General features: G+C 72.9%; 114 protein-coding genes, 1 tRNA gene and 1 riboswitch (1 of these 116 running past the window's edge). Of the genes, 46 read left to right on the top strand and 69 right to left on the bottom strand.

Features of this window, described 5'->3' with window-relative positions:
- Window positions 1-2,141, top strand: partial view of a M36 family metallopeptidase gene (locus D4B81_RS13510; protein WP_202613696.1) — the 3' portion only. It extends 649 nt beyond the left edge of the window; the window shows 2,141 of its 2,790 coding nt (coding positions 650-2,790); its start codon lies beyond the left edge, outside the window; its stop codon occupies window positions 2,139-2,141.
- 39 nt (window positions 2,142-2,180) lie between these two features.
- Here D4B81_RS13510 and D4B81_RS18180 read toward each other — a convergent pair whose 3' ends face one another.
- Entirely contained in the window at window positions 2,181-2,669 is a 489-nt protein-coding gene (locus D4B81_RS18180; RefSeq protein WP_161965161.1) for a pilus assembly protein N-terminal domain-containing protein, read from the bottom strand.
- A gap of 121 nt (window positions 2,670-2,790) precedes the next feature.
- Between D4B81_RS18180 and arc the strand changes: the two genes are divergently transcribed.
- Window positions 2,791-4,395 (top strand): proteasome ATPase, encoded by a 1,605-nt coding sequence (gene arc / locus D4B81_RS13500; protein WP_122263153.1) that lies wholly within the window; start codon window positions 2,791-2,793, stop codon window positions 4,393-4,395.
- Window positions 4,396-4,566: 171 nt separating this feature from the next.
- Here arc and D4B81_RS13495 read toward each other — a convergent pair whose 3' ends face one another.
- A complete protein-coding gene (locus D4B81_RS13495) occupies window positions 4,567-5,481 on the bottom strand; it encodes a hypothetical protein (RefSeq protein WP_237565996.1) in 915 nt (304 codons plus the stop codon).
- 254 nt (window positions 5,482-5,735) lie between these two features.
- Here D4B81_RS13495 and D4B81_RS13490 point away from each other — a divergent pair, with 254 nt between their 5' ends.
- The 7 genes from D4B81_RS13490 to D4B81_RS13460 are packed head-to-tail and all read left to right on the top strand — an operon-like array spanning window position 5,736 to window position 13,094.
- Entirely contained in the window at window positions 5,736-7,775 is a 2,040-nt protein-coding gene (locus D4B81_RS13490) for an MFS transporter (RefSeq protein WP_122263151.1), read from the top strand.
- Window positions 7,772-8,362 carry a TetR/AcrR family transcriptional regulator gene (locus D4B81_RS13485; protein WP_122263112.1) on the top strand — a complete coding sequence of 197 codons (591 nt, stop codon included), beginning with the start codon at window positions 7,772-7,774 and terminating at the stop codon, window positions 8,360-8,362. Before D4B81_RS13490 ends, D4B81_RS13485 begins: the two co-directional genes overlap by 4 nt.
- Before the next feature lie 9 nt (window positions 8,363-8,371).
- The gene (gene dop, locus D4B81_RS13480) at window positions 8,372-9,913 is read left to right on the top strand and encodes a depupylase/deamidase Dop (RefSeq protein WP_122263111.1); all 1,542 of its coding nucleotides are present in this window, start codon (window positions 8,372-8,374) and stop codon (window positions 9,911-9,913) included.
- 7 nt (window positions 9,914-9,920) lie between these two features.
- Entirely contained in the window at window positions 9,921-10,127 is a 207-nt protein-coding gene (locus D4B81_RS13475; protein ID WP_419866246.1) for a ubiquitin-like protein Pup, read from the top strand.
- 43 nt (window positions 10,128-10,170) lie between these two features.
- Entirely contained in the window at window positions 10,171-11,577 is a 1,407-nt protein-coding gene (gene pafA / locus D4B81_RS13470; RefSeq protein ID WP_097187632.1) for a Pup--protein ligase, read from the top strand.
- A gap of 42 nt (window positions 11,578-11,619) precedes the next feature.
- A complete protein-coding gene (locus tag D4B81_RS13465; RefSeq protein WP_122263109.1) occupies window positions 11,620-12,651 on the top strand; it encodes an FKBP-type peptidyl-prolyl cis-trans isomerase in 1,032 nt (343 codons plus the stop codon).
- A gap of 44 nt (window positions 12,652-12,695) precedes the next feature.
- A complete protein-coding gene (locus D4B81_RS13460) occupies window positions 12,696-13,094 on the top strand; it encodes an FKBP-type peptidyl-prolyl cis-trans isomerase (protein ID WP_122263108.1) in 399 nt (132 codons plus the stop codon).
- Between the two features lie 28 nt (window positions 13,095-13,122).
- Here D4B81_RS13460 and glsA read toward each other — a convergent pair whose 3' ends face one another.
- Complete coding sequence (gene glsA, locus D4B81_RS13455) at window positions 13,123-14,061, bottom strand: glutaminase A (protein ID WP_122263107.1); 939 nt, start codon at window positions 14,059-14,061, stop codon at window positions 13,123-13,125.
- A gap of 9 nt (window positions 14,062-14,070) precedes the next feature.
- The gene (locus tag D4B81_RS13450; RefSeq protein ID WP_122263106.1) at window positions 14,071-15,177 is read right to left on the bottom strand and encodes a DUF3866 family protein; all 1,107 of its coding nucleotides are present in this window, start codon (window positions 15,175-15,177) and stop codon (window positions 14,071-14,073) included.
- Window positions 15,178-15,286: 109 nt separating this feature from the next.
- On the opposite strand from D4B81_RS13450, the gene D4B81_RS13445 reads away from it, so the two are divergent.
- Genes D4B81_RS13445 through D4B81_RS13405 form a run of 9 tightly spaced genes read left to right on the top strand, consistent with a single transcriptional unit; the run spans window position 15,287 to window position 24,493 of the window.
- On the top strand, window positions 15,287-16,303 hold the full coding sequence (locus tag D4B81_RS13445) for a helix-turn-helix transcriptional regulator (protein WP_122263105.1): 1,017 nt from the start codon (window positions 15,287-15,289) through the stop codon (window positions 16,301-16,303).
- Window positions 16,303-17,283: a helix-turn-helix transcriptional regulator gene (locus D4B81_RS13440; protein ID WP_122263104.1), complete on the top strand. Its 981-nt coding sequence runs from the start codon at window positions 16,303-16,305 to the stop codon at window positions 17,281-17,283. The genes D4B81_RS13445 and D4B81_RS13440 overlap by 1 nt, the downstream gene beginning before the upstream one ends.
- 52 nt (window positions 17,284-17,335) lie before the next feature.
- On the top strand, window positions 17,336-17,623 hold the full coding sequence (gene tatA / locus D4B81_RS13435) for a Sec-independent protein translocase subunit TatA (protein WP_122263103.1): 288 nt from the start codon (window positions 17,336-17,338) through the stop codon (window positions 17,621-17,623).
- Between the two features lie 40 nt (window positions 17,624-17,663).
- Complete coding sequence (gene tatC / locus D4B81_RS13430) at window positions 17,664-18,476, top strand: twin-arginine translocase subunit TatC (protein WP_237565995.1); 813 nt, start codon at window positions 17,664-17,666, stop codon at window positions 18,474-18,476.
- Entirely contained in the window at window positions 18,473-19,378 is a 906-nt protein-coding gene (locus tag D4B81_RS13425; RefSeq protein ID WP_122263102.1) for a diacylglycerol/lipid kinase family protein, read from the top strand. The genes tatC and D4B81_RS13425 overlap by 4 nt, the downstream gene beginning before the upstream one ends.
- Before the next feature lie 9 nt (window positions 19,379-19,387).
- Window positions 19,388-22,294, top strand: a complete 2,907-nt coding sequence (locus D4B81_RS13420) for a DEAD/DEAH box helicase (protein WP_122263101.1) — start codon at window positions 19,388-19,390, stop codon at window positions 22,292-22,294.
- Between the two features lie 18 nt (window positions 22,295-22,312).
- A complete protein-coding gene (locus D4B81_RS13415) occupies window positions 22,313-23,518 on the top strand; it encodes an acetyl-CoA C-acetyltransferase (RefSeq protein ID WP_122263100.1) in 1,206 nt (401 codons plus the stop codon).
- Window position 23,519: 1 nt separating this feature from the next.
- Window positions 23,520-24,059 (top strand): PH domain-containing protein, encoded by a 540-nt coding sequence (locus D4B81_RS13410; protein ID WP_097187479.1) that lies wholly within the window; start codon window positions 23,520-23,522, stop codon window positions 24,057-24,059.
- An 11-nt stretch (window positions 24,060-24,070) separates the two neighbouring features.
- Window positions 24,071-24,493: a hypothetical protein gene (locus D4B81_RS13405; RefSeq protein ID WP_161965160.1), complete on the top strand. Its 423-nt coding sequence runs from the start codon at window positions 24,071-24,073 to the stop codon at window positions 24,491-24,493.
- 31 nt (window positions 24,494-24,524) lie between these two features.
- Here the strand turns inward: D4B81_RS13405 and D4B81_RS13400 are convergent, their stop codons facing one another.
- Window positions 24,525-25,478: a 5'-3' exonuclease gene (locus D4B81_RS13400; RefSeq protein WP_122263098.1), complete on the bottom strand. Its 954-nt coding sequence runs from the start codon at window positions 25,476-25,478 to the stop codon at window positions 24,525-24,527.
- Between the two features lie 35 nt (window positions 25,479-25,513).
- Between D4B81_RS13400 and D4B81_RS13395 the strand changes: the two genes are divergently transcribed.
- On the top strand, window positions 25,514-25,894 hold the full coding sequence (locus D4B81_RS13395; protein WP_122263097.1) for a hypothetical protein: 381 nt from the start codon (window positions 25,514-25,516) through the stop codon (window positions 25,892-25,894).
- A 20-nt stretch (window positions 25,895-25,914) separates the two neighbouring features.
- A complete protein-coding gene (locus tag D4B81_RS13390; protein WP_097187475.1) occupies window positions 25,915-26,376 on the top strand; it encodes an Lrp/AsnC family transcriptional regulator in 462 nt (153 codons plus the stop codon).
- A 108-nt stretch (window positions 26,377-26,484) separates the two neighbouring features.
- Here D4B81_RS13390 and ybaK read toward each other — a convergent pair whose 3' ends face one another.
- Both ybaK and D4B81_RS13380 read right to left on the bottom strand, forming a co-directional pair.
- Window positions 26,485-26,979, bottom strand: a complete 495-nt coding sequence (gene ybaK, locus D4B81_RS13385; RefSeq protein WP_237565994.1) for a Cys-tRNA(Pro) deacylase — start codon at window positions 26,977-26,979, stop codon at window positions 26,485-26,487.
- Between the two features lie 238 nt (window positions 26,980-27,217).
- Complete coding sequence (locus D4B81_RS13380) at window positions 27,218-28,678, bottom strand: KamA family radical SAM protein (RefSeq protein ID WP_122263095.1); 1,461 nt, start codon at window positions 28,676-28,678, stop codon at window positions 27,218-27,220.
- 91 nt (window positions 28,679-28,769) lie between these two features.
- Here D4B81_RS13380 and kdd point away from each other — a divergent pair, with 91 nt between their 5' ends.
- From kdd to D4B81_RS13340, 8 genes are all read left to right on the top strand, one after another.
- The gene (kdd, locus tag D4B81_RS13375) at window positions 28,770-29,876 is read left to right on the top strand and encodes an L-erythro-3,5-diaminohexanoate dehydrogenase (protein ID WP_122263094.1); all 1,107 of its coding nucleotides are present in this window, start codon (window positions 28,770-28,772) and stop codon (window positions 29,874-29,876) included.
- A complete protein-coding gene (gene kamD / locus D4B81_RS13370; protein WP_122263093.1) occupies window positions 29,873-31,492 on the top strand; it encodes a lysine 5,6-aminomutase subunit alpha in 1,620 nt (539 codons plus the stop codon). The genes kdd and kamD overlap by 4 nt, the downstream gene beginning before the upstream one ends.
- Complete coding sequence (kamE, locus tag D4B81_RS13365) at window positions 31,489-32,316, top strand: lysine 5,6-aminomutase subunit beta (RefSeq protein ID WP_237565993.1); 828 nt, start codon at window positions 31,489-31,491, stop codon at window positions 32,314-32,316. Before kamD ends, kamE begins: the two co-directional genes overlap by 4 nt.
- On the top strand, window positions 32,313-32,747 hold the full coding sequence (gene kal, locus D4B81_RS13360; RefSeq protein WP_122263092.1) for a 3-aminobutyryl-CoA ammonia lyase: 435 nt from the start codon (window positions 32,313-32,315) through the stop codon (window positions 32,745-32,747). The genes kamE and kal overlap by 4 nt, the downstream gene beginning before the upstream one ends.
- Window positions 32,748-33,041: 294 nt before the next feature.
- A complete protein-coding gene (lnt, locus tag D4B81_RS13355; protein WP_122263148.1) occupies window positions 33,042-34,586 on the top strand; it encodes an apolipoprotein N-acyltransferase in 1,545 nt (514 codons plus the stop codon).
- Window positions 34,583-35,383, top strand: a complete 801-nt coding sequence (locus tag D4B81_RS13350) for a polyprenol monophosphomannose synthase (protein WP_237565992.1) — start codon at window positions 34,583-34,585, stop codon at window positions 35,381-35,383. Before lnt ends, D4B81_RS13350 begins: the two co-directional genes overlap by 4 nt.
- Window positions 35,380-35,925 carry an FxsA family protein gene (locus tag D4B81_RS13345; RefSeq protein WP_122263091.1) on the top strand — a complete coding sequence of 182 codons (546 nt, stop codon included), beginning with the start codon at window positions 35,380-35,382 and terminating at the stop codon, window positions 35,923-35,925. The genes D4B81_RS13350 and D4B81_RS13345 overlap by 4 nt, the downstream gene beginning before the upstream one ends.
- 247 nt (window positions 35,926-36,172) lie before the next feature.
- Entirely contained in the window at window positions 36,173-36,529 is a 357-nt protein-coding gene (locus D4B81_RS13340; RefSeq protein ID WP_097187468.1) for an RNA polymerase-binding protein RbpA, read from the top strand.
- A gap of 72 nt (window positions 36,530-36,601) precedes the next feature.
- Here D4B81_RS13340 and D4B81_RS13335 read toward each other — a convergent pair whose 3' ends face one another.
- Window positions 36,602-37,993 (bottom strand): MFS transporter, encoded by a 1,392-nt coding sequence (locus tag D4B81_RS13335; RefSeq protein ID WP_122263090.1) that lies wholly within the window; start codon window positions 37,991-37,993, stop codon window positions 36,602-36,604.
- A 100-nt stretch (window positions 37,994-38,093) separates the two neighbouring features.
- On the opposite strand from D4B81_RS13335, the gene D4B81_RS13330 reads away from it, so the two are divergent.
- The gene (locus tag D4B81_RS13330) at window positions 38,094-38,279 is read left to right on the top strand and encodes a CsbD family protein (RefSeq protein WP_097187466.1); all 186 of its coding nucleotides are present in this window, start codon (window positions 38,094-38,096) and stop codon (window positions 38,277-38,279) included.
- 69 nt (window positions 38,280-38,348) lie between these two features.
- Here the strand turns inward: D4B81_RS13330 and D4B81_RS13325 are convergent, their stop codons facing one another.
- Together D4B81_RS13325 and D4B81_RS13320 are read right to left on the bottom strand one after the other, a co-directional pair.
- Window positions 38,349-39,860, bottom strand: coding sequence for an AI-2E family transporter (locus tag D4B81_RS13325; RefSeq protein ID WP_122263146.1), 1,512 nt, complete (start codon window positions 39,858-39,860; stop codon window positions 38,349-38,351).
- A gap of 7 nt (window positions 39,861-39,867) precedes the next feature.
- Window positions 39,868-40,737, bottom strand: a complete 870-nt coding sequence (locus D4B81_RS13320; RefSeq protein WP_122263089.1) for an aldose epimerase family protein — start codon at window positions 40,735-40,737, stop codon at window positions 39,868-39,870.
- 38 nt (window positions 40,738-40,775) lie between these two features.
- Between D4B81_RS13320 and D4B81_RS13315 the strand changes: the two genes are divergently transcribed.
- Window positions 40,776-41,840, top strand: a complete 1,065-nt coding sequence (locus tag D4B81_RS13315; protein WP_122263088.1) for an acyltransferase — start codon at window positions 40,776-40,778, stop codon at window positions 41,838-41,840.
- Window positions 41,841-41,857: 17 nt separating this feature from the next.
- Here D4B81_RS13315 and D4B81_RS13310 read toward each other — a convergent pair whose 3' ends face one another.
- The gene (locus D4B81_RS13310; RefSeq protein ID WP_122263087.1) at window positions 41,858-42,223 is read right to left on the bottom strand and encodes a single-stranded DNA-binding protein; all 366 of its coding nucleotides are present in this window, start codon (window positions 42,221-42,223) and stop codon (window positions 41,858-41,860) included.
- Between the two features lie 362 nt (window positions 42,224-42,585).
- On the opposite strand from D4B81_RS13310, the gene D4B81_RS13305 reads away from it, so the two are divergent.
- Window positions 42,586-42,972 (top strand): four-helix bundle copper-binding protein, encoded by a 387-nt coding sequence (locus tag D4B81_RS13305; RefSeq protein ID WP_122263086.1) that lies wholly within the window; start codon window positions 42,586-42,588, stop codon window positions 42,970-42,972.
- Between the two features lie 36 nt (window positions 42,973-43,008).
- On the opposite strand, the gene D4B81_RS13300 is transcribed toward D4B81_RS13305, so the two are convergent.
- Complete coding sequence (locus D4B81_RS13300) at window positions 43,009-44,577, bottom strand: aspartate:alanine exchanger family transporter (RefSeq protein WP_122263085.1); 1,569 nt, start codon at window positions 44,575-44,577, stop codon at window positions 43,009-43,011.
- 165 nt (window positions 44,578-44,742) lie between these two features.
- Here D4B81_RS13300 and D4B81_RS13295 point away from each other — a divergent pair, with 165 nt between their 5' ends.
- The 5 genes from D4B81_RS13295 (at window position 44,743) to D4B81_RS13275 (ending at window position 47,748) form a co-directional block, all read left to right on the top strand.
- Window positions 44,743-45,171, top strand: coding sequence for a hypothetical protein (locus tag D4B81_RS13295; RefSeq protein WP_122263084.1), 429 nt, complete (start codon window positions 44,743-44,745; stop codon window positions 45,169-45,171).
- A 94-nt stretch (window positions 45,172-45,265) separates the two neighbouring features.
- Window positions 45,266-45,670 carry an HIT family protein gene (locus D4B81_RS13290; RefSeq protein ID WP_122263083.1) on the top strand — a complete coding sequence of 135 codons (405 nt, stop codon included), beginning with the start codon at window positions 45,266-45,268 and terminating at the stop codon, window positions 45,668-45,670.
- A complete protein-coding gene (locus D4B81_RS13285; protein ID WP_122263082.1) occupies window positions 45,667-46,173 on the top strand; it encodes a DoxX family protein in 507 nt (168 codons plus the stop codon). Before D4B81_RS13290 ends, D4B81_RS13285 begins: the two co-directional genes overlap by 4 nt.
- A gap of 18 nt (window positions 46,174-46,191) precedes the next feature.
- Window positions 46,192-47,310: a methyltransferase domain-containing protein gene (locus D4B81_RS13280; RefSeq protein ID WP_122263081.1), complete on the top strand. Its 1,119-nt coding sequence runs from the start codon at window positions 46,192-46,194 to the stop codon at window positions 47,308-47,310.
- 84 nt (window positions 47,311-47,394) lie between these two features.
- Window positions 47,395-47,748, top strand: coding sequence for a hypothetical protein (locus D4B81_RS13275; protein WP_122263080.1), 354 nt, complete (start codon window positions 47,395-47,397; stop codon window positions 47,746-47,748).
- A gap of 24 nt (window positions 47,749-47,772) precedes the next feature.
- Here the strand turns inward: D4B81_RS13275 and D4B81_RS13270 are convergent, their stop codons facing one another.
- From D4B81_RS13270 to D4B81_RS13250, 5 genes are read right to left on the bottom strand one after another with little or no spacing between them, the layout of a single operon-like run.
- Window positions 47,773-48,393: an L-threonylcarbamoyladenylate synthase gene (locus tag D4B81_RS13270; RefSeq protein WP_122263079.1), complete on the bottom strand. Its 621-nt coding sequence runs from the start codon at window positions 48,391-48,393 to the stop codon at window positions 47,773-47,775.
- Between the two features lie 28 nt (window positions 48,394-48,421).
- The gene (locus tag D4B81_RS13265) at window positions 48,422-49,222 is read right to left on the bottom strand and encodes an alpha/beta fold hydrolase (protein ID WP_122263078.1); all 801 of its coding nucleotides are present in this window, start codon (window positions 49,220-49,222) and stop codon (window positions 48,422-48,424) included.
- Window positions 49,223-49,272: 50 nt separating this feature from the next.
- Window positions 49,273-50,253 carry a GNAT family N-acetyltransferase gene (locus tag D4B81_RS13260; RefSeq protein WP_122263077.1) on the bottom strand — a complete coding sequence of 327 codons (981 nt, stop codon included), beginning with the start codon at window positions 50,251-50,253 and terminating at the stop codon, window positions 49,273-49,275.
- Window positions 50,254-50,301: 48 nt separating this feature from the next.
- On the bottom strand, window positions 50,302-51,588 hold the full coding sequence (locus D4B81_RS13255) for an APC family permease (RefSeq protein WP_237565991.1): 1,287 nt from the start codon (window positions 51,586-51,588) through the stop codon (window positions 50,302-50,304).
- Between the two features lie 2 nt (window positions 51,589-51,590).
- Entirely contained in the window at window positions 51,591-52,013 is a 423-nt protein-coding gene (locus tag D4B81_RS13250; RefSeq protein ID WP_122263075.1) for an OsmC family protein, read from the bottom strand.
- A 19-nt stretch (window positions 52,014-52,032) separates the two neighbouring features.
- Here D4B81_RS13250 and D4B81_RS13245 point away from each other — a divergent pair, with 19 nt between their 5' ends.
- A complete protein-coding gene (locus D4B81_RS13245) occupies window positions 52,033-52,674 on the top strand; it encodes a histidine phosphatase family protein (protein ID WP_237565990.1) in 642 nt (213 codons plus the stop codon).
- Here D4B81_RS13245 and D4B81_RS13240 read toward each other — a convergent pair.
- From D4B81_RS13240 to D4B81_RS13130, 23 genes are all read right to left on the bottom strand, one after another.
- The gene (locus D4B81_RS13240; RefSeq protein WP_337189878.1) at window positions 52,646-54,187 is read right to left on the bottom strand and encodes a glutamate-cysteine ligase family protein; all 1,542 of its coding nucleotides are present in this window, start codon (window positions 54,185-54,187) and stop codon (window positions 52,646-52,648) included. The two genes, D4B81_RS13245 and D4B81_RS13240, sit on opposite strands and share 29 nt — an antisense overlap.
- 143 nt (window positions 54,188-54,330) lie before the next feature.
- On the bottom strand, window positions 54,331-57,270 hold the full coding sequence (gcvP, locus tag D4B81_RS13235) for an aminomethyl-transferring glycine dehydrogenase (RefSeq protein WP_122263074.1): 2,940 nt from the start codon (window positions 57,268-57,270) through the stop codon (window positions 54,331-54,333).
- A gap of 75 nt (window positions 57,271-57,345) precedes the next feature.
- Window positions 57,346-57,441, bottom strand: a riboswitch (glycine riboswitch).
- 123 nt (window positions 57,442-57,564) lie between these two features.
- Entirely contained in the window at window positions 57,565-58,134 is a 570-nt protein-coding gene (locus D4B81_RS13230) for a MerR family transcriptional regulator (RefSeq protein WP_272914070.1), read from the bottom strand.
- 175 nt (window positions 58,135-58,309) lie between these two features.
- Window positions 58,310-58,801, bottom strand: coding sequence for a bifunctional nuclease family protein (locus tag D4B81_RS13225; RefSeq protein WP_419866244.1), 492 nt, complete (start codon window positions 58,799-58,801; stop codon window positions 58,310-58,312).
- Window positions 58,802-58,882: 81 nt separating this feature from the next.
- Entirely contained in the window at window positions 58,883-59,659 is a 777-nt protein-coding gene (gene ftsR / locus D4B81_RS13220; RefSeq protein WP_122263072.1) for a transcriptional regulator FtsR, read from the bottom strand.
- A complete protein-coding gene (locus D4B81_RS13215; protein WP_237565988.1) occupies window positions 59,656-60,111 on the bottom strand; it encodes an FHA domain-containing protein in 456 nt (151 codons plus the stop codon). The genes ftsR and D4B81_RS13215 overlap by 4 nt, the downstream gene beginning before the upstream one ends.
- Before the next feature lie 74 nt (window positions 60,112-60,185).
- Window positions 60,186-60,575 carry a glycine cleavage system protein GcvH gene (gene gcvH / locus D4B81_RS13210; protein ID WP_122263071.1) on the bottom strand — a complete coding sequence of 130 codons (390 nt, stop codon included), beginning with the start codon at window positions 60,573-60,575 and terminating at the stop codon, window positions 60,186-60,188.
- A gap of 75 nt (window positions 60,576-60,650) precedes the next feature.
- Entirely contained in the window at window positions 60,651-61,349 is a 699-nt protein-coding gene (locus D4B81_RS13205) for a DUF881 domain-containing protein (protein WP_122263070.1), read from the bottom strand.
- Window positions 61,350-61,441: 92 nt separating this feature from the next.
- Window positions 61,442-61,774, bottom strand: coding sequence for a small basic family protein (locus D4B81_RS13200; protein ID WP_097187442.1), 333 nt, complete (start codon window positions 61,772-61,774; stop codon window positions 61,442-61,444).
- Window positions 61,774-62,658, bottom strand: a complete 885-nt coding sequence (locus D4B81_RS13195; RefSeq protein WP_122263069.1) for a DUF881 domain-containing protein — start codon at window positions 62,656-62,658, stop codon at window positions 61,774-61,776. The genes D4B81_RS13200 and D4B81_RS13195 overlap by 1 nt, the downstream gene beginning before the upstream one ends.
- Window positions 62,655-63,248 (bottom strand): CDP-alcohol phosphatidyltransferase family protein, encoded by a 594-nt coding sequence (locus D4B81_RS13190; RefSeq protein ID WP_122263068.1) that lies wholly within the window; start codon window positions 63,246-63,248, stop codon window positions 62,655-62,657. Before D4B81_RS13190 ends, D4B81_RS13195 begins: the two co-directional genes overlap by 4 nt.
- Window positions 63,249-63,343: 95 nt before the next feature.
- Window positions 63,344-63,417 (bottom strand) — tRNA-Pro (locus tag D4B81_RS13185).
- Between the two features lie 74 nt (window positions 63,418-63,491).
- Window positions 63,492-63,968, bottom strand: coding sequence for a VOC family protein (locus D4B81_RS13180; protein ID WP_122263067.1), 477 nt, complete (start codon window positions 63,966-63,968; stop codon window positions 63,492-63,494).
- Between the two features lie 95 nt (window positions 63,969-64,063).
- On the bottom strand, window positions 64,064-65,623 hold the full coding sequence (der, locus tag D4B81_RS13175) for a ribosome biogenesis GTPase Der (protein ID WP_122263066.1): 1,560 nt from the start codon (window positions 65,621-65,623) through the stop codon (window positions 64,064-64,066).
- Window positions 65,620-66,102: a SufE family protein gene (locus D4B81_RS13170; protein ID WP_122263065.1), complete on the bottom strand. Its 483-nt coding sequence runs from the start codon at window positions 66,100-66,102 to the stop codon at window positions 65,620-65,622. The genes der and D4B81_RS13170 overlap by 4 nt, the downstream gene beginning before the upstream one ends.
- Window positions 66,099-66,980 carry a sulfurtransferase gene (locus tag D4B81_RS13165; RefSeq protein ID WP_122263064.1) on the bottom strand — a complete coding sequence of 294 codons (882 nt, stop codon included), beginning with the start codon at window positions 66,978-66,980 and terminating at the stop codon, window positions 66,099-66,101. Before D4B81_RS13165 ends, D4B81_RS13170 begins: the two co-directional genes overlap by 4 nt.
- Window positions 66,977-67,717, bottom strand: coding sequence for a (d)CMP kinase (gene cmk / locus D4B81_RS13160; protein WP_122263063.1), 741 nt, complete (start codon window positions 67,715-67,717; stop codon window positions 66,977-66,979). Before cmk ends, D4B81_RS13165 begins: the two co-directional genes overlap by 4 nt.
- 57 nt (window positions 67,718-67,774) lie before the next feature.
- On the bottom strand, window positions 67,775-68,929 hold the full coding sequence (locus D4B81_RS13155; RefSeq protein WP_122263062.1) for a pseudouridine synthase: 1,155 nt from the start codon (window positions 68,927-68,929) through the stop codon (window positions 67,775-67,777).
- Complete coding sequence (scpB, locus tag D4B81_RS13150) at window positions 68,926-69,567, bottom strand: SMC-Scp complex subunit ScpB (protein WP_122263061.1); 642 nt, start codon at window positions 69,565-69,567, stop codon at window positions 68,926-68,928. The genes D4B81_RS13155 and scpB overlap by 4 nt, the downstream gene beginning before the upstream one ends.
- Entirely contained in the window at window positions 69,564-70,454 is an 891-nt protein-coding gene (locus tag D4B81_RS13145; protein WP_122263060.1) for a segregation and condensation protein A, read from the bottom strand. The genes scpB and D4B81_RS13145 overlap by 4 nt, the downstream gene beginning before the upstream one ends.
- Before the next feature lie 11 nt (window positions 70,455-70,465).
- Window positions 70,466-71,281, bottom strand: coding sequence for a ParA family protein (locus tag D4B81_RS13140; RefSeq protein ID WP_202613700.1), 816 nt, complete (start codon window positions 71,279-71,281; stop codon window positions 70,466-70,468).
- Window positions 71,282-71,519: 238 nt separating this feature from the next.
- Entirely contained in the window at window positions 71,520-72,491 is a 972-nt protein-coding gene (locus D4B81_RS13135) for a site-specific tyrosine recombinase XerD (RefSeq protein WP_237565987.1), read from the bottom strand.
- Entirely contained in the window at window positions 72,488-73,108 is a 621-nt protein-coding gene (locus tag D4B81_RS13130; RefSeq protein WP_122263058.1) for a hypothetical protein, read from the bottom strand. The genes D4B81_RS13135 and D4B81_RS13130 overlap by 4 nt, the downstream gene beginning before the upstream one ends.
- Before the next feature lie 70 nt (window positions 73,109-73,178).
- Here D4B81_RS13130 and D4B81_RS13125 point away from each other — a divergent pair, with 70 nt between their 5' ends.
- Together D4B81_RS13125 and D4B81_RS13120 are read left to right on the top strand one after the other, a co-directional pair.
- Complete coding sequence (locus D4B81_RS13125) at window positions 73,179-73,784, top strand: hypothetical protein (protein WP_122263057.1); 606 nt, start codon at window positions 73,179-73,181, stop codon at window positions 73,782-73,784.
- Window positions 73,781-74,509 (top strand): alpha/beta fold hydrolase, encoded by a 729-nt coding sequence (locus tag D4B81_RS13120; RefSeq protein ID WP_202613694.1) that lies wholly within the window; start codon window positions 73,781-73,783, stop codon window positions 74,507-74,509. The genes D4B81_RS13125 and D4B81_RS13120 overlap by 4 nt, the downstream gene beginning before the upstream one ends.
- A 6-nt stretch (window positions 74,510-74,515) precedes the next feature.
- On the opposite strand, the gene hisIE is transcribed toward D4B81_RS13120, so the two are convergent.
- From hisIE to D4B81_RS13075, 9 genes are all read right to left on the bottom strand, one after another.
- The gene (gene hisIE, locus D4B81_RS13115; protein ID WP_122263056.1) at window positions 74,516-75,217 is read right to left on the bottom strand and encodes a bifunctional phosphoribosyl-AMP cyclohydrolase/phosphoribosyl-ATP diphosphatase HisIE; all 702 of its coding nucleotides are present in this window, start codon (window positions 75,215-75,217) and stop codon (window positions 74,516-74,518) included.
- Window positions 75,214-76,005, bottom strand: coding sequence for an imidazole glycerol phosphate synthase subunit HisF (gene hisF, locus D4B81_RS13110; protein WP_122263055.1), 792 nt, complete (start codon window positions 76,003-76,005; stop codon window positions 75,214-75,216). Before hisF ends, hisIE begins: the two co-directional genes overlap by 4 nt.
- Entirely contained in the window at window positions 76,002-76,751 is a 750-nt protein-coding gene (gene hisA, locus D4B81_RS13105; RefSeq protein WP_237565986.1) for a 1-(5-phosphoribosyl)-5-[(5-phosphoribosylamino)methylideneamino]imidazole-4-carboxamide isomerase, read from the bottom strand. The genes hisF and hisA overlap by 4 nt, the downstream gene beginning before the upstream one ends.
- Window positions 76,752-76,786: 35 nt before the next feature.
- On the bottom strand, window positions 76,787-77,398 hold the full coding sequence (gene hisH, locus D4B81_RS13100; protein WP_122263053.1) for an imidazole glycerol phosphate synthase subunit HisH: 612 nt from the start codon (window positions 77,396-77,398) through the stop codon (window positions 76,787-76,789).
- Window positions 77,395-78,501: a bifunctional histidinol-phosphatase/imidazoleglycerol-phosphate dehydratase HisB gene (gene hisB, locus D4B81_RS13095; protein ID WP_122263052.1), complete on the bottom strand. Its 1,107-nt coding sequence runs from the start codon at window positions 78,499-78,501 to the stop codon at window positions 77,395-77,397. Before hisB ends, hisH begins: the two co-directional genes overlap by 4 nt.
- The gene (gene hisC, locus D4B81_RS13090; protein ID WP_122263051.1) at window positions 78,498-79,586 is read right to left on the bottom strand and encodes a histidinol-phosphate transaminase; all 1,089 of its coding nucleotides are present in this window, start codon (window positions 79,584-79,586) and stop codon (window positions 78,498-78,500) included. The genes hisB and hisC overlap by 4 nt, the downstream gene beginning before the upstream one ends.
- Window positions 79,583-80,932 carry a histidinol dehydrogenase gene (gene hisD, locus D4B81_RS13085; RefSeq protein WP_122263050.1) on the bottom strand — a complete coding sequence of 450 codons (1,350 nt, stop codon included), beginning with the start codon at window positions 80,930-80,932 and terminating at the stop codon, window positions 79,583-79,585. The genes hisC and hisD overlap by 4 nt, the downstream gene beginning before the upstream one ends.
- Window positions 80,929-81,837 (bottom strand): ATP phosphoribosyltransferase, encoded by a 909-nt coding sequence (gene hisG, locus D4B81_RS13080; RefSeq protein ID WP_122263049.1) that lies wholly within the window; start codon window positions 81,835-81,837, stop codon window positions 80,929-80,931. Before hisG ends, hisD begins: the two co-directional genes overlap by 4 nt.
- Window positions 81,838-81,940: 103 nt before the next feature.
- The gene (locus D4B81_RS13075; RefSeq protein WP_122263048.1) at window positions 81,941-82,267 is read right to left on the bottom strand and encodes a YerC/YecD family TrpR-related protein; all 327 of its coding nucleotides are present in this window, start codon (window positions 82,265-82,267) and stop codon (window positions 81,941-81,943) included.
- Between the two features lie 108 nt (window positions 82,268-82,375).
- On the opposite strand from D4B81_RS13075, the gene D4B81_RS13070 reads away from it, so the two are divergent.
- Window positions 82,376-83,089 (top strand): peptidylprolyl isomerase, encoded by a 714-nt coding sequence (locus D4B81_RS13070; protein WP_122263047.1) that lies wholly within the window; start codon window positions 82,376-82,378, stop codon window positions 83,087-83,089.
- Between the two features lie 182 nt (window positions 83,090-83,271).
- On the opposite strand, the gene hisS is transcribed toward D4B81_RS13070, so the two are convergent.
- Window positions 83,272-84,690 (bottom strand): histidine--tRNA ligase, encoded by a 1,419-nt coding sequence (gene hisS / locus D4B81_RS13065; protein WP_122263046.1) that lies wholly within the window; start codon window positions 84,688-84,690, stop codon window positions 83,272-83,274.
- 62 nt (window positions 84,691-84,752) lie between these two features.
- A complete protein-coding gene (locus tag D4B81_RS13060; protein WP_122263045.1) occupies window positions 84,753-85,445 on the bottom strand; it encodes an MBL fold metallo-hydrolase in 693 nt (230 codons plus the stop codon).
- 68 nt (window positions 85,446-85,513) lie between these two features.
- On the opposite strand from D4B81_RS13060, the gene D4B81_RS13055 reads away from it, so the two are divergent.
- Both D4B81_RS13055 and D4B81_RS13050 read left to right on the top strand, forming a co-directional pair.
- Complete coding sequence (locus D4B81_RS13055; protein ID WP_122263044.1) at window positions 85,514-87,454, top strand: DUF349 domain-containing protein; 1,941 nt, start codon at window positions 85,514-85,516, stop codon at window positions 87,452-87,454.
- Window positions 87,454-88,785 carry a M18 family aminopeptidase gene (locus D4B81_RS13050; protein ID WP_122263043.1) on the top strand — a complete coding sequence of 444 codons (1,332 nt, stop codon included), beginning with the start codon at window positions 87,454-87,456 and terminating at the stop codon, window positions 88,783-88,785. Before D4B81_RS13055 ends, D4B81_RS13050 begins: the two co-directional genes overlap by 1 nt.
- Window positions 88,786-88,801: 16 nt before the next feature.
- Here the strand turns inward: D4B81_RS13050 and D4B81_RS13045 are convergent, their stop codons facing one another.
- The 12 genes from D4B81_RS13045 to D4B81_RS12990 form a co-directional block, all read right to left on the bottom strand.
- Window positions 88,802-91,126 (bottom strand): RelA/SpoT family protein, encoded by a 2,325-nt coding sequence (locus D4B81_RS13045; protein WP_202613693.1) that lies wholly within the window; start codon window positions 91,124-91,126, stop codon window positions 88,802-88,804.
- A 41-nt stretch (window positions 91,127-91,167) separates the two neighbouring features.
- Complete coding sequence (locus D4B81_RS13040) at window positions 91,168-91,716, bottom strand: adenine phosphoribosyltransferase (protein ID WP_122263041.1); 549 nt, start codon at window positions 91,714-91,716, stop codon at window positions 91,168-91,170.
- A gap of 27 nt (window positions 91,717-91,743) precedes the next feature.
- Complete coding sequence (gene secF, locus D4B81_RS13035; RefSeq protein ID WP_122263040.1) at window positions 91,744-92,961, bottom strand: protein translocase subunit SecF; 1,218 nt, start codon at window positions 92,959-92,961, stop codon at window positions 91,744-91,746.
- Window positions 92,961-94,937, bottom strand: a complete 1,977-nt coding sequence (gene secD / locus D4B81_RS13030; RefSeq protein ID WP_122263039.1) for a protein translocase subunit SecD — start codon at window positions 94,935-94,937, stop codon at window positions 92,961-92,963. The genes secF and secD overlap by 1 nt, the downstream gene beginning before the upstream one ends.
- Window positions 94,937-95,278: a preprotein translocase subunit YajC gene (gene yajC / locus D4B81_RS13025; RefSeq protein WP_122263038.1), complete on the bottom strand. Its 342-nt coding sequence runs from the start codon at window positions 95,276-95,278 to the stop codon at window positions 94,937-94,939. The genes secD and yajC overlap by 1 nt, the downstream gene beginning before the upstream one ends.
- 142 nt (window positions 95,279-95,420) lie before the next feature.
- Window positions 95,421-96,515 (bottom strand): Holliday junction branch migration DNA helicase RuvB, encoded by a 1,095-nt coding sequence (gene ruvB, locus D4B81_RS13020; protein ID WP_122263143.1) that lies wholly within the window; start codon window positions 96,513-96,515, stop codon window positions 95,421-95,423.
- Between the two features lie 62 nt (window positions 96,516-96,577).
- Window positions 96,578-97,180, bottom strand: a complete 603-nt coding sequence (gene ruvA, locus D4B81_RS13015) for a Holliday junction branch migration protein RuvA (protein ID WP_122263037.1) — start codon at window positions 97,178-97,180, stop codon at window positions 96,578-96,580.
- Complete coding sequence (ruvC, locus tag D4B81_RS13010) at window positions 97,177-97,824, bottom strand: crossover junction endodeoxyribonuclease RuvC (RefSeq protein WP_097187408.1); 648 nt, start codon at window positions 97,822-97,824, stop codon at window positions 97,177-97,179. Before ruvC ends, ruvA begins: the two co-directional genes overlap by 4 nt.
- A gap of 117 nt (window positions 97,825-97,941) precedes the next feature.
- A complete protein-coding gene (locus D4B81_RS13005; protein WP_097187407.1) occupies window positions 97,942-98,709 on the bottom strand; it encodes a YebC/PmpR family DNA-binding transcriptional regulator in 768 nt (255 codons plus the stop codon).
- A gap of 295 nt (window positions 98,710-99,004) precedes the next feature.
- Window positions 99,005-99,589, bottom strand: coding sequence for a pyridoxal 5'-phosphate synthase glutaminase subunit PdxT (gene pdxT, locus D4B81_RS13000; RefSeq protein WP_202613692.1), 585 nt, complete (start codon window positions 99,587-99,589; stop codon window positions 99,005-99,007).
- A gap of 35 nt (window positions 99,590-99,624) precedes the next feature.
- The gene (gene pdxS, locus D4B81_RS12995; RefSeq protein ID WP_097187404.1) at window positions 99,625-100,524 is read right to left on the bottom strand and encodes a pyridoxal 5'-phosphate synthase lyase subunit PdxS; all 900 of its coding nucleotides are present in this window, start codon (window positions 100,522-100,524) and stop codon (window positions 99,625-99,627) included.
- 126 nt (window positions 100,525-100,650) lie between these two features.
- Window positions 100,651-101,205 carry an HIT family protein gene (locus D4B81_RS12990; protein ID WP_122263036.1) on the bottom strand — a complete coding sequence of 185 codons (555 nt, stop codon included), beginning with the start codon at window positions 101,203-101,205 and terminating at the stop codon, window positions 100,651-100,653.
- 71 nt (window positions 101,206-101,276) lie between these two features.
- Between D4B81_RS12990 and D4B81_RS12985 the strand changes: the two genes are divergently transcribed.
- A complete protein-coding gene (locus D4B81_RS12985) occupies window positions 101,277-101,783 on the top strand; it encodes a nitroreductase/quinone reductase family protein (RefSeq protein ID WP_122263035.1) in 507 nt (168 codons plus the stop codon).
- A 5-nt stretch (window positions 101,784-101,788) separates the two neighbouring features.
- Here D4B81_RS12985 and D4B81_RS12980 read toward each other — a convergent pair whose 3' ends face one another.
- From D4B81_RS12980 to thrS, 3 genes are read right to left on the bottom strand one after another with little or no spacing between them, the layout of a single operon-like run.
- Window positions 101,789-102,655, bottom strand: a complete 867-nt coding sequence (locus D4B81_RS12980; protein ID WP_122263034.1) for a formate/nitrite transporter family protein — start codon at window positions 102,653-102,655, stop codon at window positions 101,789-101,791.
- Between the two features lie 30 nt (window positions 102,656-102,685).
- Window positions 102,686-103,156, bottom strand: coding sequence for a hypothetical protein (locus D4B81_RS12975; RefSeq protein WP_122263033.1), 471 nt, complete (start codon window positions 103,154-103,156; stop codon window positions 102,686-102,688).
- Between the two features lies 1 nt (window position 103,157).
- Window positions 103,158-105,143 carry a threonine--tRNA ligase gene (gene thrS / locus D4B81_RS12970; RefSeq protein ID WP_122263032.1) on the bottom strand — a complete coding sequence of 662 codons (1,986 nt, stop codon included), beginning with the start codon at window positions 105,141-105,143 and terminating at the stop codon, window positions 103,158-103,160.
- A gap of 133 nt (window positions 105,144-105,276) precedes the next feature.
- On the opposite strand from thrS, the gene D4B81_RS12965 reads away from it, so the two are divergent.
- The gene (locus tag D4B81_RS12965; protein WP_202613691.1) at window positions 105,277-105,858 is read left to right on the top strand and encodes an NUDIX hydrolase; all 582 of its coding nucleotides are present in this window, start codon (window positions 105,277-105,279) and stop codon (window positions 105,856-105,858) included.
- On the opposite strand, the gene D4B81_RS12960 is transcribed toward D4B81_RS12965, so the two are convergent.
- On the bottom strand, window positions 105,798-106,256 hold the full coding sequence (locus D4B81_RS12960; RefSeq protein WP_161965159.1) for a hypothetical protein: 459 nt from the start codon (window positions 106,254-106,256) through the stop codon (window positions 105,798-105,800). The two genes, D4B81_RS12965 and D4B81_RS12960, sit on opposite strands and share 61 nt — an antisense overlap.
- A gap of 128 nt (window positions 106,257-106,384) precedes the next feature.
- Between D4B81_RS12960 and D4B81_RS12955 the strand changes: the two genes are divergently transcribed.
- The gene (locus D4B81_RS12955) at window positions 106,385-106,903 is read left to right on the top strand and encodes a flavodoxin family protein (protein ID WP_122263030.1); all 519 of its coding nucleotides are present in this window, start codon (window positions 106,385-106,387) and stop codon (window positions 106,901-106,903) included.
- A 145-nt stretch (window positions 106,904-107,048) separates the two neighbouring features.
- Here the strand turns inward: D4B81_RS12955 and D4B81_RS12950 are convergent, their stop codons facing one another.
- Both D4B81_RS12950 and D4B81_RS12945 read right to left on the bottom strand, forming a co-directional pair.
- Complete coding sequence (locus D4B81_RS12950) at window positions 107,049-107,306, bottom strand: Txe/YoeB family addiction module toxin (RefSeq protein ID WP_122263029.1); 258 nt, start codon at window positions 107,304-107,306, stop codon at window positions 107,049-107,051.
- A gap of 4 nt (window positions 107,307-107,310) precedes the next feature.
- Complete coding sequence (locus D4B81_RS12945; protein ID WP_097187395.1) at window positions 107,311-107,568, bottom strand: type II toxin-antitoxin system Phd/YefM family antitoxin; 258 nt, start codon at window positions 107,566-107,568, stop codon at window positions 107,311-107,313.
- A 1,435-nt stretch (window positions 107,569-109,003) separates the two neighbouring features.
- On the opposite strand from D4B81_RS12945, the gene D4B81_RS12940 reads away from it, so the two are divergent.
- Window positions 109,004-109,810 carry a hypothetical protein gene (locus D4B81_RS12940; RefSeq protein WP_122263028.1) on the top strand — a complete coding sequence of 269 codons (807 nt, stop codon included), beginning with the start codon at window positions 109,004-109,006 and terminating at the stop codon, window positions 109,808-109,810.
- Window positions 109,811-110,009 lie beyond the last annotated feature (199 nt).

Below are 110,009 nucleotides of genomic sequence, written 5' to 3'. Positions count from 1 at the left end.
TGGTCGACGCCCAGACCGGTGAGACCCTCACCACCGAGGACTGGACCGACCATCACGGCGAGGGCCACCTCACCGGCCTGGCACGCTCGCCCCAGCAGTTTGCGGGCGCACCCGCGGCGGCGGCCACCGGCGCGCTGCCGGGGTCCCCCGTCCCGGTCGCGGACGGATCGAGCTACCGCGTCCTGGCGTTCCCCAAGGAGAGCCCGAACGACGGCGACCGCGAGCTGGTGACGCAGCCCGCCGACCAGGTCGCCTCGCCCTTCGGCTGGCACGACACCGACGGGGAGCCCGGCCCGGAGCACACCACCACGCGCGGCAACAACGTGCACGCCTACACCGACCAGGACGCCAACAACGTCCCTGACCCGGGCAGCGAGCCGGACGGCGGCGCGGGGCTGGACTTCGACTTCCCGATGGACCTGAGCGAGCACGCCCAGACCTACCGGGCAGCAGCGGTCACGAACCTCTTCTACGCGAACAACGTCATCCACGACGTGCTCTACCGCTACGGCTTCGACGAGGCATCCGGCAACTTCCAGGTCAAGAACTACACCACTAAGGGCACGGGCGGCGACGACGTCCGTGCGGAGGCGGCAGACGGCGGTGGCACCAACAACGCCAACTTCTCCACCCCGGCCGCCGACGGTGGTCGCCCCCGGATGCAGATGTACCTGTGGCCCGGGAACCAGTTCGGCCCGCAGAGCGGGCTGACCCTGGGCACGGGCTCCGACGCCGTCACCTACGGCGCCAACTACGCCCGCTTCACCCCGGCCCCGACCAACGCGGGCTTCCCCGGGGTGGCGGTCGTCGTCGACGACGCCTGCGTGCCGTTCGCGGCGCCGGGTGCCATCGTGATCACCGCGAGGACCACCGCGTGCTCGCCGCACACCCAGGTCAGCAACGCGGAGGCCGGCGGTGCTGTCGCGGTGGTGATCAGCCACAACGACGCCACCCAGGCCGCACCGATCCTGTCCGGCAGCATGGACCCGGCGGTCGGCATACCGGCCATCTCGGTCAGCACCGCCGACGGCGAGGCCATCCGCGCCCAGGTGTCCGCCGGCGCCACCTCGGCGTCGGTGCACAAGATGTCCTCGCACCCCGGTATCCGCGACGGGGACCTCGAGAACGGCATCATCATCCACGAGTACGGCCACGGCGTCTCCAACCGCCTGACGGGCGGCCTCAACATCAACTGCCTGAGCGGGAACGAGCAGATGGGCGAGGGCTGGAGCGACTACCTCGCGATCACGATGCTGCTCGACCCGGCGCTGGACGACCCGGAGCAGGCCCGCGGCATGGGCCCCTACGCCCTCTTCCAGCCGGACCGCGGCGGGGCCGGCATCCGGCCGGCGCCGTACTCGCGCAACATGGCGATCCAGCCGTTCACCTACGACCGGATCAAGAGCAACAGCTGGATCACCGGCGGCTCCCTGGCGGCGCCGCACGGGATCGGCCACGCGTGGGCCTCGGTGCTGTGGGACCTCAACTGGAACCTCATGGACCGCCACGGCTTCACCGACGACCTCTACGCGGAGTGGGACGAGGCCGGCAACACCCGGGCCATGCAGTACGTCATGGACGGTCTGAAGCTCCAGGGCTGCGGGCCGGGCTTCGTGGCCGGCCGCAACGGCATCCTGGCCGCCGACGCCGCGCTCGGCGGGACGGACAGCTGCGTGATCTGGTCGACCTTCGCCCGTCGTGGCCTGGGCTACAGCGCGGTGCAGGGCACGACCAACCGCGACGACAACACCGAGGCCTTCGACGTGCCTCCTACCTGCGACGCGCCGGGTGCCGGTCTCGTCGGGGCGAAGTACTCGAACGACGCGCTCAACGTGGTGGACGCGGGTGACGCCGCACCTGTCCAGTTCAACCTGGGCGGCGACCTCGGGCTCGACGTGCTTCGCGACGCGCACTCGCCGATGAGCCAGCAGATCAGCTGCGAGACCCGCGAGCCGCTGCAGTTCGCGGTCAGCGTGCCGACCGAGACCACCGGCCAGCGGGCGTTGACCTACAACGCCCGGCAGGAGCGCTACCAGTACAACTGGAAGACGGATGAGGCGTGGGGCGGCACCTGCCGCCAGCTGATCATCACGCTGGACGACGGCACCCAGCACCGCGCGGACTTCAGGTTCGAGGAGTGAGCCACCGGCGCTCCGGCGGGTGAACCGCCCGCCGGAGCGTCAGCCGCCGTCGACGACCACCTCGAGGACCATGTCCTCGGGGTGGTCGTCCGTCCCGGCGACCGTGACCGTCGTCGTGCCCGCCGCGTGCGCGAGGAGCTGGTACTCGGCATACCCGGGGTCGACGAGGTGGTCCACCGGCACGAGCTCCACCACCCCGGGGTCGGCCGCGGTCGGGGCGACCTCCTGCAGCGGTGGTTCGAGCCGCAGGGTCGCCTCCTCACCGGGGGACAGGCGCAGCGTCGAGCCCGTGTCCGCGGGGGTGAGGACGTCTCCGGCGCCGTGCTCGGTCATCCCTGCTCCTGTGCTCGTCGGGGGGCTTGTCGTCGCCGACCCGCCGGGGGTGACGGACGGGGGCGCGGCGGACGTGGGGGCTGACCCCTCGTCGACCGACTCGCCGCACCCGGTGAGCAGGAGGACGAGGGTGAGGCCGGCGGGTGCGGCACGCGCCCGGCGACCCGGTCCGCGCGGGGGGAGGCGGCGTCTCATACTGTGGAATCTAGCCCGACCACCTCCAGGAGGTCCGTTGACCCAGCCGACGTCCGACCGCACCCCCGGCCCGGGGGGCCCGTCGTTCCGCGAGCGCAATCTCGAGCAGCAGGTGCGGACGATGACCGCGCGGCTGGGAGAGCTGACGGCGCGCAACGACCAGCTCGCGGACACCCTGCGGGCCGCGCGCACCCAGATCTCCGGGCTGCGCGAGGACCTCGACGCCCTGGCCTCGCCGCCCCTGACGTTCGGCCTGGTGCTCGGACTCGTGGGGGACGGCACCGTGGACGTGTCGGTGGCAGGCCGTCGGGTGCGCACCGGGGTCTCCTCCGAGCTGTCGACCGACGAGCTGCGACCGGGGCGCGAGGTGCTCCTCAACGAGGCCCAGGCGGTCGTGGCGGTGGCGGGGTACGAACGGTCCGGGGAGGTCGTCACCTGCAAGGAGCTGCTGGGCGAGGACCGGGTCGTCGTCATCGTCCGCGGTGAGGACGAGCGGGTGTGTCGTCGGGCGGGTTCCCTCGCGGAGGAACCGGTGCGCCTGGGCGACGCCCTCCTGATGGACCCCCGGACCGGCTTCGTCACCGAGCGGGTGCCGCGGCCGGAGGTGATGGAGCTGGTGCTGGAGGAGGTGCCGGACATCTCCTACGACGACATCGGCGGGCTGACCGGGCAGATCGAGCAGATCCGCGACGCCGTCGAGCTCCCGTTCCTGCACCAGGACCTCTACGCCGCGCACCAGCTGCGCCCGCCGAAGGGGGTGCTGCTCTACGGGCCGCCCGGGTGCGGCAAGACGCTCATCGCCAAGGCGGTCGCTGCCTCCCTCGCACGGCAGACGGCCCTGCTGAGGGGCGCGCCGGCCGAGGAGAGCACGGCGTCGTACTTCCTCAACATCAAGGGCCCGGAGCTGCTCAACAAGTACGTCGGCGAGACCGAGCGGCACATCCGGCTGATCTTCCAGCGCGCGCGGGAGAAGTCGGCGGACGGCCGCCCCGTCGTCGTCTTCTTCGACGAGATGGAGTCGCTCTTCCGCACCCGCGGGTCCGGGGTGTCCTCCGACGTCGAGACGACGATCGTGCCGCAGCTGCTGGCCGAGATCGACGGCGTCGAGCGTCTCGACAACGTCATCGTCATCGGTGCCTCCAACCGTGAGGACATGATCGACCCGGCGATCCTGCGCCCCGGCCGGCTCGACGTGAAGATCAAGATCGAGCGGCCCGACGCCGCAGGTGCGCGGGACATCTTCGCGAAGTACCTGACCACCGACGTGCCGCTGCACCCGGACGAGGTCGCAGCCCACGGGGGCGACCGCACAACCACGGTCGCGGCGTTCATCGACGTCACCGTCGGGGGGATGTATGCCGTGTCGCCGGAGAACGCGTTCCTCGAGGTGACCTACGCCGGCGGGGACAGGGAGGTCCTGTACTTCAAGGACTTCGCGTCCGGGGCGATGGTGCGCAACATCGTGGACCGGGCCAAGAAGCTCGCCATCAAGGACCTGCTCCTCAGCGGCGACGAGGGACTGCGCCAGCGGCACCTCGACCAGGCCTACCTCGACGAGTTCCGGGAGAACGAGGACCTGCCCAACACCACCAACCCCGACGACTGGGCGAGGGTGTCCGGCAAGAAGGGTGAGCGGATCGTCTACATCCGCACCCTGGTCGGCGACAGCACGGGGACCCACCCGGGTCGCTCGGTCGAGCAGGGGGCGCACGGCCCCTTCCTCTGACGGTGCGTGCAGGAGCCACTCACGTGGGTGGCCTGGGTGCGGGTCAGGTCGGTATGGCGTGCACCGGCCACTCACGTGGGTGGCCGGGGTGCGGGCCTGGTCGGTATGGCGTGCACCGGGCACTCACGTGGGTGGTCCCTGCGCCCCGCGGACCGGTCTCGCGTGCAGGGGTCACGCCGCTGCATGGCCGGGGAAGTGCCTACGCCACTCGTCGGACAGCGGCGGGACCTCCATCCCGGCCTTGCGCATCGCGGCGACCAGCCGGTCGAGGGTGCGGGCCGGGGTGCGGTAGATGTCCTTGGCCAGGAGCACCATGATGCGCCAGTCCTCCGCGTCGAACTCCTCCCTGCGCGCGACGTCGGACTCCCACTGCGCCCGGGAAAGGGCGTGCTGCCGACCGTCGTACTCGAGGGCCAGCCGCACCGCCCGGTAGGCCAGGTCGAGCCGACGCCGCAGCTGGCCGTCGGGGGACCAGAAGCACACGTTGACCTCCGGCTCCGGCAGGCCGGCCAGCACGACGAGCAACCGGGAGCGCGTCTCCATCGCGGAGTCCACGCCGTGCCTCACCAGCCGGGCGGCGCGGAGCGTCGCACGGCGGAGTCGTGGGCCGGCAGACTCGGTTGCGGCCACCAGCCGGTCCGGGGTGGTGCGCCCCCGGCGGACGAGCGAGTCGCCCAGCACGACCAGGTCCACCAGGGTCAGGTGGCCGGCCAGGTCGAGGAACGTGTCCTCGGGCGTCGTCACCGGCACACCGCGAAACCGCGTCGGCACCCGCGCCGACCGGTGCACCGTCAGCTCGGGTCGTCGCGAGCGGTGGCGGTTCCCGGGGATGCTCGCGTGCATGACCACCGTGTCCGGGACGACAGCCCCGTAGAGCCTGGCCGCCTGGTGGTGCGAGATGAATGCGTCCGCACCCGCGAGCAGCAGGGCGGCCAGCGCCTCGACCCGTCCGTCGACCTTCACCCGGGCATCGACGTAGACGCCGGGCAGCACCCGCCGGTACGTCGAGGACTTCACGGCACGCCGTGGCAGCCCGGCCCGGGTCGCGGACCCGAGCAGGAACGGCTGACGAGGATCGAAGGTCACCCGCGCAAGCGTGCCGCGACCGCGGTGGTCGCGTTGGCGCTTGTCCACAGGCAGGTCTCGGCGCCCCCCGGTGAGTGGCCGGTGCGCGGCGATCGGCGGACCGACGGGCGTGGGTCACGCAGGTGAGTGGCCGGTGCGCGGCGATCGGCGGACCGACGGGCAGGCGTCACGCAGGTGAGTGGCCGGTGCACAGGGGAGGGCGGCGCACGAGATGACGGTCGGTCGACCTGCGGCGGGCACGTAGACTGGTGAACATGCGTTCACTGGAGGCCGAGACGGCCCGTCCCGGCCCGTCCACCGGCGCGATCATCGCCGTCCTCGGCCTGTGCGGGACCCTGGTCTCGCTGCAGCAGACGCTCGTCCTGCCGCTGCTCCCCGACTTCCCCGAGATCCTGGGGACCACCAGCGACAACGCCTCCTGGCTGGTGACCATCACCCTCCTGACGGCCGCCGTCGGCACTCCGATCGTGTCGCGGCTCGCGGACATGTTCGGCAAGCGCCTGATGATGCTCGTCTGCATGTGGGCGGTCATCGTCGGGTCGCTCATCGGCGCGCTGTCCACCAGCCTCGGGATGGTCATCCTCGGCCGCGGTCTCGCGGGCCTGGGCGCCTGTCTCGTGCCCGTCGGCATCAGCATCATGCGCGACCACCTGCCCGCCGACAAGGTCGGCTCCGGCGTCGCGCTGATGTCCGCGACGCTCGGCATCGGGGGCGCGGTGGGTATGCCGCTGGCGGGCGTGATCTACCAGAGCCTCGACTGGCACGCACTCTTCTACGTCTCCGGCGGGTTCGCGGTCGTCATGCTCGTCGCCGTGCACCGGGTGGTGCCCGAGTCGACCGTCCGCACCCGGGGGCGGTTCGACTTCCTCGGCGCGGTGCTCCTCTCGGTCGCGCTGACCTGCTTCCTCCTGGCGGTGAGCAAGGCCGGATCGTGGGGCTGGAGCTCCCCGCTCACGCTCACCCTTCTCGTCACCGCCGGCCTGGTGCTGGCGGCCTGGGTGCCCTGGGAGCTGCGGACCGGGCAGCCGCTCGTCGACATCCGCACCTCGATGCGGCGCACCGTGCTGCTGACGAACGCGGCGTCCGTGCTGGTCGGGTTCGCGATGTTCGCCAACTTCCTCACCTCGGCCCAGCAGGTCCAGATGCCCCTGGAGACCGGCTACGGGTTCGACCTCTCGGTCGTGGCCACGGGACTCGCGCTGCTCCCGGCGGGGATCCTCATGGTCGCGATGTCGCCCCTGTCGGCGGGCCTCATCCGGCGCTACGGGCCGCGCGCGGTGCTCATCGGCGGGGCGCTCGCCATGGCGGTCGGCTTCGTCACACGCGCGCTGCTGCACGGCTCGGTGGTGGAGGTGATGGTCACCTCGGGCATCGCCTCCCTCGGCACCGCCCTGGCCTTCGCGGCCATGCCGACCCTCATCATGCGCGCCGTGCCGATCACCGAGACGGCCTCGGCCAACGGCCTCAACACCCTGCTGCGCTCCATCGGCACCTCGTCCGCGTCGGCGCTCGTGGCGGCGGTCTTCGCCGCCTCGATGATCCGGACGAGCAGCGGGGAGATGGCGCCGACGTTCGCGGCATACCAGCTGGTGTTCTGGGCGGGGACCGCAGCCGCGCTCGGTGGCGCCCTCATCGCCGCGTTCATCCGCCGACCGGTGCGGCTCGACGAGAGCCTGGAACCGGCCGGCGCCGTCCCGACGGGTGAGCGGGTGCACGTCAAGGCCGACGGGGAACGGCCCGAGGTGCTCGTGCGGGGCCGGGTGGTCGGCCCGGCCGGGAGGCCGCTGCGCCAGGCCGTCGCCACCGTGCTCCACCCCGACGGTCGGCACGTCGACTGGGGCCGCACCGACAACGACGGCCGCTACGTCCTCGCCCTGCCGGAGGGAGGCAGCTACCTGCTCGTCGTCTCCGCCGAGGGCTGGGCGCCGCAGTCGGAGCTGGTGGACCTCGACGCGGGGGAGGCCGAGGACGTCACGATGACCCGACGACTGCTCCTCAGCGGCCACGTCACCGACGCCGGCCGCCCGCTGGGCGGGGTGATGCTCTCGCTCATCCGACACTCGGGCGAGTACGCGGGGACGACGACAGCCGACCCCGACGGCTACTACGAGCTGGGTCTGCCACCTCCGGGCCGCTACGTCCTCACCGCCGTCGACCACGGGACCGGCCGGACCCGCTCCCGCGCGCTCACCGTGCACAGCACGTCGGCCAGCCTGGACGTGGACCTGATCACCGGGGTCCCCCGCCCGGCGGAGCGCGCGGACCTCACCCCGGTGGCGGTGCGCGAGCCGTGAGCGCCACCGAGACCCGCGAACGGGTGCTGCGCTCGGCACGTCGGCTCTTCGGCGAGAGGGGGTATGCGTCGGTCACCATCCGTGAGGTGGCGGGGGTCGCGGGGGTCTCACCGGCGATGGTGATGAAGATCGCCGGCTCCAAGGAGCAGCTGCACGCCCTCGCCCGGCCCGCCGAGCCCGCGCCGCTGCTCCCCGACACCCCGCTGGAGGGCATGGGTGAGCTCCTGGTCCGCCGGATGCTGACCCGCCGCGACGAGGAGGCCGCCGAGCCGTGGCTGCGCGCCCTCTACCTCTTCCCGCAGGCGCCGGACCGGGAGACCGCGCTCGCCGACTTCCGGCAGCGCTTCCTCGGCCGCTTCCCGTCCGAGGGTGAGGACCGGCGGCACGTCGAGCAGCTGGCCTGCCTGATGATCGGCCTGGCGGCCGGCGTGCGCACCTTCGGCCTCCTCGAGGGTGCCGACGACGAGGGGCTCGAGGACGCCGTGGTCCGCGAGTACGGCGCCCTCGTCCAGGCCGTCCTCGACCGTCTGGACGTGCCCCGGGCGACCGGGGCGGACGGCGGGACCGCCGTCGGGAAGGGACCGTAGGGTGGCCCCATGACCGTCCGTCGCGTGATGGGGATCGAGACCGAGCTGGGGATCACCAGCGACCAGGTCGACGCCCAGGGACGGCCCCTCACCCCCATGCTCCTCTCGGGCCAGGTCGTGCAGGCCTACGCCGCGGGCGCGCACGCGGGCGCCGCCCTGCCCACCGGCTCCGGCTGGGACTACGCCGACGAGACGCCGCTGCGGGACGCCCGCGGCTACGAGATGGCCCGCGCGCTCGCCGACCGCTCCCAGCTCACCGACGTCGAGGACCCGACGATCGCCAACACCGTGCTGGCCAACGGCGCGCGGTTCTACGTCGACCACGCCCACCCCGAGTACTCCTCACCCGAGGTCACCTCGCCCACCGAGGCGGTGCGCTACGACCGCGCCGGCGAGCAGGTGGCGCTCGCCGCGGCGCGGACGCTGGCCGGGCGCGGGCAGCAGGTGCGGCTCTACAAGAACAACGTCGACGGCAAGGGCGCCTCCTACGGGACCCACGAGAACTACCTCGTCCCGCGCACCGTGCCGTTCGAACGGATCGCCCGCGACCTGATCCCCTTCCTCGTGGCCCGACCCGTCATCGCCGGCGCCGGCCGGGTGGGGCTGGGGCAGACGAGCGAGCGACCCGGCTTCCAGCTGAGCCAGCGCGCCGACTACCTCGAGGCCGAGGTGGGGCTGGAGACCACGCTGCGCCGCCCGATCATCAACACCCGGGACGAGCCGCACGCGACCCCGCACCTGTGGCGCCGGCTGCACGTCATCGTGGGCGACGCCACGATGGCCGACGTGACGACCCTCCTCGCCGTCGGCTCGCTCAGCGCCGTCCTCCGTCTCCTGGAGACAGACCCCGGGGCGGTCCCCGACGTCACGCTGCGCGCCCCGGTGGCGGCGGCGCAGGTCATCTCCCACGACCCGACCCTGCGCGCGACGGTCGAGACCCTCGACGGACGGCACCTGACCGGGCTCGACCTGCTCGAGGCCCACCTCGAGGCGGTCGAGGAGGCCGCCGTCGGTGGTCACGAGGGGTGGGTCCTCGACGAGGAGACCCGCCTCGTCCTGGGGCGGTGGCGCACGGTCCTCGACGCCCTGCGCGTCGACCCCGCCTCCTGCGCCGCCCAGGTCGAGTGGGTGGCCAAGCTCTCGCTCCTCGAGAGGTTCCGCGACCGGGCCGGCGCCGCGTGGGACGACCCGCGGGTGCAGGCGATGGACATCCAGTGGCACGACCTGGACCCCGCACGGGGGCTGGCGCTGCGGCTGCGCGCCGCGGGCCAGCTGGAGCGTCTGGTCGACGACGCGGCGATCGCCGCCGCGGTCGCCGAGCCGCCGGCGGACACCCGCGCCTGGTTCCGCGGCGAGGTCGTGCGTCGTTTCGGCACGGACGTCCGCGCCGCCTCGTGGGACTCGGTCGTCCTGCTCGACGAGCGTGGTCGCGTGCGCCGGGTCCAGCTGCCCGAGCCGACCTCCGCCACGCGTGAGCAGACCGCGGCCCTGCTCGACCGGCATACCCGCACCGCCTCCTTGCTCACCGAGCTGGTGAGCGAGGACGTCTGAGAGGAGCATCCCCATGTCCGAGCAGCAGAAGTTCACCTCACGGCGCGACGACGCCGCCCCCGAGCCCGAGCCGGCGGTGCCGCCGGCGGCTCCCCAGGCGCAGCACGCCGAGCGCGACGCCGCCCTGGACAGCCTCCTCGACGAGATCGACGGGGTGCTGGAGACCAACGCCCAGGAGTTCGTGCACAACTTCGTGCAGAAGGGTGGGCAGTGAGCCGGTGCCCGGGGGCCCGCCGTCCCGGACCGCGGTGAGCGCGGTGGACCGGCGGATCATCGGGATCGAGACCGAGTTCGGGGTCAACGCGACCTTCCGGGAGGGCCCGCGGCTGGCACCGGAGGAGGTGGCCCGCTACCTCTTCCGCAAGGTCGTCGCGTGGGGCCGGTCGAGCAACGTCTTCCTGTCCAACGGCTCGCGGCTCTACCTCGACGTCGGCTCGCACCCGGAGTACGCCACGGCCGAGTGCGTCGACCTCCTCGACGTCCTCGCCCACGACAAGGCGGGCGAGCTCATCGTCCAGGACCTCGCCGACGACGCCGAGCAGCGCCTCGCCGAGGAGGGGATGGACGCCACCATCTACGTGCTGAAGAACAACGTCGACTCGCGGGGCAACTCCTACGGCTCGCACGAGAACTACCTCATCCGCCGCGACGGGCGCCTCGAGCGGGTGACGGACACCCTCGTCCCCTTCCTCGTCACCCGGCAGCTCGTCAGCGGAGCGGGACGGCTGCACGTCGTGGGGGAGCGTGCCACCTACCTCGTCTCCCAGCGTGCCGACCACATGTGGGAGGGCCTGTCCTCGGCCACCACCCGCTCACGGCCCATCATCAACACCCGCGACGAGCCGCACGCCGACCCCGAGCGCTACCGGCGCCTGCACGTCATCGTCGGGGACTCGACGATGAGCCAGACGACGACCCTGCTGCGGATCGGCACCACCGACCTCGTCCTGCGGATGCTCGAGGCCGGGACCATCGTGCCCGACCTCGCCCTCGCCAACCCCGTCCAGGCGATCCGCGACGTCAGCCGCGACCCGACCGGCCGCCGCCCGCTGGCCCGCCAGCGCGGCGGCACGATCACCGCCCTCGACATGCAGCGCGAGCTGCTCGAGCTCGCGAGCAGGTATGCCGCCGGCGCGGGCATCGCGGACACCGCCCCCTACGACCAGGTCCTGGAGCTGTGGGACCGCACCCTGCACGCCATCGACACGGACAACCTCGCGCTCGTCGACACCGAGGTCGAGTGGGTGATGAAGAAGTCGCTGCTCGACTCCTACGCCGACCGGCACGGTCTGGCACCGCACGACGAGCGTCTGCAGCAGCTCGACCTCGCCTGGCACGACGTCCACCCGCGCCGTGGCCTGGTGCCGATCCTGCAGCGGGCCGGTCGGGCACGCACCCTCGTCGACGACGCCCGCGTCGCCCGGGCCATGCACGAGCCGCCGCAGACCCGGGCCCGCCTGCGGGGCGACTTCGTCCGCGCCGCCCAGGAGCACCGGCGCGACTTCACCTGCGACTGGGTGCACCTCAAGCTCAACGACGCCGCCAGCCGCACCGTCGTGTGCAAGGACCCCTTCGTCAGCGTGGACGCCCGGGTCGAGGAGCTGATCGCCTCGATCCGCGCCGGGTCAGCGCCTCACACCGAACGCCCAGGTTCCGTTGGTTAGGCTGAGCAGGTTGTCCTCCACCGTCTAGCAAAGGATGCGCGCGTGCGCTCACCCCGACCCTGGCTGGCCGCCCTGGCCGCCGCCCCGCTGCTCCTCCTCGCCGGCTGCGCCACCGAGGGCGGTGACGGGGACGCCGCCTCGCAGAGCGACGACGCCGCCGTGACCTCGGCCGTCGCCGACGGAGACCTCGCCGAGCTGGCGGTGGACACCGAGGGGGACGCGCCCCAGATCACCTGGAACGACGAGCCCTTCGCCGAGGGCGACCTGCCCTTCCGGGTGTCGGAGACCCAGAGCCAGGACGTCGCCGCGGGCGACGGTGACGAGGTGGCGCAGGGGCACGAGGTGCAGGCCCGATACCTCGCCGTCAACGGCACCACCGGTGAGCAGCTGCTGTCGACCTACGAGGCCGACGAGACCGTGACGCTCGACCTCAGCAACGAGAACCTCTTCCCGGCCTTCCTCGAGACCCTGCCCGGCCGCAGCGCCGGCGACACCCTGCTGCTCGCGATCCCGGCCGCCGACGCCTTCGGCGCCGCGGGCAACCCGCAGCTGGGCGTCGGGGCCGACGACACCCTGGTCTTCTACATGGAGGTCGTCTCCAGCAGGGAGCCGCTCACCTCCGCGACCGGCGAGGCCGTGGAGCCGGAGGAGGGTCTGCCCGAGGTGGAGGCCGACGGCGCGTCCGCGGCCCAGATCACCGTCCCCGACGGCACCGAGGAGCCGACCGAGCTGGTCAGCCAGGTGCTGGTCAGGGGCGAGGGCGCCGAGGTGCAGGCCGGCCAGACCGTCAAGGTCCACTACACCGGCGTGAAGTTCTCCGACGGCGAGGGCTTCGACAACTCCTACGACCGCGGCGAGCCGGCGGAGTTCCCCATCGGTGTCGGCCGGGTCATCCCCGGCTGGGACGAGGGCCTGGTCGGTCAGACCGTCGGCTCGCGCGTCCTTCTCGTCATCCCCGCCGCCCAGGCCTACGGCGAGGCCCCGGCGGACACCGACGGCGCGACCGCCCCGCCGGCCCACGAGCTCGCCGGCGAGACCCTCGTCTTCGTCGTCGACATCCTCGGCGCCTACTGAGCGCGCCCGCCCGAGCCAGCCCCACGACATACCCAAGGAGAGACATGAGCGAGTCCCCGTTCGGCGAGGTCAGGAAGGCCAAGCCGGAGATCGACTTCCCCGGTGACAGCCCGCCCAGCGAGCTGGTGACCGAGGACGTCGAGGTCGGCAAGGGTGCCGAGGCCACCGCCGGAGCGACCATCTCGGCCCACTACGTCGGTGTCGCCTGGTCGACCGGCGAGGAGTTCGACGCCTCCTGGAACCGCGGCGAGCCGCTGACCTTCACGGTCGGCGTCGGCCAGGTCATCCAGGGCTGGGACCAGGGGCTGCTCGGGATGAAGGTCGGCGGCCGCCGAAGGATCGTCATCCCGCCGCACCTGGGCTACGGCGACCGGGGCGCCGGTGGCGCCATCAAGGGTGGCGAGACGCTGATCTTCGTCGTGGACCTCGTCGACGTGCGCTGACCCGCGCCCGCCTCCCGCTGCGCCCCCGTCACCGGTCCCGGTGACGGGGGCGCAGCGCGTGGAGGTCGAGGTCGCGCGACATGTGCTCGAAGGCGAGGATGCCGCGCGAGGAGTTGCCGTGTCCGTCGAGGCGGGGTGAGTAGGTCGCGATGCCGCCCCGCCCGGGGACGGCACCCAGGATCCCGCCGCTGATGCCGCTCTTGGCCGGGATGCCGACGGAGGAGACCCAGTCGCCGGCGGAGTCGTACATGCCGCAGGTCAGCATCACCGAGAGCACGTGCCGGGTCGCTCTCGCGCTCAGCACCCGGTCCTCGGTCCCCGGCAGGACGCCGTCGTTGGCCAGCGTCGCGGCGATCCGGGCCAGCTCGACGACGCTCACGGAGAGGGCGCACTGCCGGGTGTAGCCGTCCACGACGTCGTGCGGCTCGTCGGGCAGCTCGGACAGCGCCTTGACGAGGTGGGCGATGCCGAGGTTGCGGTGGGCGTCGGCGATCTCCTGGCGGTAGCACTCCTCGTCGATCTCCAGCTCGCGCCCGGCCATCGCCGAGAGCACCTCCCGGATGCGCTCGAGCCGGTGGGCCGCGTCGCGCCCGGCGACGAGGGAGTGCGCGGTCAGCGCGCCGGCGTTGATCATCGGGTTGGCCGGCCGGTTCGAGCCGTCGTCGAGGCTGATCCGGTTGAACGCGTCACCGGAGGGCTCGACGTCGATGTGGCGGAGCACCTCGTCCATGCCCGAGCTGTCGATCGCGACGCCGTAGACCACCGCCTTGCTCATCGACTGGATCGGGACCCGGTGCTCCGCGTCACCGGCCGCCCACACCGTCCCGTCGACGTCGACGACGGCCACCGCCATCCGCTCCGGGTCCGCCTCCGCGAGGACGGGCAGCTCGTGCGGCTCGCCCGAGTCCTCCCCCCGCACCCGCTCCAGCAGCTCCTCCAGGTATGCCGTCAGGCCGCCGTCGCGCATGCGCCCACCCTAGGCGGTGGGCCGGGCGGCGAGGACGCCCGCGACGGCGGCCGCCAGGAACGAGGCCGCGTCCTCCTCGAGACCACGACCCATGGTGCGCAGCCGCGTCGGGACGTCCGCCAGCACGTCCATGAGCTGGTCCACCGGCACGTCGACCGGACGCAGGTGCGGGGCGCGGTCGGCGAGCCGGGCGACCTGCTCCCGGACGTCCTGCAGGCAGGAGTCCGTGGTGGGCCGCCCGGTCCTGCCGGCCGGCACCGGGACCTCGGCCGGGTGCGCGAGGACGCGGCCGTAGGCCGTCGAGCTGTGGTGCGAGAGGCCGCGGTGGCGCGGGCGCGGGTCGGCCTCGGAGACCCGGAGCGAGGCGACGGGGCGGCCGCCCAGCACGGCGGCGGCGTTGAGCGCCTCTCCTGCGGAGACACCCGAGAAGCCCCATCGCGTGCCGGTGCCGAGGTTGCCCGGACCCTGGACCACCACGGCGAGGTCCGCGCCCACGACGTGCCGGGCCGCGAGCAGGGCGCTGTGGACGGTCACCGCCTCCAGGTCGCCCCCGTAGGCCTGCACGGCGGTGATGACGGAGGTGAGCCAGCCCGCCGCGCGCAGCTCGGCGCAGGTGCGGGAGAACGCGGCGGGAAGGGCGCCACCGTCGGTCATGACGTAGGCGATGCGCAGGTCGGCCCGCTGTGCGCGGACGCCGGCGACGACGGCGGGCAGGGCTGAGTGCAGGTCGGCGGCCACCACGGGCAGACCGTCGAGGTCGTCGGCGTCGACGAGGAGCGCGTGGTGCTCGCCCTCGGGGTCGTCGACACCCAGGACCGTCGTCTGCATCGGGGTGTAGCGGGCCTTGACGAGGTGGCCGGGCGCGGCGCGGTCGACGGTGGGCCACAGGTCGGGCCGGTCGGGGACGGCGACGACCACGGCATACCCCCCGGTGCCGAGCCCGCGCTCGAGGGCGGTGACGTTGAGGAGGACACGGTCACCGGGTTCCGGCGCCCCCACGACGTCGGGGTAGGCGAGGGACCGCACGGTGCCCTCCGCGGTGTCGACCTCGAGCTCGAGGACCCCGGCCCATCCGCCGACCCGCCCGCGGACGGTTCCCTCACGCCAGGTGATCACCCAGGGAGCCTAGTGCCGGCCGCCCGGACCCGTCGGTGTGGCAGCGGCCACCCGTCGGAGCGGCACGGGCGACCCGTCGGTCGCACAGGTGTCTAGTAGCCTCGTGCCCATGCCCAGCCCGAAGGCCAGGACGAGCGGCCCGACCCCCGCGGCCGCCAAGACCGAGCGCCTGCTCAACCTCGTCATCGCGCTGCTCGCGACCCGGCAGCCGCTGAGCCGGGCGCGCATCCGGGAGGCGGTGCCGGACTACCAGGACGGCACCGACGAGGCCTTCGAGCGCATGTTCGAGCGTGACAAGGACGAGCTGCGCGCCCTCGGCATCCCGCTGCGCGCGGAGGCCGTGGACCCGTTCTTCGACGACGAGGTCGGCTACCGGATCGACGAGCGCGAGTACGCCCTCCCGCAGGTCGACCTCGACCCGGACGAGCTGGCCGTCGTCGGGCTCGCCGCCCGGGCGTGGAGCCAGGCCAGCCTCGCCGGCCCGGCCGCGCAGGCCCTGCGCAAGCTCGACGCCGCGGGGCTCGTCCGGGACGAGGCCTCCGTCTCGGGCATCGAGCCGTTGCTGCACACCCGCGAGCCCGCCTTCGAGCCGGTGCGCGACGCGGTCCTGTCGCGCACCCGGCTGACCTTCGACTACCGGGGTGGTGGGGGAGCGGGGGTGACGTCGCGGCGCGTCGAGCCCTGGGGGCTGACCAGCTGGCACGGGCGCTGGTACCTCACGGCGCACGACCTCGACCGCGACGCCCCCCGCGTGTTCCGCCTCGACCGCGTGGTCGGCACCCCCCGCGGCGTCGGGCGTCCCGGAGCCTTCCGGGTTCCCGAGGAGCACGACGCCACCGCGATGATCCGGCGCACCTACGGCGAGGACGCGGGCGCGAGGACGACGGTGCGCCTCCTGGTGCGCGACGGTGCCGCCTCCTCGCTGCGCCGCCGCGGCACGGTCGAGCCGGGCGACGGGGAGGCTGGCTGGGACAGCCTCGACCTGAGGGTGACCAACGTCGGCGCGCTCGTCCAGGAGGTGTGCGCAGCCGGTCCCGACGTGCGGGTCGCCTCCCCGCCGGAGGTCAGGGACGCCGTGGTCGTGGCGCTGACGGCGGTCGCCCGCGCGCACGGTGGGGAGGTCTGATGGCGACCTACGAGAGCGCGACCTCCAGGCTGGGCCGGCTCCTGACGATGGTGCCCTGGCTGCTCAACCGGCAGGGCGTCGACCTCGCCAGCGCCGCGCGCGAGCTGGGGGTGAGCGAGGCCCAGGTCGTGGACGACCTCGAGCTGCTGTTCGTCTGCGGGCTGCCGGGCCACTACCCCGACGACCTCATCGACGCGCAGTGGGAGGACGGGCGGGTCTACGTCTCCAACGCCGACACCATCGCCCGGCCGCTGCGGCTGGGTCGCGACGAGGCCCTGGCGCTCATCGTCGCTCTCCGCGCCCTGCGGGACACGCCCGGGCTGACCGAGCACGACGCGATCGACCGAGCCCTGGCCAAGCTCGAGGCCGCCGCGGGCGACGCGGCCGCGACCGCGGCCTCCGTCACCGTCGACCTCGAGCAGCCGCTGGACCCCGAGCTGTCCGCCCGCCTCCGCGACGGTCTCGTGCGCCAGCGTCGGCTGCACCTGCGCTACACCGTCGCCAGCCGCGACGAGACCACCGAGCGCGACGTCGACCCGATCCGGGTGGTCGGCGTGGACGGCCGCTGGTACCTCGAAGCGTGGTGCCACCGCGCCGTCGGCGTCCGGCTCTTCCGGCTCGACCGCATCGAGGAGCTCACCGTCCTCGAGGAGGACGGCACGCCGCCGGCCGACCTGCCGCCGCGCGAGCTCGGTGCCGGTGTCTACCGGGCGGCGCCGGAGGACCTGGAGGTCACCCTGCACCTCGAACCCTCCGCGGCGTGGGTCGCCGAGACCTTCCCCGTCGAACGGGTGGACCGGCGCGAGGACGGCAGCCTCGAGGTGGTGCTGCGCGTCGCCGACCCCCGGTGGCTGCAGCGCCTGGTCTGGCGGGCGGCCGGCCAGGTGCGGGTGCTCGCCCCCGCGGAGCTCGTGGGGGCGGTCGCGCGCGGAGCGGTCGGGGCGGTGGAGGGGCACACCCAGGCGGACGGCCTAGACTGACGTCGGCGCGCGTGGAGCGCACGCCGACGACTTGCGAGACTAAGGACACCCCATGCGCCTCCAGGCCTGGCACGTGATCGTGCTGATCGTCGCCTTCATCCTGCTCTTCGGCTGGAAGAACCTGCCCAACGCCGCCCGGAGCCTGGGCGAGTCGATGCGCGTCTTCAAGACCGAGGTCGACCAGATGAAGGACGAGAACGCCGCGCGCAAGGACCGCGCACCTGGGGAGCCACCGCTGCCGGGCGCCGGCGAGCGCACGGACGACACCTACCGGGACACCGCGGCCGAGGAGTACCGCCGGCTCGAGGGACGCCCCGACGACGGCGACCCGCGCGCCTGACCCGGCCGCGGCACACCGGCAGCATCCGGCAGGGGAGGACATGGCGCGCGCCACGACGAGGGACCCCGAGGGCAGGATGTCGCTCGGGCAGCACTTCAAGGAGCTGCGCAACCGGCTGCTGATCTCCTGCATCGCCATCGCCGCCCTGGCCGTGGTCGGCTGGTACTGGTACGACGAGATCTTCGCCTTCGTCAACGGGCCGATCGCCCGGGTCGCCCGCGAGCGGGGGGACGACGAGGTGATGCTGCGCTTCCAGAACATCACCGAGCCGTTCGCGATGCAGCTGAGGGTCGCGGTCTTCAGCGGCATCGTGCTGGCCAGCCCGGTGTGGATCTGGCAGGTGTGGGCCTTCCTGCTCCCCGGGCTGCACCAGCGGGAGAAGAAGATCGCGCTGGTCTACTTCTTCATCAGCATCCCGCTGTTCTTCGCCGGCGCGGCGATGGCCGCGTTCACCTTCCCCCGCCTCGTCGCGATCCTGCTCGGATTCACGCCCGAGGGCGCCGCCAACCTGCCGGGGGCGCAGGAGTTCCTGTCCCTGTGGCTCTACTTCATGCTCGCCTTCGGGCTGGCCTTCCTCCTGCCGGTCGTGCTGGTGGCGCTGAACCAGGTGGGGATCCTCTCGGCGCGCAACATGAGGCGCAGCTGGCGGGTCACGCTCTTCGCCATCCTCGTCTTCTCCGCGTTCATGACCCCGGACCCGTCGGCCTGGACGATGCTGGCGATGGCGGCCCCCGTCTTCTTCCTCTTCTGGTGCGCGGTCGGTGTCGCCTTCCTGCTCGAGCGCCGCAGGGAGAGGAAGAACCCGGGCCGCTACGCCGGTCTCGCCCCGGACCAGCCGACGCCCCGGCCATGAGGTATGCCGTCGCGCACGGGCGGCGGTCCGGGCGCGGGGGCGCCGCGCTGCTCGGGGCGCAGGCGGTGGGAGCGCTGAGGTCGGCCGGGCACGACGTGGTCGAGGTCGCGGCGTCCTCGCTGGCGGAGGCGAGGGACCGGTGCGCCGCCGCGGTGGCCGACGGCGTCGACGTGCTGGCGGTCGCCGGCGGGGACGGGGTGGTGAGCCTGGCGACCGACCTGTGCGCCGGCACCGGCACGGCGGTCGGGATCCTGCCCGCCGGCACCGGCAACGACAACGCGCGATCGCTGGGGATCGGGTCGGGCCCGGCCGCCCTGGCGGCGCTGCTGCAGGACGGCAGGCGCACGGTCGACACCCTGCACGTCGTCGAGCTGGACCGGCACGTCCTCGGCTCGGTCAACGCCGGCCTCGACGCCCGCATCGCCCACCGCGCGACCCTGCTGCCCCGCCGGCTCGGGTCGTGGTCCTACACGGTGGCCGCGCTCGTGGAGATCGCCCGGCTGCGGTGGACGCCGCCGCTGCGCTACGCGCTGACGACGACCTTGCCCGACGGGCGGGTGACGACCGAGGAGCTGGACGCCCTCGTCGTGGTGCCGGCGAACATGCCCTACCTCGGCGGCGGGCTGCACCTCGCCCCGGGGGCGGACCCCGGCGACGGCCTGCTCGACCTGGTCGTCGTCCGCCCGCTCACCCCGGCCCGCGCCCTCGTCCTGCTCCGCGCGGTCCGGGCGGGACGGCATACCGCGATGCCGGAGGTCGAGGTGCGGCGCGCCACCCGGGTGCGGGTGGAGGGACCCGCCGACGTCCTCGCCCACGGGGACGGCGAGGCGCTGGCCCCGCTGCCCCTCACCGTGCAGGTCGCGAGCGCGAACCTGCAGATGATCGTGCCCGCGCTGGCATAGCCTGAGGACATGTCCAGCCCTGCCGAGCAGTACGCCCGCGCCCGGGAGCGGGCGGCCCGGGCCGCGACGCCCGCCGGACGTTTCACGCAGAGCCTCGGCTTCGAGCTCGATCCTTTCCAGCTGGAGGCGATCCAGGCGGTCCAGGACGGGGCCGGCGTGCTCGTGGCGGCCCCGACAGGTGCGGGCAAGACCGTGGTGGGGGAGTTCGCCGTCGCGCTGGCGCTGGAGACCGGCCGCAAGGCGTTCTACACGACCCCGATCAAGGCGCTGTCGAACCAGAAGTACCACGACCTCGTCGAGCGGCACGGCAGCGCCAACGTGGGTCTGCTCACCGGTGACTCCTCGGTCAACGGCGAGGCGCCGGTGGTGGTGATGACGACCGAGGTGCTGCGCAACATGATGTACAGCTCCTCGCCCACGCTCACCGGCCTCGGCTTCGTCGTCATGGACGAGGTGCACTACCTCGCGGACCGCTGGCGCGGCGCGGTCTGGGAGGAGGTCATCATCCACCTCCCGCCGTCGGTGCAGGTGGTCTCCCTGTCGGCGACGGTGAGCAACGCCGAGGAGTTCGGTGACTGGCTCAGGGCGGTTCGCGGAGGCGGGAACCCTGAGTCGTTACGTGTCATCGTGTCCGAGCACCGACCCGTGCCGCTGTGGCAGCACATGATGGTGGGCACCCAGATGCTGGACCTCTTCGTCACCGAGGGTGCGGGCCCGGGCAGCACCCGGGTCAATCCTGAGCTCCTGCAACGGATCTCGCAGGCGGAGCGGTCAGCCTCCAGCGGATGGTCCCGGGAGGACGCGGGCGGTCCCCGGGGTCGGCGGGGGGAGCCGCGCGGGGGCGGACGGGACGGTCGCGGCCGTGGGCGCGACGGGGGGCGCGGACGCGGCGGCGGGGAGCGCGGCCGGTCCGACTCCAGGCGCAGGTATGACGACGCCGTCCCGGTCCTCGAGCGCGGTGCGCTGCCCGGTGGCGTCGCGAGCCGGGCGCAGGTCATCGACCGGCTCGACCGCGAGGGGCTGCTGCCGGCGATCACCTTCATCTTCAGCCGCGCCGGGTGCGACGCCGCCGTCGCCCAGCTGCTGGGGCGGGGGGCACGCCTGGTGCCCGAGGAGGACGGGCGCCGGGTGCGCGACCTGGTGCAGCAACGGGTGGCCGAGGTCGACCCCGCCGACCTGGGCGTGCTCGGCTACCACGACTTCGTCGAGGGCCTCGCGCGCGGCTACGCGGCGCACCACGCCGGGATGCTGCCGCTGTTCCGGGAGATCGTCGAGGAGCTGTTCACGCACGGGCGGCTGCGGGCGGTCTTCGCCACCGAGACGCTGGCGCTGGGGATCAACATGCCGGCCCGCACGGTGGTGCTGGAGAAGCTGGTCAAGTTCAACGGGGAGACGCACGCGCCGGTCACCCCGGCGGAGTACACCCAGCTCACCGGCCGGGCCGGGCGGCGCGGCATCGACGTCGAGGGTCACGGGGTGGTGCTGTGGCGCCGCGGGGTCGACCCGGTCGACGTCGCCGGCCTGGCCTCCACCCGGACCTACCCGCTGCGCAGCTCCTTCCGCCCCAGCTCCAACATGGCGGTCAACCTCGTGGCGCAGTACGGCCGGGACCGGGCGCACGAGCTGCTCCAGTCCTCGTTCGCGCAGTTCCAGGCCGACCGGTCGGTGGTGGGGCTGACCACCCGGGTCCGGGAGAACGAGACCGCGCTCGAGGGCTACGCCGAGGCGATGCGCTGCGACCGGGGTGACTTCCGCGAGTACGGCCGGATGCGGCACGAGCTGGGCGAGCTGGAGAAGAAGCTGGCCCGGCAGCGCCAGCACGAGCGCCGCTCGGACATCGCCCGCTCGCTCGAGGAGCTGGCGCCGGGCCAGGTCATCCAGCTCGACGGGGGCCGCAAGGGCACGATGGGCGTCGTGATCCGGGGGACCAAGCGCGCCTCCGCCGCCCCGGAGCCGACCGTCCTCACCTCCAACGGCAGCGTCCAGCGGCTCACGGTGGCCGGCTTCAAGGACGTGCCCGAGGTGATCGGCACCCTGCGCGTCCCGACGGGCTTCAACTCCCGCAGCCCCCGCGCCCGCAAGGACCTGGCCTCGGCGCTGCGCGACACCGTCCGTGAGCCGCGGCCGGGACCGGGCCGTGGTGGGGGTGCGGACGAGGAGAGCGGCACGGCATACCCGCACCGGGGTGAGGCCCGGGTGGACGAGCTGCGCGCGCAGCTGAGGGCCCACCCGTGCCACGGCTGCCCGGAGCGCGAGGACCACGCGCGGTGGGCCGCGCGGTGGTGGCAGCTGCGGCGCGAGACCGACGACCTCCAGCGGCGGGTGGCCGAGCGCACGCACACGGTGGCGCGCACGTTCGAGCGGATCTGCGACCTGCTGGCGGGGCTGGGCTACCTCACGCCCGACGGGCAGCAGGTGACGCCGGAGGGCCAGCGGCTGCGGCGGATCTACACCGAGCTCGACCTCGTCGTCGCGGAGTCGCTGCGGCGGGGCACCTGGCGGCGGCTGACGCCCGCCGACCTGGCCGCGGTGGTCTCCTCGCTGATCCACGAGGCGCGCGGGGACGAGGTGCTCGACGCCCGGATGCCCACCGTCGAGGTCGAGGAGGCGCTGGGGGAGATGGGCGCGATCTGGCGGGAGGTGCTCAGCCTCAAGAGCGAGCACCGGCTGGAGGGTGACCGGGAGCCCGACCCGGGGATCGCCTGGATGGTGCACCGCTGGGCGTCGGGTCGCGGCCTCGACGAGGTGCTGCGCGACGGCGGCATGTCGGCCGGCGACTTCGTGCGCCGCTGCAAGCAGGTCGTCGACCTGCTCGGTCAGGTCGCCCAGGCCGCCGAGCCGGAGGTCGCCCGCGCCGCCCGACGAGCCAGCGACGCGATGCTGCGCGGCGTCGTCGCCGCCGACCGCCTCGACTGACGCCACTAGGGTTGGGCCATGTCCGACATCGTCATCTGCTCGCCCCTGCGCACCCCCGTCGGCGGCTTCCTGGGGAGCCTGGCCAGCCTCACCGCGGCCGACCTCGGCACCCAGCTGCTCACCGCCCTGCTGGAGCGGACGGGGCTGCAGGACGGCGACGTCGATGACGTCGTCGTCGGCAACGCCAACCCCTCCGGCGAGATCCCCGCGCTCGGACGGATCCTCGCGCTCAACACCGGCCTGGACCGGGCGCCCGGCATGCAGCTGGACCGTCGCTGCGGCTCCGGCCTGCAGGCCGTCCTCACGGCCGCCTCGGCGGTGGCCACCGGCGGGGCCCGGCTGGTCGTCGCCGGGGGAGCGGAGTCGATGAGCCAGGTCGAGCACTACGCCCTGCTGCGTCTGGGCGTCCGCGCGGACGTCCAGCTCGCCGACCGGCTCGGCCGCGCCCGCTCCACCGCGGGTGGCGACAGGCACCCCATACCCGGGGGCATGATCGAGACCGCGGAGAACCTGCGCCGCGACTACGGCATCTCCCGTGAGGCCCAGGACGAGCTCGCCGCCCGCTCGCACCGGATGGCGGCCGCCGCCCAGGCCGAGGGTCGGTATGCCGAGGAGCTGGTGCCCGTCGAGGTCACCTCCCGCAGGGGCACGGTCGTCGTCGACACCGACGAGCACATCCGCCCCGACACCACCACCGAGGTCCTCGCCGGCCTCCGCCCGATCATGTCCCGCCAGGACCCCGCGGCCACCGTCACCGCCGGCAACGCCAGCGGCCAGAACGACGCGGCCGCCCTGTGCGTCGTCACCACCCGTGAGCACGCCGAGGCGAAGGGCCTGACCCCGGTGCTCGCGCTGAGGTCGTGGGCCGTCGCGGGCGTCGCACCGGAGACGATGGGCATCGGTCCGGTGCCGGCCTCCGCCGCCGCCCTCGAGAGGGCGGGGCTCACGATGGACGACCTCGACCTCATCGAGCTCAACGAGGCCTTCGCGGCCCAGGCGCTGGCCGTGCTCACCGAGTGGGGGATGAGCGACCCCTCCTCCTGGGACCGGCTCAACCCCAACGGCTCCGGCATCTCTCTGGGGCATCCGGTCGGTGCCACCGGGGCCCGGATCCTGGCCACCCTCGCCTCCGAGCTGCACCGCCGCGAGGGCCGCTACGCCCTGGAGACCATGTGCATCGGCGGGGGCCAGGGGCTGGCCGCCGTCTTCGAGAGGGTGGTCTGAGATGGGGCTGCGCGCTGACCAGCTGACCGAGGGCGAGGAGATCGTCCTGCGGCTGCGGACGCACTGGAAGGCGTTGGTCGTCGCGGTCCTGTGGGCCGTCCTCCTCGCCGGTGCCCTGGTCGCGCTGTGGTGGTTCCTGCGCGGGAGCGACGTCTACCCGGTGGCGATGTGGGTCGCCGGCGGGGTGGCGCTGCTCCTCGCGCTCTGGCTCGTCGGGCTGCCGGTGCTGCGGTGGCGCAGCGAGAGCTACACGGTCACCACCCGCCGGATCAGCCACCGGTTCGGCATCCTGAGCCGCGGCGGACGCGACATCCCGCTGCACCGGATCAACGACATCGGCCTGGAGAAGGGGCTGCTGGACCGCGTCCTCGGCTGCGGCACGCTCGTCGTCTCCGACGCGACCGAGAAGGGCGGGATGGTCCTGCACGACGTCCCCGACGTCGAGCGGGTCCACGTGCGGCTGCAGGAGCTCCTCTACTCCCGGGACGACGGCTCGGACGACGGCGAGTGGCCGCCGAACGAGCCGCCGCGCCGGCGCTGAGCGCCTCGACCATGTCCGGTCCGTCGCCGCGCGCCCGGGTGCGCTCCCTGCCGTCGATGCCGCACCCGCACCTGGTCGTCCTGCGCAGCGCGGCCACGCTCCTGCTCAGCTGCCTCATCGCGCAGGCGGGCTGGGCCTCGGCCTTCCTCGGCGGGGAGGACCGCTTCTTCCGCCACCACCAGCTGGGCGCGTGGGTCACGCTCGTCGTCGCCGTGGGAACCGCCGTCGTCTACCTGGCCCTGCGGCGCTCGGCCGGACCCGTCAACCTGGGTCTCGCCGTCGCCGTCGCGGTCCTCGTCTCGCTGCAGTACTGGCTGGGGGAGTCGGGCGACCGGGCGCTGCACATCTTCGTGGGCGTCCTGCTGGCCATGCTCGGCACCGCCCTCACCTCGTGGACCTACCGACACCCGATGCCGGAGCCGACCGACCCCTAGGGACTGCCCATCGGGAACTGCGGCGGGGCCGTCACCCCGGGCGCAGGTCCAGCGCCTTCATCAGCCGCCCCACCGGGCTGCCGAGGTCGTAGGCCTCCACCAGCTGCTGCAGCGTCCCCGGGTCGGCCAGCTCGCGCGGGACGGTCAGCGGCATGTCCGGCAGGGGGGCGTCCGGGGCCACGGTCACCACGAGCGGCGCGACGTCCAGGTAGTCCGACGCCGCGAGCAGGTTGGCCCGGCGCGCCCCCTTGAGCTCCGGGTCGCCGTCCGCGACAGCCCGGCGCAGCCCCTCCAGCGAGCCGTACGTCGCGATGAGCTGGGCGGCCGTCTTGTCCCCGATCCCCTTCACGCCCGGCAACCCGTCGCTGGTGTCCCCCCGCAGCATCGCCATGTCCGCGTACTGCGCCCCGGTGGCCACGCCATACCTCGCCTGCAGGTCCGCCTCGCGGATCTCCTCGGCGTCGCGCACCCCGGCGCGCGCGGTGTAGACCACCGTCACCCCCGCGGCGTCGTCGACGAGCTGGAACAGGTCGCGGTCGCCGGTGACGATCGACACGGCCATCCGGTCCTTGTGCCGCGCGGTCAGGGTGCCGATGACGTCGTCGGCCTCGTAGCCGGGCGAGCCCAGCACCGGGATCCCGAACGCCTCGAGCGCCCGGCGCAGGACCGGGACCTGGGCCGCCAGCTCGTCAGGCACCTGCTCCTCGTCGACCGCGCCGTCCGCGAGCCGGTGCGCCTTGTACGTGGGGATCGCGCGCACCCGGAACTCGGGCCTCCAGTCGTCGTCCCAGCAGGCCACGAGGTGGGTGGGACGGAACCGGGTGACGAGGGTGGCGACCATGTCGAGCAGACCGCGGGTGGCGTTGGTCGGCGTCCCGTCCGGGGCCTCGCGCAGGTCCTTGACCCCGAAGAACGCCCGGAAGTAGAGACTCGCGGTGTCGAGGAGGAGGAGGTGCGGGCGCGGCTGCGCGGTCTCGACGCTCATGGGGCCCCAGGGTAGGCCCTGCTAGCGTGAGGCGGGTGCGTGCGACGGCCGACCGGCTCCCCTGGCTCGCCGTGCTGCTCACCCTGGCGACGGCCGTGGTCCTGCTGCTCGGACCGCTGTGGTCCACCGCCGAGGGGGAGAACCCGCTCGAGCGCCCGTCGGGGGTCGACCTCGACGCCGTGCTCCTGCTGGGGCTGCCGACCGTGGTGGTGCTCGCCTCCCTCGCGGTGGCGCTCGCCGGGCGGCGACGTCTGGTCATCGGTGCGCTGTCGCTCCTGGTCCTGGGGTATGCCGTGCTGCGCGCCCCCGCGCCGCTGCCGGTCTGGTTCCTGCCCTCGCTGCTCGCCACCGCCGGCGGGTATGCCGTGCTCCTCGCCTCGCGCAGGACCGCGCGCACCGCCCCCGACCTGCGCTGACCCGCGGCTACGCTGGGCCCATGGAGCCCCTCGACCGCCACATCGTCCAGGTCCTGGCCGCCGACGGGCGCATCTCCTTCGCCGACCTCGGGCGGCAGGTCGGGCTCTCCACCTCGGCGGTGCACCAGCGGGTCAAGCGGCTCGAGGAGCGGGGCATCATCACCGGCTATCGGGCGGTCGTGGACTACCCGAAGGTCGGGCTGCCCCTCACCGCGCTGATGTCGGTCAAGCCCTTCGACCCCGCGGCCGAGGACGACGTGCCGGAACGGCTGCACGGGATCGAGGAGATCGTGGCGTGCTGGTCGGTCGCCGGCGACGAGAACTACGTCCTGCTCCTGCGCGTGGCCCGCCCGCAGGACCTCGAGGAGCTCTTCGCACGCATCCGCCAGCAGGCGTCGGTGTCCACCAACACGACGATCGTGCTGTCCACGCCCTGGGAGGACCGGCTCGGCCGCCTCCCCGAGGCCGACTTCATCATCTGAGCAGCCATCCCGAGTCGGGTGCGGTCACGCCAGCCGGACCTCCATCACGCTGCAGGGTGATGAAGGTCCCACGAACCTGACCGCACCCGTGGGTGACCTCCCTCGTCACTACCGGCGGGCGATGGCCGCCGTGCGACCGTGGGTGACCGTGAGCAGGTCGGCGGGGGAGAGCTCGAGGTCCAGCCCGCGCTTGCCGCCGCTGACCAGGATCGTCGGGAACTGCTCCGCGGAGACGTCGAGGACCGTGGGCAGCGCCTTCTTCTGACCCACGGGGCTGATCCCTCCGACGACGTAGCCGGTCGTCCGCTCGGCCGCCACGGGGTCGGCCATGGTGGCCTTCTTGGTGCCCAGCGCGGCCGCGACCGCCTTGAGGTCCAGCAGCGCGTCCACGGGCACGATGCCGACGCCCAGACCCCGGTCGGTGTCCACGAGGAGGGTCTTGAAGACACGGGCGGGTTCCACGCCGAGCGCCTCGGCAGCCTCGAGCCCGTACGACGACGCCGCGGGGTCGTGGGAGTAGGCACGGACCTCGTACGGGACGCCGGCGCGGTCGAGCGTCACGGTGGCCGGCGTGCCGCCCGAGGACCTCTGCTTCTTGGCCACGGTCAAGGATGCTAGACCCCACCCGCCGACGAGACCCACCCGCCCGATGAGGCCCAACCCGCCAACGAGGCCCCACCCGCCAACTCGCAGGCGTCGGCCATCACTGACCGGGGGATGCATCCGGCCCGAGGCAGGGTCGACGCCTGTGAGTTGCGGGGAGGGGGCTGTGGGGGAGGGGGAGGGGCAGGATCAGGTGTGCGGGATGAAGAGGGGGCTGCGGTGTGGGCCAGGGGAGGCCTCAGGCGAGCTGGTCCACCGACGCCTGGTGGGAGGCGCGGGCGTGCTCGTAGGCCGCCTGCTCCGCGCCGTCGTGGTGCTCGGCCGTGTGCTGGCGCCACCACTCCTGCCCGGTGGGGGGCAGGGTGTCGATCGGGTCGTAGTAGACGTACTCGGCGCTGGTCACGTCGACGTCGTCACCCTCGATCGCGGTGAGGTAGTTCTTGCGCCAGTAGGAGATCCCGCGCTCGGTGTCGTAGGTGTCGACCTGGTGCACCCACCGCTTGCCGACGAACGGCACGTCGCAGACGATCCGCGGCGTGGCGAAGCCCGGCAGGTAGCCCAGGAGCGAGTGCTGCAGGTGCTGGGCATCCGACAGCGAGACCCGCCAGTGCTCGGCGAACGGGATCATGTCGCACATGTAGAAGTAGTACGGCGTGATCATCGCCTCGTCGGCGAGGGCGAAGCACAGGTCGAGCAGCTGGTGCGCGTCGTCGTTGACGCCACGCATGAGGACGCCCTGGTTGCGCACGTCCCGCAGCCCCGCCTCGAGCATCGCCCGCGAGGCCTGGGCGACCAGCGGGGTGACCGACTGCGCCGCGTTGACGTGCGTGTGCATCGCCAGCCCCACGCCCCGCTCGCGCGCCTTGCGCGCCACCCGGGCGACGCCCTCGACCACGTCCGGGGCGAGCCAGTGCTGCGGCATACCCATCAGCGCCTTGGTGGCGAGCCGCACGTCACGGATCGACTCGATGTCCAGCAGCTGGTCCAGCCACGCCTCGAGGTTCTTCCACGGCATGTTCGCTACGTCGCCGCCGGAGACGACGACGTCGCGCACGCCCGGGGTGGCGCGCAGGTAGTCGAGCATCGCGGTGTGCCGGTCGACCGGCTTGCCGGCGAGCTTGAGCTTGGTGACCTGGGGCGTGGAGTTGCCCACGAGGTCCATCCGGGTGCAGTGGCCGCAGTACTGCGGGCAGGTGGGCAGCATCTCCGCCAGCACCTTGGTGGGGTAGCGGTGCGTCAGCCCCTCGGTCGCCCACATGTCGTGCTCGTGCAGCGAGTCGCGGCTGGCGTAGGGGTGGGAGGGCCAGTCGGTGCGACGGTCGGAGAAGACCGGCAGCATGTAGTGACGCACCGCGTCGGCGTAGAAGGCCCGGGTGAACTCCTCGCCGGCCGCCGGCATCCGCCCGTCCGCCCAGGTCACCTCGCTGACCATGGTGTTGAGCATCTGCGGCGGCACCAGCATCGACATGGTCGCCCGCTCGGCCTGGTCGCGCTCGAGGTCGGCGTAGAAGTCGTCGGTGAGCAGGTCGCCCATGACGGTGCGCAGCTGGCGGACGTTCTTCACGCAGCTGACCCGCTGCCACTGCACGTCGGCCCACTGCTCTGCGGTGATGTCCTTCCACCCGGGGAACCGGGTCCAGTCCGGTTCCACCAGCTCGTGGCGCGTGTAGGCGTAGGGCTGCTCGATCAGGGCGCTCATGCGTGGCATGATACGGATATCTTCCTGCGAAACGGAAGAACCGCGGGAAGATGTCTTGCGAAATGCCGTTCAGAGAGGACAGATGACGGGTATGACGACCCACTCGCCGTTCGGGGTGCACCGGGTGCTCGAGCCGTCGGGGGAGGCGGTCACGCTGCCGCAGTCCGCCCGTCGGCTCGACGTCTCGCCGGTGCTCGCCCCCGACGAGGTGCGGATCGACGTCGAGATCCTCAACCTCGACGCCGCGTCCTACCGCCAGCTCCGGGAGAAGCACACCGGCCCCACCGGTCACGTCCACGGCCACTCGGTGCGCTCGGAGGTGCTGGAGATCATCGAGGACCGGGGCAAGATGCAGAACCCTGTCACCGGGTCCGGAGGCATGCTCATCGGCACCGTCGCGGAGGTGGGACCGCAGAGCCCGCTGGGGCTGCGCGTCGGGGACCGCGTCGCGACCCTCGTCTCGCTCTCGCTGACCCCGCTCGCCGTGCACGACCACCTCGAGCGCTGGGACGGTCTGTCCGAGCGCGTGCCGGCGAGCGGGCACGCCATCCTCTTCGGGCGCTCGGTCGCCGCCGTCCTGCCGACGGACCTCGACCCCGAGCTCTCCCTCATGGTCATGGACGTCTGCGGCGCCCCCGCCCTCGTGCGCCGGGTCGTCTCCGGGTATGTCGAGCGCGGGCTCTCCCCGTCGGTCGCCGTCCTGGGCGGCGCGGGCAAGTCGGGCTCGCTGTCGCTGGCCGCCGCCCGTCAGGCCGGGGCGGGTCGCCGGGTCGCCGTCGTGCCGGTCGAGCGCGAGGCCGCGCTGCTGCGCGGGTCCGGGCTGGCTGACGAGGTGGTCGTGGCGGACGCGCGGGCACCGCTGGCGCTGGAGTCCGCGGTGCGCGAGGCCGGGGGGCCGGTGGATGTCACGGTCGTCTGCGTCGACGTCCCGGGCTGCGAGCAGCCGGCGCTGATGATCACCGCGCAGGGCGGGACCGTCGTCTACTTCTCGATGGCCACCAGCTTCGCCGCCGCCGCGCTCGGCGCCGAGGGGCTGGCCGCCGACGTGACGATGCTGGTGGGCAACGGCTACACGCCCGGGCACGCCGACTACGCGCTGGAGCTGCTGCGCGGCGACCCCGCGGTGCGGGACCTGTTCGAGCAGCGGCTGGCCGCGGAGCGTGGTCACGGGAGCGTCGCCGACGGAGGTGCGGTGTGAGAGTCACGAGCACCGCCGCCCGACCGGCACCGCCGCCGCGGCTCGAGCTGGACGAGGAGGTCGTGCGCCGGGCACGCCGGCTCGCCGAGCGGCTCGGCCAGCCGGTCGTCGAGCTGGCGCGCAGCCACACCACGGTGTCCGTCGAGCGGGCGACGCTGCGCCTGGCCGGTCTGGCGGGCGCCGACCACGAGCGGGTGCCGTGGGTCAACCACCTCGTCGACGCGGTCCGCGCCCAGGTCGGTCTCGAGCACGGCGTCACGACGCCCGTCTGGGACGCCCTGCGTCGCGACGAGGCCCCGGACCTGCTCACGCTGGCGCAGAAGGCGTCGGCAGGGGGGGTCACCTTCCGCCTGCCGCAGGGGCGGGGCGAGGCCACCGGCGCCCGCCGGGCCGCGCGCGCCGCGGTGCGACCGGGCCTGCGGCGGATCGACCGGCAGCGGGCGGCGCGGGACCGGTTGATCGCCCGGCACGGCGACCCGCAGCGACGCCCGTGGATCTACCTCATCGTCGCCACCGGCGACATCCACGAGGACATCCCGCAGGCGCAGGCGGCGGCCCGCGAGGGCGCCGACGTCATCGCGGTGATCCGCTCGACCGGGCAGTCGCTGCTGGACTACGTGCCCGAGGGCGCCACCCGCGAGGGCTTCGCCGGCACCTACGCCACCCAGGAGAACTTCCGGCTGATGCGCGCGGCGCTGGACGACGTGAGCAAGGAGCTCGGGCGCTACGTCCGGCTCACCAACTACGCCTCCGGCCTGTGCATGCCGGAGATCGCGACGCTGGCGGGCCTCGAGCGGCTCGACATGATGCTCAACGACTCGATGTACGGCATCCTCTTCCGCGACATCAACCCGATCCGGACCTTCGTCGACCAGCGCTTCTCCCGGCAGGTCCACGCGCGGGCGGGAATCATCATCAACACCGGCGAGGACAACTACCTCACCACCGCCGACGCGGTGGAGGCGGCCCACACGGTGACGGTGAGCCAGCTGATGAACGAGTTCTTCGGCCGGGAGGCGGGCCTGGCGGACTGGCAGCTCGGGCTCGGCCACGCTTTCGAGATCAACCCCGACCTCGAGGACTCGTTCCGGCTCGAGCTGGCGCACGCCCTGCTGGCGCGCCAGCTGTTCCCCGACGCGCCGCTGAAGTGGATGCCGCCGACCAAGCACATGACCGGTGACATCTTCCGCGGCTACCTCCTCGACGGGTTCTTCAACCTCGTCGGCGCCATGACCGGTCAGTCGATCCTCCTCGTCGGCATGATGACCGAGGCCGTCGTCACGCCGTTCCTCTCCGACCGCGACCTGGCCCTGCAGAACGTGCGCTACGTCCAGCGCGCCGCGGGCGGCCTCACCGAGGACTTCCACCCCCCGCGGGACGGGTTCATCCAGACCCGGGCCCGGCAGGTGCTCTCGGAGGCCGTGGACCTCCTCGAGAGGATCACGGACGAGGACTCGGGCGCCACCGGCGTGCCGCTGCTCGAGGCGATCGCCGACGGGACCTTCGGACTGATGAAGCGGCCCGCGGACCGGGGCAAGGGCCTGGACGGGGTCGCCCGCCGGGCCGAGGACTACGACAACCCGGCCATCACCCTGCTCGAGGAGGGCGCGACGTGAGCGAACGGCATACCCCGGGGTCGGGGGAGGCCCCCGCCCGGACCGGCGTGGTCCGTCCCTACGGCGACATGACCGGCGACGGGATGGTGCAGGTCTCCTTCACCCTCCCGGTGCGCCACGACAAGCGTGCCGAGGGTGCCGCCCTGCAGCTGGCCGCCAAGATGGGTCTGGCACCCGCGCTGCTCGTCCACGCCAAGGCGATGGGACCCGACCACACCTTCTTCGTCGTCTACGGCAGCGTCACCCACCTGGTCGAGCTGGACAAGGTCGAGGTGGTCGAGCGCGACTTCCCGCTGCTCCCGGCCAAGGACGTCAACGCCACGATCAAGAGGACGCTGCGGCGCCCGCTCGTCGTCGTCGGCGCGTGCATCGGCACCGACGCGCACACCGTCGGCATCGACGCCATCCTCAACATCAAGGGGTTCGCGGGGGAGAAGGGCCTGGAGTACTACTCCGAGATCACCGTCGTCAACCTCGGTGCCCAGGTGCTGGTGCCTGAGCTCGTGGAGGAGGCGCGGGCGCACCGTGCGGACGCCGTCCTGGTCTCGCAGGTGGTCACCCAGCGCGACGCCCACATCGCCAACACGACCCAGATGTCGGCAGCCTTCCGGGAGGCCTACCCCGCGGGCCGGGTGCCGCTGCTCATCGCAGGCGGTCCCCGCTTCGAGGAGGGCTCGGCCGGCGACCTCGGGGTCGACCGCGTCTTCGGCAAGGGCACCACGCCCGGCGAGGTCGCGTCCTACCTCGTGCACGCCCTCTGCGGACCCGCGGACAGTGCCCCTGCCCGTGCCCGCCCGCCCCGACCGGAGAGGAAGAGCGCATGACCGAGCCCGTCCCCGCACACACCCCTGCGTCCCCGGCGACCCGTCCGGCCACCGTGGGCATGGCCGTCACCCACGCCCGGTACGTGCCCTACTCCCACGCCCACTACGCCGGCGACCTGGTGGACGGGGCCTACAGCCTGGCGCTCTTCGGGGACGTCGCCACCGAGCTGTGCATCCGCACCGACGGCGACGAGGGCCTGTTCGCCTCCTACAGCGACGTGCAGTTCCTCGCCCCCGTCCGGGCCGGTGACTGCCTGGAGGTGAGCGCGACGCTGGTGCGGGTGGGCTCCCGCAGCCGCGAGATGGACTTCTCGGTGCGGGTCGTCGCCCGGGGCGACACGTCGCGCGGCATCTCCGCCGCCGAGGTCCTGGACCCCCCTCTCCTCGCCACCACGGCCCGCGGCACGGTCGTCGTCCCCCCGGCCGGGTGACCCTCGGCGTGTCGGCGCGGACACGCCGGGCCGACCTCAGATCGTCGTCGGAAGTTCACCCGTCCTGACCTGCGCAGTTGTCCATCGCTGCTGGTCAGGGTGATGTTGACAGGTGCGGGTCGGACTCCCTAGGTTCGTGTGGTCCCCGGATGCAGACCGTGTCCCAAGGGGGTAGCCAGGGCCCCGCTCACCGAGTAGACAACGGAACTGTGGCGACGACCAGTCGTCCCAGGTCCGGCCCCAAAGGTGGCGGGGCCCGGCCGTGCCCGCAGCCGGGCGACGTACCCTGGCACCGTGCTGCCCCACCGTCTGCTGCTCGCGCTCTGCGGCGGTGTCGCCCTCCTCCTCGCCTTCCCGGGGTATGACGCGTGGCCGCTCGCCCTCGTCGGCTGCGGCGCGCTGGCGCTGGCCACGGCCGGGGCGTCCGTGCGCGCGGGCCTGCTCGCCGGCTTCCTGCTGGGGCTGGCCTGGTACACCCCGATGTTCACCTGGGCCGGGACCTACGCCGGTCCGCTGCCCTGGCTCGCGATGAGCGTTGCCTCGGCCCTCTACCCCGCTGCGCTCGGGGGCCTGCTCGCCCTCCTGCAGCGCGGGGGATCGGTCCGACCCCTCCTGGGTGCCGCCGCGTGGGTCCTCATGGAGCAGGCCCGTGCCGTGACCCCGTTCGGCGGGTTCCCCTGGGGACGGCTCGGCTTCAGCCAGGCGGACTCCCCGCTGCTCGGCGCGGTCAGCCTCGTCGGCGTGCCCGGTCTGGGCCTCCTCGTCGCGCTGGGCGGCGGCCTGCTGGCGGTGGGGGCGCAACGGCTCCTGGACCCGGGGCGGGCCGACCTGCGGCGGGGCCTGGGCGCCCTCGCGGCGGCCGCGGCGCTGGTCCTCGCCCCGCTCCTCGTGCCCCGCCCGGTCGACGGCGACCCGCTGCAGGTCGCCGCCGTGCAGGGCGACATCCCCGAGGACTTCACCCGGACCCTCACCGCCGAGCCCGGGACGATGCTCGAGCGCTACACCACCATGACCCGGGACCTGGCGACGGAGGTGGCCGCCGGCAGCTCGCCATACCCCGACGTCGTGCTGTGGCCCGAGGGGGCCAGTGACCTCGACCCGCTGCGCCCCGACGGGAGCCCCGCGGCGACGGAGCGCATCACCGGGGCCGTCGACGCGGTCGACGCGCCGGTGGTCCTGGGTGCGGTGTCGCGGCGCGGGGGCGAGGCGCCGCACAACCTCGTGCTCAGCTACCTGCCGGGGGAGGGGCTGGACGAGGTCTACACGAAGGTCTACCTCGCCCCCTTCGGGGAGTTCATGCCGCTGCGCCCGCTGATGCGCCACCTCAGCCCGTGGGTGGACCGGATCACCGACTTCGTCCCCGGCACCGAGGTGGGGGTCGTGGACGTGCCGCTGCGCGACGGACGCACGGTGCGGCTCGGGCTGGGCATCTGCTTCGAGGTCGTCGTCGACCCCGCGATGCGCGACGCCGTCCTCGAGGGCGCCGAGCTGCTGGTCGTGCCGACGAGCAACGCGTGGTTCGGGGAGGGGGATCAGGCCGCCCAGCACATCGCCGCCTCCCGCGTCCGGGCCGTCGAGCACGGCCGCTCCGTCGTGCACGTCAGCAACGTGGGGATATCCGGCCTCATCACGCCCGACGGGGTGGTGCACGAGGGCACGGACCTGTTCACCCAGGACCTCCTGGAAGGTGCGCTGCCGCTGCGGAGCGCCACGACCCCCGCCGTGGTGCTGTCTCCCTGGGTCGCGCCCCTGGCCGCGGCAGCGGTCGTCGCGGCCCTCGTGATGCAGCTCCTGGGACGGCGGAAGGTCACCGTCGCCCCCGTTAGGCTCTCCCGGTGACTCCGCCCGCCCGTGCCGCTCTCGAGCGGATCTGCGTCTGCGTGCCCACCTACAACGAGGTGGGCAACCTCGAGATGATCGTGCGCCGGCTCCGGGCCGCGGTGCCGACGGCGGACGTGCTCGTGCTCGACGACGCCAGCCCCGACGGCACCGGCGCGCTCGCGGACCGCCTCGCGGCCCAGGACCCGCAGGTGACGGTGCTGCACCGTCCCGGCAAGGAGGGACTGGGGCCGGCCTACCTGGCCGGTTTCCGGTGGGCGTGGGAGCGCGGGTACGACGCCGTGGTGCAGATCGACGCGGACGGCTCGCACCAGCCGGAGCAGCTGCCGGACCTGCTGGCCGCGGCGGAGCGTGCCGATGTCGTCATCGGGTCCCGCTGGGTCCCCGGGGGGTCGGTGCACAACTGGCCCGCTCACCGGCGGGCCCTGTCCGTGGGGGCCAACACCTACGCCCGCTACACCCTGGGCATCCCGGTCCGGGACGCGACGGCCGGGTTCCGGGTCTACCGGCTGGAGGCTCTGGCGGGCATGGACACGCACGAGGTCGCCTCCCAGGGGTACTGCTTCCAGGTGGACCTCACCCTCCGCGCCCTGGACCGCGGTCTGACCGTCGTCGAGGTGCCGGTGGCCTTCGTCGAGCGTGAGGTGGGGACCTCGAAGATGAGCGACGCCATCGTGCGCGAGGCGGCGGTGCGCGTGGGTGTGTGGGGCCTGCAGCGGCGCGGTCGCCAGGCGAGGGAACGCCTGGCGTCGCTGCGACGTTTCCCACGGTGGCACCACCTGGAGGAGACCCCGTGACCGCTGGCACCACCACCCGACGCCGACGCCACCCGCTGCGCTGGCTGCTGCTCGCGCTCGTGCTGCTGCCGATCCTGGAGATCGTCGCGCTGGTCGCGGTCGGTCGGAGCATCGGCGTGGGTTGGACGCTGGTCCTGCTGCTCGCCATGGCCCTGGCCGGTGCCTGGCTGGCCCGCCGGGAGACTGGTCGGACCTACCGGTCGCTGCAGCGGGCCCTGGAGTCGGGGCGGATGCCCACGGACGAGGCGACGGACGCGATCCTCGTCATGGTCGGCGGGTTCCTGCTCATCCTGCCGGGGTTCCTGACGGACATCGTCGGCCTGCTCCTGGTCCTGCCCTTCACCCGGCCCACCGCCCGGCGGCTGCTGCAGACCGTGGTGGCGGCCCGCGTTCTCGGGGTTGGCGGCGGCAGCACGCCCGGGCGGCGTCCACCCTCCGCGGGCCCGCCCGGACGAGGTCAGGTGATCGAGGGCGAGGTGGTCTCCGAGACCCCTCCGCCCGGGACGGCCGGCCCGGGGACGGCCCGAACCCTCGAGCCGTAGACCGGCCCGGACCCTCCTGACCGGCGGAGATGACCGGCCGGTAGCGCCGACTGGCGGTGCCCCGCAGGGGCCGCTACCATGAAATGTCACCCACTGTGCTGCGACCGTTCGCGCTGATGTCAGGCGCCGGTCACCGGTGCGTAGCTGCGGCGGGAACACCGTGACCGTGGTGCACGTTGTCACCAGAAGTCACGTCATCCAGACGACCGAACACATTCACCGTGTCTTCGACACGAGGGGAGTACCCATGGCTGAAAGGTCACTGCGCGGCACCAACCTGAGCTGGCTGTCCTTCGAGAGCGACGAGGGTGTGACGTTCAGCGAGCGCAACATCACCCGCTACGTCTGCGCCGACGGGCACGTCAGCGAGCTGCCCTTCTCTGTGGAGGCCGAGGTACCCCCGCTGTGGGAGTGCCGTTGCGGTCTGGACGCGAAGCTGGTCGACGGTCCCGAGCCCGAGCTGAAGCCCACCAAGCACCAGCGCACCCACTGGGACATGCTGCTGGAGCGCCGGTCGATCCCCGAGCTCGAGGAGCTCCTGGAGGAGCGTCTCGAGCTGCTGCGGACCAGCCGCGGCGAGAAGCCGCGCAGGCGCTCCGCCTGAGCTGACGGCATACATCTGCTGCACCCTGACGGCCCCGGACCCTGCGGTCCGGGGCCGTCGGCGTCCGCGGCCTCAGACGATCCGGGGCTGCTCGTTGCCCGCCGCGGCGATGCCCTCCCGCACCCGCACCCGGAGCAGGATCAGCCCGCCGATGACGAAGAAGACGATCGTGATGAGGATCGCCGGTCGGTAGGAACCGGTCAGCTGGAACATCAGCCCGAAGGCCAGGGTGCCGAACCAGCTCGTGCCTCGCTCCATCGCCTGGTAGAAGCTGAAGAACTCCGACTCCCGCCCCTGGGGGACCAGCTGGGAGTAGAGCGAGCGGGAGAGCGCCTGGGTCCCGCCCATCACGGTCCCGATGAGGACCGCGCACACCAGCCAGGTGGTGAAGGCCCCGCGCGGGACGAAGTAGGCGAACGTCACCACGAGCGTCCACATGACGATGCCGCCGAGCACCGTGCGCTTGGCGCCGACCCGCCCCGCGATCGCCCCGAACAGCAGCGCGCCGCCGAACGCGACGAACTGGACCACGAGGATGGTGATGATCATCTGGCTGGTCTCGAAACCCAGCGCCTCGATGCCGTAGAGGCTGGCCGAGGAGATCACGGTCTGGATGCCGTCGTTGAAGAAGAGGTAGGCCAGCAGGAACATCAGGGTCTGCGGGTAGTTGCGCACCTCGCGGAAGGTGTCCCCGAGCTGGGCCAGGGTCCCGCCGACGATCCCGGCGCTGCGGGCGACCGGGACGGCGGTGGTGCCGCGGATGCGCCGCAGCCCCAGGACCGGGATGAGCGTGAAGCCGGCCCACCACAGGCCGGCGGAGAGCAGCGAGAGCCGGATGGCCATCTCGTAGGAGATCCCCAGGTTCTCGTACAGCTGCATCACCCCGAGGTTGATGACGAGCAGGAGACCACCGCCGAGGTAGCCCAGGGCCCACGCCCGGGACGAGACCTTGTCGCGGTCGTCCGGGTGCGCGACGCGGTTCAGCAGGGCGTCGTAGACGACGGTCGAGGCCCCGAAGCACAGGTTGGCGATGACCACGAGGGCGACGCCGAGCTGCCAGTTGGAGCCCTGCAGGAAGAACATCAGCGACGCCGCCGTGGCCCCCGCCCAGGCCAGGCCCCCCAGCAGCCAGGTCGGCCGGGGGTGCCGGTCCGCGACGGCTCCGACGAAGATCAGGACCAGGGCGGAGACGATCGTGGCGAAGGTGATCGTGTAGGGGGCGAGGGAACCCACCGCGATCGGGACCCCGAGGATGCTGAGGTCCTCCGCGCACACCGCGCCCGAGGCCAGTCCGGGGCAGGCGTCCTCCCGGGCCAGCGCGGTGAGGTAGGGGCTGATGAGGACGGTGCCGGTGGTCGTCACGTAGGCCGAGTTGGCCCAGTCGTACCAGCCCCAGGCGCGCTGGTGCGCGCGGGTGCGCTCGACCTGAGGATCGGCGCGGACGACGCTCGACGCGGAAGTCATGGGAGGACTGTCCCACAGCCCCACGGCTCTTCGAGTTGCGGCACGACCCATCTCGGCGGAGGGTGGAGCATCACATCCCCGACAACGAGGAGGACGACACATGGGTCTGGGTGACAAGATCTCGAACGCCGCCGAGGACGCCAAGGGCAAGGCCAAGGAGGCGGCCGGCGACGCCACCGACAACGAGCGTCTGCAGGCCGAGGGCCAGGCGGACCAGTTCAGCGCGGACGTCAAGCAGACGGGCGAGAAGGCGAAGGACGCTTGGAAGGACGCCACCGACCGCTGACGCGCGACGCACCACGAGACAGGCCCGCAGGAGATCTCCTGCGGGCCTGCTCTCGTGCGGGGGCTGCGGTCAGGTCCTCCCCGGGCCGTCCGCCGGGTCGACGTCCGGGGCGGTCCGGCCGGGCGCGGAGGACCCTGCCCCGTCCTCGGGACCCTCGCCGCGGCGCAGACGCGGGCCGAGGAACCGGTCCCGGAGCGACTGCGCGAGGTCCGAGGTCCGCCCCACCATCGCCATCCGCGCCCTTCCCCGCTCGTCCTCGGCGTGCTCGTAGGCCTGGCGCGCCCGCATCCTGAACAGCGGCGCGGCGCCCTCGGCCAGCGCCGCTGCCCGGGCACCCTCGGGGGTGAGGGTGCTGACGTCCTCCGCGCGTTTCTCCCCGGTGCGGAGGTCGAGGTGCTCGCTGACGTAGCGGACCACCGTGACGACGGCGGCGGTCACCGGCACGGCGAGGAACGCGCCGATGATGCCCCAGATCGTGCCGCCGGCGGCGACGACGAGGATGACGAGCGCCGGGTGCAGGTCCATGGCCCGGCTCTGCAGCATGGGGGAGAGGACGTTGCCCTCGATCTGCTGGACGGCCAGCACGATGACCAGCACCCAGACGGCGGTGGTGAAGCCGTTGGACACCAGGGCCACCAGGACGGCGAGCGCCCCCGCCAGCACCGCGCCGACGATGGGGATGAAGCCGGCGAAGAACGTGATGATGGCGAGGACGAACGCCATCGGCACGCCGAGGAAGAGCAGCCCCAGGCCGATGAGGACGGCGTCGACGAACGACACCGCGGCCTGCGCCTTGATGAAGCCGCCGACGGTGCGCCAGACCCGGGCCAGCGCCTCGGTGAGGTGCATCCCGGCCGTCGGGCCGAACGTGCGACGGATCCACGGCCCGAAACGGTTGCCGTCCTTGAGGATGAAGAAGCACAGGACGAGGGTCATGACGAGGGTGACCAGCACCGAGCCGACCGCGGTCACGCCGGTCAGCACGCTCTGCGCGATCCGGCTCGACTGCTCCTGCACCCAGGCGGTGGCCTGGTCCAGGTAGGCGTCGACCTGCTCGCCCTGGAGGTTGAACGGGGGTCCGGCCACCCACTCGCGCAGCACCGTGATGCCCTGGCCGGCCTGCCCGACGATGACCCCCCCCTGGTTCACCACCGACGGCGCGAGGGCCGCCACCACGCCGGAGAAGGCGGCGACGGCGACCACCAGGACGCTCCCGGCGGCAAGACCCGACGGCCAGCGCCGGGCGCGCAGCCACCGGACCACCGGCCAGAGCACCGTGGAGATGAGCACCGCGAGGATGATCGGCAGCACCCCGACCCAGATCTCGCCGATGATGAGGAACAGCACGTAGAGCGCGGCCGCGACCAGCAGGAAGCGCCAGGACCAGGCGGCCGCACCCCGCAGGCCGTCGAGGATGAGCATACCGCGGTCGACGCCCTCGCCGTCGCCCGTCGGGTGGGCGCGTGGTCCCTCCACCTCGATCGGCGGCGTGACCACCTCCACGCCGCCGGGGGTGGGTGGGGGAGGGGGAGGGGCGGTCCGCCCGTCCTGGGCCTGGGTGTCCTGCTGGGTGTCGTCCATGTCCACCTCAGGGTGTCACGTCGGAGGCACCCGGGCGCACCGTGAACGTGCAGGAGACCGTGGCCGTCCCACCGGGGGGGACGACGAGCGACCGGTGCCCGGTGGCGGCCGTCTCCACGCAGACGAACGTCCGCCAGGCGTCGTCGGCCAGGTCGGCCACCTCGGCGCACCGGTCCGCCCCCGGGTTCCAGACCACCGTCTGGGTGGCGCCCCTGGGCCGCAGGTGGAGCTGCCGGACGCCGTCGTCCACGACGATCCCGGCCTCGGCGCCGGAGTCGTAGACCCGGTCGGTCTCCCCGGTGAGGGTGACCGGGCCCCGCTGGGGATGCCGGACGCCGTCGACCTTGTCGAGGTACTCGACCCCGTCCAGGCCCAGGACACGGGTGGCGGTCGCGTCGTCGACGGCCAGGTAGGTGTGCAGCGCCACCTCCGCCCGCAGGCCCGTGCCGGCCGGGTCGGTGACGTCGAGGGCGACCTGCAGCTCACGCGCCGGTCCCTCCGCGCCGGGGCGCAGGCTCACGGCATACCGGAGCGAGAACGGGCCCGGCAGGTGCTCCGCGCCGGGGGAGCCGGCGACGTCCGCCGATGCCAGCTCCCAGGCCCAGACCTCCTCGGCCACGGGCTCGGCGGGCCGCCAGGTGGCCGTGCGGACGAGCCCGTGGGAGGGGGAGAGCTGCCCGTCCGGGCCGGCCGCGAACCACGGGAAGCAGATCGGGATCCCCCCTCGCAGCGGCGCCGACCCGTCGAGCACCGCGCGCTCGCTGAGCCAGACGACCGGCTCGCCGTCCAGCTCCCAGGTGGCGAGGGTGGCGCCCAGGTCGTAGGCGACAAGGCGGGAACCGTCGACGTCGTGGACGCGGGGCGTCAGCGTGGTCATGCCCTCCAGGCTAGGGCCCGCGTGCGACAGTTGCGCCCATGACCGCACCTCCCGGACCGCTCGCGTGGGTGAGCTGGCTGAGGGTGGTCGCGGTGCTCGGCGTGGTGATGATCCACACGGTGGGTGCCACCGCGTCCGGCCCGGGCTCGACGACGACCGTGGACGGCTGGGTGGCCAGGGCGCTGGACCTGCCGTTCCTGTGGGCGGTGCCGGTCTTCGTGATGCTCTCGGGCGCGCTGTCGCTCGACCCTGAGCGGTACCGGGGGAGCGGCGCCTACCTGCGCCGCCGTGCCTGGCGCCTCGTGCCCGGACTGGTCGTCTGGCACGTCGTCTACGTGGCCTACCTGTCGCTGACGCGCGAGGGCTGGTGGCAGGGCCTGGGGCCCGTCCTCGCCCGGGTCGTGCAGGGGCAGGTGGCCCCGCACCTGTACTTCTTCTGGATCGTGCTGGGGCTGTCGCTGCTGACGCCGTTGCTCGTGCCGTGGGTCGCGCGGTCTGGCCGCCGGGAGTGGGTGGTGGCCGCCCTCGCCGCGTATGCCGTGCCGGTGCTGTCGACGTGGCCGCTGGGGTCCGACGGGGCACGGGTCGGTCTGAGCCACGCCGCGTGGTCGTGGTGGCTTCCCTACCTCGGCGCGTACCTCATGGGGTGGGCGCTGCGCGGCGTGACCCTTCCCCGCCGGTCGGTCGTCCCCGCGCTGGGGCTCGCGGTCGGTCTGTCGGCGCTGCTGACGTGGCAGTGGCGCAACGAGGACGCGCCCGGCTGGCTGGAGCAGTGGTCCGGCGCGCACTACTACAGCCTCACGGTCGCGGTGCTGTCGGTGCTGGTGCTGCTGCTCGCCCAGACGCTCCTGCGGCCGGACGGGGCCCTGCGGGCGCTCACCCGTCCGAGTCTGCTCCGCGCCGTGGATGCGGTGGCGGGAGCCAGCATGGGGATCTTCGCCATGCACTACCTCGTGCTGCTGGTCGGCATCGACACCGGGTGGCTGGGGGAACCGGTGTCGACGTGGCCGGTGCTGCTCGTCCGCTTCGCGGTGGTCAGCGTGGTGACCACGGCGCTGGTGCTGGTGCTGCGCCGGGTGCCCGTCGTCCGGCAGGTGCTGTGAGGGCCGCAGCACAGGACTCACGGCGGGGGCGGCTGGCCAGGGCCCTCCAGCTCGACCCGCCGGAGCAGCGTCGCCTCCACCTCGTAGCGGGACGCCCGGGCACCCTGGGCCGCGAAGAACCGCCGTCGCAGCGCACCGGTCACCTCGACCCCCTGCCCCGGTGCCAGGCCCACGGCGGTCCTGCGGGTCCGGGCGGACCAGCAGGCCACGTCCAGGGTGTCGACCTGCGTCCGCCCCGAGTCGCCCCTGCGCGGGGGGCGTGGCACGACGAGCCGCAGCTGGACCAGCTCGTCACCGCTGGGCAGCTCCCGGCACGACGGTTCCCCGCTGACCCGCCCCACCAGGTGCACCTCGTTGGCCGGTGCCGCCGTTCTCTTCGCCATCGTCGAAGCCTGCCGGGGTGACGAGCGCTTCGGGCTGTTCCCCCGCGCATCTGTGGACGGTCGCCCCGCGCGCGCCGGGGGTGTGGACAGCCCCACGCGTCTACGGCACGTCCTAGACAGGCGGCGCCCGGGCAGTCGACACAACGCCGATAAGTCACATTATGTAAAGTATCGTCTGATCTCGGGACGGCGCCACCCTGGACGAGCGCCCCCCTTGAGCAAGTATCCCGTGCAGGTCTCGGGCCTATCGTCGGTCGGCGTCCGCGCGGTGCTCGATAGCCATGATGGTCAGGTGGAACGACCGACCGCGCCGACCCACGCCCGGGATGCGGCCCGGTCGCTGCAGCCCTACGGTCGGGGACATGGACGACATCCTCAGCACCCACCCGGACAAGGACACCTTCGACCTCCCCCAGCTCCGTGCCGCCATCGACGCGGCCAGCCGCTGCGCCTCCACCTGCGCCACCTGCGCCGACGCCTGCCTGCACGGCGAGCACGTCGAGCACATGGTCCGCTGCATCGACCTCGACACCCAGTGCGCCGCCATCTGCCGCACGACCGCCGAGGTCCTGTCCCGGCCCGGTCCCAACGGGGACTCGTGGCGCGCGATCGTCGAGGCCTGCATCGCCGTGTGCCGGGAGTGCGCCGCCGAGTGCGAGCAGCACGACCACGACCACTGCCAGATGTGCGCCCGGGACTGCACGGCCTGCGCGGACGCCTGTCAGGCGCTCCTCGACGCCGCCGACTGAGAGACCGGGGTCGGCCCGCCGCGCAGCGCGCCACGCCTACGGTGAGCCGATCACCTGGACCGCGACGATCTTGACGATGATGCCCAGGGCGAAGAGCGCGGCATAGCCGGCGTCCAGCCGTTCGTCCACCACCCGACCGTTCGCGAAGGCGAGGATCGCGGGCTGCCCCACGAACCCCGACAGGCCCCCTGCGGTCCTGGCGGGGCTGATGCCCACCACCCGGCCGACCCCGACGAGCAGCACCGCCCCCACGCCGACGACCACCGCGGCGAGCACAGCCGTCCGCAGGCCCACGAGCGAGAACACCGACGACGCGAAGGCCTGGCCAGCCGTCAGCCCGGTCGCCCCGAGGAAGAGCAGCAGCCCCAGCTGCCGGATGGTCAGGTTGGCGGGCCCCGGCAGCCCCCAGACCAGCGGGCCGGTGCGCTCGAGCCGGCCCAGCACCATACCGACGACCAGCGGTCCGGCCGCCGAGCCCAGCGCGAGGGTGAGTCCGCCCGGAAGCGGGACGGTCACCAGTCCGAGGAGCAGCCCGAGCGCCAGGCCGACCGCGAGCGAGAACGCGTCGACCTCGCTGATCCGCCGCTCGGAGTCGCCGAGGAACGCCGAGACCTCTCCCATCCGGCCGCGGGGGACGACGACGCGGACCCGGTCACCGAGCTCGAGCGGCAGGTCCTCGTGCGCCAGCAGGTCGAGGTCCCCGCGGCGCACGCGGGTGACGACGCCCTGGAACCGGCCCGGGAGGTCGAGCTCCCCCACCGTCCGACCGGCCACGTCGCGGCTGGAGACGACGAAGCGGCGGTAGTCGACCTCGCTGCGGTCGTGCGCCAGGTGCTGGTCGACCCGTCGGCCCAGGTGTTCCGTCGCGACCCGCACCGGCTCCCTCGGCCCGATGACGACGACCCGGTCCCCCAGCCGCAGCTGCTCGTCCTCGCCCGCCACGCGGGTACGGCCGTCCCGACGCAGGTAGGAGAAGCGCACGGTCCCGTCCCGGAACCCGGGCACGTCGGCGAGCGGCCCCGGGCGGAGGACCTCGACGCTGATGTCCACGAGACCCACCCCAGCAGCCGGCGGCCTGTCGCGCGGGGCCGGCCAGGACCGGCCGAGCACGACCGCCACCACGAGGATGGTCACGACGACGCCGACAGGGTAGGAGATGGCGTAGCCGACGGCGGGCTCCTGGTTGCCGGCACGCGACACCGCCGCGGCGAGCGCGGGCGTCGAGGTGAGCGCGCCGGCGAACGCGCCGGACGCCAGCTCGGGCGTGAGCCCGAGGACCCCCGCCAGCCCCCGCGTCAGCGCGGCGAGCAGGCCGAGCACGGCGACCGCCCCGACCATGAGCGGTAGCTGCCGACGCAGGTCGCGGAAGAACCCGCTCCCCGCGGCGATCCCGACGGTGTAGACGAACAGCCCCAGCCCCAGCGTCTGCACCAGGCCGAGCCCCTCCCCCAGCCTCGGGTCGAGCGCGCCGACCCCGAGGCCGACGAAGAGCGCGCCGGCGGGCCCGAAACGCACCGGGCCGAAGGGGATCATCCCCACGACCGTGCCGAGCGCGAGGACGACCATGATCGTCAGCAGGGGCGTGGCCGCCAGCACGTCGAGCATGGGACACATGGTCCCACCCGTCACCGGGCCCGGAGGTGGGCCACGATCATCCTCGAGGATGACGCGGAAGCCTCGCGAGGTGACGACAGGTATCTGCGCAGACGGTTGAGTGTCTGTACGCAGGGATGCCCGCCCGGGCCCCGACACTTCACGCAGGAGGAACCCATGTCCCGCTCCACGCTCGTCCGTCGCGGCCTCGTCGCCGGGACGGCCGCCGTCGCCGCCGTCGCCCTCGGTGCCGGCCCCGCGCTGGCCCACCACTGCTTCGTGCCGATGTACAGCCTGAACGGTCCGAGCTCGCCCAACTGGTTCGTGGCGACCGCCGAGCTCGGGGCCGCCGACATCGGCGGTTTCACCACGGACTGCGACGAGGCGCGCGACGCCGGCTACGCGGCGCTCCGGGACGCCGAGCTGCCCGTGGGCATCAAGATCTTCGGCAAGATGACGATCGGCGACCCCAAGGGCGAGGGTCGGATGAACCCGAACGGTGCGAACGGCAAGGGTCTGGAGTACTTCGAGGCCGGCTCAGGACTGCCGTTCCAGATGATCGAGACCTACATCGCCGCCGCCAGCACCGTCGACTGCGGCCTCTGACGCGTCTCCACCGTGCGTCACGGACGCGGCCCCGTCGGCACCCGGCCGGCGGGGCCGCACCGCGTCCGCTCCCCCGCCACCTACCCTGTCCGGTATGGCGACCCTCTTCAGCAAGATCATCGACGGGCAGATCCCCGGGCAGGTCGTCTGGTCCGACGACGTCTGCGCCGCGTTCCTCGACCTGGAGCCCCTGACGCCGGGCCACGCCCTCGTCGTCCCCCGTGCGGAGGTCGACCACTGGATCGACCTGGACACCGCCACGGTGTCCCACCTGCTCGACGTGGCCGCCCGTCTCGGGCGCGCCCAGCTGGAGGCCTTCGGCGGCGAGCGGGTCGGCCTCATCGTCCAGGGGTTCGAGGTGCCGCACGCCCACGTCCACGTCTTCGCCGCCCGGGGGCCCGGGGACTTCGACCTCGCGGCCCGCTCACGACGCTCCCCCGAGGAGCTGGCGGCCGACGCCGAGGCGCTGCGCGCCGCGCTGGGCCCGGTGGCCGGATGAGCGGTCAGCCACCGCACCCGGAGGACTACCACCGGGAGATGTACGACTGGGACGAGGACGAGCGTCTGGACCGCCCCGAGGCACACAGCCGCGGGCTCGACTTCGGCCTGCTCGTGCTCCGCCTGGCCACGCTGCTGCTCGTCCCGCACGGGGTGCACAAGCTCCTCGACATGTCCGCGTTCACCCGGAGCGTGGCGGACAACGTCGTGGGGGCGGTCGCCCCGGAGCTGGTCGCCTGGCTGGTGGCCCTCGGACAGGTGGGACTGCCCGTCCTGCTCGCCGTTGGTCTGTTCACGCGACCGGCCGCCTTCCTCGCCGCCGCGCTGATGGCGGGCATCTGGGCGCTGGCGGTGGTGACCCGGTTCGACTACACCCTCCTCACCCCCACCGGCGGGCTCACGGGCGAGAACGCCCTGCTGCTCGTCGGTCTCACCCTCCCGCTCACCTTCACGGGGGCAGGTCGCTGGTCCCTGGACTCGATGCGGACGGACGGTCGTCCCTGACCGGCCTAGGCTCTCCCCGTGCAGTGCGACTACTTCGACGCCGGGGCGTGCCGCTCCTGCACCCTCATGGGGACCGGGTATGCCGCTCAGCTCGCCGCGAAGAGTGCCCGGGTCCGCGCCCTGCTCGGCCCCGCCGTCCCGCCCTCGGCCTGGCTGCCGCCGCAGGCGAACGCCGAGTCCGGCTTCCGCAACAGGGCCAAGCTCGCGGTCGGAGGACGGCGGGGCGCGCCGACGCTGGGGATCCTGGACCCGCTGGGCCGGGGGGTGGACCTTCGGCACTGCGGCCTGCACGAGCCCGGGCTGGCGCAGGCGGTGCCCGTCGTCGCCGGCCTGGTCGCAGCCTGCGGCCTGACCCCCTACGACGTGCCCGCCCGGCAGGGTGAGCTCAAGCACGTCCTCCTCACCTGGTCCCCGGACGCCGAGCTGATGGCGCGCTTCGTCCTGCGCTCCCCCGGCCAGCTCCCGCGGGTCCGCGAGCTCGTGCCCGCGCTGCACGCCGCCGTGCCCGGCACCCGGGTCGTCAGCGTCAACGTGCAGCCGGAGCACAAGGCGGTGCTCGAGGGACCCGAGGAGATCGTGCTCACCGAGGCCGACACGCTGCCCATGCGCGTCAACGGCATCCGCCTGCACCTGCGCACCCGCAGCTTCTTCCAGACCAGCACCGCGGTGGCCGCCGCCCTCTACCGGCAGGCCCGCGACTGGGCGGAGGAGATCCGACCGTCCACCGTCCTCGACCTCTACTGCGGCGTGGGCGGGTTCGCCCTGCACCTCGCGGGGCCCGGGCGGCAGGTGGTGGGGATCGAGGTGTCCCCCGAGGCGGTGCTCAGCGCGAGGACCTCCGCCCGGGAGCTGGGCGCGGCGGCGACGTTCGAGGTCGGCGACGCGACGGCATACCTGCGTGACCGGCCCGCTCCCGACCTGGTCGTGGTCAACCCGCCCCGACGGGGCGTCGGGCCCCTCGCGGACCGGCTCGAGGCGAGCGCCGTCGAGCACCTGGTCTACTCCAGCTGCTCCCCGGCCTCGCTCGCCGCCGACCTGCGGCGGATGCCCTCGCTGCGCGTCGAGCGGGCGCGCCTCTTCGACATGTTCCCGCAGACGGACCACTGCGAGGTGATGGTCCGGCTGCGTCGGGTCTGACCCGCGCCCGGGACCGGGGGACGGCCCTGCTTGAATGGCTGTGGACGAGCGTCCTCGTCCTGACGACGACAAGGTGGTCCGCAGATGCCCAACACGTTCGACGCCGTGCCCGACCTGCCCAGCGAGCGCAGCACGACGTTCCTGCCCATGGACCGGCCCCAGGAGCGCCTCGAGCACTTCATCAAGGAGTCCAAGCTGCAGCGAGGCTCGCTGCGCTGGGAGGACGGCTACACGATCCCGTTCCGTGAGGGCGGGTCGGTCCGGATCCGGGTGAATGCGGGTGAGGGGGTCGAGGAGGGGCTGCGCTTCCACATCAAGGCCCCGACCGTGGAGCGCCGCGAGCACATCGAGCAGGTCATCACCGAGCAGGCCGTCACTGACTTCGGCGTCGACCACGTCGAGCTGGAGTGGACCGCGGAGGCGGAGCCCCGGGGCTGAGACCCGTCGCGACCCGGCCTGCCCTCAGAGGAACGGCGCCGGGTCGCCCGAACCGACCCGGACGACCTCGGCGTACCCCTCGGACAGGTCCACGACCGTGGTCGGCTCCTGACCGGACTGGTCACCGTCGACGACCACGTCGACGACGTGGTCCAGCCGCTCCTTGACCTCCCAGCCGAAGCTCAGCGGCTCCTCGTCGCCGGGCAGCAGGAGGGTGCTCGTGAGCAGCGGCTCCCCCATCGCCTCCAGCAGCGCCTGGCAGACCCGGTCGTCGGGGATACGGACGCCGACGGTCTTCTTGCGCGGGTGCAGCACCCGTCGCGGCACCTCACGGGTGGCCGGCAGGATGAAGGTGTAGCGACCGGGGGTGGCTGCCTTGACGGCGCGGAAGACCGCGTTGTCGAGCTGCACGAGCTGGCCCAGCTGGGCGAAGTCGGCGCACATGAGGGTGAAGTGGTGGTGGTCGTCGAGGGCCCGGATCTCGATGATGCGCCTCTTGGCGTCCGGGTCACCCAGCCGGGCGCCGAGCGTGTAGCACGCGTCCGTCGGGAACGCCGCCAGCCCACCCTCGCGCAGCACCGTAGCGACCTGCTCGACGAGCCTCGGCTGGGGGTCCACCGGGTGGATGTCGACGAAGCGCGCCATGGCGTCACTGTAGCGACCGGCCGGCGGCTCAGGGGGCCAGCAGGAAGCGACGCAGCACCTGGGCGAAGACCTCCGGCTTCTGGGAGTGCACCCAGTGCGTCGCGCCCTTGACCGTCACCCTCCGGGTCTGCGGGAAGAGCCGCCGCATGAGCGGCTCCTGCTCGTCGCTCACGTAGTCGGACTCGGCGCCGGCGACCCAGAGCACCGGTCCGTCGAAGGAGGAGTCGCCGCCGACGTGCGGGATGTCGCCCGTGATGGTCGCCAGGTCACGCAGGAGCAGGTCGAGGTTCGGCTGCCAGGCCAGGTCGCCCGCCCGGTCGGGGCGCAGGTTCTGCAGGAGGAACCCGCGCAGCGTGGGCTGGGGGACCTCAACCGCGAGCAGCCGGTCCGCGTCCCCGAGGCTGCCCACCTGGGACAGGTCGAGGCGGGAGAGCGCCCCCAGCAGGTGCTCGAACTCGCCGACCTCGCCGGTCCCGCCGGGGCTGACGTCCTCCACCACGAGACGGTCGACGAGCTCGGGGTGGTCGAGGGCGAGCGTCATCGCCGTCTTGCCACCCATCGAGTGCCCCACCACGTGCACCGGCCCCTCGGCTGCCACGCCAGCCCGCAGGTGCCGGGCCACGGCGGCCGCCATCTCGCCGTAGTCGACCCGCTCGGTCCACGCCGACCGGCCGTGGTTCGGCAGGTCCACGAGCAGGGCACGGGCGTCCGGCTGGAGCGCCCTGGCCGCGGTGCCGAAGTTGCGACCCCGCCCGAAGAGACCGTGCAGGAAGACCACCACCGGGCCCTGCTCGCCCACCAGGGTGCTGTGCAGTCCGTCCTCGCTCACGGCAGGAGCCTACGGGGGGACGGCACGGAGCCGACGCCCGCGTCATGCCGTCAGGACGGCAGGTCCCGCTGCATCGCCACGAGCTGCAGCTTGTGGGTGAAACCCACCTTCTCGTAGAGACGGGTCGCCCCGTTGGGGTTCTCGGAGTCGACCACGAGCTCGATCCGGTCGTAGGCGCCGGAGCCGGCGCCCAGCGCGATGGTCCGCAGCAGCGCCGCCTGGGCCAGCCCACGACCCCGGGCCTCGCGCACCGTCCCCACGAGGTTGACGAACAGCTCGCGGTCGACCCACTCGCTGCACAGCACGTAGGCGAGCACGTCCCCCTCGTCGGACAGCGCGAGCGAGGACATGTCCGCCCGCACCGACCGGCCGGTCCAGTTCTCGTGCCACACCTCGGCCGTCTGCGGGCCGGAGCCCCAGTGGTCGCGGAAGGCGTCGTTGTGCGCGATCCGCGTCGCCTCCTCGTGGACGTCGCCGGGCGAGACCAGCTCGACACCGTCCGCCTGCGGCACCTCGGCACCCCGGTCCAGCGGTCGGGTCAGCAGGTTGTAGTAGCGGACCGGGCGGTAGCCGCGGCGTGCGAGCAGGGCCGAGGCGGAGGATCCCTGCAGGCCGCCGTCGGCGCGCACCCAGCCCGGCAGCCCCGGGTGGCGCTCGGCCACCAGCTCGGCCACCCGTGGCTCCATCAGGTCGAGCAGCTCGCGTCCCAGGCCCCGGCCCCGGTGGCTCTCCCGGACGCCTCCGGAGAGGTAGCCGCGACCGTGTCCCTCGTTGTCGGGGGTGGGCGGGACGCTGACCTGCACGAAGCCGACCATCTGGCTCCCGTCCCACACCGCCAGGGTGTCCCGCGCGGGGTCGACCCCGTCGTGGCCCAGCTCCTCGAGCAGGTCCTCCTCGCGGTAGTACTCCTCGGTCCCGTCGACCGCGGCGAGGTGGTTGGTCAGGTCGGCCCACGCGGCGACCTGGTCGGTCGCGATCGGCGCCCAGAGGTAGGCCGTGCCCGTGCCGGCCGGTGCGGTGTGCTGTTCCATGCGAGCAGTGTGCTGCAGCGCCGCGGCGTGCGCGAGCCGTTTTGCCGGTCAGACCCGTCCGAGCCGGGCGCGCACGGCATACCCCACGGCGCCGGCACCCACGAGCAGGGTGCCGCCCAGGACCGAGGGGGTGGGCAGCGTCGCCGCGAGCACGAGGCAGCCGGTCAGCCCCACGACGGGCACGACGCCGCCCGGCGCCCACTCCCGGCGCAGGGTGAGGGCCGCGGCGTTGGCGACGGCGTAGTAGAGCAGCACGCCGAAGCTGGAGAAGCCGATGGCGCCGCGCAGGTCCGCCACGAGGACGACGACGAGCACCACGACCCCCACCGTCAGCTCGGCGGCGCGGGGGACGGCGGAGGACCCGGACACGGTGGCGAGCGCGCGCGGGAGGTGGCCGTCGCGGGCCATCGCCAGGCTGGTGCGGGAGATGCCGAGCAGGAGGTTGAGGAGCGCGCCCAGCGCGGCGACGCCGGCCAGCACCCGCACCACCCAGGCCAGGTCCGCCCCCCACACCAGGGCGGCCACGTCGGCGACGGGTGCCGACGAGGCGGCCGTTCCGTCCGCTCCGAGGACACCCAGGACGACGAGGCCCACGAGGAGGTAGAGCCCGAGCACGACCGAGAGCGCGATGACGACGGCCCGCGGGATGACCCGTTCCGGGTCCTCGATCTCCTCGCCGAGGGTGGCGATCCGGGCGTACCCCGCGAACGCGAAGAAGAGCAGACCCGCCGCCTGGAGCACCCCCAGGACGACCCCGCCGGTGCCGAGCACGGTGCCGACCGGTTCCCCGGGTCCGCCCCCGAGCACCAGGGCGGCGTCCCAGGGCGTCCGCCCGTCCCGGGGGACCAGCGCGGCGACCGCCACCCCGAGCAGTGCCGCGCCGACCACCGACACGATCACCCGGGAGGCCCGCACCGAGCGGTGCACACCCAGGAGGTTGAGCGCGGTCACCGCCAGGACCGCCACGACCGCCGCGGGGCGGGCGCTGCCGGGGACGAGGTAGCTGCCGAGGGTCATCGCCATCGCCGCGCAGGAGGCCGTCTTGCCCACGACGAAGCACCAGCCGGCGAGGTAGCCCCAGAACGGGCCGAGCCGCTCCCGACCGTAGACGTAGGTCCCTCCCGCGGACGGGTGCCGGGCTGCCAGGGCCGCGGAGGAGAGCGCGTTGCAGACCGCCACGAGGGCGGCCAGCGCCAGCGCCGGCAGGACCAGCCCACCCGCCGCCCGCACCGCCGGGGCCCACACGGCGAAGACCCCCGCGCCGACCATGGCCCCGAGGCCGACCGTCACCGCGTCGGAGAGCCCGAGGGTGCGGCGCAGCCCTCCCGGCGCCACGCTCAGGCGAGCCGGTAGTCGACCGGGGTGGGGAGCTGCACGGTCCGGGAGACCGTGCAGAGCCGGTCGCGGGAGCGGGCCACGGCGTCCGGCAGCCGGTGCCGGGCCGCGTCGCCGGCCTCCCCGTCAGGGAAGGTGACCTCGACGGTGACGGTGAGCGGGCCCAGGTGGTTGCCGTCCGCGTCCCGCAGCTTCTCCGCCTCCGCGCTGACCCGGAACGTCGTCGGCTCGGCCAGCCGGGAGGTCAGTGCGTCGACGTCGACGCCGGAGCACCCCGCGACCGCCGCCAGCAGCAGCTCGACGGGGGTGAAGTCCTCGGTGCCGGCCGAGGACATCGTCAGCCGCCCGCCGCGCTCGTTGACCGCCTCGAAGGTGGCCGGGCCGGTACGGGTGAGGGACACGGAGCGCAGCGCGTCAGCAGTCATGGCCCGTAGTGTGCCAGTCGTGACCGACTCCCCCTCCACCCAGCGCGCCGGTCTGCCTGCCGGGCCGGCCGTGCCCCGCGGCCGCCTCGTGCTGGTCCGCCACGGGGAGACCGCATGGTCGCGGACCGGTCAGCACACGGGCCTGACCGACCTGCCGCTCCTGCCCGAGGGGGAGGCGGCGGCACGCGACCTGCGGGGGATGCTGGGCGCGATGACGTTCGTGCACGTGCGCTGCTCGCCGCTGGCCCGTGCCCGGCGGACCGCCGCCCTGGCCGGGCTGGCCGTCGACGTCGTCGACGAGGACCTCGTGGAGTGGGACTACGGCGTCCACGAGGGACGATCCACCCTGGAGGTGCGGGCCGAGCTGGGCTACCACTGGACCGTCTTCGAGCACGGCACCCTCCCGGGTGCCACCCCGGGCGAGACGGTCGAGGAGGTCTCGGCGCGGGCGAGCCGGGTGCTGGACCGGGTGTGGCCGATGCTCTTCGAGGGCGACGTGTGCCTCGTCGGCCACGGCCACGCCCTGCGCATCCTGGCCGCGGTCTACCTGCGCCAGGCGCCCCGGTTCGGGGCGCACCTGACGTTCGAGGTCGGCTCGGTGGCGGTGCTGGGGCACCACCACGAGTCGCCGGTCATCGAGGGGTGGAACCTGCGCCGCTGAGCTCGGAAGGGCGGGAGTCCTCGGTGGTGAGCGGCTCCACCTGCGGCAGCGGCCAGGTGTGCACGGGCAGGTTGTCCTCGGAGTGGTCGAGGTAGTGCCGCAGCATCTCCCGCAGCGCGTCCTCACGGCTGTAGCCCGCGGCCTCGTAGGCCTCCGTGGTCGCGACCTGCCAGCTGGCGCCGTTGGTCCGGGTGCGGCACCGGCCCTCGATGACGGAGAGGAAGTGGCTGCGCACCTCACGACGCAGGCCGAGCGCGGCCAGGCCGTCGTCGGCGACCGACAGGAGGTGGTCGGCGACCAGGTCGACGGCCGGGATCCTGCCCAGACCGGGCCACACCTGGACGCTGGTGATGCCGTGCCGGGACGCGTCCATGAAGTTGCTCTCGGCGTCGTCGAAGGTCATCTTCGTCCAGATCGGCCGCCCGCTCGTGGTGAACGACTCCAGCAGGCCGTAGTAGAAGCAGGCGTTGGCGACCATGTCCACGACCGTGGGTCCGGCGGGCAGCACACGGTTCTCGACGCGCAGGTGGGGCACCCCCTGGCTCATGTCGTAGATGGGCCGGTTCCAGCGCCATACCGTGCCGTTGTGCAGCTTCAGGTCGACCAGGGACGGCACGTTGCCGGACTCCAGGATGGCCAGCGAGTCCTCCTCGGACATCTCCGGCAGCAGCGCCGGGAAGGACCGCACGTTCTCCTCGAACAGGTCGAAGATGGAGGTGATCCAGGCCCGCCCGAAGTAGGCCCGCGGCCGCACCCCCTGGTGCTTGAGCTCCACCGAGCGGGTGTCCGTCATGGCGGTGAAGAGCGGGATACGGGTCTCGGCCCACAGCCGCTTGCCGAAGAGGTACGGGCTGTTCGCGCCCAGGGCGACCTGCACGCTGGAGATGCTCGAGGCGGCGTTCCAGTAGACCGGGAAGTCCTGCGGCGTCACCTGCTGGTGCAGCTGCACCGAGGTGCACCCCGACAGCGGCCCGATGGTGTCGTGGTAGCTGGCGACCCGCTCACCCGTCGGCCCCTGGATCTCCAGCTCGAAGCCCTCCCCCCGCTCGCGCAGCAGCGAGTCGTTGAGGGCGGTGTAACGCACCCCGTCCGAGAGCCAGGGCTGGTCGAACAGGTCGGCGCGCAGGGTCGGCAGGATGCCGATCGCGGCCACCCGTGCGTGCCGCGTGCGGGCGGCGTCACCGGCGTGCCGCAGGGACTGGGACAGCCAGCGCTCCAGACGGACGGCCTGGTCTCCGGCCATCGGCCGCGGCGGCACGTTCATCTCGATGTTGTAGCGACCCACCTCGGTCTGGAAGTCCTCGTCGGTCATCTCCGCGAGCACCTCGCGGTTGATGAGCGCCGGTGCCAGGGTGGACTCGTCGACGAGGTTGAGCTCGATCTCCAGACCCATCTGCGGTCGGGTGAAGTCGAAGCGGCTGCCCTCCAGCATCCGCTCGAACACGTCGAGGTCCTGCACCACCTTGGCCCGGAACGCCAGTCGTTGCTCACGGCTGAAGTCGCTCTGACTCACCTCTTGACCCATGGGCCGATCCAAACACACTTGGCGGAGTATGACGAGGGTCCGGCGTGCCGTTTCTGCACGCCGGACCCTCGTGGCCGGGTCGGGAGGCCGGGTCGGGACACCGGGCCCGGCCGGTCGGCACCCCGACGACGTCAGTCCTCGAACGCCTCCGGCGGCGGGCAGGTGCAGATGAGGTTGCGGTCGCCGTAGACGCCGTCGATGCGTCGCACCGGCGGCCAGTACTTGCGCGACGGGTCCACGCCCCGGGGGAAGACCGCGGTCATCCGGTCGTAGGGGTGGTCCCACTCCCCCGCGATCGAGAGCGCGGTGTGCGGCGCGTGCCGCAGCACGCTGTCCTCCACCGCGCCGCGGGCCGCCTCGGCCTCCGCACGGATGGCGATCATCGCGTCGACGAAGCGGTCGATCTCGCCCAGGTCCTCCGACTCGGTCGGCTCGACCATGAGGGTGCCGGCCACCGGGAAGGACATCGTCGGCGCGTGGAAGCCGTAGTCGACCAGCCGCTTGGCCACGTCGTCGACGGTGACGCCGGTCTCCTTGGTGAGCGGTCGCAGGTCCAGGATGCACTCGTGCGCGACCAGGCCGTTCTTGCCGGTGTACAGCACCGGGTAGTGGTCCCGCAGGCGCGCCGCGACGTAGTTGGCGCTGAGCACCGCCACCTGGCCCGACCTGGTCAGGCCGGCGCCGCCGGTCAGGCGGATGTAGGCCCACGGGATCTGCAGGATGCCGGCGGAGCCGTAGGGCGCGGCCGAGATGGGGCCGGGGCCGCTCTGCGGCCCCGCCTCCTCATCGAGGGGGTGGTTGGGCAGGAAGGGCGCGAGGTGCTCGCGGACCGCCACCGGTCCCACGCCCGGGCCGCCGCCCCCGTGCGGGATCGTGAACGTCTTGTGCAGGTTCAGGTGGCTGACGTCCCCGCCGAACTCGCCCGGCTTGGCGATGCCCAGCAGCGCGTTGAGGTTGGCGCCGTCGACGTAGACCTGTCCCCCGGCCTCGTGGACCAGCTCGCACAGCTCGGTGATCGTCTCCTCGTAGACGCCGTGCGTGGAGGGGTAGGTGACCATGATCGCGGCGAGCTCGTCGCGGTGGGTCTCGACCTTGGCGCGCAGGTCGTCCAGATCGATCCCACCGTCGGCGGTGCTCCTGACGACGACCACCTTGAGGCCGGCCATCACCGCGCTGGCCGCGTTGGTGCCGTGCGCGCTGGACGGGATGAGGCAGACCGTCCGCTGGTCGTCGCCGCTGGAGAGGTGGTACTTGCGGATGGCGAGCAGCCCCGCGAACTCGCCCTGCGCACCGGCGTTGGGCTGCAGGCTCACCTCGTCGTAGCCGGTGATCTCGACGAGCATCTCGCAGAGCTGGCGGATCAGCTCGCGGCTGCCCTCGGTCTGGTCGAGCGGAGCGAACGGGTGCAGACTGCCGAACTCGGTCCAGGTCACGGACTCCATCTCGGTGGTGGCGTTGAGCTTCATCGTGCACGAGCCGAGCGGGATCATGCCGCGGTCGAGCGCGTAGTCCTTGTCCGAGAGAGTCCGGATGTAGCGCAGCATCGCCGTCTCGCTGCGGTAGGTGTTGAACACCTCGTGCGCCAGGTAGGGCTCGTCGTCGCCGCGGGCCAGTCCGCCCCACGCGGGCGCGTCGACGACCGGGACCGAGGGGGGCACGTCGACCCCGAACGCCTCGGCGACCGCCTGGAGGTCGCCCAGCGTGGTCAGCTCGTCCACGGACAGCTGGACGGTGTCGCCGTCGACCTGCCACAGGTTGATGCCGCGGTCGAGCGCCGCCGCCAGCACGTCGGCGGCCCGCCCGGGGACGGTCACCCGGAGGGTGTCGACGTAGTGATCGCCGGCCAGCTCGAGACCGCCGGCGGTGAGGGCGTCGGCGAGGGCTCGGGCCTTCGCGTGGGTCTCCAGGGCGATGCGGCGCAGACCCTCGGGGCCGTGCCAGACGGCATACATCGAGGCCATCACCGCGAGGAGCACCTGGGCGGTGCAGATGTTGCTCGTGGCCTTCTCGCGGCGGATGTGCTGCTCGCGCGTCTGGAGGGCCAGACGGTAGGCGGGGTTCCCGTCCGCGTCCACGCTCACCCCGACGAGACGTCCTGGCATCGTCCGCTCGAGGCCGTTGCGCACCGCGAGGTAGCCCGCGTGCGGTCCGCCGAAGCCCATGGGCACCCCGAACCGCTGGGTGGTTCCCACGGCGACGTCCGCGCCGCAGCGGCCCGGCGAGGTGAGCAGGGTCAGCGCCAGCAGGTCGGCTGCGGCCGTGACGAGGGCTCCCGCGGCGTGCGCGGCGTCGGCGACGGGGGTCAGGTCGCGGACCAGACCGTCCGCCCCGGGGTACTGGACCAGCACGCCGAAGACGTCACGGTCACCGGCCGCCGACCGAAGGCTCGCCTCGTCGACCACGCCGGTGAGGTCGGCGGTGACGACGTCCCAGCCCACCGCGTGGGCCCGTGCCCCGACGACGGCGAGCGTCTGCGGGAGCACGTGCTCGTCGACCAGGAGCACGGCGTCCTGCGCGACCTTGCTGCTGCGCCGCATCAGCGCCATCGCCTCGGCGGCGGCGGTGCCCTCGTCCAGCATCGAGGCGCCCGCGACATCCAGCCCGGTCAGGTCGGTCACCATGGTCTGGAAGTTGATGAGGGCCTCCAGCCGGCCCTGGGAGATCTCCGGCTGGTAGGGGGTGTAGGCGGTGTACCAGGCCGGGTTCTCCAGGATGTTGCGCAGCACGACGGGCGGGGTCTGGGTGCCGTAGTAGCCCAGGCCGATCATCGAGGTGAGCACCCTGTTGCGGGCCGCGAGCTCGCGCAGCTCGGCGATGACCGCCTGCTCGCTGGGGGCGGCGGGGAGACCGAGCGGTGACCGGGTGCGGATCGCGGTCGGCACGGCGGCGTCGAGGAGTGACTCGAGGCTGTCGTGCCCGAGGACGCCGAGCATGTGCTCCACGTCGGCGTCCCGGGGGCCGATGTGCCGGCCGACGAAGTCGGCCAGGGTGGTGGAGTCGAGCGGGGCGGCGTCGTCGGTCACGACGTGGCCGGCCTCGGCGACGGGGGTGGGGGCGGTGTCGGTGCTCATGGCGGATTCCTCACGGACAGGGGGCAGGCCCTCCCCCTCTGTCCCTCGGCGGCCACGCCGACGTTCCAGAGTTGCCTGACCCGCGAGATCCTTGTCGCCTGAGAGCTTGTCGGGGAGATTTGCCCCTTCGGCGCCCCACCTGGAGGGTGGGGTCTCTCCCTCGCGGGATCGACGGCTGCGCCTCAATCTAGCAGGGCCGGCACGGAGGGGCGGGCGGGTATGCCGCGTGCGAACTGCGGCGGAGCGGCCCGGGGCGGGCCACGCCCGGTGTCCGTGCCGGAGGCGCGGGGCCGCTCAGGAGGTGCGGCGCTGGCGGCGGCGCGCCGAGAGCTCGTCGGCGGGGTGCTCCGCCGGGTCGTCGGTCGCGCGCTCGCTGGGCAGCTCCGCGAGCTGTCCCTCGACCTCTCGCCAGACGCTGCCGACCGCGATGCCGAACACGCCCTGCCCACCGCGGACGAGGTCGATGACCTCGTCGTCGCTGGTGCACTCGTAGACGCTGGCCCCGTCGCTCATCAGGGTGATCCGGGCCAGGTCCTGGACCCCCCGCTCCCGCAGCGCCGTGACGGCCACCCGGATCTGCTGGAGGGAGACCCCGGTGTCGAGGAGTCGCTTGATGATCTTCAGCACGAGGATGTCGCGGAAGCTGTAGAGCCGCTGCGTGCCCGAACCGCTGGGGTTGCGCACCGAGGGCTGCAGCAGGCCGGTCCGGGCCCAGTAGTCCAGCTGGCGGTAGGTGACCCCGGCGGCGCCGCACGCGGTCGGACCGCGGAAGCCGATCGTCTCGTCCATCGAGGGTCGGTCCTCGGTGAAGAGCACGCCCTGGGCCGGAACCTGCGGGCCGGGGACGTCTGCGCCAGCGTTCACCGGTTCTCCTCACCTGTGTGGATCGTGTGACTGCTGTGCCTCGTGTGACTCGAGTGAGTCGTGCGCACCTCTGAACCGTAGGCGGCGCAGGGTGCCGGGTCAACGACCGTCGCCCGGCGCGCCGGGCCCGCACGCCCGGACTCCCGGACGCGGGTCTGGGCCGGGAGCGGGGTCCTCACGGCGTCCGCGGCCCGTCCTCGGGCGGCCCCTCGTCGTGCGACCCTTCCTGGCGCTCGGCCGGCTCCTCGAAGTCCTCGGCCGAGACCTGGTCCAGGAACTCGCGGAACCGCTCGACCTCGTCCTCCTCCTCGACCGCCATGGTGATGCCGACCTCCTCGAGGAGGCTCTCCGGCGCCAGGATCGAGGTGCCGGTCCGCAGCGCCAGCGCGATCGCGTCCGAGGGCCGGGAGGAGATGACCACGCCCTGGTCGAAGTGCAGCTCGGCGTAGAACACGTTCTCCTCCACCGAGGTGATGTGCACGGTCTCGAGGGTGCGGCCGAGCGAGGTGATCACCGTGGCCATGAGGTCGTGGGTGAGCGGGCGAGGAGGCTCGACCCCCTGCTGCGCGTAGGCGATCGCCGTCGCCTCCGGTGCTCCGATCCAGATGGGGACGTAACGCTGACCGTCGCGCTCCCGCAGGAGGACGATCGGACTGTTGGTGGGCATCTCCACCCGCACACCGAGGACGTCGAGGACGATCACCCGTCCACGGTACCTCCGCCGGGTCGGGACCGTCGCCCCGGAGCCTCAGTCGGCCAGACCGGAGCGGACCAGCGCGACGTGCAGGGCGAGCATGGTGGAGAGCAGCTGCGCCTCTGCCTGGGCCGGGTCGGGACCGGCGGCGCCGCGGGCGTGCCGCCGCCGCAGGGGTTCCAGGACCTGGCGGGCGAGGCTGATCTCACGGTCGGCACCGATCCGGAAGGAGCGCAGGTGGCGTGCCTCCATGCCGTAGCCGGACAGCGCCGCGGCGGCCGTCGCGACGTCGACGTCGTCGGCGTGGTGCCGGCCGGAGGAGTCGGTCCGCAGCAGGCCGAACGCCTTGAGCTGCCCGTAGACGGCCGTGTCGAGGCCGGTCCGCTCGCGCAGCTCGGCCGGTGAGAGGCGGACGGCGCGGCGACGACGCAGTGCGGCGGCGCTGAGGTCAGTGACCCGGGCCTCCTCCTCAGCCGTGGCGCGGGCCTGGGAGGCGCGCGGGGCGGACTCAGGTCCGCCGTCCTCGACCGGAGCGGTCAGACCCGGGACGTCGAGCCCCTGGTCGAGGCGGTCCAGCGCGTCCTTGATCACCTTCAGCGGCCAGAACCGCTCCCGCTGCGCGGTGAGGATGAAGCGCAGCCTCGCCACGTCGGAGTCGCTGAAGAGGCGGTACCCGGAGGATCGGCGCTCGGGGCTGACGAGTCCCTCGGTCTCCAGGTAGCGGATCTTGGAGATCGTCAGGTCCGGGAAGTCCGGCTCCAGCGCCTTGAGGACGGCACCGATGGAGATCCCGTCCGAGCCGTGCTGATCGGCCCGTGCGGCAGAGGTCACGACCGGCCGAGGTAGTAGACGAGCCGGAACTTGCCGATCTGCACCTCGTCACCCGGGTGCAGGACGGCGTCGTCGATGCGCTGCCGGTTGACGTACGTGCCGTTGAGCGAACCCACGTCCCGCACCTCGTAGCCCTCACCTGACCGGGCGAACACCGCGTGGCGGCGGGAGACCGTCACGTCGTCGAGGAAGATGTCGCTGCGGGGGTGCCGACCGGAGGTCACCTCGTCCGAGTCGAGCAGGAACCGGGCGCCCGTGTTCGGGCCGCGCTGGACGATGAGCAGCGCGGTGCCGGGGCGCAGGGCGTCCACGGTCCGCTGGTCCTCCGGCGAGAGCCGGGGCATCTCGTCGTCGAAGCTGTAGTCGGCCGAGGGCAGCTCGGCGCCCCGCTGGAGACGTGCGGTAGCGGGGTCGTGGCCGAAGTCGTGGTGCTCTCGGTCGCGGTCGCTCACGGGTGGTCCTTCCTCGTCGTCGGAACGGGCGGGTGCGGGCCCTCCACTCTAGTGCAGGGCGGTGATGGGGCGGCTCAGTCGAGCTGGCCCTGGTAGGCCTGGGAGTCCATCAGCCCGTCCAACGCCGTCGGGTCCTCGAGGCGCATCTCGTACATCCAGCCGCCGCCGTAGGAGTCGTTGTTGATGAGCTCCGGCGTCGAGTCCAGGGTGTCGTTGACCGCGACGACCTCGCCGGCCACCGGCGCGTAGATGTCGCTGACGGACTTCGTCGACTCGATCTCCCCGACCGAGTCCCCCGGGGTGTGCGACTCGCCCACCGTGGGCAGGGACACGTAGACGATGTCGCCCAGCGCGTCCGCGGCGTAGGACGTCACCCCGATCCGCACCACACCCTCACCCTTGTCCTGGACCCACTCATGATCGGTGGTGTAGCGAAGGTCCTCCGGGTAGTTCAGCGTGCTCATCGCTCTCCTCGCGTGGTGTCGTCCGGTCGCGGCGCTGCGGCCGGGGCGGTGGTGATCCTCACCTTATGCCCGTCCTCACGGCTCCTCGGCGGCGGGCACGGGCTGAGCGTAGCGGGGTTCGCCGACGGTGCGCACGGCGTCGATGAGCAGGGTGTCCTGCTCGGTGACCTCGACCGTCGCCCCGGCCCCGCGCAGGCTGTCGGTGAAGCCGCCGGGGATCGCCATGGCCCCGGAGAGGGTGTGGGGCTCACCCACCGCGAGGATCCGGAGCGGCTGCGTCAGCGCGTTCCCGTCGAGGCTGACCCGACCGTCCGGGTCGGTGCCCACGAAGCTGGAGGCGATCACCCGGGTCGTGCCGATCTGGATGGCCTCGGCGCCGGCGTCGCGCAGCTCCTGGATCCCGTCGAGGAGCATCGTCTGGGTGACCACCCCGCCCGGGTCGTTGACGAAGACGACGATGCCCGGCCCCTCGACGGGGACCGTCCCGGCGAGGATCTCGTAGGACTCGAGCCGCTGCCGGGCGGCCTCCGCGGCCGCCGCGTCACCCTGCTGGCCCTGGAGCTGCTCGCGGTCCCCCTCCAGCTCCACCACCTCCCGCTGCAGCGCGTCCACCCGCGTGGACGCGTCGTCGAGGAGCGCGACGAGCTCGCTCTGGCGCAGCTGGCCGAGCCCCGCCTCGTCCGCGCTGCGCACCTGGGCCACGAGGGCCACCCCGAGCAGGACGGTCAGCGCGGAGGCCAGGACCTGCCCCCGGTTGAACCGCAGCTGGCTCATCCGGGAGAGCCGCCGGCGGGCCTCCTCCGGGGTGGGTCCGGGGTTGACCGGTCGTCGGCGGACCCGGGGGGACCGTGTGGATCGTGCCGCCATCAGGCCCCCAGGAGGTGCCGGCGGATCACGGCGACGTTGGAGAAGATGCGCAGCCCGAGGACGACCACCACACCCGTGGAGAGCTGCGCCCCGACGCCCAGCTGGTTGCCGAGGAAGACGATCAGCGCGGCGACGACGACGTTGGAGAGGAAGGAGATGACGAAGACCCGGTCGTTGAAGATGCCCTCCAGCGAGGCACGGACCGCGCCGAACACCGCGTCCAGCGCCGCGATCACGGCGATCGGCAGGTACGGGGCGATCCAGACGGGCACCTCGGGGCTCAGCACGAGGCCGAGCACGATGCCCACCACCAGTCCCAGTACGGGGATCATCAGTTCTCCTGCGTCGAGGTCGGGTCGTCGGGCACCTGGCCCACGCGGGTCGTGAGCCGCTGGGCGGCCGGGAGCGTGATCGTCTGCTCGGTCGTCACGGACGTGCGCAACCCCAGCTGACGGCGCAGCTCGGACAGGTAGGCACCGGTGATCCCGACCGAGGTCTCGCCCTCGAGGCGCTCCGGGTCGCCGATGGCCGCCACCACGTAGGGCGGGGCGAGGCCGCGGAAGTCGACGATGATGGCCTCACCGGCGAACCTGATCGCCGAGGTGCTGGTGAGACGGTGGTCGTTGACGGCGATCGCCTCGGCGCCGGCGGCCCACAGCCCGTTGACGACGAGCTGCAGGTCCCTCGCGTTGACCCGCTCCGGCTGGGTGTCCTCCCCCGGCGCCTCGCCCGCAGGACTCTCGGCGTCCTGCAGGGTCACCACGACCCCGGGTCCCTGCACCGGTTGCGCCCCGGCGCGCAGCGCGGAGGCCGCGATGCTGCGCTCCCCCTCCGATCCGGACTCGGCGGCCGCCTGCTGCTGCTCCAGCGCCAGGATCTCGCTGCGCAGCTCCTCGACGCGCCGGGCCTGCTCGTCACCGGCCACCTGGGCCGCCTCGATCCGCTCGATGAGGCCGGTCCGCGTGGCGGCCGACGCGGGGTCGGGCGCGCGGAGGGTGACGGCGGAGACGGTGACGAGGAGTCCGAGGACCAGGGAGACGACGAACATCAGAGCCGTCCCGAAGCCGGAGGAGGCGGGCAGTCCGGCGTCCTCCCGGGCCCGGGCCGCCGAGTGGTAGCCCGGCCCGACGGGCGGGTCCAGCACCTCCTCCAGCAGGGCCATGGAGGCGGCCGGGTCGGGGTTGCGCTCGGCCGAACCCCGTTGCAGCCACCTCATCGGACCGCCGCCGTCGTGCGGCGCTGACGCAGCATGTCGCGCACCTGCCAGGCGTAGATGAGACCCGTCACCCAGTACAGGACCGTCCCCCACCAGGTGAGGGCCCAGCCGACGACCAGCGACGCAGCCGTCCACCACCCGTCCACCGCTCCCACGAGCAGCAGGGGGAACGCGCCGAGCAGGCAGAAGGTGGCGGCCTTGCCGACGAAGTCCACCGGGGGGATCGGCAGACGCAGTCGCGTGACCAGCGGAGCCATGGACAGGATAAACGCGTCGCGGGCCACCAGCACGACCAGGAGCCACCACGGCAGGGCACCGACCCACGCGAGGCCCAGGAGCGTGGTGGCGATGTAGAGCCGGTCGGCGATCGGGTCCAGCAGCTGCCCGAACCGGCTCTCCAGTCCGTAGCCGCGGGCGATCTTGCCGTCGAGGTAGTCGGTGAGGCTGGCGACGGCCAGGACGGCGGCCGCCCAGAGCAGCCGGTCGGTGAGGAGGAGAACCACGAAGACGGGCAGGAGCAGCAGCCGCACGATGCTCAGCACGTTGGGCACCGTGAGCAGCCGACTCGTCACCCCCGGGTCCACGCTCATGACCGGGAGTCTAGTTGGCCGCCCCGTCGCTCCCCGCCACGCCGCAGGGGCGGTCCCGGACTTCTCCGGAACCGCCCCTGCGGCACTTCTCTCGGTCGGGCTGACAGGATTTGAACCTGCGACCCCTTGACCCCCAGTCAAGTGCGCTACCAAGCTGCGCCACAGCCCGAGGCCCTCTCGGGCAGGGTCAAAGATAACCCATGCGGGTGGCGCCGACCCAATCCCGTCCCCCGCCCCCGCTGGTCAGTCGACCGCGCGCCGGATCTCGGCGATGTCGATCCTGCGCTGGGTGAGCATGACCTCCATGGCGCGGCGCGCACGCTCGGGGTCGGGGTCGCCCAGCAGCGCGTCGAGCTCCTCGGGCACGATCTGCCAGGAGAGGCCGAAACGGTCCTTCAGCCAGCCGCACATGGAGGGTTCCCCGCCGTCGGCGAGGAGGGCGTCCCAGTAGCGGTCCGTCTCCTCCTGCCCGCGGGTGCGGACGACCAGCGAGACGGCCTCGGTGAAGCTGAACTGCGGTCCACCGTTGAGCGCGGTGAACGGGCGACCGTCGAGCTCGAAGTCCACCGTCATGACCGAGCCGACCTCCTTGTCGCTCGGCGTCTCGGCGGCGTAGGGCGCGCCACCGACCACGTGCGAGTTCGGGAACACGGAGGTGTAGAACCGCGCCGCCTCCTCAGCCTGGTCGTCGAACCACAGACAGGTGCTCAGGGTGGCCATGCGGATCCTCCTCGGTGCGGTCCCGCCCGGTCGGGTGGGGTATGTCGATGCTCGGGTAGACCTCCCCGGCGCGCCACACTCATCGCCCGGGTGGGTCAGCGTCGCGAGCGTCGCTCCCTCACCCGCACCGAGATCTCGATCGGCGTGCCCTCGAAGCCGAACTCCTCGCGCAGCCGCCGCTCCAGGAAGCGGCGGTAGCCGGCCTCGATGAAGCCGGACGCGAAGAGCACGAACCTCGGGGGGCGGGTGTCCGCCTGGGTGGCGAAGAGGATGCGCGGCTGCTTGCCGCTGCGTACCGGGTGCGGGTGACCCGCCACGACCTCGCCGAGGAAGGCGTTGAGCCGGGAGGTCGGCACCCGCCGGTCCCAGGACGCCAGGGCGAGCTCGAGAGCGGGCTCCAGCCTCGCCACGTGCCGTCCGGTGGCGGCCGAGATGTTGACCCGGGGCGCCCACGGGATCTGGACCAGCTCGCGCTCGATCTCCCGCTCCAGGTAGTACTGGCGCTCCTCGTCCATCAGGTCCCACTTGTTGTAGGCGATGACGAGCGCCCGGCCGGCGTCGACGACCTGCTGCACCACCCGGATGTCCTGCTCGGCGATCGGCTCGGAGACGTCGATCAGCACGACCGCGACCTCGGCCTTCTCCAGCGCGGTCTGCGTCCGGAGGGAGGCGTAGAAGTCCGCGCCCCGGGTCTGGTGCACCCTCCGGCGGATGCCCGCGGTGTCGACGAAACGCCATACCTTGCCGCTGTCGGCGAGCTGGATGAGCTCGTCGACGGGGTCGCGCGTGGTGCCCGCCACCTCGTCGACGACGACCCGCTCCTCGCCGGCGAGCTTGTTGAGCAGGGAGGACTTGCCGACGTTCGGCCGCCCGAGGAGGGCCACGCGGCGCGGACCGCCGCGCTGGTAGGCGCCGAAGACGGACGACGTGTCCGGTAGCACGTCGAGGACGGCGTCGAGCGCGTCGCCGGACCCGCGTCCGTGCAGCGCGGAGACGGGCCACGGCTGGCCCAGACCGAGGGACCACAGCGACGCCGCCTCCCCCTCCATCCGCTGGTCGTCCACCTTGTTGGCGACCAGGACGACGGGCTTGCGGGAGCGCCGCAGGAGGCGGACGACCTGCTCGTCGGTGTCGGTGGCGCCCACGGTCGCGTCCACGACGAAGATCACGACGTCGGCGAGCTGGACCGCGACCTCGGCCTGCTCGGCCACCCGCAGGTGGATCCCGGTCGCGTCGACCTCCCAGCCGCCGGTGTCGACCAGCGTGAAGCGCCGGCCGGCCCAGTCGGCGTCGTAGGCGACGCGGTCCCGGGTCACCCCGGGGACGTCCTCGACGACCGCCTCCCGGCGGCCGATGATCCGGTTGACCAGGCTCGACTTGCCCACGTTGGGACGCCCGACCACGGCCACGACGGGACGGGACTCCTCGTGCTCCTCGTCGTCCTCGCCGGGCCCGCCGCGCTCGACCAGGTCGCGGTCCTCGTCGGAGAGCTCGAACTCCTCCAGGCCCGCCCGCAGCGCGTTCTCGAGCTGCGCGTCGTCCTCGGTGGGGTCCGGCCCGGGCCGGACCGGGTGGTCGGGGTCGTCGCCGCCGGTCCACACGACCTCGACCCCGTCCGCCCCGGGGTCGACGGGGTGCTGCTCGTCGGTGCTCATGCCGTGCCGCCCGCCGCGAGGGCGTCTCGGCGCAGGCGCACCTGCCGCTTGATCCGCCCCAGCATGGCGACCATGCCGCGCATGCGCAGCGGCGACACGGCGGCCGAGAGCCCGAAGCGGTAGGCCGCGTCGTCCGGCACCTGCAGGACGTCCTCGGCGGGCAGACCGTCCAGCCCCTCGTGCAGGATGCCCGCGAACCCGCGGGTGGTGGGGGCCTCGGGGGGCGCGTCGAAGAAGAGCCGCACCGTGCGGTCCGGGTCGTCACCGACCTCCACGGCGAGGAAGAGCGGCGACTGGCACTCGTCGACGCGCTCCATGCTCTCCAGGTGGCCGGCGTAGCGCTCGGGCAGCTCCGGCAGCTCCCGGCTGATCTCGAGGAGGAGCTGGAGCCGCTCCCGCTCGGTGACGGCGGAGAAGTCCTCGGCCAGCTCCGCGAGCGCCGCGGGCAGGCCGGCGCCGGGCTCGGCGGTGGCGGTCACGAGCGCTCCACGGGGACGCCGACGGAGTTGCCCCACTCGGTCCAGCTGCCGTCGTAGTTGCGGACCTTCTCGAAGCCGAGCAGGTGGGTCAGCACGAACCAGGTGTGGCTGGACCGCTCCCCGATGCGGCAGTAGGCGACGACGTCGTCCGAGGGAGCGAGCCCCTGCTCCTGCAGGTAGATGGCCTCGAGCTCCTCGCGGCTGCGGAAGGTGCCGTCCTCGTTGGCGGCGCGCGCCCACGGCACCGACCGGGCACCGGGGATGTGCCCGCCGCGCATCGCGCCCTCCTGCGGGTAGTCGGGCATGTGCAGCAGCTCCCCGGAGAACTCCCCGGGCGAGCGGACGTCGACCATCGGCTTGCCGAGGTGCTCCAGCACGTCGGCCTTGAAGGCCCGGACTGCGGTGTCGTCGCGCTCCACGACCGGGTAGTCGGCCGGCTGGACCTCGGGGACCTCGGTGGTCATCTCGCGACCCTCGGCGACCCAGGCGGCGCGGCCGCCGTCGAGCAGGCGCACGTCCTCGTGGCCGAAGAGGGTCATCACCCACAGGGCGTAGGCCGCCCACCAGTTGGACTTGTCGCCGTAGATCACGACGGTGGTCCCGCGGTCGATGCCGCGCTCCCCCATCACCTGCGCGAAGCGCTCGCCGTCGACGTAGTCACGGGTCAGGGGGTCGTTGAGGTCGGTGTGCCAGTCCAGCTTGAGGGCGCCGGGGATGTGTCCGGTGTCGTAGAGCAGGACGTCCTCGTCGGACTCCAGGACCACGAGGCCCTCTTCGTGGAGGTGCTCGGCGAGCCAGGCGGTCGTCACCAGGCGCTCGGGGTGGGCGTAACCGGCGATGCGGTCGTCGGCCGGGGTGGGCTCGGAGGTGGTGGTCATCGGGACTCCTGGGTCTCGGGGGTGTGCAGCGGGGCAGGTGAGGTGGGGCTGGCGACTCCGGCCTGGACGACGTCGAGGACCGCCTGGACCGACTCCTCGAAGGACAGCTCCGAGGTGTCGATCCCCACCACGCCCTCGGCGGGCACGAAGAACGCGCTCACGGTCGAGTCGTCCCGGTCGCGGCGCACGATCTGGTCGCGGGTCGCGGCGAGGAGCTCCGCCCCGGCACCGCCGTGCAGCTCGGTGGAGCGGCGCGCCAGCCGGGCCTCCTCCGAGGCGGTCACGAGGATGCGGTGCTCGGCGTCCGGCGCGACGACGGTGGTGATGTCACGTCCTTCGGCCACCACGCCGCCGTGATCGTGGCGGGCCTGCTCGATGAGCTCGCGCTGGCGGCGGCGCAGCTCGGCGCGGACGTCGAGGTTGGTGGCGACGGCCGAGACCTGCGAGCTGATCCGGGTCTGGCGGATCGCCTCGGTCACGTCGGTGCCGTCGACCCGCACCGTGACGTCGTCCGGGTCGGTGCCGATCTCCAGCGGGAGGTCGTGGGCGGCCCGGGCCACCGCTGCCTGGTCCGTGAGGTCCAGACCGCGGTCGAGGGCCCACCACGCGAGCGCGCGGTACATGGCGCCGGTGTCGAGGTAGGCGACGCCGAGGGTCCGGGCGACGGCCTTGGAGACCGAGGACTTCCCGGACCCGCTGGGTCCGTCGATGGCGACGGTGATGGGAGCGTCAGGCACCCGCCAAGCCTACCCGCGCCGACCGGACGGGCCGGGCGCCCCGGGGGCCGGAGGGCCTCACAGCTGGGCCGCGCGGTAGAGCTGCGCGACCTCCTCCGAGGACAGCGCGCGGTAGCGCCCGGTGCGCAGCTCGGCGAGGCGCACCGGCCCGACCTGCACGCGCGAGAGAACCTCGACCGGGTAGCCGACCTCCTCCATCAGCCGCCGGACGATGTGCTTGCGGCCCTCGTGCAGGACCACCTGCACGATGGAGTGACCGGGGAGCGAGTCGACCAGCTTGAAGGAGTCGACCTTCGCGGGGCCGTCCTCGAGCTCGATCCCGGCGCGGAGCTGCTTGCCGACGTCCTTGGCGACGACGCCGTGCACCTGGGCGACGTAGGTCTTGGGGATGCCGTAGGCCGGGTGCTGCAGCCGGTGGGCGAGCTCGCCGTCGTTGGTCAGCAGCAGCAGACCCTCGGTGTCCTGGTCGAGCCGCCCGACGTGGAACAGCCGCTGGGACAGGTGGCCCACGTAGTCCGCCAGGCAGGGTCGACCCTCCTCGTCGTGCATCGTCGAGACGACGCCGGCGGGCTTGTTGAAGGCGAGGTAGACCTTGTCCGAGTCGAGCACGACGCGGTCGCCGTCGACCCGGACCACCTGCTTGGCGGGGTCGACACGGACACCGAGCTCGGTGACGACCTGGTCGTCCACCTGCACCCGCCCGTCGGAGATGAGCTTCTCGCAGGCACGGCGGCTCCCGAAGCCCGCCCCGGCGAGCAGCTTCTGCAGCCGGATGCCGTCGGGGTCGTGCACGTCGACGGGGGGGCCGGTGCGCGGAGCCTGACGGGGACGACGAGGGGGTGGCGTCGCGCTGCCGGCGCGGCGCGGTCCGCCGCCGGCCGACGACCCGGGTCGTCCGGAGGCACCCGGCCGGCCCGAACCCGCGCTCGACCCGCGCCCGGAACCGGCGCCACCCGGCCGGCCCGCGCCGGTGCCGCCGCGGCCGGAGCCGCCGGTGCGACCCGAGCCGGGGCCACCGCGCCCGGGGCCTGCGGAACCTGAGCCTCCGCGGCCAGACCCGCCCGAGCCTGACCCTCCGCGCCCGGCCCCCGAGCCGCCGCGTCCGGAGCCTCCCGACGCTGAGCCGCCACGCCCGGAGCCTCCCGACCCCGAACCACCGCGGCCGGAGCCTGAGCCTCCGCCTCCGCGCCGTCCACCGCTTCGATCGTTCATGCCAGTCCTTCCGCCGCCAGCTCCTCGAGCACCTCTGCCGAGGGCAGGTAGGGCGCGAGAGCGGGCAGGTCGTCGAGTGAGTCCAGTCCCATGCGCTGGAGGAAAAGGTCGGTGGTGCCGTAGAGCACCGCGCCGCCGGTGGGGTCCTGACCGGTCTCGGTCACCATGCCCCGGGCCAGCAGCGTGCGCACGACCCCGTCGACGTTGACGCCGCGGACCGCGCCGATGCGGGCCCGGCTCACGGGTTGCCGGTAGGCGATGACGGCCAGCGTCTCGAGAGCCGCCTGGGTCAGTCGGGCCTGCTGACCGCCGAGGAGGAAGCGTTCGACGACGCTCGCATATTCCGGGCGGGTGTAGATGCGCCAGCCGCCGCCGAGCCGACGCAGCATGAACCCGCGCTCCGACTCGGCGTAGTCCCTGGCCAGCTCGTCGAGCACCCGGCCGACGTCCTCCACCGCCAGCTCCAGCGCCTCGGCGAGCGACTCCTCGGTCACCGGCTCGTCGACGACCATGAGCACCGCCTCCACCGCCGACCGGGCGCCGCCGGGGAACGCGTCGACGTCGATGGCCACCTGGTGGCCCTCGGCCGGCCCGTCGGCGGGTCCGCCGCCCGCGTCGTGATCGCTGTGCTCGTTCATCGGTTCCCATCCTCCCCGTTGGCGGCGCCTGTGTGCACGCCGCCCTCGTCCTCGTCGTCGAACTCGTCGTGGACCGCCACCTCGCCGCTGGTCGGCCCGGTCCAGCGGACCAGGATCTCCCCGAGCGCCTCCTGCTGCTCGAGGGTGACCAGGGTGTCGCGGAAGAGCTCGAGGAGCGCCAGGAACCTGGCGACGATGACCAGGGTGGTGTCGGCGTCCGCGACGAGGTCGCGGAAGCTGGCGCTGCCCCGCTCCCGCAGGCGTGCCACCAGCAGGGAGGCCTGCTCGCGGACCGAGACCTGGGGTGCGTGCAGGTGGGTCAGCCCCACGGTCGGGGTGGGCCGGGGGATCATCGCCCGGCCGGCGATCATCGCCAGCTGCTCGGGGCTGACACCGAGGACGATCTCGGGCAGCAGCGCCGCGAACCGTTCCTCGACCCCGACGTCCCGGGCGAAGATCCGGCCCACGCCCTCCGTGCGCAGCCGCAGCTCGTCCGCGACCTTCTTGAACGCGCGGTACTGCAGGAGCCGGGCGAACAGCAGGTCGCGGGCCTCGATCAGGGCGAGGTCCTCCTCGTCGTCCTCCCGCGCGTTCGGCAGCAGGCGGGCCGCCTTGAGGTCCAGCAGGGTCGCCGCGATGAGGACGAACTCGCTGGCCTGGGACAGGTCCCAGTCCGCGTCGGTGGCCTGGACCGCCCGCAGGTGGGCGACGAACTCGTCCGTCACGCTCGCCAGCGCGATCTCGGTGACGTCCAGCCGATGCTTGGCGATCAGCCCCAGCAGCAGCTCGAACGGGCCCGAGAAGACGTCGAGGTGGACCTCGAAGGACCCCCGGCTCCCGCTGAGCACGCCGCCCGGGGTGGCCCCCGGCGGCGAGGTGGACGGCATACCCGGGTCCGTCAGGGCGCGCCGCCGCGCGCGACGAGCTCGCGCGCCAGCTGGCGGTAGGCCTCGGCACCCGCGTGGGTGGCGGCGTAGGTCGTGATCGGCTCGGCGGCCAGGGTCGCGTCGGGGAACTTGACGGTGCGGCTGATCACGGTGTGGAACACGATGTCGGCGAAGTGGTCCACGACGCTGCGGACGACCTCGCGGGAGTGGAGGGTCCGCCCGTCGTACATCGTGGCGAGGATGCCGTCGATCTCCAGCCGCGGGTTGAGCCGGTCGGTGATCTTCTCGATCGTCTCGATCAGCAGGGCCACCCCGCGCATCGCGAAGAACTCGCACTCGAGCGGGATCAGCACCCCGTGCGCGGCCGTGAGGGCGTTGACGGTCAGCAGCCCGAGCGAGGGCTGGCAGTCGATGAGGATGACGTCGTAGTCGTCGAGGACCGGCCGCAGCACCCTGGCCAGGATCTGCTCGCGCGCGACCTCCCCCACGAGCTGCACCTCCGCCGCGGAGAGGTCGATGTTGGCCGGGAGGATGTCGATGCCCGGGACGCGGGTGGGCAGGATGACGTCGCGCACGTCGTGGCCGCGCTCCACGAGGAGGTTGTAGACGGTGACGTCGAGGTCGTTGGTGCGGATGCCGAAGCCCACCGAGAGCGCGCCCTGGGGGTCGAAGTCCACCATGAGGACCTTGCGGCCGTACTCGGCCAGGGCCGCCCCGAGGTTGATGGTGCTCGTCGTCTTGCCGACGCCGCCCTTCTGGTTGCACATCGCGATGATGCGGGCGGGGCCGTGGCCGTCCAGCGGGGGCGGGGTCGGGAAGTCGGGCATCGGGCGACCGGTCGGACCGTCCTGCCCCACGCCCGTGGACTCGGTGCCCGGCAGGCGGTCGTAGGTGGCGTGTGCCTCGCGGTTCACGTAGTTCTCCAGCCTCGCTCGCGTCGGGGTCGGCCTCCCGCCGATCTGGCCGACACTAACGGTTCGCGTGCGTCGGGACCCCTCCCGTCAACCTCGACCTCAGGTCGAGGCTTCTCCCTCCCGGACGTCGGGTTGACCGTTCGGGTGGCCGTCAGCCGCGCGCCCGCGGGTGCGCCTGGGCGTAGACCTCCCGCAGGTGCTGCGTCGACACGTGGGTGTAGATCTGCGTGGTGGTGACGGAGGCGTGGCCCAGCAGCTCCTGCACCACCCGCACGTCCGCGCCCCCGTCGAGGAGGTGGGTCGCGAACGAGTGGCGCAGCGTGTGCGGCGACACGTCACCGCGCAGCCCGGCGCGGTCCGCCGCCGCCTTGATCGCGCTCCAAGCCGACTGCCGGGACAGGCGGCCGCCACGGGCGTTGACGAAGACGGCAGGGGTCCCGCGGCCGGCCCTGGCCATCCCTGGCCGGCCCCGGACCAGCCAGGCGTCCAGCGCGTCGCGGGCGTAGCGACCCATGGGCACGATCCGCTCCTTGCGACCCTTGCCGAAGAGGCGAACCACTCCCCCGGTCCCGTCCTCGGCCCGGCCGAGCTCCAGGTCGTCCAGGTCCAGGGCGATCGCCTCGCTGACGCGGGCGCCGCAGCCGTAGAGCACCTCCAGCAGGGCGCGGTCCCGCAGGGCCGCCGGGCCGTCGCCGAGCGCGGCCGCCTGCAGGAGCCGTTCGACGTCGCCGACCGTGAGCGCCTTCGGCAGCCTCCGGGGAGGGGCGGGCGGGCGGACGTCCTCCGAGGGGTCGCCGGCCACCTCCCCCTCGAGCGCCAGGAAGCGGTGCAGGCCGCGGACAGCCACCACCGTGCGGGCCGCCGAGGTCGCGGCCAGCGGCGGATGCTCCTCGTCACCGCGACGCAGGTGGGCCAGGAAGTCGGTGACGTGCTTCTCGCGCACCCCCGCCGGGGCGTCGACGCCCTGCGTGGCGAGGAACGAAAGGTAGCGGTCCGTGTCCCGGCGGTAGGCGCGCAGGGTGTGCTCCGAGCGCCCCCGCTCGACCCGCAGATGGTCCAGCCAGCCGTCCGTGGCGCGTCGCAGCGGGGTGCGGGGCCTCGGTGGCCGGACGGGTCCGCTCACCCGGCGATCACCGCAGGGGCGTGGCCGCCCGACAGGGCCGGCTCGCGGGACGCCCGGACGAGCACCACGACGAACCAGACCGCCAGGACGAGGGTCACGACGACGAGCAGGAGGGCCAGCGCGGCCAGTGGGCCGGGCGCGACCTCGACGTCGCCGTCGCCCGTCAGCGCGAAAAGGACGAGGCCCAGGAGGACGGCGAACAGGTCGACGGCCGGGAGCGCCCACCGGAGCACTCTGGCCGGGGCGCGGACCCTGTCGCTCGTCGCGAGGGCGATCAGGGCGGTGCACACCGTGATCACGAAGGCCGCCTGCGCCAGGGCCTCCACCGCGACGGGGACGGGGTGCTCGACGAGGCGGTGGGTGGTGGTGGTGAAGCCGCCCTCACCGGTCACGTCCGTCTCCAGCCGCCGGAGGAGGAGGGCCGGCACCGAGGCGACGAGTCCCGCACCTGCGGCGGCACGCGCCCAGGGGAGGGCGGCGTGCAGGTGGGCGACCCGGTGCACGCCGAGCACGACGAGGCCGTACCCCACGGGGTCGAGGAGAAGGTCGACCGTGCCCACGTCGAGGTCGAGGGCAACGACCAGGATCCCCAGGACCACCAGCTTCAGAGGCGTCATGCCCCGATGATGTCCCACCGCGCCGCAGCGTTGCGGTCGGGACTGATCTGGTCGGGAGAGACTGGGCCCCATGCGCTGGTATGCCGACTCCCCCGGACGCCACACCCGTCAGGTGCTCATGGACCTCCTCGTGGCGGCCTGGGTGGTGCTCTGGGTGCTCGTCGCGCGGTGGGTGCACGGCTTGGTGATGACGCTCGCCGCCCCTGCGGATCCGCTGCGGGACGCCGGCACCTCGCTGCGCGACCGGATGACCGAGGCCGCAGCCACGGTGACCGAGATCCCCCTCGTCGGGGACCGGCTGGACGCGCCCTTCACCGGGGCCGCAGGCGTCGGTGCCGACCTGGTGGACGCCGGCGACACGCTCGAGCGGTCGGTGTCGACGGTCGCGATGGTCGTCTCCCTGACGACCGCGGCGACGCCGGTCCTGCTCGTCGTGCTGCTGTGGCTGCTCGTGCGGGTGACGTGGATGCGTCGGGCATCCGCGCTGGGCCGCGAGCTGGACGACCCGGAGTCCATCGAGCTGCTCGCGCTGCGGGCGCTCGTGCGCCAGGACCCGCGCCGGCTGCAGGCCGTCCTCGCGGACCCCGTGGGCGCCTTCCGCTCCGGTGATCCCTCGTCCTTGCGAGCGCTGGCGGACCTGGAGCTCGGGCAGGTCGGTCTCCGGTCGCGTCGATGACTCCGGTCGCCCGCGCTGGTCGGAGGAGCATCACGACCTTCCTGCTCATCCCGGGCGCGGGCGGTGCCGCGTCGTCCTGGCACCTCGTCGCGCGCGGCCTGCACGCCCGCGGTCACCGGGCGGTGGCCGTGGACCTGCCCGCCGACGACGAGGAGGCGGGACTCACGGCATACGCCCGGGTGGCCGCCGCGTGCGCGCCCGGGGGGCCGGCACCGCTGGTCGTCGTGGGCCAGTCGATGGGTGCGATGACGGCGCCACTGCTCTGCGACCTCGTGCCCGTCGCCCTCCTGGTGCTGCTCAACCCGATGATCCCCGCGCCGGGCGAGACCGGCGGCGAGTGGTGGGAGGTCACCGGGCAGCGGCAGGCCATGGAGGCCGAGGCCCTCCGGCTGGGGCTGGACGCCTGCACGCTGGAGGACCCGGCCGTCGTGTTCGGCCACGACGTCCCGACGGAGCTCTTCGCCGAGGCGGGGCGGCACACCCGGGACCAGTCCTCCCGTCCGTTCCTGGACCCCTGGCCGCTCACCGCCTGGCCAGACGTGCCGACGCGCGTGCTGGTGGGACGGGACGACAGGTTCTTCCCGCCCGCGTTCCAGCGCCGGCTGGCCCGGGACCGGCTGGGGCTGGACGTGGACGAGGTGCCGGGCAGCCACTCGGCGATGCTGAGCCGGCCGGACGAGGTGGCGGCGAGGCTCGACCGCTACGCGCGAGAGCTGGTGCGCTGAGCCGGGTCAGCCGTGCCGCTGGCGCAGCACCCGCTCGACGTCCTCGAGCCCGAGTCCCCGCGCGCGCAGCAGGACGAGCAGGTGGTACACCAGGTCCGCGGACTCCCCCAGCAGGGCGTCGTCGTCCTGGGCCACGGCGGCGAGCGCCGTCTCGACGCCCTCCTCCCCGACCTTCTGCGCGATGCGCCGGACGCCGTCGGTGAACAGGCGCGTCGTGTAGGAGCCCTCGGGCAGCTCCGCCCTGCGGCTCGCCACCACGGCGTCCAGCTCGGGCAGGAAGTGCTGACCGTGCCGTCCCGTCGGGGTGTCCGCGCCGACCCCCCGGCCCGTCCGCGCCGACCCGTCGGTCGGTGTGGGTTCGGGGGCGAGGGCGTCGGGGCCGAAGCAGGTGTCGTCACCGGTGTGGCACGTCGGCCCGGCGGGGAGGGCGTGCAGGAGCAGGGTGTCTCGGTCGCAGTCCACCTCGACCGCCTCGACCCGCAGCACGTTGCCGCTGGTCTCCCCCTTGGTCCACGACGTCCCGCGGCTGCGGGACCAGAACGTGGCGAGCCCCGTCTCCAGGGTGGCGGCGAGCGCCCCCTCGTCGAGGAACCCCACCATCAGCACCTGTCCGGTGCGGGCGTGCTGGACGACGCCCGGGACCAGGCCGCCCGCCTTGGCGAAGTCCACGTCCGCCACGCCGAGACCCTCCGGGCGCAGCGGGATCACGCCGCGGCCCCCGGGACCTCGCGGACCACGAGCCCCGCCGCGGCCAGGTCGCGCTTGAGGGCGGGGATCGAGATGGCGCCGGAGTGGAAGACGGTCGCGGCGAGCGCCCCGTCGACGTCGGCGTCGCGGAAGACCTCGGTGAAGTGCTCCGGGGCGCCGGCCCCGCCGCTGGCGATGAGTGGCACGGCGCAGACGGCACGGACGGCGGCCAGCTGCTCCACGTCATACCCGGAGCGCACGCCGTCCGAGCCCATGCAGTTGAGGACGACCTCGCCGGCCCCGAGACCGACCACCTGCGGGACCCACTCGAGGGTGGGGACGGGCAGGGCCCGGGTGGCGTCGGGGTCGCCGGTGAGCTGGCGGATCCGCCAGACGCCGTCCTCGTCGCGCAGGCTGTCGACGCCGACGACGACGCACTGCACCCCGAAGGCGTCGGCGAGCTCGCTGACCAGATCTGGTCGCTGGGTGGCCGGCGTGTTGACGGAGACCTTGTCCGCGCCGGCGTGCAGGACCGCGCGGGCGGCCCCCACCGAGCGGATTCCCCCGGCGACGCAGAAGGGGATGTCGATGACCCTGGCCACCCGGCGGACCCACTCGACGTCGACCGCGCGGCTCTGGGGGCTGGCGGTGATGTCGTAGAAGACGAGCTCGTCGGCGCCCTCGGCCGCGTAGCGCGTCGCCAGCTCCACGATGTCGCCCATGTCGCGGTGGTCGCGGAACCTCGTGCCCTTGACGACGCGGCCGTCCCGGACGTCCAGGCAGGGGATGATCCGGCGGGCGAGCGTCACAGCCCCTCCTCCTCGATCGCCTGGGTCACCGTCAGGCGACCCTCGAGGAGGGCCTTGCCGAGGATGATCCCGGCGCAGCCGTGGCGCCGGGCGGCGCGCACGTCGTCCACGTCCCGGGCGCCGCCGGAGGCCTGGACCTGCAGGTGGGGGGCCGAGCGGGTGAGCATCGTGTAGAGGTGGAAGTTCGGGCCGGACAGGGTGCCGTCCCGCCCGATGTCCGTGCACAGCACGTGCCGCAGCCCCGACGCGTCGTAGCGGTGCAGCGTGGTGATGAGGTCCTGGTCGGCGACCGAGGTCCAGCCCGCCGTCGGCAGCACCCACACCCCGTCGTCGCCGGTGCGCGTGTCGAGCGCCACGGTGACCTGCTCGGGCCCGAACGTCTCCAGCCAGCCCGTCACCATGCCCGGATCCTCCACCGCCAGCGACCCCACGACGACCCGGGTCGCCCCGGCGTCGAGCAGCCGATGCACGTCGTCGGCGGACCGGACGCCGCCGCCGGTCTGCACCATGAGGCCGGTCGTGTCGACGATCCGGGTGAGCGTCTCCAGGAGCGTGTAGCCGCCCGCCCGTGCCGCGTCGAGGTCGACGAGGTGCAGCCACCGGGCGCCGGAGCGGGCGTAGCTGGTGGCGACGGCGACCGGGTCGTCGGTGTAGCGCGTCTCCTTCTCGTAGTCGCCGCGCAGCAGGCGCACCACGGCCCCGCCTCTCACGTCGATGGCCGGGTAGACGGTGAAGGGGGTGCTCACGGGAAGCTCTCCGGTCGAGGTGGACAGGTGGCGCGTCATCGGCCGACCTCGACGATGAAGTTACGCAGGAGTCGCGCGCCGAGCGCGGCGGAACGCTCCGGGTGGAACTGTGCGCCCCACCGTAGCCCGTCGCGCACGACCGCCGACCACACCCCGCCGTGGGTGGTCGTAGCGACGGTGCGGGCGCCGACAGGTGCGGCGTAGGAGTGCACGAAGTAGGCGCGCTCCCCCGGTGCGACGCCGCGCAGCAGCGGGTCGTCGGCCAGCCCCTCCAGGGCGTTCCAGCCCATGTGCGGCACCCGCACCCCCGGGGCGGGAGGTATGGCGACCACGTCCCCGGGGATGAGGCCGAGGGCCTCCACCCCGCCGTCCTCGGCGGAGCGGTCGAAGAGCAGCTGCATACCGAGGCAGACGCCGAGGAGGGGCGCCTGGACCTCGTGCAGGGTCTCGACGAGGCCGGCCTCGCGGAGCCGGCGCATGCCGGCCGCGGCCGCGCCGACGCCGGGCAGGATCACCCGGTCGGCGGCGAGGATGTCGGCCGGGTCGGAGGTGAGGCGGGCCGTCGCACCCAGCCGTTCCAGGGCATACGTGACCGACCCGATGTTGGTCCCGCCCGAGTCGACGAGAGCGATCCGGGGTCCGCTCACAGGACCCCCTTCGTGGACGGGAGCTCGGTGGCGTCCCCCGAGCGGGCCAGGCCCTGGCGCAGGGCACGGGCGACGGCCTTGAACCCGACCTCCACCTGGTGGTGGGTGTTGGTCCCGGTGACGGACAGGTGCAGCGTGCACCGCAGCGCGTCGGCGAAGGAGCGCCAGAAGTGCTCGACCATCTCGGTGGAGAACTCGCCGACGCTCGGCCGGTCGAAGGCGCCCTCGTAGCGGAAGTACGGGCGCCCGGACAGGTCGATCGCCGCCGTCGCCTGCGCCTCGTCCATGGGCAGGGTGAAGCCGTAGCGACCGATGCCGCGCTTGTCGCCCAGCGCCTCCCGCACCGCCTCGCCCACGGCGAGGGCCACGTCCTCGACGGTGTGGTGGTCGTCGATGTGGAGGTCGCCGTCGCAGCGCACCCGCATCGCGAAGCCCCCGTGCTTGGCGAGCTGGTCGAGCATGTGGTCGAAGAAGCCGATCCCGGTCTCGGCGACGCCGCCGGGCGTGCCGTCGAGGTCGACGTCGACGACGATGCGCGTCTCGCTGGTGCTGCGCTCCACCCGGGCGGTGCGGGGTCGGTCGACGACGGCGTGGGCGATCTGCGGCCAGGTCGTCGTGGGCAGCTCGCTCCCCAGGCCGGCGCCGGCGGGCAGCAGGTAGGTGCGGATGCCGAGGTTGTCGCCGAACTGCTTGTCGGAGAGGCGGTCCCCGACCATGAAGGAGCGGGACCAGTCGACGCCGTGGTCCTTGAGGAGGTGGACGACCCGACCGATGCCCGGCTTGCGGGTCCACGGGGCCTCCGGTCCGCCGTGGTGCGGGTCCACGACGACCTCCCGGAAGCGGACCCCCTGGCTGGTCAGGACCTGCATCACCAGGCCGTGCGCCGCGTCGAAGGCCTCCTGGGGGAAGGAGTCGGTGCCCAGGCCGTCCTGGTTGGTCACCATGACGAGGTCGAAGCCGGCGTCCTGGATCCGCAGCAGCGCGGGGATCACGCCGTCGACGAAGGCGACCTTGTCCAGGCGGTCCACCTGGTGGTCCTCCGGCTCGGTGATGATCGTCCCGTCACGGTCGACGAAGCAGATCGGGCGGGCGGTCGGGCTCATGAGGGGTCTCCCAGTGCGCGGTCGAGGGCGGTCATCTCGAGGTCGGTGCCGATGGTGATGCGGAGGGCGTCGTCGAGCCCGGGCAGGTGGCGCATGTCACGCACCACGATGCCGTCGGCGGTCAGGACGTCCAGGAGGCGGTCCGGCTCGTCGCAGCGGACGAGGAGGAAGTTGGCCTCGCTGGCGTAGATGGCCCGCACCCCGTCGAGGTCGCGCAGGGCCCGCACGGCGCGGTCCCGCAGCCGCAGCGTCCCCCCGACCCGCTGGCGGGTCGCCTCCAGCGCCTCGGGGGTCAGGGCCCTCAGCGCGAGCTCGGCGACCGGCACGGGCACGGGGTAGGGCGCCTGCACCCGGCGGAGCACGACGGCGAGGTCGGGGTGGACCAGCGCGAGCCCGACGCGCAGCCCGGCCAGGCCGTGGGCCTTGGACAGGGTGCGGAGCACGACGAGGTTGGGGTGCTCCTCGAGCAGCGTGACGGCGGAGCGCTGCGAGGCGAACTCGCCATAGGCCTCGTCGACCACGACGACCGCGCGGTCCGCCAGCCGCTCGGCCAGGTCGCTCACCTGCCGCAGCGGCACGACGGAGGCGGTCGGGTTGCCCGGCGAGGCCAGGAAGACGAGCCTCGCCCCGGCCGCCACGGCGGCGGCGGCGACGGCGTCGGTGTCGACCCGCCAGGTCAGGCCGTCGTCGACCTGGGGCACGTCGACGACGGGCGACCCGTGGAGCCGGGCGGAGACGGCATACATCCCGAAGGTCGGTGGGGTCACGACCACCCCGTCGCCGCCCGGGCGGCACAGCGCCCGCACCAGCAGCTCGATCATCTCGTCGCTGCCGCGCCCGACGACGACCCGGTCCGGCGTGGTCGCCCACAGGTCGGCGAAGGCATCCACGAGCGCGGACGGCTGCGGGTCGGGATAGCGGCGGCTGGTGCCGTCGACGTCCACGGAGCTCGGGTAGCCGGACTCGTTGGCGTTCAGCCAGATCCGCGCCGGCGTCGCCGTCCCCGGCGCGCTCGTGCGGGCCGAGGAGTAGCCGGTGAAGTCGCGCAGGTCCTCGCGCAGCAGGTGCTCCGGGAAGCCGGTCATGGGCGCACCCCGTCGGTGTCCGCCGGACCCCCGACGCCGGCGCGCCCGGCGACGATGCGGTCCAGCCGCCGGGTGACGGCGCGCTGGTGCGCGTGCAGCTGCTCGGCCCCCGACAGCACCACCGCCGTCGGACCCACCCGCTCCAGACCGGCGGGGGTCGCCTCCTGCACCGTCATGGCGATCTGGAACGCAGACACGTTGACGCCACCGGTGAACCGGGCGGCCCCGGCCGTGGGGAGGACGTGGTTGGTCCCGGAGCAGTAGTCGCCGAGCGTCTCCGGCGTCATCATCCCCAGGAACACCGACCCGGCCCGCTCGATCCCGGCGAGGAGGGTCCGCGGGTCCTGCACCGCGAGGATGAGGTGCTCGGGGGCGTAGTCGTTGGACACCTCGACCGCGGTGGCGAGGTCGGGGGTGACGACGAGGCGGCTGGACGCGAGGGCCTTGCGGGCGATCGCCGCCCGCGGCAGGGTCTCGACCTGAGCCTCCACCTCCTCCGCGACCGCCTCGGCCAGCGCCCGGGAGTCGGTCAGCAGCACCACCTGGCTGTCCGGCCCGTGCTCGGCCTGCGAGAGCAGGTCGGCGGCGACGAACTCGGGGTCGGCCGAGGCGTCGGCGATGACGAGCACCTCCGACGGCCCGGCCGGCATGTCGATCCCGGGTCCGCCCTCGGCCGTCGACACCTGCCGCTTGGCCTCGGTGACCCAGGCGTTGCCGGGACCGAAGATCTTGTCGCACCGTGGGACCGAGTCGGTGCCGTACGCCATCGCAGCGACCGCCTGCGCGCCACCCACGACGAAGACCCGGGCGATGCCGCACTCGGCGGCCGCCGCGAGCACGGCGGGGTCGGCGGTGCCGTCCGGGCGGGGCGGGGTGCACAGCACCACCTCCGGGCAGCCGGCCAGCTGGGCGGGGACACCGAGCATGAGCGCGGTGGAGGGCAGCGGCGCGGAGCCGGCGGGGACGTAGAGGCCGACGCGGCGGATCGGTCGGACGACACGCTCGCACACCACCCCGGGGGCGGTCTCCACGGCATACCCCGACTGCATCCCGGCCTCGTGGAAGGCGCGGATGCGGCCGGCGGCCTCGGTGATCGCCGCGCGCAGCTCGGGGTCGAGACCGGCCGCCGCGGCGTCCCGGTCGGCCACCGGCACCTCGAGCCGGGCGGGGCGGGCGCCGTCGAGGCGGGCGGTGAGCTCACGCAGGGCCTCGTCACCCCGGTCGCGGACCTGCCCCAGGATCGCCGCCACCCCCTCGGTCACCTCGGCGCCGGCCGCCGCGGTGGCGCGGCGCAGGGCCTCCACCCGCTCGGCCTCGCCCAGCTCGGTCCAGGTCAGGACGTTCATGCCAGCATCCCCTCCACGGGCAGCACCATGAGGTTGGAGGCCCCGGCGCGCTTGAGCTCCTCGAGCCGTGACCACGACACCGAGCCGTGCACCAGCACCTGCACGGACACCTCGTCGCGCCCGTCGACCTGCAGCACGGTGGGCTCGTGGCCCGCGGGCAGCAGCGGGAGGACCGTGTCGACCAGGGAACGGTCCGTGCGGAGCATGAGCAGCCGCGCCTCCTTGAGCTGCACCGCCCCGTCGAGGCGACGCAGCAGCAGGTCGGCGATCTCCTGCCGGCCGTCCTCGAGGGTGTGGTCCGGCCCGGCGATGACGGCCTCGGACTCCAGGATGGTCGTCACCGGGCGCAGCTGGTTGGCGCGCAGCGTGCCGCCGGTGGAGACGAGGTCGCACACGACGTCGGCCTGCCCGAGGCGCGGGGCGATCTCGACCGAGCCGTTGAGGACGACCGGCTGGGCGTCGACCCCCTGCTCGCGCAGCCAGCGTCCGAGGGTCTGCGGGTAGGAGGTCGCGATGCGCAGCCCCTCGAGCTGCGCGGGGCCGGTCCACTCCAGGTCCTCGGGGACGGCGACGTCGAGGCGGCAGACGCCCCACCCCAGCTGGCGCCACTCGGTGAGCCGGACCCCCCGCCCCTGGGCCTCGTGCTCCAGCCCGTGCTCGACGAGGACGTTGCGCCCCACCACCCCGAGGTCGCAGACGCCGTCGGCGATCAGCCCGGGGATGTCGTCGTCGCGGACGAGGAGCACGTCCACGGGCAGGCTCTCGCCGTAGAGGAACAGCCGGTCCCGGCTCTCGCGCCACGTCAGCCCGCACGAGGCGAGCAGCTCGCGGGCGGGGTCGCCGAGGCGGCCGCTCTTCTGGACGGCGACGCGGAGGCGGTCGCGCGGCTGGGCGGGCGGGGTCATCGGGGCCTTCCGGGAGGGGTCGGTATGCCGTGGGCTCGGGGCCGGGGCGTTCGTCGCGGGGTCGGGCGAGGGTCGTGCGGGGCTGGGGCGTGCCGGTCGGTGCTCAGGGCGTCGGGGCGGCCTGCGTTCGGCCGGGATGATGCTCGAGCGCGGCCCGGTAGCCGCCGGCGCCACCCTCGAGGCAGCGTGCGATGCGGCCCACGGTCGTGACGCTCACCCCGGTGTCCTCGTGGATCTGGCGGTAGGACATCCCCTGGGCCAGCAGGGGGACGACCGACCAGCGGTCGGCCAGCGCCTCGATCTCGGCCGGCGTGCACAGGTCCTCGAGGAAGGCGTCGACCTCGACGGGGTCGGTGAGGGCGGCGACGACCTGGGCCAGCTGGGCCCGGACCTGACGGGCCCGCTCCGGACCGTCCTCGCGCTGCTTCATCGATGTACTCCTGGTGGCGGTGTGTAATAACGCGCTAGTACGCTAACACGAGCGACGGTGGGGAACCGCATCGGCTGCCTGCGGGCGCCCGCTACTAGGGTGTGCGGCATGCGCCGCCGCTCCCTCCCCGTGCTCCTGTCGGTCCTCGCCATCCCCCTGGCCGGCTGCGGCTCGGGGAACGCGACCTTCCCCGGGGCGCAGGACACGGCGACCGTGTCCGCCACCGGTGCCGACGGTGCCGCACTGGCCTGCGAGGAGCCGCCCGCGGCCCCGGCCGACGTCCGCAGCTTCACCCAGGACGACCTGCCGCAGCCGCTGACCGGCGACCCGGCCACCCTGACCGCGACCCTGACCACCACCTGCGGCGACATCGTGCTCGAGCTCGACGCGGCCGCCGCCCCGCAGACCGTGGCCTCCTTCGCCTTCCTCGCCGAGGAGGGCTACTGGGACGACAGCCCCTGCCACCGCCTGACCACCTCGGGCATCTTCGTCCTGCAGTGCGGCGACCCCTCCGGCACCGGCCGCGGCAACCCGGGCTACGGCTACGGCATCGAGAACGCCCCCGAGGCCGGCGTCTACCCCGCCGGCACGCTCGCGATGGCCCGCACCGCCGACCCGGAGAGCAACGGCGGGCAGTTCTTCGTGGTCTACGAGGAGACCCAGCTGCCGACCGACGGCGGTGGCTACAGCGTGTTCGGCCGGGTGACCGAGGGTCTCGACATCGTTGAGGCGATCGCCGCGGCAGGGGCCGAGGGCGGCGCCCCCGACGGCCCGCCCGCGCAGCCCGTCAGCATCCTCTCCGTCGAGGTCGACGAGGGCTGAGCCCCACCCTCGACGCCCTCACCCCCCGACGCCCCCACCCCGACGCCGCCACCCCCGACGCCGCCACCCCCGACGCCCCCACCCCGACTCACAGGCGTTGAGCCCTTCATCCGGCCAGATGCATCCGCCGTTCCGCAGGTTTCGCGCCTGTGAGTCGGCGGTCGGGGGCGTGTGCCGCAGGCTCAGACCTCGGGCTGGGCGAGCTCCACACGCAGCGCCGCCACGACCTCGGCCCGGGGCACGGTGAACTGGTCCTGTCGGCGCAGGTCCTTGATCGTCACGGTGCCCTCGCCCACCTCCTGCGGCCCCAGGATCGCGACGAAGCGGATCCCAGCGCGGTCGGCATACCGCAGCTGCTTGCCGAGCTTGCCCCCGTCGAGCACCGCCTCGGTGTTGATCCCGCCGTGGCGCAGGTGCGAGGCCAGCGCCAGCTGGTCGTCGAGCAGCGCGGCGTCCACCTGGGGGACGAGCACCTGCACGGTCGAGCGAGCCGTCGAGGCTTGCAGGATGCCCGCCTCGCGCAGCTGCCAGAACAGCCGGGACAGCCCGATCGAGATCCCGACGCCCGGCAGCCGGGACCGGGTGTACTGCCCCGCGAGGTTGTCGTAGCGGCCGCCGCTGCAGATCGACCCGATCTCGGGGTGGTCGTCCAGGACGGTCTCGTAGACCGTCCCCGTGTAGTAGTCCAGGCCGCGGGCGATCGAGAAGTTGAGGCGGTAGTCCTGCTCCGGCACGCCGAGCGCCCGCACCAGCGTGAGCACCTCACGCAGCTCGGCGACCCCCTCGGCCAGCGCCTGGCTCCCCCGCGACGCCGCCTCGACCGCGGCGAGCCGCGCGAGGGCGTCGTCGTGCCCGGTGGAGCGCACCTGCACGAAGGAGAGGATCTGCTCGACGACGTCCTCCGCGAGCCCGAAGTCCTCACCGGTCAGCGTCGTGCGCAGGTATTCCTCGCCGCGCTTGTCCAGCTTGTCGACCTCGCGCAGGACCGCCGCCTGCTGCTCGCCGTCCACGATCCCGAGGTCCTCGTAGAACCCGCGCAGGAGCTTGCGGTTGTTGACCTGGATCGTGAACGCGCCGATGGCCAGGTCGGTGAAGATCGCGTGGATGATCGCCGGGCACTCGGCGTCGTGGCGGACCGACAGCTCGTCCTTGCCGATGATGTCGACGTCGCACTGGTAGAACTCGCGGAACCGCCCCCGCTGGGGCCGCTCCCCGCGGTAGACCCGCTGCATCTGGTAGCGGCGGAACGGGAAGGTCAGCTGGTGCTCGTGCTCGGCGACGTAGCGGGCCAGCGGCACCGTCAGGTCGAAGCGCAGGGCGAGCTCGGGGTATGCCGCCTCCTCGCCCTCCGCGTCCCCCTCACCGGCCGCGTCGCGCGCCTTCTCGAGCGCACCGGTGGACTGCACGAAGTAGACCTGGCGCTCGGTCTCGCCGCCGGTCTTGGTCAGCAGCACCTCGCTGCGCTCGAAGACCGGCGTCTCGACCGGGAGGAACCCGAACCGCTCGTAGCCGGCGCGGATGGCGTCCAGCATCCGTTGGAAGGCGATCTGCTCCGGGGGCAGCAGCTCGAAGGTTCCGGACGGCGTGCGGGGGGTGATCACGCCGGGCAGTCTACGTCGGGGCTGATGGGCGCCCGCCCGCCCGCCCGGGCCCTCCGGCGGGGTCAGAGCGCGAGGAGGTAGGGGTTGGTCCGCCGCTCGCGGGCCATCGTCGTCGCGGGTCCGTGGCCGGGCAGGACCAGGGACGAGTCGGCCAGCGGCATCACCACGTCGCGCAACGATCGCTCCATCGCGGCGTGGTCGCCCCCGGGCAGGTCGGTGCGGCCGATGGAGCCCGCGAAGAGGACGTCCCCGGAGAGGACGGTGCGGTCCAGCTCGTCCGAGGCGAGGCCGTGGGGAAGCGCGGGCAGGCTGAACAGGACCGACCCCTCGGTGTGACCCGGAGCGTGCGCGATCTCGACCTGGAGGCCGGCCAGCTCGAGGACCTCCCGGTCACGCACGTGCACCACCCGCTCCGGCTCGGTCCACGTCGAGACCCGGCCGAACTGCTGCTCGAGCGCCAGGCGCACCGGTGCGGTGAGGAGGCTGACCGGGTCCTTGAGGCGATAGGCGTCGTCACCGTGGATGTAGGCGGCCGTGGTGCCGCCGCACACCGGGGTCACCGAGTAGACGTGGTCGAGGTGACCGTGGGTGAGGAGCACGGCCGCGGGTCGCAGCCGGTGCTGCGCCAGCACCTCCCGGACCCGCTCGACCACCCCGAAACCGGGGTCCACGAGGACGCACTCCTCGCCCTCCTCGGGCGCGACGACATAGCAGTTGGTGCCGAACGCGTCGGCGACGATGCTGCGCACGAACATGCGGGCAGCCTATGCCGGGAGGCGTTGGGTAGGCTCGGGGAATTCATGCCCTTGTCGAGGTGACCCCGATGGTCGCGCTCGCGGTCGAGAGAGGCCAACCCGTCGTGTCCGAGCAGCCCGAGCAGAACACCAGCCGTCCCGAGCCGGAGGATGCCACGACCGACGTCACGGCAGAGCTTGTGCCGGAGGGTGCCACGACCGACGTCTCGGCAGGGCCCGCGCCGGAGGTCGCCGACGACCTCGGGGCGGAGGCGACCGCGCCGCAGCCGGAGGAGGTAACGGCCGTCCCCGAGCCCGCGCAGGAGCAGCCGGAGGAGGACAGGGCTCCCGAGCCCGACGCCGCTGAGGCTGTCGTCGTCCCCGAGCCCGACACAGCTGAGGCTGTCGTCGTCCCCGAGCCCGACACAGCTGAGGCTGTCGTCGTCCCCGAGCCCGACACAGCTGAGGCTGTCGTCGTCCCCGAGCCCGACACAGCTGAGGCTGTCGTCGTCCCCGAGCCCGACACAGCTGAGGCTGTCGTCGTCCCCGACCCCGACGTCGCTGACGTGGCCGTCTCCGCCGAGCCCGAGCAGGAGCAGGAGCCGGCGGAGCCTGAGCAGGTGCGGCAGCAGGCGGCACCCGAGCCGGTGCCCGCACCGTCCCCGCCGCGGCGACCCGGCCCCTCGCCGGCGATGTTCGCCAGCCGGAAGCCCGTCGCCCCGCGACCGGCGCCCTCGGACGCCTCGTCCGCGACGCCGCCGGCCCCCGTCCCCTCGACACCGAGCGAGTCCGTCCGGCACGGCCGCGTGGGCGAGGACGGAACCGTCTACGTCATCGCCGCAGACGGGAGCGAGCGCGCCGTGGGGTCCTACCCGGACGCTCCGCCCGAGGAGGCCCTGGCCTACTTCGCGCGCAAGTATGACGAGCTCGTCGCCGCCGCTGACCTCCTCGCGCAGCGGGTGGCGCACACCGACGTGTCGGCGCACGACGCCCGGCAGTCGTTGGCCCACCTCACCGAGCAGATCGGTGAGGCGCACGTGGTCGGGGACATCGCCGCCCTCGAGGCGACGGTGGCCTCGCTGAAGGCCTCCATCGCCGCCCGGTCCGCGGCCGAGGCCGAGCAGCGAGCTGCCGCGAAGGTGGCGGCGACGGCGCAGCGGGAGACGCTCGTCGTCGAGGCCGAGGGTCTCGCGGCGACCGAGCCCGCCGCCATGCAGTGGAAGCAGGCCAGCGCCCGCGTGCGCGAGCTGCTGGACGAGTGGAAGGCGCACCAGCGCTCCGGCCCGCGGCTGGACAAGGACGTCGAGGGCGAGCTGTGGAAGCGGTTCAGCGCCGCCCGCACCACCTTCGACAAGGCGCGCAAGGTGTGGTTCGCCCGCCTGGACGAGGAGCACGGGCAGGCCAGGTCGGTCAAGGAGAAGCTCGTCAAGGAGGCCGAGGCCCTCGCGACCAGCAAGGACTGGGGCCCGACCGCGGGTGCCTTCAAGCGGCTCATGCAGGACTGGAAGCGCGCCGGGCGGGCGTCCCGGACGGACGACGACGCCCTCTGGCGCCGGTTCAAGACGGCGCAGGACGCGTTCTTCGACGCCAAGGACGCGGTGGTGGCCGCCGAGGAGGCGGAGTACGTCGAGAACCTCAAGGTCAAGGAGGAGCTGCTCACCCAGGCGGAGGCGCTGAGGATCGACGAGAAGAACCTCGAGGCCGCCAAGGCCGAGCTGCGGCGGATCCAGGACCGCTGGGACGCGGCAGGGAAGGTGCCGCGGGCGGACATCCGCCGCGTGGAGGGCAGGCTGCGGGCGGTGGAGCAGCAGGTCCGCGACCTGGAGGACAAGCAGTGGAACCGGGCCGACCCCGAGCTGACGGCCCGGGCCACGTCGATGGTGCAGCAGCTCGAGCGTCAGGTGCAGGGCCTGGAGTCCGACCTGGCCGCCGCGCGCGCGGCCGGTGACGAGCGGCGGGTCGCGACGCTGGAGTCCGAGCTCGCGACGAAGAAGCTCTGGCTCGACTCGGCCCGCGGCACGCTCAGCTGATGGCAGCGCTGGCCACGTCGGTCACGGAGGTCGCCGCGGGGCTCTGCACCTACCTCGACGCGTCCCCGTCGCCGTTCCACGCCGTCGACAGCGCCGCAGCACTGCTGACCGCGGCGGGGTTCACCGAGATCGCGGAGACCGACCCCACCCCGTCGGGGCCCGGACGCTACGTCGTCCGGCGCGGTGGTTCCCTGCTCGCCTGGTCCACCGCGGAGGTGGGGGACGCGAGGTCCCCGCACACGCCATACCGGGTCGTCGGTGCGCACACGGACTCCCCCAACCTGCGGATCAAGCCGCGCCCGGACTGGGCGCGCGCGGGGTGGCAGATGCTCGGCGTGGAGGTCTACGGCGGGGCGCTGACCAACTCCTGGCTGGACCGCGACCTCGGGCTGTCCGGGCGGGTGGCGGTGCGGGACGCCCGGGCGCCGGGGGGCGTAGGGCAGCGTCTGTGGCGGGTCGACGAGCCACTGCTGCGGGTCTCCCAGCTCGCCATCCACCTGGACCGCACGGTGCGGACCGAGGGTCTGCAGCTCAACGACCAGGCCCACCTCGCCCCGCACTGGGGGTTGGGTCTGGAGACGGGCGCGCGGCGGACGTTCCGGTCCTGGCTCGGCGAGCAGATCGACGTCGACGCCGCCGACGTGCTGGGTTTCGACGCGATGACCCACGACCTCACGCCGGCACGGCGGATCGGGCCGGACGGTGATCTCCTCGCCTCGGCACGCCTGGACAACCTCGCCACCTCCTACGCCGTGGTGCGGGCCCTGCTCGAGGCTGTCGACAACCCGTCGCCCACTCCGTGCGTACCGGTCATCGTGCTCTTCGACCACGAGGAGGTCGGGAGCACGTCGGAGCGCGGCGCGCAGTCGACCTTCCTGCCGGCCTGGCTGGAACGGATCGTCCTCGCGGCGGGCGGCACCCGGGACGACTACTGGCGGGCCCTGGCCGGGACGGTCGTCGCGTCCGGGGACATGGCGCACGCGACGCACCCCAACTATGCCGAGCGGCACGAGCCGGAGCACCCGATCCTCATGAACGCCGGGCCGGTGCTGAAGGTCAACGCCAACCTGCGCTACGCGACGGACGCGCTCGGGGCGGCGGCGTTCGCGCTCGCGTGCGAGCAGGCGGGGGTGCCGATGCAGACGTTCGTGACCCGCTCCGACCTGCCGTGCGGGTCCACGGTGGGACCGATGACGGCGGCGCTGACGGGGGCGACGACCGTGGACTTCGGGGCGCCTGTGCTCTCGATGCACTCGACCCGCGAGATCTGCGGCACCCTGGACCAGGCGGCCTACGCCGCCGCCCTCGCCGCCTTCCTGGCCCCCGCGTAGGGCGGTCGCGCGCCGCTCAGGCGGGCCGTTCCCGGCGGTGGGGGTCGGTGTGGGTCGTCCCGGTGATCCGGTAGGCGTCCAGGACGGCCGGGACCCGTCGCACCGAGCGGAGCACGGCCTCCAGGTGCGAGGGGTCGGCCATCTCGAAGGTGAACTTGCTCAGCGCCACCCGGTCCCGGTTCGTCTGGACGGCCGCCGAGAGGATGTTCACGTGCTGGTCGGAGAGCACCCGGGTGATGTCGGAGAGCAGACGCGGCCGGTCGAGCGCCTCGACCTGCATGTTGACCAGGAAGAGCGAGCTCGCCGAGGGCGCCCAGGCCACCGGGATGATCCGCTCCGGGTGCCGCTGCAGCTGCTGGGCGTTGGTGCAGTCGGTGCGGTGGACCGAGACCCCGCGCCCGTGGGTGACGAAGCCCATGATCGGGTCGCCCGGGACGGGCGTGCAGCACTTGGCGAGCTTGACCCAGACGTCGTCCGTGCCGACGACCGTCACGCCCGGATCGGTCTGCTTGACGCGGCCCCGTTGCGGCCGGACGGCCTCCGCGAGATCCTCCTCGGCCCCGTCGTCGCCGCCGACCGTGGACAGCAGCTGGGAGACCACGTGCTGCGGCGAGACGTGCCCCTCGCCGACCGCGGCGTACAGCCCCTCGATGTCCTTGTAGCCCAGCGTCTCCCCGACCGCGCTGAGCGTGTCGTGCGACATGAGCCGCTGCAGCGGCGCGTTCTGCTTGCGCAGCACCCGGGCGATCTGGTCCTTGCCGGCCTCGACCATCTCCTCGCGGCGCTCGCGGGTGAACCACTGCCGGATCTTGTTACGGGCCCGCGCGCTCTTGACGAAGCTCATCCAGTCGCGGCTCGGCCCGGCGTCCTCGGCCTTGCTCGTGATGATCTCGACGACGTCACCGTTGGTCAGCTCGGAGTCCAGCGGGACCAGCTTGCCGTTGACCCGTCCGCCGACGCACTTGTGCCCCACCTCGGTGTGGACCGCGTAGGCGAAGTCGACCGGCGTCGCCCCCGCGGGCAGGGCGAGCACGTCACCGCCGGGCGTGAAGACGTAGACCTCGGCCGCGCCCATCTCGTAGCGGAGCGAGTCGAGGAACTCCCCCGGGTCGGCGGTCTCCTGCTGCCAGTCGATGAGCTGGCGCAGCCACTGCATACCCTCCAGCGCTCCCGGTCCCCCGTCCGAGCCGGGGCTCGCCCTGGTCCCGTCGGGGCTCTGCTCCTTGTACTTCCAGTGCGCTGCGACGCCGTACTCCGCGCGGCGGTGCATCTGGTGGGTGCGGATCTGGATCTCGACCGGGTTGCCCTGCGGTCCCATGACCGTCGTGTGCAGCGACTGGTACATGTTGAACTTCGGCATCGCGATGTAGTCCTTGAACCGTCCCGGCACCGGGTTCCACCGGTTGTGGATGGCGCCGAGCACCGCGTAGCAGTCCTGGATCGAGTCCACGAGCACGCGCACGCCCACCAGGTCGTAGATCTTGTCGAAGTCGTGCCCGCGCACGATCATCTTCTGGTAGACGGAGTAGTAGTGCTTCGGGCGCCCGGTCACCGCGGCCCGGATCTTGCTCTCCCGCAGCTCCTCGTTGATCTCCCCGCGGATCTCGGCGAGCAGCTCCTCGCGCGCCGGCGCACGCTGCGCGACCATCCGCACGATCTCGTCGTACACCTTCGGGTAGAGCTGGGCGAAGGACAGGTCCTCCAGCTCCCACTTGATGGTGTTCATCCCGAGCCGGTGCGCCAGCGGAGCGTAGATCTCGAGGGTCTCCTGCGCCTTGCGGGCCGCCGACTCGGCCGAGACGTAGCGCCAGGTCCGGGCGTTGTGCAGCCGGTCGGCGAGCTTGATGACGAGGACCCGGATGTCGCGCGCCATCGCCACGACCATCTTGCGCACCGTCTCGGCCTGCGCCGCGTCGCCGTAGGTCATCTTGTCGAGCTTGGTCACCCCGTCGACCAGCATCGCGATCTCGTCGCCGAAGTCGGTGCGCAGCTGCGCCAGGGAGTATGACGTGTCCTCCACGGTGTCGTGGGGCAGGGCCGCGGCGATGGTCGAGGGGGTCATCCCCAGCTCGGCGAGGATGGTGGCGACGGCCAGGGGGTGTGTGATGTAGGCGTCGCCGCTCTTGCGCCGCTGGCCGGAGTGGGCCTCCTCGGCCACGGCGTAGGCACGCTCGATGAGCGCCACGTCGGCCTTGGGGTGGGTCGCGCGGACCGATCGCAGCAGCGGCTCCAGCGCCGGCGTGCTGGAGGGCCGACGACCGGTGCCCAGCCGGGTCCAGCGTGGGCGCAGGCCTCCGCCCACCCTGCTGGGGGCGCTGGAGGAGGCGGCCGCGTCGGTCATGGACAGATGATAGTTGTCCCCGCTGGGTCGCCCGGCCGCCTCTAGATGGTGACGACCGAGTGGACCTCGTAGCCGGCGAGCTTCGCCCGGCCCTGGAGCGCCCCGATCTCGAGCACCAGCTCGATCGCCGCGACGCTGGCGCCGCAGCTCTCGACGAGCTCGCAGGTCGCGGCGAGCGTGCCGCCCGTGGCGAGGACGTCGTCGACGACGAGCACCCGCTCCCCGTTGGAGACGGCGTCCTGGTGGATCTCCAGGGTGGCGGTGCCGTACTCCAGGGCGTAGGACACGCTGTGCACGGCCGAGGGGAGCTTCCCCTCCTTGCGCACCGGCACGAAGCCCACCCCCAGCTCGTGGGCGATCACCGCCCCGATGATGAAGCCGCGGGCCTCGATCCCGGCGACCACGTCGACCCTGCCGCGCTGCCGAGCCACGGTGTCGGCCACGATCCGGTCCCGCAGCTCATGGTCGAGCAGGATCGGGGTGAAGTCCTTGAACACGACGCCGTGGATCGGGAAGTCCGGGATGTCTCTCATCCCCGCCACGACGTCCTGCGCGAGCGTGAGGTCGGTGGTCCCCGGGGTCTGTGACATCGTCCTGCGCCGTCCTGCGGGTGGTGGTCAGCCGCGCGGCTTGCGCCGGGGCTGGTTGCGCGGGCCGCGCTGGGCGTAGGGGTGCAGCGGCCGGCCCTGGGGGGCCGTCGACGGCGCCGGCCGGGCAGGGGCCGGGGTGCCGACCGTGGCCGTCTCCCGCTGCCCGGCGTCCCCGACATCCTCGACGTCGCCGCCGGCCACGGACGGGTCGTGCGCCACCTCGTCCTCCGGCTGATCGACGGCGCGGCGCCCGGCTCTGGCCTCGCCCCGCGCCCGGCGCTTGAGCACCGTGGCGTCGTGCTTGCGGATCGCCGGCTCCCCCTCCCGGAGGTGGACGAGCAGCGGCGTCGCGATGAAGATCGAGGAGAAGGTGCCGACCGCGATCCCGATGAAGAGGGCCCAGGCGAGGTCGACGAGCGTGCCCGGTCCGATGAGCGTCACGCCGATGACGAGGATGACGAGGACGGGCAGCAGCGCGACGACCGAGGTGTTGATCGACCGCACGAAGGTCTGGTTGACCGCCTGGTTCGCCGCCTCCCCGTAGGTGGCGCGGTGCGTGTCGAGCGCCTGCTCGGTGTTCTCGCGGACCTTGTCGAACACGACGATCGTGTCGTAGATCGAGTAGCCGAGGATGGTCAGGAACCCGATGACCGAGGCCGGCGAGACCTCGATGCCGAGCAGCGCGTAGACCCCCACGGTGAAGAGGACGTCGTGGATGAGGGCGACCAGCGCGGCGGCCGCCATCTTCCAGGTGCGGAAGTAGAGCGTCAGCACGACGGTCACCAGCAGGAGGAAGATCACCAGGGCGATGAGTGCGCGCTGGGTGACGCTCTCGCCCCACGACGGCCCGACGAGGGAGCTGGTGACCGACTCCACGGGCACCGAGAACTCCTGCGCCAGGTCGGCGCGGAGGTCCTCGGCCTGGCCGGCCTCCATCTCCCCCGTCTGGACGCGCACGGTGTCGTCACCGATGAGGGTGACCGTGGTGGTCCGGTCGGGGACGTTCTCGTCGACCAGGTCACCCGCCCGCTGCTCGTAGCCGTCGATCTGCGAGACCCCCAGCACGCGCAGCTCGGTGCCGCCGCTGAACTCGATGCCGAAGTTGAGCCCGCGCCCGAACAGCCCCAGCAGGGACACGACGACGAGGACGGCGGACACGGCATACCAGAACCGGCGCCGCCCGACGATGTTGAAGGAGCGCCTGCCCGAGTACAGGTCGTTGCCGAACTGGCTGAACCGCGACATCAGACCACACCGCCTTCCAGCTCTTCACGGGTATGCCGCCGCCGCCCGGGCGCGACCGCGTCCGGCTCGCGGAACTGGCCCCGACCCAGGTAGGTCGAGCGCTTGGCACCGAGCCGCTCGGGCTCCATGCCGGACCACTTCCGGCCCTCGCCGAAGAACGGGGTGTTGGCGAGCATGCTCACGACCGGGTGCGTGAACATGATCACGACGAGGAGGTCGATGAGGGTGGTCAGGCCCAGGGTGAACGCGAACGCCTTCACGCCGGACTCGGACAGGTAGTACAGCACCGCCGCCGCGATGAGGTTGACGACGTCGGAGATGATGATCGTGCGGCGCGCCCGGTCCCAGCCGGTGTCCACGGCATACCGCAGCGGCCTGCCGGAGCGCACCTCGTCGCGGACCCGCTCGAAGTAGACGATGAAGCTGTCCGCGGTGACGCCGATGGCCACGATGAGACCGGTGACGCCGGCCATCGTGAGGCGGAAGTTCGTCGCCCAGCCCAGCAGCGTGACCGACCCGTAGGCCAGCAGCGCCGCGACGAGCAGCGAGGCGACCGCGACGAGGCCGAGCGCGTGGTACTGGACCAGCATGAAGGCGAAGACGAGCAGCAGGCCGACGAGCCCGGCGACGAGGCCCCAGCGCAGCTGCTCCCCGCCGAGGGTGGGGCTGATCTGCTCTGAGGTCTGCACCTCGAAGCTCAGCGGGAGCGCGCCGAACTTCAGCTGGTTGGCCAGCGTCTGGGCGGTCTCGGGGGTGAAGTTGCCGGTGATGGTGGCGATGCCGTTGCTGATGACGCTGCGCACGGTCGGGGCCGAGATGACCTCGCCGTCCAGGACCATGGCGAAGCGGTTCTGCGCCGCACCCTCCTGGAAGCCCATGAGCCTGCTGGTGACCTCACCGAAGGCCTGGGTGCCCTCGTCGTCGAAGGTCAGCACGACCTCCCAGACGCCGGTGACGACGCCCTGCTGCAGCTGCTGGACGCCGGACGTGGCGTCCACGAGGTTGGCGCCGCTGAGCTCGACGGGGCCGAGGATGTACTTCTCGTCGCCCTCGGCGGAGCAGACCACGAGCGGCTGACCGGCCGGGGCGCCCGCGGCAGCGTCGGCGATCTCCTCGGCGTCCGCGGCGCAGTCGGCCTCGACGAACTGCTGCTGCACCTCGGGGGTGATCTGCGCCAGGTCTGAGGGGTTGCTTGCCGGTGGCGCCGGCTCGACCGGGGCGGTGGTCTGGGACGCGTCGTCATCACCGGTGGTGGCGGCGCCGTCGGTGGAGGTCGACGCCGGCAGCCGTTCGCCGCCACGGTTCTCCTCGGTCTGGACGGCGTCGTCGGTGCCGTCGCCCTCCTCGACGCTCTCCGGGGCCGGAGGAGCGAGCTGCTCGACCTGCTCCTGGCGCTGCTCGGAGGGCAGCGGGAGCTCGCGCGGGACCTGGGGCTCGGCGCCGGTCGGCGCGACCGGCTGGGCCACCAGGACGGGCCGGAACACCATCTGCGAGGAGCGGCTGAGGGCCTCCAGCTGGTCCGGCGTCGGGTTGCCGGGGATCGCGACGGACACGTTGGTGCCGAGCCGGCTCACCTCGGCCTCGGCGGTGCCGGTGCCGTCGACGCGGCGCCGGATGATGTCGATCGCCTGCTCCAGCTGGTCCGCGCTCACCGACTGGCCGTCGTCCGTCTGCGGCGCGAGGACGACCTGACGGCCGCCCGCGAGGTCGAGACCGAGCTGCGGGGTGAGCTGGGCCTGCGGCTCGCCCCACAGGTTGGCCGCGCCGATCCCGGCGTAGAGGCCGACGGTCAGCACCAGCAGGGCGAGGAGGGTGCGCAGGGGGCCGCGGAGCCGAGGGTTGCGGGCCTTCTTCGGGCGGGGCTTCCCGGGCTTGCCGGAGCCGGCGGCGGACCGACGACGGGAGGTCGTGCGGCCGGTCGTCGAGGAGAGACCGGGCAGGTCCTCGTCCTGGCGACCGGGGACGGACGTCGACATCAGGCGCTCTCCCCCGGGCCGTCGGCGTCCGTGGGGTCCTGCCGGGCGGCACGTGTGGGCTCCGGCGGCACCACGGCGCGGCGGCTCACGCGCACCACGACCCCGGGGGCCACCTCGAGGTGGACGATGTCGCCGTCCAGCTGGGCGACGCGGCCGTAGATGCCGGCCGCGGCCATGACCTCGTCACCCACGGTGAGGCTGGACTGCGCCTCGGTGACCGCCTTCGCGCGGCGACGCTGGGTGAACATGAGCCACAGCAGCACCACCACCGGCAGGGCGAGGATGAGGATGCTCAGCGAGCCCCCACCTGGGGAGGCGGCGGCGGCGGCCAGTGGCGTCATGAGTCGGAACCTTTGTCTCTTCGCGTCGTTCGGTGCTCGCGCGGCACCGGCCCGGTCCGTCCGGACGCGGGCACCCGGGGCAGTCTAGGTGAGCGGGCCGGGCCGACCAAAGAGGTGTGCGGCGCGGTCCCGAGATGGGTGCTCAGGAGGAGAAGCGGCCGGACGTGCCCCGCTCCCCGGGCTCGAGGGGCAATGCCTCCTGGCCGGTCGCTGCCGACCCCGGCGCCGAGCCTGACCAGGCACCCACGGCGTCGGCGGGAGGGGTGAGGCCCAGGTGCTCCCAGGCGCTCACGCTGGCCGCCCGGCCGCGCGGGGTGCGGATCATGAAACCCTCGCGGACGAGGTAGGGCTCGGCGACCGTCTCCACCGTGTCGGGCTCCTCCCCCACGGCGACGGCGAGGGTCGACAGGCCGACGGGTCCGCCCCCGAACCGGTTGCACAGAGCCTCCAGCACCGCCCGGTCCAGCCGGTCGAGCCCGAGCGCGTCCACGTCGAACAGCTCCAGCGCGGCGCGCGCGGCGGGGTCGTCGACGACGCCGCGCCCGTGGACCTGGGCCCAGTCGCGCACCCGGCGCAGGAGCCGGTTGGCGATGCGGGGCGTGCCGCGCGACCGCGAGGCGATCTGGCGTATGCCCTCCTCGTGCGCCTCGATCCCGAGCAGGTCGGCGTTGCGGGTCAGGATCGTCACGAGGTCGTCGGTGGCGTAGAAGTCGAGGTGCCCGGTGAAGCCGAAGCGGTCCCGCAGGGGGGCGGGCAGGAGGCCGGCGCGCGTGGTGGCCCCGACCACCGTGAAGGGCGGGAGCTCCAGGGGGATGGCGGTGGCGCCGGGGCCCTTGCCGACGATGACGTCGACGCGGAAGTCCTCCATCGCGAGGTAGAGCATCTCCTCGGCCGGTCGGGACATGCGGTGGATCTCGTCGAGGAAGAGCACCTCTCCCTCGACCATGCTGCTGAGCACGGCCGCCAGGTCGCCCGCGTGCTGGATGGCCGGGCCGCTGGTGATCCGGATCGGCTGCTCGAGCTCCCCCGCGATGATCATCGCCAGGGTCGTCTTGCCCAGCCCCGGCGGACCGGAGAGGAGCACGTGGTCCGGCGGCGAGCCCCGCCTGCGGGCCGCCTCGAGGACCAGGCCGAGCTGCTCGCGCACCCGCTGCTGGCCCGGGAAGTCGGCGAGCCGTCGGGGTCGCAGCGCCGCCTCGACCTGACGCTCCTCGTCGTCGCCGCGGGGGTCGACCATGCGACCCACCCCGGGGTCCTCCCCCGCGCCGAACCCGATCTCGTGGGAGGCGTCGTCGTAGGTCACCGGCCCAGCTCCCGCAGCGCGGCGCGCAGGACGGCCGCCACCTCGCTGGGCGCGCCGGGCGCGCCGGTGACCCGCTCGACCGCGTCGCCGGCCTGGCGCGCGGACCACCCCAGCCCCTCGAGGGCGGAGCGCACCTGCTGCGAGACGGCGTCCTCGGGGGCGCTGGGTGCGGTGACGCCGACCCCCGGCTCCACCCCGGCCACCAGGATCTTGTCCTTGAGCTCCAGGACCAGCCGCTCGGCCGACTTGCGGCCGATGCCGGGCACCTTGGTCAGCGCCGCGAGGTCGGCCCGGGCGATCGCGGCCCGGACAGCGTCGGGCGCGTGCACGGAGAGCATCGCCAGGGCGAGCCGTGGGCCGACCCCGGAGACGGTCTGGACCTGCTCGAACAGTGCCTTCTCCGCCGTCCGGCGGAAGCCGTAGAGGGTCAGCGACTCCTCGCGCACCACCATCGTCGTCTCGAGGGTGACCTCGTCCCCGGTGCGGCACTCCGTCGCCGTGGCCGGGGTGGTGTGGACGAGCAGGCCGACGCCGCCGACCTCGACGACGACGTGGTCGAGTCCGACGTGGCGGGCGGTGCCGCGCACCGATGCGATCACGGGGGGGTCCTCCTGGCTGGGGTGGACGGACGGGAGGCCCGGGCGGCCGCGGCCCGGACCGAGGTGCGGTGCTGGGCGTGCAGCTGGGCCAGCCGGTTGGGCTGGCCCGAGCGTGCGGCGTCCTCGGCCTGCTGGATGCGGTTGCTGGTGGTGCCGGTCGCGCTCGTGAGGTCGCCCGAGCGCCACAGGTGGCAGATGGCCAGGGCGAGGGCGTCCGCCGCGTCCGCCGGCCGCGGCGCCTCGGCGAGCCGCAGGATGCGGGTCACCATGTGGGTCACCTGGGCCTTGTCGGCCCGGCCGTTGCCGGTGACCGACGCCTTGACCTCGGAAGGGGTGTGCAGGCCCAGGGGCAGCCCCAGGCGTGCCGCGGCCAGCATCGGGACCGCGGAGGCCTGCGCCGTGCCCATGATGCCCTTGATGTTGGCCTTGGCGAACACGCGCTCCACCGCGATGGCGTCCGGGGACCAGTCGGCCAGCCACTGGTCGATCTCGGTCTGCACGGAGAGCAGGCGGTCCTGCGGGTCGTCGCCCGGAGGGGTCCTGATCACGCCCACCGCGACCATCCGCAGCTGACGGCCCGGGAGCCCCTCCACCACACCCAGCCCGCACCGGGTCAGTCCGGGGTCCACGCCGAGGACGCGCACGAGGGCCTCCTGACTGGGACGGGATGTGGACAGGTGTTCGCACCCCAGGCTACGCGGCGGGCGGCCTCCCCCCGCGCCGCGACACGCACGGCATACCCCGTCCGGCCCGCAGGGCCGTCAGTCGGCGTCGAGCTCTGCGAGGACCTCGTCCGGGATGTCGGCGTTCGTGTAGACGTTCTGCACGTCGTCGCAGTCCTCGAGGGCGTCGACGACCCGCATCACCTTCCGTGCGCCGTCCGCGTCGAGCTCGACCTCCATGGTCGGCACGAACGTCACCTCGGCGGAGTCGTAGTCCAGGCCCGCGTCCTGCAGGGCGGTGCGGACGGCGACGATGTCCGTCGCCTCGGAGAGGATCTCGAAGGAGTCCCCGAGGTCCTGGACGTCCTCGGCGCCGGCCTCCAGGACGATCTCCAGCAGCGCGTCCTCGGTCGCCTCCGCGCCCTCCTGCGTCTTGGCCACCACGACCTGGCCCTTGCGGTTGAACAGGTAGGCCACCGAGCCGCTGTCGGCCATCGAGCCGCCGTTGCGGGACAGCGCGGTGCGCACCTCCATGACGGCGCGGTTCTTGTTGTCGGTCAGGCACTCGATGTACAGGGCGACGCCCCCCGGCGCGTAGCCCTCGTAGGTGAGCGCCTCGTAGCTGGCGCCGCCCGCCTCTGCGCCGGAGCCGCGCTTGACCGCCCGGTCGATGTTGTCGTTGGGGACCGAGGTCTTCTTCGCCTTCTGGATGGCGTCGAAGAGGGTGGGGTTGCCGGCGGGGTCACCGCCGCCGGTCCGGGCCGCCACCTCGATGTTCTTGATGAGCTTGGCGAAGAGCTTGCCCCGCTTGGCGTCGATCGCGGCCTTCTTGTGCTTGGTCGTCGCCCACTTGGAGTGCCCACTCATCGCTGGTCCCTTTGCTGCCTCGAGGATCTGGTCGCCGCGCCGCAGCCGTGAGCGCTGCGAGCCGGCTGTCGATGCTACCTGCCGGACGGGGTATGCCTCCCCGCCCGCCTCGTCCGTCGCGCTGCGGGCGGTGGTCGGGATCCAGGAGCCGGGCTTACCTGCCCTACGGCCTGGTCTCACCGACAGACACCGTCGACCGGCCGCGCGACGAGGTGATCGAGGAGCTGTTCCGCAACGAGTGGGACGTGGATCCGGGTGTCGTGAGGGCATCGGCAGAGGTATGCCGGTGCGCGCCTCACGCGCGGCCGTCGACCATGCGCACGAAGAGGTCGTGCACGCGGTGGTCGTCGGTCACCTCCGGGTGGAAGGACGTCGCCAGGAGGGGCCCCTGGCGGACGGCGACGGGGTGGCCGTCCGCCCGCGCCAGCACCTCGACGTCGTCGCCCAGGCGCTCGACCCACGGCGCGCGGATGAAGACCGCGCGGAACGGCCGGTCCGCGTCGTCCAGCCCCTCCACGTGCAGGTCGGTCTCGAAGGAGTCGACCTGGCGGCCGAAGGCGTTGCGCCGCACCGTCATGTCGATGCCGCCGAAGGTCTGCTGCTCGCGGTGGCCGTCGAGGATCTCGTCGGCCAGCTGGATCATCCCGGCGCAGGACCCGTAGACCGGCATCCCCTCGGCGATGCGCCGGCGGATCGGCTCGTGCAGCCCGAAGATGCGGCACAGCCGGTCGATCGTCGTCGATTCACCCCCCGGCACCACGAGGCCCGCGACGTCGGCGAGCTCCTGAGGACGCCGCACCGGTCGTGCCTGCGCCCCGGCGGCCGCCAGGGCGGCGATGTGCTCGCCCACGTCGCCCTGGACCGCGAGTACCCCGATCACCGGGGCGTCCGCGTCTGCCGCGCGGTCGCCCGCCGTCACCACCCGCGCTCGGCGAGGCGGTGCGGGACCGGGATGTCGTCGACGTTGATGCCGACCATGGCCTCGCCCAGCCCGCGGGAGACCTGGGCCACGGTGTCGGGGTCGTCGTGGAAGGTGGTCGCCTTGACGATGGCCGCGGCGCGCTGCGCGGGGTTGCCGGACTTGAAGATGCCGGAGCCGACGAAGACGCCCTCGGCGCCCAGCTGCATCATCATCGCGGCGTCCGCCGGGGTCGCGATCCCGCCCGCGGTGAAGAGCACGACGGGGAGCTTCCCGGTCTCGGCGACCTCCTTGACGAGGTCGTAGGGAGCCTGGAGCTCCTTGGCCGCGACGTAGAGCTCGTCGTGGGACAGCGAGGTGAGACGCCGGATCTCGCCGCGGATCGCGCGCATGTGGGTGGTGGCGTTGGAGACGTCACCGGTGCCGGCCTCACCCTTGGAGCGAATCATCGCCGCCCCCTCGGTGATCCGGCGCAGGGCCTCGCCGAGGTTGGTGGCGCCGCAGACGAAGGGCACGGTGAAGGCCCACTTGTCGATGTGGTTGCTGTAGTCGGCCGGGGTGAGGACCTCGGACTCGTCGACGTAGTCCACGCCCAGGCTCTGCAGCACCTGCGCCTCGACGAAGTGGCCGATGCGGGCCTTGGCCATGACCGGGATCGAGACGGCCTCGATGATGCTGTCGATCATGTCGGGGTCGCTCATCCGCGAGACGCCGCCCTGGGCGCGGATGTCCGCGGGCACGCGCTCCAGCGCCATCACGGCGACAGCGCCGGCGTCCTCGGCGATCCGGGCCTGCTCGGCGGTGACGACGTCCATGATGACGCCGCCCTTGAGCATGTCGGCCATCCCGCGCTTGACGCGCGTGGTGCCGGTGGCGTGGGTGGTGGGCTCGCTCATCGCAGGGTCTTCCTCGTGCTCGGTGGGGTCGGCCAGGGGCCGGTGTCGGGGTGCGGCGCGTCGGGGGACCGCGTCGCGCACGGCCCGTCGATCCTACGTCCTGCGCCTGGGTGCCCCCGACTGGCCTCAGCGGTCCGACCAGGCCGTGACCAGCTGCTGCCGCACGTCCTCGATCAGCTGGGGCAGCGCCTTCGTCTGCGCGACGATCGGCAGGAAGTTGGCGTCACCCGTCCAGCGCGGCACCAGGTGCTGGTGCAGGTGGGCCGCGACCCCGGCCCCGGCAACCTCGCCCTGGTTCATGCCGAGGTTGTAGCCGGTGGGGTTGCCCGCCCGCGTCATCGCGCGGATGGCGCCCTTGGTCAGCGCCGTGAACTCCGCCGTCTCCTCCTCGCTCAGGTCGACGTAGAGGGACAGGTGCCGGTAGGGGCAGATGAGCAGGTGCCCGGGGTTGTAGGGGAAGAGGTTCATCACCACGTAGCAGTGCTCGCCACGGTGCACGATCAACCCCTCGTCGTCCTCCTTGTCCGGGGCCGCGCAGAACGGGCACCCCTGCCCCGCGTCCTTGCTGGGGCGCTCGCCCTTGACGTAGGCCATGCGGTGCGGCGTCCACAGCCGCTCAAAGCCGTCGGCCGCGCCGGGGAGCTCGTCGGCGTTCGTCAGCGACGGTGGGTCCTGCGTCATGCCGCGCATCCTACTGACCGTCCCGACCGGCACCCGGGAAGAGCAGGGGACGCTGCGGGGTTGGTCCGGGTATGCCGATCTCCTCCCAGTCCCCCACCTCGCCCGAGTCCTCGATCACCACCGCGGTCCGCGAGGCCGGGCCCGCCGCATACCGGACCGAGCGCAGCGAGTGGGTGGCGCGCCAGCTCGAGGCTATCGACGCCGCCGGGGACACCCGCGCGGTGGACGTCCAGGGCCGCCCGGTCGTCGTGGTGACGATGCGCGGCGTCCGCACGGGCCTGCTGCGGCGCGTCCCCCTGATGCGCGTCGAGCACGCCGGGAGCTATCTCGCGGTCGCCAGCAAGGGCGGTGCCCCTGAGCACCCCGCGTGGTTCCACAACCTCGTCGTCGGCGGGGAGGTCCTCGTCCAGGACGGCACCGACCAGCACGTCCGGGCCGTGCGCCTGCTCGAGGACGGGCCGGAGCGGGACGCCTGGTGGGCGCGGGCGGTCCAGGCGTTCCCGTCCTACGCGGACTACCAGGTCAGGACCGAGCGGCTCATCCCGGTGTTCGTGCTGGAGCCCGTCTCCCCCGTGTGACGTCGTCAGTCCCGTCGGCTCTCCACGACCCGGTTGTCCGGGCCGGGCGCCTCCGGCAGCTCGCTGGCCCGCACCAGCCGCAGCGCGGTGACGAAGACCAGCCCGCCGATCATGTTGAGCGGCACGACGTACCAGAACCACCCCAGCCACTCCGCGTAGGTCACGGACCCCTCGGCATGGATGGCGCCGAAGATGAGGATGGAGTCGAGGACCGAGTGGAAGAGGGAGAGCCCGGCCAGGAGGAACCCGGCGGCGAACGCCGCCACCACCTTGACCCCGTCCGACTCGGTGCCCTGCTGCATCCGGGTCAGCACGGTGATGACGATGCCGCCGAGCAACGACAGCGCGACCGCCCGGCCGTCGAGGGGGGCGTCGACGAAGTGCCGCGCGCTCTCCTCCAGCACCTCGTGGAACTCGGGGAAGGCCTGCACGACGAGCCACATGAAGACCCATCCCCCGACGAGGTTCGTCAGGAGGGTGACGCCCCACAGCCGCAGCAGTTGCCACCAGGTCCCCCGGCCGGCGAAGAGCGCCATCACGGGGAGCAGGAAGCCCTCGGTGAACAGCTCGCTGTGGGCGAGGTAGAGGGCCACGAGGCCGATGCCGAAGGCCAGCCCCGCCAGCAGGTGGTTGCCCGTCTCGTGCAGCACCGCGAGGTAGGCGAGGATGCCGAGCCCGATCTCCAGGCCGCCGAAGATCCCGGTGGTGACGAGGGCTCTCCAGCCGCGGTGGAGCTTCTCGGCGCCCTTCTCGACCGTGGCGGAGAAGGACTCGTCGACCTCCGCCTCGGCCCGGGCCGCGGTCGGGTCGACGGCGCCGTCGGCGTCCTGCGCCACCTTGTCGTCGGTCCCGCGCAGGTCCTTCTCGCTCATCGTGGCTCCTCGGTGGCGGTGGGAGGTGGCTCAGGGCCGCGTCGGGAGGCTGACGCGTCGCTGCCCGAGCACGTCGGCGCGGGCCGCGTCCAGCACGGCGGCCGGCAGCTGGACCCAGGGCGCCACGTCGACGGCACGGAACCCCTCCCGGCCGCCCCAGGTGACGACCGTGCGGACCAGGGCGAGGGCCACGGCCTCGGGCGCGACCCCCGAGCCGAGGGGCTCGAGGGCGACCAGCTCCGGCGAGCCGGTGCCCAGGTGCGGCAGCACGGGAAGGCGGCAGAGCGCCATACCGACGTGGTCCTCCTCGCACTCGGCCACCCAGGCCGGGAAGTCGTCCGCCCGCTCGTGCCAGGCGGCACCCATCCGCTGCACGTGGTCCGGCGCGGCCACCCCGTGCCGGCGCAGCGCCTGCAGGTGCAGCGCCGCCAGCAGGAAGGTCTCCTCCTGGGTGACCCGGCGCACGCGGACCCGTGAGGCGTCCTCCCCCAGGGACGGCACGTCAGACCTGCACGCGGTCCCGGACGGCGCGGACGATCCGCTCGACGGCCGCCTCGACCGGAACCGCGTTCTCCTGCGAGCCGTCGCGGAACCGGAAGGACACCGCGCCCGCGTCACGGTCCTCCCCGCCGGCGATGAGGATGAAGGGCACCTTCGACCGGCTGGCGTTGCGGATCTTCTTGGGGAAGCGGTCGTCGGAGAGGTCGAGCTCGACCCGGATCCCCTCCGCGCGCAGGCGGGCGGAGACGTCCTTGAGGTAGTCGTCGAAGTCCTCGGCGACCGGCACCCCCAGCACCTGGACCGGCGCCAGCCACGGCGGCAGCTGGCCGGCGTAGTGCTCGATGAGGACCCCGATGAAACGCTCGACGGAGCCGAACTTGGCGGAGTGGATCATCACCGGCTGCTGGCGGGTGCCGTCCGCGGCGGAGTACTCCAGGCCGAAGCGTTCGGGCTGGTTGAAGTCGTACTGGACCGTGGACATCTGCCAGGTGCGCCCGATGGCGTCCTTGGCCTGGACGGAGATCTTGGGTCCGTAGAAGGCCGCGCCGCCGGGGTCGGGCACCAGGTCGAGCCCGGACTCGCGGGCCACCTGCTCCAGCACCGCGGTGGCCTCGGCCCACTGCTCGTCGGTCCCGATGAACTTGTCCTTCTTCTCTCCGGTCTCGTCGCGGGTCGACAGCTCCAGGTAGAAGTCGGTGAGGCCGAAGTCGCGCAGCATCCCGAGCATGAAGTCGAGGAGGTGCCTGACCTCGCCCGGCGCCTGCTCACGGGTCACGTAGGAGTGCGAGTCGTCCATCTCCAGCCCCCGCACACGGGTCAGACCGTGGACCACCCCGGACTTCTCGAAGCGGTAGACGTGCCCGAACTCGAAGAGCCTCAGCGGGAGCTCGCGGTAGGAGCGCTGGCGTGAGCGGTAGATGAGGTTGTGCATCGGGCAGTTCATCGCCTTGAGGAAGTAGCGCTGGCCGTCCTCCTCCATGGCCGGGAACATCGTGTCCTCGTAGTAGGGCAGGTGCCCGGAGGTGTGGAACAGGCCCTCCCTGCTCACGTGGGGGGTGCCGACGTACTCGAACCCCTCCTCGATGTGCCGCTGCCGCGCGTAGTCCTCCATGACCCGCTTGAGGACGCCGCCCTTGGGGTGGAAGACCGGGAGTCCGGCGCCCAGCTCCTCGGGGAAGGAGTAGAGGTCCATCTCCGCGCCGAGGCGACGGTGGTCGCGGCGCTCCGCCTCGGCGAGCCGCTCGAGGTAGGCCTTCAGCTCGTCCTTGCTCGGCCAGGCGGTGCCGTAGATCCGCTGCAGCTGGGGGTTCTTCTCGCTGCCGCGCCAGTAGGCGGCGGCGCTGCGCATGAGCTTGAAGGCGTTGCCGATGATCTTGGTGGTCGGCACGTGGGGTCCGCGGCACAGGTCGCCCCAGACCACCTCGCCGCCGCGGTCGACGTTGTCGTAGATCGTCAGCTGGCTGCCGCCGACCTCGACGCTCGCGCCCTCGGCCACGTCCTCGGCGGCGCCGCCCTTGAGCCCGATGAGCTCCAGCTTGTAGGGCTCCCCCGCCAGCTCGGCGCGCGCCGCCTCGTCGTCGACCTCACGGCGGGAGAAGGTCTGGCCGGCGTTGATGATCTTCTGCATCGAGCGCTCGAGCAGCTTGAGGTCGTCCGGGGTGAACGGCACCTCGACATCGAAGTCGTAGTAGAACCCGTCGCGGATCGGGGGGCCGATCCCCAGCCGGGCGTCGGGGAAGGTCTCCTGGACCGCCTGCGCCAGCACGTGGGCGCAGCTGTGCCGCAGCACCTCCAGGCCGTCCGGCTCGCTGACGAGGACCGGCTCGACGACGTCGCCGTCGGACAGCACGGTGGCGAGGTCGCACAGCTCGCCCCCCACGCGCGCGACGACGACCTGCCGGTCGTCGGCGAAGAGGTCGCCCGCGGTGGTGCCCTGCTCGACCGTCCGCTCGCTCGCGGCGACGTGGACGGTGATCTGGCTGGGCACGGGTGCGCTCCTCGGGTGTGCGGGTGTGCGGCACGGCATCTCGGGGTATGCCGTGCCCGTCCGGCCGGGTCGGCCGGTGCCGCCCCACACTACCGCCAGGGCGACGGCATACCTGCGCGGTTATCGTCTCCGCGTGGGACACGTCGAGGACCGGGAACCACCGGACGGGATCACCAGGCACTTCACCGTCGCGGTCTTCGTCGTCGCGGACAGGCACGTGGTGCTGCACCCGCACCGCAAGCTCGGGATCTGGCTCCCGCCGGGCGGCCACATCGAGCCGCACGAGCTGCCGGACGAGGCCGCGCTGCGGGAGACGCTCGAGGAGACCGGGTTGACGGTGCGCCTGGTCGGTGCGCCGGGGATCGACCACGACCCGCCCGGGTCACCCCGCCAGCTGCTGCGCCCCGAGGGGATCCAGGTGGAGGACATCTCCCTCGACCCGCCCCACCAGCACATCGACCTCATCTACTTCGCGGTGCCGACGGCCGCCGGTCCCGGTCCGGGGCTGCCGGTCCTCGCCGGGGAGGACGGCATGGAGTGGGTGGACGCCCCCGGGTTGCTCGAGCGACCGGTGACGGAGGAGGTCCGAACCTGGGCCCGGCTCGCGCTGGAGACCGTGCACCGGCGGCTCCGGGGCCGGCCGGAGGCGGAGCGTCAGTTGCCGAAGGCCTCCTCGAAGGCGGACTCGAGCTCCGGCGTCGCCGGACCGCTGTAGCCGCAGCCGTTGACCTCGCCCCCGGCGGCGGTGATGAGATAGCGACGGTCCACCTCGAGAGTCGGGGTGCCGAGGAGGGCCTCCATCCCTCCCGTGGACGTAATCGCCACCCGGTCGGCGTCGCCCCCGGCGTACCAGCGGTCCACCTCCAGGGTGGCGACCGAGCCGTCGACCTCGACCACGGTGCCGGCGAACGCCGGGCTCATCCCGGCGAGGGTGCCCACGTCGAAGACGATGCAGCTGGCTGCCGCGTTCCCGCCCGTGGCGGTCAGCTGCACCGTCTCGCCGGAGGAGCACCCGGCCAGAGAGAGGCCGAGCACCCCCACGACGAGCGCGGGAGCGCGGAGCCGGCCGCTGGCAGGCCGGGCAGGTGAGGGGTGGGTCGTCGGTGTGCTCATGCCCCGGTTCTGTGCGCCCGGGGGCCGTTGCTTCACCGGGGTGAGCGACCAGACAGCGTCGTCGTGGGACGGGTCACAGACACTGGCGCCGGGCGGTGCTTGGCTGGGTGGGCACGAGGAGGTGCGTCATGAGTGGAGCGGAGCACCGGGGCCGGTCCGTCCTGGTCGTCTACGAGTCGGCCTGGGGCAACACCAGGGAGATCGCGGAGGCGGTCGCCGATGGCCTCGGGGTGGGGGCCCGGGCCGTGGCCGTCGCCGACGCGCCACCCCTTGCGGACGTCGAGGTCGACCTGCTCGTCGTCGGCGGTCCGACCCACGCGTTCGGGATGAGTCGCGCGTCCACGCGCGAGGACGCGCACCAGCGGGGCGGTGCCCAGCTGGAAGTGGGTATCCGGGAGTGGATGGACGCGGCGGACAGCTGTGGGTTGCCCGTCGCGACCTTCGACACCCACACCCGGCACCCCAACCTCCCCGGCACGGCGAGCAAGGCCGCGGCGAGGAAGCTGACGGCTCTGGGATGCAGGCTGGTCGCGCCACCGGAGAAGTTCTGGGTCAACGGTGCGGAGGGCCCGCTGCTGGACGGCGAGACCGACCGCGCCCGGCAGTGGGGCAAGAGGCTCGGTGGCGCGCTCGGGTCCTCCGGCTGACGGGGCCTGCGACGCCGGCGGCTTGAGAAGAGCCTGCTGCGCGTTGCTCTCCCCCGGCCCTACCAGCCTGTCGGCTGCTGCGGTGCGACGAGCCAGAGGGCGAGGGACGAGGTCCTGGCCGGACCCCGACCGTCCCCCTGGACACCTAGCCGTAGTGGTACCGGCAAGCGGCGATCCGGACCTCGTCGCCCGCGACCTTGTAGACGAGTCGGTGCTCGTCGGTGAGGCGGCGCGACCAGTAGTCGGCGAAGTCGTGCTTGAGCGACTCCGGCTTCCCTATCCCCTCGTCGCCGTTGCGCTGGATATCCTTGAGCAGCAGATCGATGCGCGTAAGAACCTTGCGGTCCTGCGACTGCCACCAGAGGTAGTCCTCCCAGGCGTGCTCGTCCCAGACCAGCAGCACTCGGTCAGTCCGTCTCGAGCAGCTCGCGCGTCTGCCCCCGACCTGCCTCGAGGCGCTCCATGGCGTCCAGCAGCCGCCTGGCGTTGGCGGGCGAGCGCATGAGGTAGGCCGTCTCGCGCAGCGATTCGTAGTCCGCCAGGGAGACGATGACGACCGGCTCATGACCCGCGCGGGTGATCACGACCTCCTCGCGGTCGTCCGTCACGCTGTCGAGGACCTCCGCATACCGGGCTCGCGACTCGGTGTAGCTCATCGTCTTCACATCGACCTCCTGTACAGATAACCGTACGACGGGACGCATGCGTCAACGCGTGGTCACAGGCCCACCGCCGTGGACGCACCCTTCGCCTTGGACGCCGCCCAGAACCGCGTATGGGTTGCCTACCGTGGGGGCCGCAGCGGCCATCAAGGGCGTCCATCTGAAACGTGCCCGACACGCTGCGCAAACGAATCACGGCCTGACCAGGCGCTTCTGCTGATCAGGAAGTGGTCGGTGCTGGTGGACGTGAAGGGTACTGGCGCTCCTTGGCGAGGCCGACTAGTTCTTCCGGAGTTACCCGCGGGCCGAACTCGCTGATGAAACTGATCCCCCGGTCCCGAACTGCGAGACAAAGCGAAAGAGGGTTTGGGAAAGTTCGAAACTTGGTAACCAAGCCTGGCGTGACGGCATCAAAGTACCTTTGACATGCCTTGCAGAAACAATTTGCCTGGATACGGTTCCCATCGCCGCTCATGGGCCATAGGTTCGAAGCATCAATGGCGATTCCTCGGACGCTTCCCGAGTATGAGGAACTACTTTCCAGGCTACATCGAGAGCGCTACCAAGGACAGCGGCCGCCACCTCTCGCGCTCGCGCATTTCCGATGCAGAACTGAGCCGCTGAGGTACCGATGATGTTCGTGATCTGTAGGCTTTCGACGGGGAGAAAGTCAAAATCCGGTCGCATCGTCAGAACAAGGTCGTACCCATCTGCGGTGATGGCTGCAGCGATGCTTCCGGAATCAGGATACTCTGGGGAAAGGTTGGCCAGGTCCGACATGGGTGCCGCCAAGCCCTCGACGGCGACGAGAAGCCCCGACGGTTCCAAGGCAGGAATCGCAATCGCAGTCGGGCGCGTTCCCCATCGCTTCTCGAAACCGGCAATCAACTCTGACAAGGGGCGGCCACGCAAGACGAGCAAGGATGGTATATCCATACTCGCTCCACCAGCATGCTCACCAGCGGAAGATATTGAGAACCGCCGTCGGGTCATTTTCAATCACCTTTCGCTAAGAGTCGTCGAGCAAGGGGAGTCGGGTGGCACTTGCCGGCGCTATCTACTCGGATGAGGCCAGTTGACGTCAATTGAGGCACCTCATCGGGCCATGCGGACGCCCGAGGGTCGTCCAATAGTTTCCGGAGTGTGGCTAACTGCCCTTGAGTCAATTCCGAACCGAGCATTGCCTCCGTCACCTGCTCGGCAGATTCTGCCGCGCGATGTGCGGTCTCTGAGATTTCCGTGAGCGCCACGGCCTGATCGCGCCTCATTGTGGTAATTTCCGAGAGTATCTTCTCTGACTCCACGCGAGCCTTCGCCGTCTGAGAATCGATAAGTCGAATCTCAGCAGCACGCTTGGCCCCGCCTAGAAACCAGTTCACTACAGCCACGACTGCGCCCCCGGCCAGAGCTCCAGGACACGGCAGCCGAGCCGCGGCAGGTGCTCACCGACATCGTCGCCCGCGACGGCCGTGCCCACTCGGCCACGACCGTCGACCGGGGCGACGCCGACCAGCTCCTACGACAGGGGGTGCTGGCCTACCAGGACGCCCTGACCGTCCTGGCCCAGGACCACCTCGGTTCACAACGGTTGGCGGCGCTGGACGACGCCCTCGAGCGGTGGCTACCGGGCCTCACCGGGCAGCCGGCCTACCCGCACCTGCGGGGCCAGCTCGCGCTGCGCTGGGTCGACGGAACCCCGCCGCAGACTGTGATCGAGGAGGCCACCTGGTTTCGCGGGAGGGACAGCCTGCTCGAGGCCGAGGACCCCGCCGCCGCTCTCGCCTGGCGCATCGCCGGCACCACCCCACCGTCTCACCGGGACGCGCCGCTGCCGTGGCTGCCCGACGTCCCACCAGCGCTACGCCAGGACGCGGAGACGAGCGGCTACCTCGACCGGCTCACCCACCGAGTCCAGCAACTCGTCGAGCGCGTCGCCGATGAGGCGCGGCAAGCCGGTGCGTCAGACCGGGTGTCCTGGCAGCGGACCCTGCCTCCGGACGTCGACGGCCACCTCATCGGCGACCTCGCCGTCTGGCGCGCCGCCCACGGCATCCCACCCACCTACCCAAGTCCCACTGGCCCGCCCATGAAGGAACCCGACGCAGCCAGACACCAGAGCCGACTCGCGCGGCGCCTGAGCGGCCCGACCCCGTCCGTCACCACGCCGACTCCAGACCCAGCGGGCGACAGGCTGCGAGCCAGCCAGAGACGAGCGGAGCGTCACAGCCTCCATGGGGGCCCCTGACACGAGGTGTCCCGCCGCCCCCGGTGATCGGTCGACCCGGCGAAGGCTGATCCTGTCGTGCGCACGGGCGATACATTGCTGTACCGCCGAATACAGGGCGCTGGCTGAGCCTACATGCGGGCCGCCGGGGTCAAGTCCGGTGAAGTGGTGTACGACGGTGATCCCTCGGTGGGGTTGATCAGGCCGTCAGTGCGGGGAC

This window comes from Ornithinimicrobium cerasi (assembly GCF_003702705.1).
GTDB classification, from domain to species: domain Bacteria; phylum Actinomycetota; class Actinomycetes; order Actinomycetales; family Dermatophilaceae; genus Ornithinicoccus; species Ornithinicoccus cerasi.
The sequence above is the reverse complement of the archived record's forward strand: the minus strand, read 5'-3'. Positions and strand labels throughout refer to the sequence as shown.

What these genes read in the sequence shown, in the direction of transcription:
- D4B81_RS18180 (WP_161965161.1), bottom strand. Translation starts at nt 2,669, where the DNA reads ATGAGACGCCGCCTCCCCCCGCGCGGACCGGGTCGCCGGGCGCGTGCC.
- arc (WP_122263153.1), top strand. Translation starts at nt 2,791, where the DNA reads ATGACCGCGCGGCTGGGAGAGCTGACGGCGCGCAACGACCAGCTCGCG.
- D4B81_RS13490 (WP_122263151.1), top strand. Translation starts at nt 5,736, where the DNA reads ATGCGTTCACTGGAGGCCGAGACGGCCCGTCCCGGCCCGTCCACCGGC.
- dop (WP_122263111.1), top strand. Translation starts at nt 8,372, where the DNA reads ATGACCGTCCGTCGCGTGATGGGGATCGAGACCGAGCTGGGGATCACC.
- D4B81_RS13460 (WP_122263108.1), top strand. Translation starts at nt 12,696, where the DNA reads ATGAGCGAGTCCCCGTTCGGCGAGGTCAGGAAGGCCAAGCCGGAGATC.
- glsA (WP_122263107.1), bottom strand. Translation starts at nt 14,061, where the DNA reads ATGCGCGACGGCGGCCTGACGGCATACCTGGAGGAGCTGCTGGAGCGG.
- D4B81_RS13445 (WP_122263105.1), top strand. Translation starts at nt 15,287, where the DNA reads ATGCCCAGCCCGAAGGCCAGGACGAGCGGCCCGACCCCCGCGGCCGCC.
- D4B81_RS13440 (WP_122263104.1), top strand. Translation starts at nt 16,303, where the DNA reads ATGGCGACCTACGAGAGCGCGACCTCCAGGCTGGGCCGGCTCCTGACG.
- tatA (WP_122263103.1), top strand. Translation starts at nt 17,336, where the DNA reads ATGCGCCTCCAGGCCTGGCACGTGATCGTGCTGATCGTCGCCTTCATC.
- tatC (WP_237565995.1), top strand. Translation starts at nt 17,664, where the DNA reads ATGGCGCGCGCCACGACGAGGGACCCCGAGGGCAGGATGTCGCTCGGG.
- D4B81_RS13425 (WP_122263102.1), top strand. Translation starts at nt 18,473, where the DNA reads ATGAGGTATGCCGTCGCGCACGGGCGGCGGTCCGGGCGCGGGGGCGCC.
- D4B81_RS13420 (WP_122263101.1), top strand. Translation starts at nt 19,388, where the DNA reads ATGTCCAGCCCTGCCGAGCAGTACGCCCGCGCCCGGGAGCGGGCGGCC.
- D4B81_RS13415 (WP_122263100.1), top strand. Translation starts at nt 22,313, where the DNA reads ATGTCCGACATCGTCATCTGCTCGCCCCTGCGCACCCCCGTCGGCGGC.
- D4B81_RS13410 (WP_097187479.1), top strand. Translation starts at nt 23,520, where the DNA reads ATGGGGCTGCGCGCTGACCAGCTGACCGAGGGCGAGGAGATCGTCCTG.
- D4B81_RS13405 (WP_161965160.1), top strand. Translation starts at nt 24,071, where the DNA reads ATGTCCGGTCCGTCGCCGCGCGCCCGGGTGCGCTCCCTGCCGTCGATG.
- D4B81_RS13400 (WP_122263098.1), bottom strand. Translation starts at nt 25,478, where the DNA reads ATGAGCGTCGAGACCGCGCAGCCGCGCCCGCACCTCCTCCTCCTCGAC.
- D4B81_RS13390 (WP_097187475.1), top strand. Translation starts at nt 25,915, where the DNA reads ATGGAGCCCCTCGACCGCCACATCGTCCAGGTCCTGGCCGCCGACGGG.
- D4B81_RS13380 (WP_122263095.1), bottom strand. Translation starts at nt 28,678, where the DNA reads ATGAGCGCCCTGATCGAGCAGCCCTACGCCTACACGCGCCACGAGCTG.
- kdd (WP_122263094.1), top strand. Translation starts at nt 28,770, where the DNA reads ATGACGACCCACTCGCCGTTCGGGGTGCACCGGGTGCTCGAGCCGTCG.
- kal (WP_122263092.1), top strand. Translation starts at nt 32,313, where the DNA reads ATGACCGAGCCCGTCCCCGCACACACCCCTGCGTCCCCGGCGACCCGT.
- D4B81_RS13340 (WP_097187468.1), top strand. Translation starts at nt 36,173, where the DNA reads ATGGCTGAAAGGTCACTGCGCGGCACCAACCTGAGCTGGCTGTCCTTC.
- D4B81_RS13335 (WP_122263090.1), bottom strand. Translation starts at nt 37,993, where the DNA reads ATGACTTCCGCGTCGAGCGTCGTCCGCGCCGATCCTCAGGTCGAGCGC.
- D4B81_RS13330 (WP_097187466.1), top strand. Translation starts at nt 38,094, where the DNA reads ATGGGTCTGGGTGACAAGATCTCGAACGCCGCCGAGGACGCCAAGGGC.
- D4B81_RS13325 (WP_122263146.1), bottom strand. Translation starts at nt 39,860, where the DNA reads ATGGACGACACCCAGCAGGACACCCAGGCCCAGGACGGGCGGACCGCC.
- D4B81_RS13320 (WP_122263089.1), bottom strand. Translation starts at nt 40,737, where the DNA reads ATGACCACGCTGACGCCCCGCGTCCACGACGTCGACGGTTCCCGCCTT.
- D4B81_RS13315 (WP_122263088.1), top strand. Translation starts at nt 40,776, where the DNA reads ATGACCGCACCTCCCGGACCGCTCGCGTGGGTGAGCTGGCTGAGGGTG.
- D4B81_RS13310 (WP_122263087.1), bottom strand. Translation starts at nt 42,223, where the DNA reads ATGGCGAAGAGAACGGCGGCACCGGCCAACGAGGTGCACCTGGTGGGG.
- D4B81_RS13305 (WP_122263086.1), top strand. Translation starts at nt 42,586, where the DNA reads ATGGACGACATCCTCAGCACCCACCCGGACAAGGACACCTTCGACCTC.
- D4B81_RS13300 (WP_122263085.1), bottom strand. Translation starts at nt 44,577, where the DNA reads ATGCTCGACGTGCTGGCGGCCACGCCCCTGCTGACGATCATGGTCGTC.
- D4B81_RS13295 (WP_122263084.1), top strand. Translation starts at nt 44,743, where the DNA reads ATGTCCCGCTCCACGCTCGTCCGTCGCGGCCTCGTCGCCGGGACGGCC.
- D4B81_RS13290 (WP_122263083.1), top strand. Translation starts at nt 45,266, where the DNA reads ATGGCGACCCTCTTCAGCAAGATCATCGACGGGCAGATCCCCGGGCAG.
- D4B81_RS13285 (WP_122263082.1), top strand. Translation starts at nt 45,667, where the DNA reads ATGAGCGGTCAGCCACCGCACCCGGAGGACTACCACCGGGAGATGTAC.
- D4B81_RS13275 (WP_122263080.1), top strand. Translation starts at nt 47,395, where the DNA reads ATGCCCAACACGTTCGACGCCGTGCCCGACCTGCCCAGCGAGCGCAGC.
- D4B81_RS13270 (WP_122263079.1), bottom strand. Translation starts at nt 48,393, where the DNA reads ATGGCGCGCTTCGTCGACATCCACCCGGTGGACCCCCAGCCGAGGCTC.
- D4B81_RS13260 (WP_122263077.1), bottom strand. Translation starts at nt 50,253, where the DNA reads ATGGAACAGCACACCGCACCGGCCGGCACGGGCACGGCCTACCTCTGG.
- D4B81_RS13250 (WP_122263075.1), bottom strand. Translation starts at nt 52,013, where the DNA reads ATGACTGCTGACGCGCTGCGCTCCGTGTCCCTCACCCGTACCGGCCCG.
- gcvP (WP_122263074.1), bottom strand. Translation starts at nt 57,270, where the DNA reads ATGAGCACCGACACCGCCCCCACCCCCGTCGCCGAGGCCGGCCACGTC.
- D4B81_RS13225 (WP_419866244.1), bottom strand. Translation starts at nt 58,801, where the DNA reads ATGCCCACCAACAGTCCGATCGTCCTCCTGCGGGAGCGCGACGGTCAG.
- gcvH (WP_122263071.1), bottom strand. Translation starts at nt 60,575, where the DNA reads ATGAGCACGCTGAACTACCCGGAGGACCTTCGCTACACCACCGATCAT.
- D4B81_RS13205 (WP_122263070.1), bottom strand. Translation starts at nt 61,349, where the DNA reads ATGAGCCAGCTGCGGTTCAACCGGGGGCAGGTCCTGGCCTCCGCGCTG.
- D4B81_RS13200 (WP_097187442.1), bottom strand. Translation starts at nt 61,774, where the DNA reads ATGATCCCCGTACTGGGACTGGTGGTGGGCATCGTGCTCGGCCTCGTG.
- D4B81_RS13195 (WP_122263069.1), bottom strand. Translation starts at nt 62,658, where the DNA reads ATGAGGTGGCTGCAACGGGGTTCGGCCGAGCGCAACCCCGACCCGGCC.
- D4B81_RS13190 (WP_122263068.1), bottom strand. Translation starts at nt 63,248, where the DNA reads ATGAGCGTGGACCCGGGGGTGACGAGTCGGCTGCTCACGGTGCCCAAC.
- D4B81_RS13180 (WP_122263067.1), bottom strand. Translation starts at nt 63,968, where the DNA reads ATGGCCACCCTGAGCACCTGTCTGTGGTTCGACGACCAGGCTGAGGAG.
- der (WP_122263066.1), bottom strand. Translation starts at nt 65,623, where the DNA reads ATGAGCACCGACGAGCAGCACCCCGTCGACCCCGGGGCGGACGGGGTC.
- D4B81_RS13165 (WP_122263064.1), bottom strand. Translation starts at nt 66,980, where the DNA reads ATGACCACCACCTCCGAGCCCACCCCGGCCGACGACCGCATCGCCGGT.
- D4B81_RS13155 (WP_122263062.1), bottom strand. Translation starts at nt 68,929, where the DNA reads ATGAACGATCGAAGCGGTGGACGGCGCGGAGGCGGAGGCTCAGGCTCC.
- scpB (WP_122263061.1), bottom strand. Translation starts at nt 69,567, where the DNA reads ATGAACGAGCACAGCGATCACGACGCGGGCGGCGGACCCGCCGACGGG.
- D4B81_RS13145 (WP_122263060.1), bottom strand. Translation starts at nt 70,454, where the DNA reads ATGCCGTCCACCTCGCCGCCGGGGGCCACCCCGGGCGGCGTGCTCAGC.
- D4B81_RS13140 (WP_202613700.1), bottom strand. Translation starts at nt 71,281, where the DNA reads ATGCCCGACTTCCCGACCCCGCCCCCGCTGGACGGCCACGGCCCCGCC.
- D4B81_RS13130 (WP_122263058.1), bottom strand. Translation starts at nt 73,108, where the DNA reads ATGACGCCTCTGAAGCTGGTGGTCCTGGGGATCCTGGTCGTTGCCCTC.
- D4B81_RS13125 (WP_122263057.1), top strand. Translation starts at nt 73,179, where the DNA reads ATGCGCTGGTATGCCGACTCCCCCGGACGCCACACCCGTCAGGTGCTC.
- D4B81_RS13120 (WP_202613694.1), top strand. Translation starts at nt 73,781, where the DNA reads ATGACTCCGGTCGCCCGCGCTGGTCGGAGGAGCATCACGACCTTCCTG.
- hisB (WP_122263052.1), bottom strand. Translation starts at nt 78,501, where the DNA reads ATGAGCCCGACCGCCCGCCCGATCTGCTTCGTCGACCGTGACGGGACG.
- hisC (WP_122263051.1), bottom strand. Translation starts at nt 79,586, where the DNA reads ATGACCGGCTTCCCGGAGCACCTGCTGCGCGAGGACCTGCGCGACTTC.
- hisD (WP_122263050.1), bottom strand. Translation starts at nt 80,932, where the DNA reads ATGAACGTCCTGACCTGGACCGAGCTGGGCGAGGCCGAGCGGGTGGAG.
- hisG (WP_122263049.1), bottom strand. Translation starts at nt 81,837, where the DNA reads ATGACCCCGCCCGCCCAGCCGCGCGACCGCCTCCGCGTCGCCGTCCAG.
- D4B81_RS13075 (WP_122263048.1), bottom strand. Translation starts at nt 82,267, where the DNA reads ATGAAGCAGCGCGAGGACGGTCCGGAGCGGGCCCGTCAGGTCCGGGCC.
- D4B81_RS13070 (WP_122263047.1), top strand. Translation starts at nt 82,376, where the DNA reads ATGCGCCGCCGCTCCCTCCCCGTGCTCCTGTCGGTCCTCGCCATCCCC.
- D4B81_RS13060 (WP_122263045.1), bottom strand. Translation starts at nt 85,445, where the DNA reads ATGTTCGTGCGCAGCATCGTCGCCGACGCGTTCGGCACCAACTGCTAT.
- D4B81_RS13055 (WP_122263044.1), top strand. Translation starts at nt 85,514, where the DNA reads ATGGTCGCGCTCGCGGTCGAGAGAGGCCAACCCGTCGTGTCCGAGCAG.
- D4B81_RS13050 (WP_122263043.1), top strand. Translation starts at nt 87,454, where the DNA reads ATGGCAGCGCTGGCCACGTCGGTCACGGAGGTCGCCGCGGGGCTCTGC.
- D4B81_RS13045 (WP_202613693.1), bottom strand. Translation starts at nt 91,126, where the DNA reads ATGACCGACGCGGCCGCCTCCTCCAGCGCCCCCAGCAGGGTGGGCGGA.
- D4B81_RS13040 (WP_122263041.1), bottom strand. Translation starts at nt 91,716, where the DNA reads ATGTCACAGACCCCGGGGACCACCGACCTCACGCTCGCGCAGGACGTC.
- secF (WP_122263040.1), bottom strand. Translation starts at nt 92,961, where the DNA reads ATGTCGCGGTTCAGCCAGTTCGGCAACGACCTGTACTCGGGCAGGCGC.
- secD (WP_122263039.1), bottom strand. Translation starts at nt 94,937, where the DNA reads ATGTCGACGTCCGTCCCCGGTCGCCAGGACGAGGACCTGCCCGGTCTC.
- yajC (WP_122263038.1), bottom strand. Translation starts at nt 95,278, where the DNA reads ATGACGCCACTGGCCGCCGCCGCCGCCTCCCCAGGTGGGGGCTCGCTG.
- ruvB (WP_122263143.1), bottom strand. Translation starts at nt 96,515, where the DNA reads ATGGTCGACCCCCGCGGCGACGACGAGGAGCGTCAGGTCGAGGCGGCG.
- D4B81_RS13005 (WP_097187407.1), bottom strand. Translation starts at nt 98,709, where the DNA reads ATGAGTGGGCACTCCAAGTGGGCGACGACCAAGCACAAGAAGGCCGCG.
- pdxS (WP_097187404.1), bottom strand. Translation starts at nt 100,524, where the DNA reads ATGAGCGAGCCCACCACCCACGCCACCGGCACCACGCGCGTCAAGCGC.
- D4B81_RS12990 (WP_122263036.1), bottom strand. Translation starts at nt 101,205, where the DNA reads ATGACGCAGGACCCACCGTCGCTGACGAACGCCGACGAGCTCCCCGGC.
- D4B81_RS12985 (WP_122263035.1), top strand. Translation starts at nt 101,277, where the DNA reads ATGCCGATCTCCTCCCAGTCCCCCACCTCGCCCGAGTCCTCGATCACC.
- D4B81_RS12980 (WP_122263034.1), bottom strand. Translation starts at nt 102,655, where the DNA reads ATGAGCGAGAAGGACCTGCGCGGGACCGACGACAAGGTGGCGCAGGAC.
- D4B81_RS12960 (WP_161965159.1), bottom strand. Translation starts at nt 106,256, where the DNA reads ATGAGCACACCGACGACCCACCCCTCACCTGCCCGGCCTGCCAGCGGC.
- D4B81_RS12955 (WP_122263030.1), top strand. Translation starts at nt 106,385, where the DNA reads ATGAGTGGAGCGGAGCACCGGGGCCGGTCCGTCCTGGTCGTCTACGAG.